Genomic DNA, 112,164 nt, shown 5'->3' with positions numbered 1-112,164 from the left:
GCCGACCCGCCGCCCCTGACCGCGGTACGCCCCGATCTCCCCCCGCGGACCGACGCCGTCCTGGCCAAGGCGCTGGCGAAGAGCCCCGACGACCGGTACGCCTCCTGTCTGGACCTCGTCGCCGCCCTGCGCACCGCCGTCACGGGGGGCGGCGTCACCACGAGCGCCCCCGAGGGGCACCCCGCCACTCGCGTGGACCTGCGCGGAAGCCGGAACGGGATCACCTGTGAAGACGCAGACGGAAGCGGACACCGCACCGGTGACCGGAGCGGAGCCGGGCCGGCCGGGGAAGCGGCGGCCCCGGACGCGCCGCGGCCCCCGCCGGCCTGGGCGGACCCGGTGTTCGGGCCGGTGCGGGCCTGGGGGCTGTCGCGAGAGTGACGCCTGCCGCGCGACGCCCGGCACGCGCTCTCGTCGCACCGCCCGAAAGCCCGAGTACGCCCGGTACGAGGGCTTTTGGACGGCACGCCGAGAGCACGCACCGGACGCCGCGCGGCCGCCCTTCGGGCGACGACGCCACTTTCGCAACAGGCCCCAGGCGTGTTTTCAAACGCCCCGTCCGGGCCCGCCATCCGCCCACCCCGATCAGTCGTCCGACCGGCCCCGACGGCGCGTTCTCTGGGCCAGCAGCGCGCCCGCGAAGCCGGCCGTCAGGCCCCACAGGAGGGCCGGCCCCAGCGCGGTCGGCAGGCGTGGTCTCAGCAGGACCTGACCAAAGAGCCCCGTGCCCAGGTCGCCGATGCCGAGCACGGACAGGCCGAGCCGGGCGGAGATCCGGCCGACCAGGCAGATCATCAACACCGTCAGCGCGAGTGCCACCGCCAGGCGCACGGCATGCTGCCAGGCCCGGACCCCGGCCGGTGACAGGGCGGCCATCACGAACGCCACGGCCAGCAGCAGGACCGCGTCGGCCACCGGCAGCCACCACACCCTGCCGTCGTGCTCGGCTAGCGTGCTCAGGTTCAGCGCCGAGACGTCCCCGGTGCGCAGCACCTCGTCGAGGATGTGCGGCATGGGCAGCCCGAAGGGGCCTTCCACCCTGCCGTCCCAGGTGGCGCCCAGCCCGATGGTCAGCGCGAGCCAGGTCACGTTGGGCAGGCCGAGCAGGAGTACGGCGAACGTCTCCGCCGGGCGCCCCCGCGTCGCCGCGACCACCAGTGCGATCACGACACCGATGACGACGAAGGCGAGCAGCAGTTGCAGCATCGCGTGCGCCGCGGGCCGTAGCGCCGTCTGGAACCGGAGCAGCCGGCCCGGCAGCGGGGCGCCGCGCGACACCAGCAGGGACAGCACCAGGACACCCGCCACCCAGAGCAGGCCGATGAGTACGGTCAGCGGCACATCGGCGGCGAAGCCGACCTCGGGGGTGACCCCGAACAGATCGCCGAGATCGCCCAGGGCGCCTTCCCCGAGGGAGATCTCGAACGTGTGCCGGGCGGCGAACGCCAGCCCGAGCAGGGCGATCAGCCAGAGGGTGACGATCCTCGCGGCCCACCCGGCCAGCTCCGGCGTCCCGGTGACGGCCCGGTGGCGCAACGGGCGCAGAAAGGCCCAGCCGATGAACAGGGCGCCGGTGAGGGTGACGGACAGCGGCATGACGGTCAGGCCGCCCTCCGTGCCGGCCAGGCCCTCCGCGTCGCCGGACAGGTGCACCGACCCGCCGACGGCCGTGACGACGGTCGCCGCGAGCACCTCGGGGAAGGAGCCGTCCGGAAGATCCGCGGCACCGGCCGCCCACAGTCCGAGTGCGGCCACTGCGCCCATGGCGATCAGCCCGCCCAGCACCGTGACGAGGGCCTGCGCCCAGCCGTGTCGGGCGATGGCCAGGTCGGCGAGGGTGCGTGAACTCACCCCTGCACGCTAAGCAGGCCCCGCACAGGACGCCTGCCGGGAGGTCCGTCCGCGTCGGCTTGCGACGGGTGCGCCACCGGAGCACACAATGAAGCAATAACGGAAGAATCGTCATGTCGGCATCGGCTTGATGGTTGTCTCCTGCAGCCGCGCCGGGAAGAAGGGCTCGTGAGCGTCGAACCGCCGTCCTCCGGCCGGCCCACCGGGCCCCCGTCCGGGCCCCTGTCGGGGTCCTCCCCGCCTTCGTCCCCGGGCCCGCCCCCGCCGCCCCCACCACCGCCGGGCGGCGCGGGCGGGGGAGACGGTGGCGGGGGCACGGGGCCGCCCGGGCGCGGCCGGCGGCCGTGGTGGAAGTCCGTACCCGGTCTCGGGGCGCTCGTCGCGGCCATGGCGGTGGCCGTGGTCCTCGCCGTGGTGCTCACCCGCACCGACGGCGGATCCGAGGCGGGTAAAGGGAGCGAGATCTTCCTCCAGGCCGCGAACGCGAGCGGCCCCGACCCGTTCACCGAGTCGACGGCTGAGGACGGCTCCGCGCCCCCCACGCGCTCCGCCCCGCCTCCCACCGGAGCCCCGTCCACCGGGTCGGCGTCCGAGTCCTCCCCGGCCAACACGGTGCGCGGTGTCCGCGGCAGCGAACCCGGCCTGTACGGCGGCACCCGCGACGTCGCCGGCTGCGACGTGGAACAGCAGATCAGGTACCTCCGGGAGGTGCCGGCGAAGAACGAGGCGTTCGCCTCGGTGGCCGGCGTCGGCTCCTCCGACGTCCCTTCGTATCTGCGCTCGCTGACCCCGCTGCACCTCCTGCTGGACACCAGGGTCACCAACCACGGATACCGCGACGGCGCCGCCACGGACTACCAGGCCGTCCTCCAGGCGGGCACGGCCGTGCTCGTCGACGACCGCGGCGTCCCCCGGGTCCGCTGCGCCTGCGGCAACCCGCTGACCGAACCGGTCGAACAGACCGACCCCCGCTACACCGGTGACCCCTGGCCGGGCTACTCCCCCTCGAAGGTCGTCGTGGTCGACCCCGCTCCGCGGGCCATCGAGAAGTTCGTGGTCCGTGACGCGGACGGCGGCTGGTTCGAGCGGAACCGGGGCGACACCGGCGGCAAGGACCACGCCACGAAGCCACCGGACGGGCGGAGCCCGTCACCGGGCGACCCGGACCCCCCGTCACCGTCGCCCGACACCTCCCCGTCGCCCCCCGGGTCCGGGCCGGCCACGGGCGGGGAGGAGCCTTCCGGTGATCCGCCGTCGAGCGAGCCCGGGGACAGCGGTCCGACCACCGGTGAACCGCCGCCGTCCGACCCCCCGGCGCCGCCGCCGGTCGAGTCCGGCACCACGAACGACGCGCCGGACAACACCACAGGGGACCTCACCGCGACGCCGCGAACGACGCCACAAGCGGTGCCGCCCAGGGCGTGATCCACCGCACCTATCCGCGCGCTGCCCTGCGTCCTCGTACCACCAGAGCGTGGTCGCCCAGCCCCAGCAGCCGCTCGGCCGGCAGCTCGCCGATCGTCGTCAGGACCGCCTCGATACGGGCGGTGAGCGGATCGAACGCCGCGTCGAGCACGGTGCCGCGCTCCTCGCCGTCCTCGGTGAGCACCCTGCGGCCGATCAGCTCGTGATGCGGCGGGGCCGTGGCCGGCGCGGAGGAGGGGACCGCGATCAGCATGTCCGGGCCGACGGCGTCCAGGGCCCCCCAGGCCGGCGCGATCTCCCTGCGCAGCCGTCCACGCCGTACCCGTACATGTGTGACGGTGCCCGAGGCCACGTCGACCGTCAGCGTCCGTACGACGCCGAGCCGGAGCCCCTCACCCGGGGTCAGCACCGGCAGCCCCCGCACCCGGGAGAACAGCATCACGGCAGTGGGCCCGTCCGCCTGGCGTGGAACGCGCCGGCCCGGGCCACGAAGCCCGGCAGGTCGTCGGTGACGTAGGTGGTGGCGTGCGCGGGGACGACCAGTGACCGGCCGGAGACGGACACCGCCTCACCGCGCGGCACGTACACCCGGTACAGCCTGTGCCTCGAACCCGGCACCAGATCCCGGCGTGCGGCAAGCCGGAAGGCGACGATGCGGCCGCTGACGCCTCCCTCGACCAGGACGTCGAGCACCGTGCCGAGCGCCTCGCCCTCGTCGGTGAGGACCTGCGCGCCGAGCAGCCGCCCGCGCAGGGCGTCGCGGCGGGCCACCGACAGGGGCAGGTCGCACAGCGCCTCCTCGTCGCGGACCATGACCGCGTGACGGCCGAGGGAGTGCACCGCCGGCCAGGGCAGGTCCCGGGGCAGCGGGCCCGACAGCAGAGTCCGGCCGGTGAGGGTGAAGCCCGTGACGCACCCGGCCACGGGATCGAGGACGGTGTCCTTGACGTGGGCGACGGCATCGCCGCCGAGCGTCACCACGGGCAGCGTCGTCAGGCACCGCACCGCCAGCAGCCCGCTCATCGGTCACCCTTCCCGTCGTCGTCGTTGCCGTCCGCCTCCGACCCCGGTTCCCTCCCCGCTGGAACCGGGTTCCCGCCCTGTGTCGCGTCGAACACCGATCAGGGGACTGAGCAGTCGTACTCGGGGTACGTGCATCAGTGCAGATCGTCCGGCAGCCCGGCTTCCCAGAGAGAACCGCATGACCGACCACCTGGACGGGGCAGTGATACCGACTGGTTTCGACGTACCCGTGGAACCGCTACGGCGGACAGCACACTTCACCGGCGAGCCGGGATGCATCGCCGAGGCGCGCGCCCTCGCCACGCTGTTCCTCGAACAGCTCAGGACCGAGTGGTGCGCCACGATCGGCGAGCGGACCGACGGCGCGGCGCTCCTGATCGTGAGTGAACTGGTCACCAACGCCGACCGGCACAGCAACGGCCCGTACATCCTGGAGCTGGAGGGTACGGACGAAGCGATCACGGTCGCCGTCTGCGACAGCAGTGGCACACTGCCCCGCGTCTACCCCCGCGACCCCGAGCGCATCGGCTGCCACGGCCTGGAGATCGTGCAGGCTCTCGCACGCGACGTTCTCGTCGAGCGGATACCGGTCGGAAAGCGGGTCCGTGCTGTCCTGAGCCTCGACGCCGGCTGAGCGGCACCAGCGGCCGGAGGACCTTTCCCAAGCGCGCCACCGGACGGTCTGCACACCGGAAGAACGCCGGACATGACCGGACATGAAGCGACGGAGAAGCGGCTGCCGGCCCCTCAGAAGGGCCGGCAGCCGCTTCTCCGTCTTCCTCCCGTCAGGCGTCCCGTCAGGCGCAGCCCAGCTCACCCAGCATGCCCTCGCGCAGACGGCCGATGATCCGCTTGATCAGCCGGGAGACATGCATCTGCGAGCACCCGAGCCGTTCGCCGATCTCCGCCTGGGTGGCCTCCTCCACGAACCGCATCCGGATGATCTCGCGGTCGCGGTCGCTGAGCTCGGCCATGAGCGGGGCGAGCGCGTGGAAGTCCTCGACGAGCTGCAGCCCCTCCTCCTCCATGCCGATGAAGTCGGCCAGAACGGACTCGCCGCTCTCGGGGCCGTCACCGGTGAGGGCTGCGTCCAGCGACGACGAGTTGTAGCCGTTCGCGGCGAGCCGGCCCTCGTTGACCTGTTCCTCGGTGATGTTCATCAGCGTGGCGAGCTCGGCGACCGTGGGCTCGCGGTCCAGCCGGCTGGCGAGCTCCTCGCGGGCCTTGGCGAGTTCCACCCGCAGTTCCTGGAGCCGGCGCGGCACATGGACCGCCCAGGTGGTGTCACGGAAGAAACGCTTGATCTCGCCGACGATGTACGGCAGCGCGAAGGAGGTGAACTCGACCTCGCGCGACAGCTCGAAACGGTCGATCGCCTTGATCAGACCGATCATGCCGGTCTGGACGATGTCCTCCATGTCGTCGCCGCGGCCGCGGAACCGTCCGGCCGCGAACCGCACCAGCGACATGTTCATCTCGATGAGGGTGTTGCGTGCGTACTGGTACTCGTGCGTACCCTCCTCGAGCTCCGCCAGGCGACGGAAGAACTGGCGGGAGAGCTCCTTGGCGTCGCGCGGAGCGACGGCCAGGGGGTCGGCGACCCCGGGCAGGCTTCCGTCGCCCGTCCCGGTCTCGGCGTTCTTCTCGACGACCTGCGCCTGTGACCGGATCACGACGGTTTCCATTGCCTCTCCCCACGAAAGTCCGATGGACATGCCCTTTGGCTCTTCGGAGGTGCGGCTACCCAGCCGCAGCCCGAACACTCCTCATGACTTTCGAGAACCTCCACGGTGACGCACGGTGCCGCCCCCTTCACTCAGGGCGGAACGCCGCTCCCTTCCCCCGGGGCCGAGGATTCCTACGCTGGAGGGGTGAGCGAACAAGTGCCCCTCGACGCCCGTGTCATCCCTCTGCGACCCGCACCGGCGCGCCATGCGCCCACGCGCCGCGCCGCCGCCCCACCGGCTCCGGCGCCGGCCCCCGTCCCCGCCGCTCCCACTCCCAGAGAGCCGCTGTGGCGCGACCTGGTCGGCGACGTGCTGCGCCGGGAGCGGCTCGCCCAGGAGCGGACGCTGAAGGATGTCGCCGACACGGCCCGGATCTCCATGCCTTATCTGTCGGAGGTGGAGCGGGGACGCAAGGAGGCCTCGTCGGAGGTCCTCGCGGCCGCCGCCCAGGCCCTCGGCCTGGGCCTGGGCGACCTGCTGTCGCGGGCCCAGGACGAACTCGTCCGTGTCACCGGCCGGCGGGCTCCCGTGAGCCGGGGCACGACCCGCGCCTCTTACGACGGACTGTGCCTGGCCGCCTGACGCGACCGTGCCGGGGCCGGCGCCTCACCCACCCGCCAGGCGCCGGCTCAGCACCTCGTCGGCCAGGCCGTACGCCACGGCCTCCTGCGCGGTGAACACCTTGTCGCGGTCCATGTCCGCCCGCAGCGTCGCCACGTCGTGGCGCGTGTGCCGGGAGAGGACCTCCTCCACCTGGGCGCGGATCCGCAGCATCTCCTTGGCCTGGAGCGCCAGGTCGGAGACCGTGCCCCGCTGCCCGCCCGCGGCCGGCTGCCCGAGGAGCACCCGCGCGTGCTCCAGGACGAACCGGCGCCCCACGTCACCGGCGGCCAGCAGCACGGCCGCCGTGGACGCCGCCTGCCCGACGCAGTACGTCGAGATCGGCGCCTGGACGAACGTCATCGTGTCGTAGATCGCCATGAGCGAGGTGTACGAGCCGCCCGGGGAGTTGATGTAGACCGCGATCTCGTTCTCCGGGGCCGACGACTCCAGATGGAGAAGCTGCGCGATGACGACGCCCGCGACCCCGTCGTCGATCTCGGTGCCGAGGAAGATGATCCGCTCGGACAGCAGCCGGCTGAACACGTCGTAGGACCGCTCGCCCTGCGGGGTGCGCTCGACGACGTTCGGAATCGTGTACGTCCCCATCGTCACAGCCCCATCCTGCGTCGCGCCGCGGCGGGGCGGACGTCGTCGAGCGACTCCACCACCCGGTCCACCATTCCGTACTCCCTGGCCTCCTCGGCCGTGAACCAGCGGTCGCGGTCACCGTCCCGGGAGATGGTCTCCGCCGGCTGACCGGTGTGCTCGGCGGTGATCCGCTCGATCGTCCGCTTGGTGAACTCCAGGTTCTCCGCCTGGATCTCGATGTCGGCGGTGGTACCGCCGATCCCGGCGGACGGCTGGTGCATCATGATCCGCGCGTTGGGCAGGGCATACCGTTTGCCCGGCGCGCCCACGCTCAGCAGGAACTGGCCCATGCTGGCGGCGAACCCCATGGCGAGCGTCGAGACGTCGTTGGGGACCAGCCGCATCGTGTCGTAGATCGCCAGGCCGGCGTGCACGGACCCGCCGGGACTGTTGACGTACAGGCTGATGTCGGTGCGCGGGTCCTCCGCGGACAGGATCAGCAGCTGCGCGCACACCCGGTTGGCGGAGACCTCGTCGACCTGCGTCCCGAGCAGGACGATGCGCTGGGCGAGCAGCTGGGCGGCAAGATGGTCGTCGAACCGGGTCGGAGGGGTGTCGCCCTCCTCGGCCCGGGGCAGCGGGACCTGCGGCCGGCCGGCATGGAGCCCGGCCGCGAGGCCGGATGCGCGTCCGGTGGTGAGTCCGGTACTGAGTGGAGACATCGGCGCTCCCGTGGGTGTCGGTGTGGCTGTCCGGCGGTGCCCGTGGGTGCCCGGGCCGTTCACCGGTACGCGGCCGGTGCGACCGCGTGCCTCCACTCTTGACGGGAGACAGGGACCCACGGTGATTTCTCTGCCCGCGGCAGATTCGCCAAGGGCAGAGGCCTCCACCCGGCGCCGTGGTCCCGCAAGGGCTCCGCCGTCGCCGATGAGTTCCGGGGCCCGGACCGGTCGACACCGATGACCGCGTTCCACGCCCCGGGAGGCATCCATGACCACCGACGGATTCACCACGTGTCTCTGGTACGACGGCAGGGCCGAGGAGGCCGCGAACTTCTACGTGTCCGTGTTCAGGAACTCCGGTGTCGGCCGCACCCTCCGGTACACCGAGGCAGGCCCCGGGCCCGAGGGTTCCGTGCTCACCGTGGACTTCACGGCCAACGGCCAGCGGTTCGTCGCGCTGAACGGCGGGCCCGAGTTCAGGTTCACCGAGGCGATCTCCCTGCAGATCGACTGCGCCGACCAGGGCGAGGTCGACTTCTACTGGGACAAGCTCGTCGAGGGAGGCGGCGAGCACGGGCCCTGCGGCTGGCTCAAGGACCGGTTCGGCGTGTCCTGGCAGGTCGTTCCCACCCGGCTGACCGAGCTGATCGCCGACCCTGATCCCCGGAAGGCGGCCCGCGCGATGAAGGCCATGCTGGCGATGGGCAAGCTCGACATCGCCGCTCTGGAGAAGGCCTACGCGGGCGAGTGACCAAGAGGGCGCGGCAGGCGGGGCCGAGGGAGGGCCGCACCACGCCACGCTGCCCGGGCCCTTTGCCGGCCGTGTGCCGACGCCCCGTGTGCCGCCCGCCCGCTTGCCTGTCCCGTCAGCGGGCGCGGGCGTCCTCCCCGACCACCCGGGTGATCTCCCGCGCCATGCGCAGGATGCCGGGTGAGCGGACAGGGCAGGGCTTGGGTGTCGACGTCGTGGGCGCCAGACAGAAGTGCAGGTAGTCGTCGTCCCGGTGCAGGGCCGTGCGGCCACGGTCCCGCTGGGTGCAGTACTCGGGATGGGCCCGCTCGTAGGCGTTGCAGGGCAGGTACTGCGACCAGGTGTGGCGCGCCCCCGCCGGACTCACCGCCTTGCCCGCGTCCGCCAGGAGGCCGCCGTCGGCGGCGGCCCGCTTCTCGTAGAGCCCGTTCACCCGGCGGATTCGGTCGGGGGTGATCGGGTCGGGGCCCTGCAACACCCATACGATGCGCGGCGGCCGGGCCGCACCGGCCGCGGTGATCTGCTCGGTGAGGCGCCGTGCGCCGGCCGCGTACCGCTCGAGGTACCGCTCGCGGGAGGAGTCGTAGGTGACCCCGTCCATGCAGGGGGTGTAGTCCCAGGCGTTGCCCCAGAACTGCAGCACCACGTAGTCCGGGCGCAGCGAACGCACCAGCGCCGCCGCCTTGTCCGCCGCCGGGACCAGGGAGCGCTCGGCCGTACCCTCCAGGTAGTCGCACAGGGTGGTGCCCGAGTAGGGCGCGCTCGTGTAGTGCGCGCGTAACTCCCCGCGCAGCTCCCGCCCGAGGACCTCCTGGTTCTCCATCGCGAGCGAGTCGCCGAGGTACAGCACGGCGGGTGGCTTCCCGGCGGATCCGGTACCGGGCGACGACGTGGCACCGGGGGCGGGGGTCCCGGAGGAAGCCGCGTCCAAAGAGGCCGCAGCACGCTGGTGCGTGGTGGCCGATTCCCCGGGGGCGGCCGGCTCGGACGACGGATCCCCGCACGCACCGAGCAGCACGGCGGCCAGCACCACCCCCACGACCCACGGCTTGCGCATGCGTGACCCCCACCCCGCCCGGCCGGAACGGCACCCCAGGCAAGCACAGCCCGGCCCGGAGGGGAAGACACGTTTCAGGATGGGGCGTTCACCGGGCCCCGGCCGGTTCGGCGCGCGGGCCCGGGCACGGGTGACGAGCGTGGGGCAAGGACCGGCCACGCTGCCGGGCCGCCCGTACGGCCATGGCATGATCGGGTGCATGCGTGAACGTGTTGTGGCCGCGTGCGACGGGGCCTCCAAGGGCAACCCCGGACCAGCCGCCTGGGCCTGGGTGATCGCCGACGCCTCCGAGACCCCGGTCCGCTGGCAGGCGGGCGCGCTCGGCAGAGCCACCAACAACGTCGCCGAGCTCACCGCGTTGGAGAGACTGCTGGCGGCCACCGACCCCGACGTGCCGCTCGAGGTCCGGATGGACTCGCAGTACGCGATGAAGGCCGTCACCACCTGGCTGCCCGGCTGGAAGCGCAACGGCTGGCGGACGGCGGCCGGCAAGCCGGTCGCCAACCAGGAACTGGTCGTCGGCATCGACGAACTCCTGCAGGGCCGCTCGGTCGAGTTCCGCTACGTCCCCGCCCACCAGGCCGACGGCGACCGCCTCAACGACTTCGCCGACCGCGCCGCCAGCCAGGCGGCCGTCGTCCAGCAGGACGCGGGCAGCGCCGCGGGCTCGCCCGAGCCGCCGCCCTCCCCGGACACCCCGCCGGCCGGCGCCGCCAAGCGCAGGTCCTTTGGGGCGAAGACGTCCTCCCGGCCGCGCGGCGGCTCCTCGAATCGCACGATCAAGGCGAAGTTCCCGGGCCGCTGCCCGTGCGGCCGGTCCTACGCGGCCGGCGAGCCCATCGCCAAGAACGACAGCGGCTGGGGCCACCCCGAGTGCCGCACGGCCGAGAGCGCCTGAGCACGGACCGGCCGGCCGAACGCCTCACCGGTCCGAGGCGTGCCTGCGTGCCGAACCGGTCGTGACGGGTGGCAGACTGAGGCCATGGACGAGCGCACATTCGACAGGTCGGGTCAGCACGCCTCCGTGATCGGTCTCGGCACCTGGCAACTCGGGGCGGACTGGGGAGATGTCGACGACAAGCAGGCCCTCGCGGTCCTGGAGGCCGCCGCCGAGTCAGGGGTCACCTTCTTCGACACCGCCGATGTGTACGGGGACGGGCGCAGCGAGCAGACCATCGCGTCGTTCCTGAGCGGACGGCCCGACCTGCACGTACTGGTCGCCACCAAGATGGGCCGCCGGGTCGACCAGATCCCGGAGAACTACGTCCTGGACAACTTCCGCGCGTGGAACGACCGCTCGCGCCGCAACCTCGGCGTCGACCGCGTCGACCTGGTTCAGCTGCACTGCCCGCCGACCCCCGTCTACTCCACCGACGAGGTCTTCGACGCTCTCGACACCCTGGTCGCCGAGGAGCGGATCGCCGCGTACGGGGTCAGCGTGGAGACCTGCGCGGAGGCGCTGACCGCGATCGCCCGGCCGAACGTGGCGAGCGTGCAGATCATTCTCAACCCGTTCCGCATGAAGCCGCTGCGCGAGGTGCTCCCGGCGGCCCGCGCGGCGGGCGTCGGCGTCATCGCCCGCGTCCCGCTCGCCTCCGGCCTGCTGTCCGGCAAGTACACCAAGGACACCGTCTTCCCCGAGAACGACCACCGCACCTTCAACCGGCACGGTGAGTCCTTCGACCAGGGCGAGACGTTCTCCGGCGTCGACTACACGACCGGCGTCGAGTCCGCCGCCGAGTTCGCCGCGCTCGCCCCCGAGGGATGCACCCCGGCCCAGCTCGCCCTGCGCTGGATCGTTCAGCAGCCCGGAGTCACCACCGTCATCCCCGGCGCCCGCTCGCCCGAGCAGGCCCGCGCCAACGCGCACGCCGCCCGGCTCCCGGAGCTGTCCGAGCAGACGCTCGCCGCGATCGACGACCTGTACGAGCGGCGGGTCAAGGAGCAGGTGGAGGGCCGCTGGTGAGGCACCGCCCCGGCAGCCCGGCGGTGAAGGGCCGGGCGGACGCCTGCCGGTGACGGAGCCGGCAAAAGCCCGCTCACACGTGACTGCCAGGCGGTGAAAGCCCCGGACGGTGGGCACCCGAGGGCGAGACGGACCGAGGTCGGTCCTCACCCCAGGAGGCGCACCGTGCCACACACGCAGCAGGGTGAGAGCGGCCGCAGAGGCCGCGACGAGACCGAGGAGGAGCGCGCGGACCGGATGTGGCAGGAACTCATCCAGGAAGTCCGCGTCGCCCAGATGGGCGTCCAGATCCTCTTCGGATTCCTGCTGACCGTCGTGTTCACCCCCACGTATGCCGAACTGTCCGACGCCAACCAGAAGATCTACATCGTCACGGTCGTCCTCGGGGCCTGCGCCACCGGTGCGCTCATCGGGCCCGTCTCCCTGCACCGGCTCGTGTCCGGGCGGCGGGTCAAACCGCAGGCGGTGCGATGGGCGTCCCGGCTGACCATGCTCGGCCTTCTCCTGCTGCTCGCCACCACCACCGCCTCCCTGCTGCTCATCCTGCGGGTCGCCACCGACGACGGCTTCGTCCCGTACCTGGTCGCCGGAGTGGTCGCCTGGTACCTGCTGTGCTGGTTCGCGCTTCCGATGTGGACCCGGCGCCGGCACACGGCACCGTGACCAACGTTGTTCAGTGGCCCGCCAGGACCTCCGTGAGGAAGTCGTCGAGGCGGGTCTCCTCATTGCCGGGCGGGACCGAGCGGAAGGTGTCGCACAGGAAGTCCCCGACCGTGCCGGCCCACGCGAACACCACCGCGCGGTGCCGGCTGCCGTCGGCGTGGGTCTCACCGAGGAACTCCATCCGCAGCTCCCGCTCCACCCCTCTCGACTCCGGGCGCAGCCGTACGTCACCGGCCCCGACCGGCCGGGTGAGGCCGTCGGCGAGCATCCCGCGGTCGAGCCGCCAGCGTGCCAGGACCCGGCCGTCGTGGCTGAAGGCGAGCGTGACGGCGAACGGGTCGGCGGGGTCGTAGCTCAGGTGCGTGAGCACGGGAAAGCGGTCCGTGACGCCCGTTTGGAGCTCCATCACCAAGGTCTTGTGCACTGTCGTGTTCATGGGAAGCCTCCTGGTCGTACCGGCACAGGGACCTCTCCTACCCCGAAGGAGCGGACATGCTCAGCCGTCCGGGGGACTGATCCGCATCCCGGTGCCGGCCCGCCGAACGGTCCCCGCCCGCCACCGCCCGCCGACGGTGCATCGAGTCCGGGCGGCAGGGCAGGAGCCACCCCATGACTGCTCACCCACTGCCCACCGGCACCCCCGCCGCGCTGGGCGTCGACGCCTCCGGTGTCCACGCCTTCCTCGATGCCCTCGGCGACGCCCCGGACATCGAGCCGCACAGCCTGATGATCCTGCGCCGCGGCCGGCAGGCCGCCGCCGGCTGGTGGGCGCCGTACACCCCCGAGCGGCCGCACCTGCTCTACTCGCTCAGCAAGAGCTTCACCGCCACCGCCGCCGCTCTCGCCGAGGCCGAAGGGCTGATCGACTTCGACGCCCCGGTGATCTCGTACTTCCCGGAGTTCGAAGCGGACATCACCGATCCGCGCAGCCGGTCGATGCTGGTCCGGCACATCGCGTCGATGGCGAGCGGCCACGAGAGCGACACCATCGACGTGGCCTACGCGGCCGACCCCGCCGAGCCGGTACGCGGGTTTCTGCTCCAGCCGCCCGACCACGACCCCGGTACGGTCTTCGCGTACAACCAGCTCTGCACGTACACGCTCGCCGCGATCGTGCAGCGGAGGACGGGACAGCGGCTGACCGACTGGCTGCGGCCCCGTCTGCTGGACCCGCTCGGCATCGGCGAGACGCTGTGGCAGCGCGACCGCACCGGTCGTGAGCTGGGCTTCAGCGGGCTGCACGCCACCACCGACGCGATCGCCCGGCTCGGCCTGCTGTACCTCGACGACGGGGTGTGGGACGGCAAGCGGCTCCTGCCCGAGGGGTGGGTCGCCAGGGCCTCGCGGCCGCGCATACCGACCGTCGGCGCCATGGGGGAGACCGGCCGGCCGGACTGGGACCGGGGCTACGGCTTCCAGTTCTGGACGTCCCGGCACGGGTTCCGGAGCGACGGGGCGTACGGCCAGTTCTGCCTCGTGCTGCCCGAACACGACGCCGTGATCGCCACGACGGCGGCGACCGAGCGGATGCAGCAGTACCTGGACCTGGTCTGGCGGCATCTCGTACCGGCCTTCCACCCCGGCCCGCTCACCGGACGGGACGCCGAGGACCGGGCCCTCGGCGAGCGTCTCGCCCGGCTCGCCCTGCCACCGGCCGCAGGGGGCCCGGTGCCGCCGGTCGGGGCGTGGGACCGGGCCACCGCGCGCCTCACCCCGTACGGCGGGACCTGCGCGGACCAGCCGACGCTGACCGCCGCCGAGGTGGCGAAGGACGCCGGGGGCGGCTGGACGCTGAGCCTCGTGGACGACGGTCACCGCCTCGACCTGCCGTTCGGCGGCACGGGGTGGGCGGTCTCGGAGCAGCCCGGCCCGATCGCGGTGAGCGGCGGCTGGGCCGACGACGGTACCCTCGCCGTGGACGTGGCGTTCCTGGAGACCCCGCACCGCCTCCGGGTCACGTGCTCCCTCACGGAGGGGACCTTCACGGCCCACTGGCGCACCCGCCCGCTGCGTCAGCTGCCCCCGCCCCTGCGCCGGCTGCGCGCACCGCGCGGTTCCGGATCAGCCAAAGGACGGCCGGAAGGTCCGCAGGAACGTCCGTAGGGCCTCCCGGTTCGCGGGGTCCTCCCAGTCGGCGGCCGGGGTCGTCCAGCGCAGCGAGAAGCCGCGTCCGCCGCCCAGCAGGAACCCGCGGCCGAAGGTGCGTACCCGGGAGCCGTCATCCGTCGAGAGCCACTCCATGTCGGCGGCCTCGCGCCCCTGGTACGTGGTCGCGCGGATCGCGCCGATCCGCTCGTAGCCGGCCGTCCGTTCCAGGGGAGGCTCCACGTCGTTGCGCCACACGGCCACCGGGTCGCTCCCCACCCGCTCGCTGTAGGTGACCGCGAGGGTGCGGGCGCCGTCGTCCGTGCCGAAGGTGATGCGGTAGGCGAGGTCAAAGACGCGAGAGGTGTCCACGCGCCCGAAGTCCCCGGGAAGCGCGACGGAGAAGCCCTCCGGCGCCCGCAGGACGCGATAACCGGGCGGGAGATCACCCGCCCCCGGGGGCACCGGGGTGGCCGGGGCCGGCGGGGGAGTCGCGGTGGCGGACGGCGCGGGCGTCCTTCGGCCGCCCGGGTCACCGGACGCCCCGGGTGTCCGGGGCACGTTCGACGGGGCGGCCGGGGCGGCCGGAGCGGCGGCGGAGGCGGGCGGCGCGCTCGGGGTGCCGGTGGCGGACTCGGAGCCGGGCAGCCCCTGGGTGGCCGCGGTGAGCACGGCGACCGCGACGGTGACCACGGCCAGGGTGGTGCCGAGGACCGCCGTCCGTCTGCCTCCGTCGCGGCCGAGGCCTCTGAGGAGGGTGGGGTACGCACGGCGCAGCCGGGGGCGGTTCGGTACGGCAGCAGGAACCGGGCCGGGGTTCTCCGCGAGAACACGGCCGAGTGCCTCGCGGACCACCTGCCGGGTCAGCCGTTCCACCGGGTCCTTGCGCAGCAGCCCCTGGACGACCTGGGTGAGCGGTCCCGCGCGCAGGGGCGCGCGCAACGGCAGCCGGTCCACCCCCCTCAGCGTGGCCTCCGGCCGCCCCCGGTCACGGAAGGGCGGGCGCCCCTCGACCATCGTGTGGAGGAGCGCGCCCAGCGCCCACAGGTCCGCCTCGGGACCGGTGTCCTCGCCGCGGGCCTGCTCCGGCGCCGCGTACGACGGCGCCGTGAGCCGCTGGGCCGGGCCGGTGCCCGTCAGGCCGAACCCGGTGACCACGACCGGACCGGTGTCCCGAACGAACACCTGGCCGGGGCCGAGTTCGCCGTGCGTCACGCCGGCGCCGTGCGCGGCGTCCAGCACGTCGAGCAGCTCCAGCCCGATGCGCGCGGCCCGGACGAGGGGGAACGAGCCGCGCTCGGCCAGGAGTTCGCCGAGGGGAGTGCCGTCGACCCAGGCGGCGGCGGTCCACAGGAAGCCGCTCTCGTCGACGGAGTCGAGGACGGCGGCGATCCGGCCGGGGCACAGCCGTGCCACCGTTTCGGTCGTACGCAGGACACGGGAGGGGAGGCGGGCGCGGGAGGGGGCGCGGGGCCCGCCCTCGCCCGGATCCCCGGGCAGCGCGACCTGCGTGACCAGGCAGGGGCGGCCCGTCGTGAGGTCGTCGGCGTACCAGCTGACGTGGTGGGTCTGGCGGTGGATGATCTCGACCAGCCGGTACCGTCCGGCGACCGGCTGATGTGTGGAGACGTGCGTCCTGCCCATGGTCATCCCTCGTCGAAGCCGCTGCTTCCCGCCTTTCCCAGTGGTACGCGGGACCGCACGGCCTCCGTTCAAGGGGCGGCGCCCGAATCCCGGCTCCGGCGCATTACTGTCCTTCGGTCAAACTCCGGGTGCGTCCCGGAGTCCGGCCTCGAGCCCGGTTCCACGCCGGGGGAGGGGCGGACAGGACGTCACGCCCGGGCGTCACGGCCCGAAGGCTCAGCGCAGCCCGAAGCGGGCCGCCCAAGTGATCATGTCGCCGGTGGTCGCGTTGCCTCCGCACACCACCAGCCCGATCCTGGCCCCCTCGCCGACCCGCTCCAGCACCCGCCGCGCGGCAGGCAGCAGAGCGCCCGCGGCCGGCTCGGTCCACACCTTGGCATGATCCGCCAGGTCGAGCGAACCCCGCACGGCCTCCCGGTCGGGTACCACCAGCACCTCGGTGACCAGCGCCGAGACATGTTCGTACGTCAACTGCGACACCGTCGGGGCGCTGAGCGTGGAGACGATCGACGACAGCCCGACCGGCACCGGTCCGCCCGCCGCGAGCGCTTCGGACATCGCCTGGGCGCCCTCGGTCTCCACACCCCAGATCCGGACCCCGGGCCGCCGCTCCCGCAGTGCCGCCGCCACACCGGAGATCAGCCCGCCGCCCCCGATGCTCACCAGGACGTCGGTGAGGTCACCGGCGTCGTCGGCGAACTCCAGTCCCACCGTGCCCTGTCCGGCGACCACCACCGGGTCGTCGAAGGGGTGGACGAGGGTCAGCCCCTCCTGCTGGAGCCGCGTCATCAGTGCGAACGCGCCGTCCATGTCGTCGGTCAGCCGCACCGACGCGCCTGCGCTCTCCGCGACCTCCACGGCCCGCGCGGGCGCCGACCGCGGCATCACCACCGTGGCCTTGACGTCGAGGGCGGCGGCCATGACCGCGACGGCGATCCCGTGATTGCCGCCGCTCACCGCCACGACCCCGGCGGCCCGCTCGGCCTCGCTCAGCGACAGCAGCTTCGCCACCGCGCCGCGGGCCTTGAACGAGCCGGTGCGCTGCAACAGTTCCAGCTTCGCCGTGACCGGGGCGCCCAACAGCGCCGACAGTCCGGGGCTCGGCACCGTCGGCGTCCGTACCACGTGCCCGGCGATCCGCCCTGCCGCGGCCTCGATCTCCGGCATCCCGATCACCACAACCACCCTCCCTGGCACGGGGGACATGATCCGCGCCGAGACGAACCCTGACCCGGCCGGACCACCGGGGTCAACACGGTTCGCCCGACGGGGCGCGCATCGCGGGCGCGGCCGCACCGGAAGCCGGAACGGGGTTCCGGCGATGGCCCTCAGTGCTGCTGTGCCTTCGCCGGCGTGGCCTCGCTGGGCCGCACGATGACGTACCCCTCGCCCTGCAGCACCAGTTGCACCGCCTCGCCCGAGCCGCCGCGCAGCATCGAACCGAGCGACTGCGAACGGTGCAGGGTGGTCGACAGGCCCGCCGTCCAGCCGACGATCGCGTCCGTGTCGACGTGGACCGGGTACTGCGGGGACACCGGGAGGACCAGTGGGTCGCCCTCGCACACCAGACCCAGCAGGCCGTGCCCCGTGAAGACGCTGTTGAACAGGCCACCACCGGTGATACCGGCGCCCTTCACGGTCGCGATGCGGTACGACAGCGTGGAGTCGAAGCACAGGACGTTGCGGCCGTTGACGGTGAACTCGTCGCCGGGGTCGACCTGGACGATGAAGCAGTTCTGCGCCTCGTGCGCGAACCAGGCCTCGCCCTGCCCCCGCACCGCCATCAGCGGCAGCCCCTCGCCGGTCACCGCGCGCTTGAGCATGCCGCCCACACCCTGGCCCTTGCGCTCGAACTGGAGCCCGCCGCGGTAGGCGATCATCGCGCCCTGCCGGGCGTGCATCTCACCGTTGACCACGTAGCGGATGCATTTGGCGTTCTCGACCGTCATGCCCGGGGCCGAGGCGGGCTGCACCATGTGCCGGCTGGAAAACAGATCACCCTTCATGCAGGCATCCTCACCCGGAGGGACCCCGTCCGCCAAGATCCGGTGCCGCCTTTGCGTTCTATGCCCCGAAGAGCTGGGTCCAGTACGTGCCGGCGCGCCCGCCGCCCGCGAAGCCGACGCCGATGTGGGTGAAGGCGGGTTTGAGGATGTTGGCACGGTGCCCTGGGCTGTTCATCCACCCCTCCACCACCTCGGCGGCCGAGCGCTGGCCGCAGGCTATGTTCTCGCCGATGGTCCGGCGCGCGGAGCCCGCGGCGGCGGCCCGGTCCCAGGGGCGGCTGCCGCCGGGAGCGGTGTGCGAGTAGAAGTCGCGGGCCACCATGTCGGCGCTGTGCGCCTGCGCGGCCGTGACGAGCAGCGAGTCGACGGCCAGTGGCGGCAGCCCGGCCCGGGCGCGCTCCCGGTTGGTGCGGTCGACGACGTCCGTCACCGTCCGGGCCAGGCCGGCCGGGGTGAGCGGGACCGCCCACAGCGCCGTCCAGTAGACGTCACCGGCGGGGCCGCCGCCCGCGTACGCCAGACCCGCGTGGGCGAAGGCGGGGCCGTGCAGGGTGCGCCGGGAGCGCTCGTTGCGCAGACAGTGGGCGACGAACCCGGCGGGGGTGCGCGGACCGGACACCAGGTGTTCGCCGACGGTGAGATACGTGTATCCGGCGGCGGCGACCCGCTGGTGGACGGAGACACCGTCCCGGCTCTCGACGGCGAGGTGCCGCTGTGCCGCCATGGCCTCGGCATGGGCGCGGGCCGCCGACATCAGCCGCGCGTCGAGCACGACCGGTGGTGAACCCGCCTCGGCCCGAGCGGAGTTGACCGGACCGAGGAAGCCCGCCGGATCGGGGACGGCCGGCGGCGCCGGGGCGGCCGGAAACCTGGTCGCTCCGGCCGCCCCGGAGACCCCGCCCGCCCCCGTCTCCTCCTCGTCGAGCACGTCGACGCCGAAGTCCCGGGCCAGGCCGGCCAGTCCGTCGGCGTATCCCTGGCCGAGGGCCCGCAGCTTCCAGCCCTCGCCGCGCCGGTAGATCTCCGTGAGGAGCAGCACCGACTCCTGCCGGGGCCGCACCGGTGAGAACCGGGCGAGGGAGTGCCCGCCGGCGTCGGTGACCTGGAGGACGGGCGGGGGCAGGTCGCTCAGCGAGGTGGCGGGGTCGGCGGCACTGACGGCCACCGTGACCCGGACGGCGCCGGGCCGCAGGGCGCGCGGATCGACGGTGAGCGTGTCGCCGTGCAGGAGGGCGCCGGGGGCGGAGGGCTGGTTGAAGAAGACGAAGTCGGCGTCGTCCCGGACCTTTCCGCCGTCGTCCGTGATCAGCGCGGACACGTCGTAGGGGCCCGGCACCCGGACGGCCACCGGGCCGCCCGGAAGGGCGAGATTGCCGCCGGGGACCAGCTCGCTCATCGCACCGCCCTGCTGTCGTCAGCCGTCAGGAGCCCGTCGTCGTCACGGACCGGTGGGGGTGTCCGGACAACGGCCGGCGACGGGCGCGGGTTCCCGGGGAGGGCAGCCGGGCGAGGCCGGCTGCCCCTTGCGCAGAAGGCGGACTCCAGTGTGCGCAGCATCGTGCTCGTCACCGGGGCGTTGTCCGAGGCGCTGGCGAGCGCGGTGAGGCTGCGACCGCCGTCCTTCGAGGCGAATGCGTGGGCGCGGTAGCCCCGGACGGCACCGGTGTGCACGTACACGGACACACCGCACGACAGATGCGCGTCGTCGTCGCTGAGACCGTGGGGCTGTTCTCTCCCGCTTCCGCCGGCCGCCCGTCACCTGACTGCCGGCAGCGCGCAGTTGCCCGGCGTGCCGGGCGGCCGGGCATCACCGATCGGCACGGTATCGCTGTGATATCCGTTCAAAACGGTTGTTCGGGTGGGTGAGGTGAGTGTCGGGGACGGGCAGCCGGCCCGACGCCGCCGCTCAGCCCGAAACCGCGGACTCCGGGGCGGGCAGACCCTTGCGGTGGGCGGCCGTCACCGTCTCGGTACGGCTCCGCGCGCCCGGCCTGGCGGGGATGCCGGAGACACGGACGCTCGCCGTCCTGCAGCTGAGGAACAGCCCCTCGCCGATCCGACGGCTGCCGCGGCCCCGCGGGAGCAGCCGCAGCAGCTCCCGCTCCCGTGCGGTGAGCGGCGCGGCCGCGCGCTCACCCCCTGCCGGTGCCTCCGTCGGCCCGGCGCGGTTCACCCGGCGGCCGGTCCACCGTACGTTCGGCCGAGGCGGCGCGTCCGGCGAGGGCGACGCCCGGACAGCCCTCAAAGAGAGCACGCAGAACCAGGCCGACGTCATGGAGACGGGTTGAGGAAGACTGGACCGTGCGTAGTGGACACGACACAGGAGGAACCGCATGACACGCCCGATCACGGCAGGGGTCGACGGAACCGGGGAGAGTCTCGCCGGACTGGCCTGGGCGGCGAGGGAAGCGGTCCGCCGGGGGCGGCCGTTGCGGGTGGTGCACGCCTGGCGCTTCCAGACGCACGAGACGCTCGACGCCGGCGACGCCGGCACCCAGGAGCGGTGGGTGCGTGAGGCGGTGACCGAGTCGGTCCGCCAGGCCACCGAAAGGCACTCCGGGCTCGCGGTGACCACCGACGTCCTGGAAGGGGACGCCGTCGAGGCTCTGACCGGGGCCGCCGCGGACGCCGAGATGCTGGTGCTCGGCTCCCGCGGGCACGGGCGGATCATGGGCTTTCTGGTCGGCTCGGTCGGTCAGCAGGTGATCGTCGAGGCCCGGCGGCCGGTGGTGTTCGTACGGGCCCGGGAGACGACGTCCGGCGAGGTGGCCGGGCGGGAGGTCGTCGTCGGCCAGCAGGGCGACCCGAAGGACAGCGCGGCCGCGCTGGAATTCGCCTTCGAGGCCGCCGCCGAGAGGGGTGCCACCCTGCGGGCCGTGCGGGCCTGGGCCCTGCCGCCGATGTTCGCCTACAGCTCCGACACGCTGCGGCTCATGGATGAGGCGGGGGGCCTGGAGCCGTACGAGCAGAAGTCCCTGTCGGACGCCCTCGCACCGCTGCGCGAGCGCTACCCGCAGGTGCGCGTCGTCGAGCACGTGGAGATGGGCAGTGCCGGGCAGGTGCTGCTGTCGGTGTCCGGCACCGCCCAGCTGTTGGTCGTCGGCCGTCGTGCGCGCCGCAGCGCCGTCGGCGCCCGGATCGGCTCGGTCGCCCACGGCGTCCTGCACCACGCGGACTGCCCGGTGGCGGTGGTGCCGCACGACTGACCCGGCCCGCTCCGGCCGCACCGGTCCTCCCCGGCCGCCGGGGCCCGGCGCGGCCGCCACCGCGGGCGGGGCCCTCCGGTCGCCACCGTCTGCCCGGTTCGGCCACCCGCCCGGCTCAGTCGGTCGTCGGCCGCAGTGTCCCCCGGGCCCTGGGCAGGATGTTCCTGATGTAGTCCTCGACCACGGTGTCGAGACCGATGTCGTGCTGGGCCCGCTCGGACAGGTACCAGCGGTGCTCGAGGAGTTCGTGGTAGATCTCGGCCGCGTCCATCGGACCGCGGAGTCCGGGCGGCACGGCACGCACGGTCGGGCGGAACACCTCCCGCACCCAGCGGTGGGCCAGGACCTCCGGGCGGGCGCCGGGCAGGCCGCCGTCGGGGGTGTAGTCGTCCTGGGTGGCCATCCAGCTCTCCAGGTCGTTCAGCAGCCGCCTGGCCTGGTTCTCCTCGGCGTCCAGCCCGGTCAGGCGCAGCAACTGGCGCTGGTGGTGCCCGGCGTCGACGACCTTCGGCACGAAGGTGACCGTGTCGCCGTTGGAGGCGTGCTCGATCTGCATCTCGGCCACGTCGAAACCCAGGTCGTTCAGGCGGCGGATCCGGCGCTCGATGTAGTGGTACTTGCCCGCCGGGTAGACGGAGGTGCGGGTCAGCTCGCGCCAGAGGTCCTCGTAGCGGGCGCAGATCCCGGTGCCGAACTCGACGGGGTCCACGGACGGGTGCAGCGCCCCGGAGGCCTCCAGGTCGAGCAGCTCGCCGCTGATGTTCACGCGGGCGAGGTCCAGGTCGTACGCGCGCTGGCCGGGGCTCAGTTCCGGGTGCAGTTCACCGGTCTCGGCGTCCACCAGATAGGCGGCGTAGGCGCCCGCGTCCCGCCGGAACAGCGTGTTGGACAGCGAGCAGTCGCCCCACGCGAACCCGGCGAGATGCAGCCGCACCAGGAGCACGGCGAGCGCGTCCATCAGCCGGTGCATGGTCGCCGGGCGCAGCGTCGTCTCGAACATCGACCGGTACGGCATCGACCCGCCGAGGTGCCGGGTGATCAGCACGCTCTCCAGGGGCTCTCCGTCCGTGCCCGCGCGGCCGGTGACCACGGCGAGCGGGTCCACCGCGGGGATGCCGATCCGGTCCAGGTCACGCAGCAGCTCGTACTCGCGCAGCGCGGGCCGCCGGGCGAGTTCCTTGACGGCGATCACCTCGTCACCGGCGCGGGCGTAGCGCACCACGTGCCGGGAGATGCCGCGCGGCAGCGGTACCAGGTACCGCTCGGGCCACTCCTGGAGCGGCAGATGCCAGGGCAGTTCCAGCAGGAGCGCGGGATGCTCCGGGTTGGTCGCGCTGATCTGCAGGGCCATGGCTCGGGTGTCCTCGTTTCATGGGCGGCCGTCTCCGGTGTGATCGTCACGCCGGTGGTCGTCCCCAGCCTATTGTGCGCGTTCGCGGGCCAGCTCCGCCGCGTCCTTCAGGGGCCCCCGGTGCGCGGGGCCGTGCCCGGGCAGTGTCAGGTCGCCCTCCAGCCCGGCCAGGATGTCCAGCGACTCGACGGCGGCGGCCCGCTCGTGGTGGAACATGCGGGGCAGCAGCTGCGGTCCGTCGATCCGGGAGGTCGGGTGGGCACTCACCAGGGCGTCGCCGGACACCACCGCCCCGATGCCCGGGAGATGGAAGACGCAGTGCCCCTCGGTGTGGCCGGGCGTGTGTACGGGGACCGGCCGGCCGGGCAGGTCCAGCGGGCCGGACCGCGGAAACGGCTCGGGCGCGGCGACCGGCACGTGCGCCGTGCCGCCGGAGCGCACCACGTGCAGTGCCCAGGGCAGCACACCCGGCCGCCAGCTGTTGCGCAGCACCTGCCCGATGGTCACCTGGTGCAGGAAGTCCCGGCGGGCGTGGGGGACTTCGGCCTCGTGCGTGTACACGGGCGTGCCGTGCGTGGCCCGTAGGTACTCGGCGGAGCCCAAGTGGTCCGTGTGGGCGTGGGTGATGAGGACGGCCGCGACCGACTCCGGTGAACTGCCGACCTCCACAAGGGAGGCGAGGAGCTGTCCGCGGTCGCCCGGGTACCCGGTGTCGATCAGTGTGACGGCGTCCCCCTCCTGGATGATCACCCAGTTGGTGTTCGAGCCGTGCACCAGGTGAGTGCCGTCGGCCACCTGCCGTACCTCTGCGCGCATGACCGTCCCGAGTCCGTCGTTCCTGTCGGAGCCATCAGGAAAGCAGATCGGGACGTCGTCGGAGGGTGCGGTTTTGGTCGTGTCGCAGCCGGTACGGGCCGGGCCGGGGGTGCGGTGCGCATCCCGAGCAGGAAGCGCGTCGCCAGGGTCGTGCGCACTCCGGACCCGTGGACGGCGAGAACGACGACCGGTGAGGCGGCGGCGGTCGCGGTCTCCTTGACGGCCGTCGGCACGGACCGGCCGACCGCTCCGTGGGCGAAGGCGACCACGTTCGGCTGGTGCGGCACGTACGAGGGCGGCGCGGCAAGCGGCCCGGCGTCGGCCGGTGGTCCGGCGTCCGTGCTCAGGGCGCACGCACAGTCAGGGCGGGCGGTCGGTTCACGCCGTGCGGGCGGAACCGGACGCTGACGCGCGGGCCGGCCGCACGGGCGCTCCTGGGGACGCAGCGCTCCCCGGCGCGCTGACAGGAGCCGCCCGTGACGATCAGGTCGCCGTGGCCCAGGGGGCGGCGCACCGCGGGGCCGCCCGCCGGGCGCGGCAGCAGATCGCGGGGCGCGCCCACGGACAGGACCGGCCACCATCGTGTCCTCGCGTGCGGCGCCCCGTCCGACCCGGTCGCCGTGCCGGGCGACACCGTCCCGGCCGTCGCGGTGGTGGCACAGCCCGGCCGCGGCGAACGGCTCGCCCGGCTCGTCGCCCAGCGCGCGCTCGGCGCATCGCGTGCCCCGACCAGGGCCGGATGCGGCAGCGGGTCGCCCGCGCGGTGGTACGACACCAGCCGGGGCACGTCGACGACCTGGTCGTACACGGTGCGCCGCCCCGCCCGCCAGGGCGCCTCCGCGGCCAGATGGGCGTGGAGCGCGTCCGATCCGCCGAGCCGTCCCGGCAGTACGTCGATCCGGGCGCCGAACTCCGGTTCGCAGCGGTGGGTTTCGGCCGGTGGACCCGGGGCCGGGGAGGGGCGGTGCGGGGAGCGCCGCGTGCTCGTGCAAGCGGCGCAACTTCTATTCGAGCAAAGGTTCTATCAAATGACGGAGGACTCCGGGAAGCTCGCGAGGTTTCCGGGGTCCGGGAAGTTCCCGTCCCCCGAGGCCTATGGATACGTTCGCGTATCGGATACGTTCATGTATCGAACGGAGGTGGCCGGATGGCCGTGGACGGCAGCAGCGGGCGTGTTGCCGGGCGGGTGACCGGGCGCCGCGTCCGCACGCGCGCCAACCTCCTCCGGGCGGCGTTCGCCGTGTTCGCGGCCAAGGGCTTCGGGCACGTCTCCATCGAGGAGGTCTGCGAGGCCGCCGGATACAGCAGGGGGGCCTTCTACTCGAACTTCGCCACCCTGGACGAGCTGTTCTTCGCCCTGTACGCGGAGCGTGCCGAGCTCATCGCCGAGCAGGTCTTTGGAGCCCTCGCCGGCGGCGGGCCCGACCTCGACGTGCCCGCCGCCGTGGACCGCGTCGCCGAGGTGCTGCTGCTCGACCGGGACTGGCTGCTGGTGAAGACCGACTTCCTGGTGCGCGCCGCCCGCGACCCGGAGGTCTCCCGCACCCTGCTGGAACACCGCGCCCGGCTGCGCCGGGCCGTCGCCGACCACCTGGGCCGGGCCCGCGGCCACACCGAACTGCCCGCCGTCCTCGGCACCGCCGACGGCGCCGCGCACGCCGTGGTCGCCGCGTACGACGGAGTCACCACCCAACTGCTGCTGGACGGGGACGTCGAGCACGCCCGCACCTGGCTCAAGCAACTACTGACCGCGCTGCTCACCGACGGCAGCGCCGAACCGGCCGCGCACCGGCGCGGATGAGGAAGGGAAGGTCGCCATGGACGCCGACGTCATCGTCGTCGGAGCGGGTCTCGCGGGCCTGGTCGCGGCCCACGAACTGACCAGCCGGGGCCGCAGGGTCGCCCTCGTCGACCAGGAGAACGCCGCCAACCTCGGCGGGCAGGCATTCTGGTCCTTCGGCGGGCTGTTCCTCGTCGGCTCCCCGGAGCAGCGGCGCCTCGGCGTCAAGGACTCCTTCGACCTCGCCTGGAGCGACTGGCAGGGCAGCGCCGGATTCGACCGGCTCGAGGACGAGGACACCTGGGCGGTGCGCTGGGCGCGGGCCTACGTCGAGTGGGCGGCGGGGGAGAAGCGGTCCTGGCTGACCGGGCACGGCATCTCGTTCCTGCCCACCGTCGGCTGGGCCGAACGCGGTGACCTCCGCGCGGACGGGCACGGCAACAGCGTGCCTCGCTTCCACATCGCATGGGGCACCGGTACCGGCGTCGTCGAACCCTTCGTCCGTCACGCCCGGCAGGCCTCGCGCGAGGGACTGCTCACCTTCCACCACCGGCACCGGGTCGACGAACTGGTCGTCCGGGACGGCGCCGCGAGCGGAGTGCGGGGCGCCGTCCTGGCCCCGGACGACGCCCCGCGCGGCGTCGCCTCCAACCGCGAGGCGGTCGGTGACTTCGAACTCACCGCCCAGGCCGTGATCGTCACCAGCGGCGGTATAGGCGCCGACCACGACATCGTGCGCCGTCACTGGCCCGAGCGGCTCGGCACCCCGCCCCGCGAGATGGTCACCGGGGTCCCCGCCCACGTGGACGGGCGGATGCTCGGCATCAGCGAGCGCGCGGGCGCGCGCCTGGTCAACCGGGACCGGATGTGGCACTACACCGAGGGCGTGCGGAACTGGGACCCGGTCTGGCAAGGTCACGGCATCCGCATCCTGCCCGGACCGTCCTCGATGTGGTTCGACGCGCTCGGCCGCCGGCTGCCCGAGCCCTGCTTCCCCGGGTACGACACCCTGGGCACGCTCAGGCACCTGCGCACCACCGAGGACATCGCCGGATACGACCACTCCTGGTTCGTCCTCACCCAGAAGATCATCGAAAAGGAGTTCGCTCTGTCGGGCTCCGAGCAGAATCCCGACATCACCGCCAAGGACCGGGCCGGGTTCCTGCGTGAACGTGTGCTCGGCAGGGGCGCCCCCGGCCCGGTCGACGCCTTCCTGCGCGAGGGCGCGGACTTCGTGTCCGCCCCGGCCCTGGAGCAACTCGTCGACCGGATGAACGCCCTCACCGACGAGCCGCTCCTCGACGCGTCCGCCGTCCGGCGCCAGATCGAGGCCCGCGACCGCCAGCTCGGCCACACCTTCGGCAAGGACGCCCAGGTACAGGGCATCCGCAGCGCCCGCCGCTACATCGGCGACCGCCTCGGCCGCGTGGCCGCCCCGCACCGCATCCTCGACCCCGCGGCCGGCCCGCTGATCGGCGTCAAGCTGCACATCCTCACCCGCAAGACCCTCGGCGGCATCCAGACCGACCTCGAATCCCGCGCGCTGGACGGCGGGGGCAGCCCGATCGAAGGGCTGTACGCGGCGGGCGAGGTCGCGGGATTCGGCGGCGGAGGCGTCCACGGCTACAACGCCCTGGAGGGCACCTTCCTCGGCGGCTGCCTCTTCTCGGGCCGTGCGGCAGGCCGGGCGGCGGCGCGGCAGACGGCGTAGCCGGCGGGTGCCGGAGGCGTCTGCCGTGTCAGTCGTCGAGGAGGCGGGCCAGCACCTCGGCGTGGCTGGTCTCCGGCTCCCTGGCCGCGGTCAGCAGCGTCACCCTGCCCTGCGTGGCCAGCTCCCGTACATGGTCGAGGAGTCCGGCCGCCTCGGGAGCGGTGAGTTCCTTCTCGTAGCGCCCGCGGAACTCCTCGTACGGCCGCTCGCCCGTGTGGTACCAGCGGCGCAGGTCCGTGGACGGGGTCAGCCCCTTGGGCCACTCGTCCACACGGGCCAGGTCCTTCGCCAGGCCACGCGGCCACAGCCGGTCGACCAGGACACGGGTCCCGTCGTCCGGCTCGGGCGGTTCGTAGACACGGCGCACACGTACGCTCATGATCAGCCCCTTTCCTTCCCGCACTCTCGCGAGCCCGGCGCCGCCCACCGGGCCGGGCACGAAGTGGGCCTGCCTCAGGCGTGTCGCGCCTTCAGACGGCGCTTCAGCGCGCGCCGCTCCGTCTCGCTCGTACCGCCCCACACACCGAGGGACTGCCCCGACTCCATCGCCCAGTCGAGGCACTGCTGCTGGACGGGGCAGCGTCGGCACACCGCCTTCGCCTGCTCCGTCTGGAAAAGGGCCGGGCCGGAGGTCCCGATCGGGAAGAAGAGGTCGGGATCCTCGTCCCGGCAGGCCGCGCGGGTCCGCCAGTCGTCCATGGAAAACCACCTGTGATCGGAGTGGATACGCACCCTTCGGATGCCTGCTCCGTTACGGGTCACCTGTCGGCGCCGGATGAAACGGGGTCGCCGGTGTCGTGCGTCACCGCGGCCGCGCCCGGCCGGCCGACGCCTCCTCAACTCCGCAGCGCCGTGGCCGCAGTTGCCGCCACCGACTCGGCCACCGCCGCCAGGGCGGGGGAGTCCAGCTTCCACTGCTGCCAGTACAGGGGTGTGTCGGTCGCGCGGCCCGGGGCGAAGACGGTGAGCCGGCCGGTCCGCAGCAGGGGATCGGCCTGCTTCTCGGGGACCATGCCCCAGCCCAGGCCCGCGGCCACCGCTTCGACGAACCCCTCCGAGGTCGGCACGAGGTGCCGGCCCGTGCTCGCCCCGGTGCGGCCGCGGGTGAGCCGGCGTACGAAGGCGTCCTGGAAGTCGTCCCGCCGGTCGAAGGTCACCACCGGTGCCCGCGGCAGCGTCTCCTCCAGCGGCCCGGCGAGATACCGCGCGGCGAACTCCGGTTCGGCCGCGGGGAGATAGCGCATCCGCCCCAGCATCCGTACGGAGCAGCCCGGCACCGCGTCCGGCGACGAGGTCACCGCGGCCATCACCGCACCCTCGCGGAGCAGCGCGGCGGTGTGGGCCTCGTCCTCGCGGCGCAGCTCGAAGCAGAGACGCAGCTCGTCCGGGACGCGGGTGAGGGCTCCGAGGAACCAGGTCGCCAGCGAGTCCGCGTTCACCGCCACCGACACCCGGGTCGGCTCTCCGGCCGAACTCAGTCCCAGCTCCGCGTACGCGTCCCGCTCCAGCCGGGCCACCTGGCGGGCCAGCCGCACCAGCACCTCGCCCGACTCGGTCGGCCGCACCGGCCGGGTCCGCAGCAGCAGCACCCGCCCCGTGCGCTGCTCCAGTGCCTTCACCCGCTGGCTGACCGCGGAGGGTGTCACATGCAGGGCCTCCGCCGCCGCGTCGAAGGTGCCCTCGTCCACCACGGCCAGCAGGGTCCGCACCTGGTCCAAGGGTAGTTCGTCCATCACATCGGCTAAGGGTACGTAAGAATCATTAGCTGTACTGCGCCAGGTCGCGGCCTCTAGCGTCCTCGGCATGACCAGCACCCTGACCACCGCCGCCGCCGGATTCGGCACCGGCCTCTCCCTGATCGTCGCCATCGGTGCCCAGAACGCCTTCGTCCTGCGCCAAGGGGTCCGCCGCGAGGCGGTGCTCGCCGTCGTGGGCATCTGCGCGGTGTCGGACGCGCTGCTCATCGCCCTGGGCGTCGGCGGGGTAGGCGCCCTGGTCGTGGCGTGGCCCGGCGTGCTGACGGCGGTCGGCTGGATCGGCGGCGTGTTCCTGCTCGGTTACGGCGCCCTGGCCGCGCGCCGGGCGGTCAGGCCGGACGGGGCCGGGCTGAAGGCGGAGGGCGAGGCCGTGACCTCACGTCGCCGGGCCGTGCTCGCCTGCCTGGCGATGACCTGGCTCAACCCGCACGTCTACCTCGACACCGTGTTCCTGCTGGGTTCCGTCGCCGCCGACCACGGGCCGCTGCGCTGGACGTTCGGGCTCGGCGCGGTGCTGGCCAGCCTCTGCTGGTTCGCCGTCCTCGGCTTCGGCGCCCGGCTGCTGAGCCGCTTCCTGGCCCGGCCCACCGCCTGGCGGGCCCTGGACGGCCTGGTCGCGGCCACCATGGTCGTCCTCGGCTGCACGCTCATCGCCGGAAGCTGAGACGAGGGCGGCCCTACAGAGCTCCGCGTGTGCGCGTGACCTGCTGGCCCATCAGCCGGCCCCGCGTCGCCTCCAGTCGGTGCGCGAGGATCTCGGCGACGCAGCGCACCAGTGTCAGCCCGAGCGCCGGCTCCTCCTCGCACAACCGCAGGACGGCCGCCGCGTCGAACTCGTAGGCGCGGACCCGGCTGAAGGCCTCGGCTCCGAAGTCCCACTCGTGGGGCGGGAAAAGCCACGACCAGCCCAGCAGGTCGCCCGCGCCCAGCGTGGCGACCGTGACCCGCTGGAGCTCGTTCACCCGCTGATCCAGCGACACCGCCCCGGAGCGGACGACCCAGAAGCGGTCGGCGGTGGTCCCCGCCTCGAAGATGCGGGTGTCCTCGGGGAAGGCCACCTCCCGCGCGAGTGCCATCAGACGCTCCCGCTGCGGCGGGGGCAGGGCGGTCAGGAGTTTGATCGCTTTGGTCATGGGACAGGGCTCCTCGCCGGGCGATCGGTACGGGACCTTTGTCCATTGGAGCCGCTGCGGCCGTCCGGGGCACCTCGACGGTGACGGGCACCGCGTTCCGGGACATTCCGGGACGTGGGAAAGCCCTGGCTGGACGGGGGAAGCCAGCCAGGGCGGTCAAGAGGTGGTCGGGGAGGACGTTCGTCGACTCCGTCGCCACGTATGTATGAACGATAAACCATCACTCCGGGCCCGCGTTCACGATAAGCGGGGTACGTGACCCGTTTCACTCCGGAGTGCGCTTCGGTACGGCCTGGGAGGTTTGCGGGTGCCAGGAGGGGCCAGCCGGAGGGGGGTGAGCCTTTTCGTCGAACAGGGAGCCGAACAATGTGCGAGGAGCGCATCACCTCAGGAGACATGGGGCGCCCCGATGTGGACCCGCCCCACAGGGAACCGCCCGGCGCTGTCCGGACCGCACCCCGGCGCACCTACCGGCCGGCCCAGGTGCGGGAGGCCGTGCAACGGGTGGTGGGCGAACGCTGTCGCTCCACGCGCACCCCGTGCGACGCCGCCGCCCTGTCGGACGCCCTGCTCGTCGCCTCCGAACTCACCACGAACGCGATCCTGCACGGTGGCGGCGTCACCGATGTCCGGGTCGACGTCGTCGACGTCGCCGGACCCGGCGTGGAGGTGTCGGTGAGCGACCGCAGCACGGAACTGCCCGTCGCCCGGGCGACGGCCGACCCGCGGGGGCGCCTCACGCCCGGGGGGCACGGCTGGCCCATCGTCTGCCTGCTGTCCCGCGACATCCGCGTGCGGGACCTGCCCACGGGCGGTAAATGCATCACCGCCCTGGTCCCCCTCACCTGAGCCGTGATCGAGGTTTTTCCACTGATTTGCACAGTGAAGCGGAGTTTGCGCCACCGGTCACCGGGCAGACGGAGGGTCGTGCTTCGGACCGGAGGCGCACCAGCGGGAGAGACATGACTGCTGTGGCACCCGCACCGGACGTCCCCACAGCCGCCGTCCCGCGGTAGACCGCCCATGACACCAACTGTTCGGGAGCGAAACCGCATGCTCATCGACTCGTCCACCGACCGCCCCGGCACCCCCGTCCCCGCGACCGCCACCCCCGCCCCTTCCCCCGGTGGGGAAGGGACCGCCACGACGTCCACGACCGTCATCCCCGACGCGGCCACCCCCACGGCCGCGGGCGGTCGCAGGCGGCACGACGACACCCCCGACACCACCGCCCTGTTCAGCCGGCTGGCCTCCCTGGAGGAGGGCCCCGAACGGGACGCCGTCCGCGACGAACTCGTCACCGCGTGGCTCCCCATGGCCCACCGCATCGCCGGCCGCTTCCGCGACCGCGGCGAGTCCGTCGAGGACCTGCGCCAGGTGGCCGCTCTGGGTCTGGTGAAGGCGGTGGACCGCTTCGATCCGGACCGCGGAGCCTTCGAGAGCTACGCCGTCCCGACCATCACCGGCGAGGTCAAACGGCACTTCCGGGACCGGATGTGGGCCCTGCGGGTGCCCCGCCGGGTACAGGAACTGCGGAACAAGGTACGGATCGCCCGGCGGGACCTCACCCAGACGCCCGGCAGCCCCGAACCCACTCCTGCGGACCTCGCCCGGCACACGGGACTGAGCGAGGAGGAGGTCGCGGCCGGACTGGAGGCGCTGGAGAGCTTCAGCACGCTGTCGCTGGACGCGGAGATGTCGCCCGACGACGACGGCTACAGCCTGGCCGACACCCTGGGCGCCTCGGACGCCTCCTACGACATCGTGGTCGACCGGGAGTCCGCCAAGGAGGGCCTGCGCCGCCTGCCGGAACGCGAGCGCACCATCCTGTACATGCGCTTCTTCGAGGACATGACACAGAGCCGCATAGCCGACCAGCTGGGGATCTCCCAGATGCACGTCTCCCGGCTGATCAGCCGAAGCTGCGCCCGGGTGCGTGCCGACGCCATGGGCGGCCGCATGAGGGGAACACGGAGCCGATGAGTGAATCCGAGATTCCGCCGGACGACGGCCGGCCCGTGGACGTCTACCTCGACCTCCTGAGCATCCGGATGGACACCGAGGACTACCGTCTGCTGCTTCGCTTGGTGGAGCCGGTGCTCCGGGCGATCGAGGAGCACCGGCTGTCCGGTCTCGACCTCGCCCTGGACGGCGGTGACGAGGAACTTCCCCAGGAGGTCCGTGACGAGGCCGCCCTCGTCATCGCCACGGCCGTCACCGGCCGCATGGACAACGAGGTGGTCGAGCTGGAGGTCGACGAGAGCGGGCCGGTCAGGGTGGTCACCGACGCGACGACCGCCGCCGACCCGTCACGCCTCGACGAGATCGCCGACTACATCAGGCAACGCCACCGGCAGAACGACGAACTGCGCGGCATCGCCGAAGTCAGTGGCCTCCCCACCGACTTCTGAAGCCCGGGGCCCACCGGTTTCCGGCCCCGCGCCCCGCGCCCCGCCGCCCGGGGCCCGCTGACCGCGGCGTCCGGACGTACCCTCTCCGTAGTCCGGGCACACCGCTTCACCGCGGGCGGTCCCCCGCCAGCGGGACGTCCAGTGGGCGGGCGAGACCCACCACCGCCTCGTCCAGCCGCTCCAGGTGCCGCAGGACGCGGCCGGTGATCCGCCCGTAGCGCGACGCGCCGTCGCCGTCGGAACCGCCCAGCAGCGAGGCGAAGCTCGGCCCCGTCTCGATCCCCGCCTGCGTGTCCTCGCCCGCGACCCGGGCCGCGATCGTCGCGATGTTGCGCACGGTGCGCGCCGTCGCCCCGCGCAGCCGGGGGTCCGCCGCGATCGAGGGATGCGTCGGCAGCAGCTCGGCCGTCGCCGCCAGCGAGCGCGCGTGGTACGCGCAGGTCTCCAGGAGCGCTACGACGTACCGCGCGGTGTCGCGCCGGCCCCGCAGCGGAGTGACCGGATGGGTGAGCGGCTTGGTCGCGGCGCGCAGCTCGCCCAGCGCCTTGTCCAGCTCCCGCGCCCGGTCCAGCAGATCGGCGGCCGACCCGCCGCTGAGCTGGTCGACGGCGGCCTCGGTGACCTCGGTGAGCCGGTCCAGCACGGTGCCCAGCAGCTCGTTCGTCCGCCGGTCCGTACGCACCGGCAGCACCAGGAACGCGGCGAACACCCCGCAGGCCGCGCCCAGCGCGGTCTCGGCCACGCGCAGGACCAGCACCTCCCAGCTGTAGGTGTGCAACAGCGTGTACAGCAGCCCCACCATCGCGGTCACGAAGAACGACGTCAGCGTGTACGAGAGCGGTGCCGTGTACGCCATCGCGAAGATCAGCACCAGGATCAGGGCGAACGCCGGCCAGGTGTGCCCGCCCACCAGCCCCGCCAGCGTGATGCCGGCGACGACGCCGAGTACCGTCCCCAGCAGCCGCCGGTAGCCCTTGACCAGGATCTCGCCCGTCGACTCGGTGTTGATGAAGACGAGCCAGCAGGTCAGGACCGCCCATTGCCAGCCCTGGGAGGACAGCAGCGTACCGCCGGCGATGGCCAGCGACGAGCCCACGGCGACCTGGACGGCGGCCCGGGTGGTGGGCCGCCGCAGCCCCTTGTCCTCCTCGGCCGGCTCGTCCTCCTCACCGGCGTCGATCGCGGCGTCCTCGGCGTCCAGCTCCTCCCGGGAGCGGGCCGCCGCGGGGGTGTCGTCCGACTCGTCCTGCGGGCCGTCCAGAGCGATCCGCAGGCCCATCACCGCACGGGACGCCTCGCCGATGGCCCGGAACACGTCCTGGAGAGCCGGGGAGCAGGCCGGGAGGTTCTCCTCGTCCCGGTAGGCGAGCAGCCGGTTGCGCACGTGGGCGATCGACGTCCCCTCCACCCCGGGCCCGGCGTGCAGGACCTGGGTGCGCAGGGAGAGCAGATCGCGGCGCAACGCCACGGTGGCCTCGTCCGGTGCCTCCGTCCGGCCGGCCTCGGGGGCGGGCGCGCCCGGCAGGTGCAGGGTCAGCGTATTGTCCGCGCGTTCCGCGCTGCGGGCGGTCAGCAGCAGCAGGCCCAGCCGCTCCGCGGCGATCTCGGCGTCCGCGATCCGGCGCTGCACCAGCCGTGCCGACGACGCGTCGGGGGTGCCCCGCTCCAGCCGTGTCTGGATCATCAGGGCCGTCTCGTGCAGCCGGGCGGTGCCCGCGCGGACGTCCGCCAGGGCCTTGTCGACCTCGCCCCCCTCGGCGTCGAGCAGCGCCAGCTGCGCCGTCACGAGCTGCGCCAGCCGGGCCCGGAAGGCCTCACGCAGACGCGCGAGAAGTCCGGCCGGGACCACGGGAACGACGGCGAACCGTATGACGGCACTGCACCCGAACGCGACGGCCAGCGCCGCCCAGATCCCCGGCAGTCCGTCGGGGGACGCGCCGACGAACAGGGAGGCGAAGTAGACCTGGAAGCCGATCAGCCCGAGCGCGGTGCCGCGGTCGCCGAATCTGCGGGCGTACACCGCGCAGTAGATGAGGACGACGAAGAAGATGTCCCCGGCGGCGGCCCGCTCGCTCAGCACCGCGGCCAGCGACATGGACACGAGTGCCACGGGCAGACCGAGGGCGAGCGTGACGGCCTGAGCTCCGCGTTGCTTCTCCCGGATGGCGAAGGTGGCGACCATCGCGGTCATCGCCCCCGCCACCAGCTGGGTGACACCTGCCCCCGTCAGGGCGAGCACGGCCAGCGTCAGCGCGAGGGAGCCCACCGTCCGCAGCCCGGCCGTCATCCGCAGCATCCCGGGATCGGACGCCGCCAGGCGGTCCCGCAGCCACGTCCGTACCGACCGCTCCGCCGCCGCCTTCACGCCGCCGCACACTCCCCGTCGCTCGCGTTGATCAGGATGCAAGCATGACACGTGCCACCATGGACCCACCGGGGGGCCGGGTCACCGCACGGGCAGGCCCGCCTCCTCGACGTGCGCCCGCACCTGCTCCGGAGTCAGATAGGCATCCGTGTACTCGAAGTCCCGCAGCTTGGCGGGACGGCGGGCCTGGAAGCCGGTCCGCACGAAATCGTCGCCTGCGATCGAGTTCAGCAGCCAGTTGGTCATGACCCTCGTTTTGGCGACGTTGGTGCGCAGCGCCGACCAGTGGTACCCGCGGGCCGCCACCTGGGCGGGCAGGCCCCGCAGCTCCACACCGAGCGGCCTGGAGACGGCGTCGGTACCACCGAGGTCCACGACCAGCCCGAGGTCCCTGTGGTGGTACGGCTGAAGCGGCCGGCCGGTGAGCGTCGCGATGATGTTGTCGGCGACCTGCCTGCCCTGACGCAGGGCGTGCTGTGCGGTCGGCGGGCACACCGCCCCCTCCACGTCTTTGGCATGATCGGGCACCGCCGCGGCGTCACCGAGGGCGAACACCCCGTCCTCGCCCGGCAGGCACATGTCCGCGGTGACCGCGAGCCGTCCGCGGACGGTCTCGGCGCCGAGCGTGGCGATCAGCGGGCTGGCGACCACGCCGGCCGTCCAGATGAGGGTGCGGGTGGGGATCACCCGGCCGTCGGTGAAGGTGACCTCCTCCGGTCCCGCCTTCGCGACGGAGACGCCGAGCGAGATCTCGATGCCGCGCCGGGTGAGGATCTCCTGAGCGCTGCGCCCGAGCTTCTCGCCCAGTTCGGGCATGAGCTTCGGAGCGATGTCGATCAGATGCCACTTGATCAGCCCCGGGTCCAGCCGTGGGTAGCGCTTGACGGCCGCATGGGTCAGACGCTGCAGGCAGGCGGCGGTCTCGGTGTCCGCGTAGCCGCCGCCGACCACCACGAACTGCAGCCGCGAGGCACGCTCGGCCGGATCGTCGCTCGCGTCGGCGAGGTCGAGCTGGGCGATGACGTGGTCGCGGATGTAGGCGGCCTCGGCCAGTGTCTTCATGCCGAACGCGTGGTCCGTCAGCCCCGGGATGTCGAAGGTACGGGTGACACTGCCGGGAGCCAGCACGATGTAGTCGTACGCCTCGTCGACGATCCGGCCGGTGATGCTGCGGATGACGCAGACCTTGGCCTTCAGATCCACGCCGATGGCTCCGCCGGGGATGATCCGGGTGCGGTACTTCGCGCTGCGGCGCAGCGACACGGCGACCGACTGCGGGGTCAGCACACCGGAGGCGACCTGGGGGAGCAGCGGCAGGTAGAGCTGGTAGGAAAGCGGCGTCACCAGGGTGATCTCGGCATCGCCGGGGGAGAGTTTCCGCTCCAGTCGACGGACGCACTCCACTCCGGCGAAGCCTGCGCCCACCACCAGGATCCTGGGTCGTGTCACGGTGTTCATCCCTTTCTGCGGCTCCACACGGTCTGCCTCGAGCCCACGGGTCTGTTCGGACGTCGACGCCCCTTCACCTGCCCGTGGATCGCTGCCTTGCACCTTCCTGATCGCGGAGCTGCGCGATCGCGGCACATCGCGGTTCACCGGGGCACGCCGTGTCCGGACACGGACCCGGAACGCGCACGTGTTCAGCACCACGATGCCCGCACCGGCGCCGGAGCGCACCGGGAGACCCGTGCCGGCCGGCGGTCGGCTCTCACCGGGCGACGGGCGGTGAGAGCCGACGGGCGATCAGCGGTGCAGGTGGCAGAGCAGCAGACAGACGTCGTCGTCGCGCTCGGAATCGCTGAGAAGAGGGTTCAGGAGGCGGTCCGCCGCGCCCTCCAGATCCGTGTCGAACTCCGTGGGGCAGAACGAGCCGAGCCCGTCCGCGAGCCGTCCGATGCCCGAATCGATGCCCTCGGCCCGCCGCTCGACCAGCCCGTCCGTGTAGAGCGCCAGCGTCGATCCCGGTGCCACCTGCTCGGTGTGGTCGGCGATCTCCTGCTCCAGCGGGATGCCGAGCATCGCCCCCGGCCTGGCGTCCAGCGTGCGGACCCGCCCGTCGGGCAGCCGCAGCACCGGCGGCGGGTGCCCCGCGGCGGCCCACGTGAGCGTGGCCTCGTCCGGGTGGAACCGGGCGATGACCGCCGTGGCGTACAGATGCGGCCGGAGCTGGTGCAGGAAGCCGTGCAGTCGGGTCAGCAGCCTGCCGGGGCTGCCGCCGTCGACGGCGTAGGCGCGCAGCGCGGTACGCAACTGGCTCATCGTCACCGCCGCGTGCAGCCCGTGCCCGGTCACGTCGCCGATGACCGTGATCAGACTCCCGTCCGGCCGGTGGAAGGCGTCGTACCAGTCGCCGCCGATGTTCATGCCGTGGGTGGCCGGCAGATACCGGGCGGCCAGGCTCATCCCCGGAGTCGTGGGCAGATCGGTGAGCAGGGCGAGCTGCAGCGTCTCGGCGATGTCCCGGTTGTGCTCGAAGCGGCGGGCGTTGTCGATGGCGATGGCGGCCCGACGCGCGAGTTCGAGCAGCATCACCGCGTCGTCCGGATCCCAGCGCTCACCGGGCGACGACAGGGTGAGCACACCCAGCGGCGCCTGGCGCGTCAGCAGCGGCACGCACAGCAGCGGCCGGCCGGGATCGAGCATCGAGGGCGGCCGGTCGTCCACACCGCGCAGCCCGCCGGGACGGTCGGCGGCGTACTGCGGCCGCCCGGTACGGGCCGCGCGCACGGCCGCGGCCGGGCGGGGCGGAGGCCGGTGCCGGCCGTCGTCCTCGTCGAACAGCCACAGGTCGACCCTGGCGGCGTACCGCGGCACCAGCAGTTCGGGCAGCCGGCGCAGGATCTCGCCGTGGTTCAGCGAGGTGTTCAGCACCGCGCTGGCGTCCGCCAGGAAGGTCAGCCTGCGGCGGGCGTTCTCCGCCTCGTTGCGTGCCCGGCGCTCGGCGGCGAACGCCTCCCGCTGGGCGCGCCCCGCCGCGTCCAGCTCGGCGTGCAGGGCCAGGACGCCCTGGTTCGTCTGGTGCAGCTCCTCCCGGTGGAAGGCGACCAGTGCCTCCTGCTCGGCGAGCCGGTCGAGCACCAGGGCGGTGTCCTCGTCGGCGTTCAGCAGCGCCTGGGACAGGACCGCCGGATCGGCGTCGGGCATCGTGTCGCTGTCGCTGTCGCTGTCGCTGTCGCTGTCGCTGTCGGCGCGCGGCCGGTGCACCGGGGGAAAGGGGATCGTCGTCTCCCACGGCGCCCACCCGGGGACGGACGTGCCCGCCGGGGGCGCCAGGACGACGCGCAGCGCATCGCCGCCGTCCTTCGTGCCGTGCACGTCGAGGGTGAGCCGCCAGGTGCCGCCCTCGGCGAGGCACTGCCGCAGCCGGACGGTGAGCGCGGCGGCGAGCCGGGCCCGCTCGAGGGCCGGTACCCCGTGGCGGGCGGCGAGCCGCGCGAGAGCGGTACGCGTGCGGGCCGCCTCGGTCACGCTGCCGATCTGCCATGTGTTCGTCATGGGCGGTCCGGTGGAGCGGAGGTCAGTACGGCCACCGCGGTGTCGTCCCGCACCGGGCGGGCGGCGCTGCCCGCGTCGCGGATCGTCAGGGCGGCCGTCACGGCGGGATCGGCCGCCGCCGTACCCGGGTCCGACGGCGGGGTCCAGCGGCTGGGGAGACCGTCGGTGTGCAGGAACAGCACGCTCCCGGCGGACCACTCGAGATCGTCCTCGCGCACGGTGCCGGGCCGGTGGGCCCCGACGATGCCGGGCCGCGAGAGCAGGGCCCGCCACCGGTCGCCCTCGCGCAGCCGGGCCCCGATGTTGCCGATCCCGGCGAACCGCAGCCGCCCGCTCCGGGCGTCGAGCTGGGCCACCGCGACGGCCGCGCCCCGGGTCGCGCCCAGCTCCTCATGCAGCAGTCGGAGCGTCTCGGCGGGGCCGAGATGGGGCCGGCCGCGCACCGCGTCCACCGCGGCGGTCGAGGCGCGTGCCGCTTCGAAGCCGTGGCCCAGGCCGTCGGCCAGCATCAGGGTGTGCCGGTCCCCGGACCTGACCCACACCCAGGCGTCCCCCGAGTGATCGGCCCCGGCGTAGGGGACGTTGACTCCGCCCGCACGGATCACGGACACCCCGTCACCGCCGTCACCGCCGGGAGCCGACGAGGTGCCTCTTCCGACACGGGCCACCGCCACCGTGCCCCGGCCGAGGACGCTGTGCAGGCCGAAGTCGTCCGAGAGCCGCCGACAGGTGCCGAGGCCCGCGCCCAGTGAGCGGGTCGTGCTGAATCCGTCCCGCAGCGCGCTCTCCACATCGGCGATCCCGGGCCCGTGGTCGATCGCCGCGATCTGCACGGCCCGCGTCGGCCCGCCCTCGCCCAGCACGGGCGGATCCACGACGTCGACGAGCACCTCGCCGTCCCGCGCGTGCTTGAGCAGGTTGGTGGCCAGCTCCGTCGCCACCAGTGACACGGCCTCGGCGCCCCGCTGGCCGAGACCGGCCAGGGCCGCCGCCTCCTCGGCGGCGACCCGGACGTCCCGTACCCGGGTGGAGTCCCGCACCGGCACGTCCCAGACGCGCGGCATCAGATCTCCTCCCGTACGTGGGGCGGCCGGTTCACCCAGGAGGTCACCCGTACGACGGTCCCCGACCCCACCGTGCTCTCGACTTCGAAGTCGTGCACCAGGCGCCGTGCGCCGCCCAGCCCCATTCCCAGCCCGTCGCCGGAGGTGAAGCCGTCCCTGAGCGCCCGGTCGAGGTCGGGAATGCCCGGCCCGGAGTCGCTGAACGTCAGCCTCAGCCCGCTGCCGAACCCCGCGGTCACCGGGAAGGCGTCCATCTGTCCGCCGCCGCCGTGCACCAGGGTGTTGCGCGCCAGCTCGCTGGCCGCGGTGACCAGCTTCGTCTGGTCCACCAGCCCGAAGCCGAGCCGGGCGGCGGCCTGCCGCACATGCTGGCGCACCCACACCAGGTCCATGTCCGACCGGATGGGCAGGCAGGCCTCGACCCCCGAGGCGGTGGGCATCACGCGCGCTCCCGGCGCGCACCGCCCGCACGGGTCGGCACGACGGGCTGCTCGAGCAGTGCCATCGCCGCCTGGGTGTCGAGCGCGGTACGCAGTCCCGGCAGCGTCAGCCCCAGCTCCACCAGGGTGATGGCGACCGCCGGCCGCATTCCGGCCACGACGGTCCGCGCGGCCAGCAGTGACGACTGCGCCGCGATCTCGGCGAGCACCCGCCCGAGGAAGGAGTCGACGATCTCCACGCCGGAGATGTCGATCACCACCCCCGTGACCCCGCTGGCCGTGATGGTCTGCGACAGATCCTGCTGGAGCTGCTGGGCCGTGGTGTCGAGCAGGTCGCCCTGGAGAGTCACCAGAAGCACGTTGCCGAGCCTCAGCACCGGCACATGTCCCGCGACCGGGCGGGAGAACGCCTCGCTCACCGGCGGCCCGCACTTCCGGCCGCCGTATTCACGACGTCGACCCCCAGCTCGTGCAGGCAGTAGCCCAGCGCGTCGGCGAGGCTCGCCCGGGTGAGTACGGAACCGAGGTCGAGACCCAGGTGGACCATGGTCTGCGCGATCGCCGGACGGATACCGGAGACGACGCACTCCGCGCCCATCAACCGGGCCGCCGCGACCGTCTTCATCAGATGCTGCGCCACCAGCGAGTCGACCGTCGGCACTCCGGTGATGTCGAGGATCGCGAACCGCGCGTGCTGGTCGACCACCGAGTTGAGCAGGGTCTCCATCACGACCTCGCTGCGGGCGCTGTCGAGCGTTCCGATCAGCGGGACCGCGACGATCCCGTCCCACAGCCTGATGACCGGCGTCGCCACCTCCAGCAACTGCAGGCGCTGCCGGTCCATCAGGGCCTGCCCCTCGCTCAGCGCGGTCTGCATGGACACCACGCGCAGAGTGCCCATGAGCGTGCTCAGCTCGGCCGTGCACGCCCGCAGCTCCTCGGCCGGGGCCTGCTCCAGGTCGGCGGCGAGCAGGCTGTCGACCGGCGGCCACAGCGCGGCCAGTTCGTTCGACACCTGTGTGGCGGACAGCCCCGCACGGGCGCGGGCCGCGCTCATCCGCGCCAACTGCTCCCGCACACCGGTGAATCCGGCGGCGTCCGAGTCCTCGGTCCGCTGCGCGTCGGCGACCTGGGCCAGGGCGTCGACAACCGCCTTGCCCGCCTCGACCGCCTCATCGCGCGAGTGGGTGAAAACCGTACGGAACAGGGGTTCGTCCGCCCACCGCTGGGCGATCTGCTCCCGCCTGCGCCGCAGGAAGTCCCTGACCTCGAGCGTCGGCGTTCCCAGCGGTCCGCCCGCTTCGCGCTCAGGCACCTGTGTCTCCTCGTTGTCGTTGTCCCCCGGGCCCGTGCCGGGCCCCGAAACCGTGCCGAGCCCCGGCCGGACGAGTACTCTAACGACGCTCCGGACCGGTGCGGCAGCCCCTGCGAGGGCGGCGAGGAGGTCCGGTCCGGCGTACGGTGTGCCGGACCGGACCTCCTCGACCCGGCTCAGGACCCGGGACGTCGGGACGGTGTTACGTCCTGTGCGCGCTGTCGACCCGCTCCAGTGCCTCCTCGGTGCTCTGGGACACCGGAACCGTGATGCTCACGCCGGTCAGGTCGAGGACGCGGCGCACCGCGGGCACGGGGGAGATGATGTGCACGCTCCCCGGCAGTTCCCGGGCCTCCTGGTAGACGCGCAGGACGATGTTCATCCCGGACGAGTCCATGAAGGGGACCGCTGACAGGTCCAGCAGGAAGTGCCGGCGTCCGTGATGCAACTGGTTGGCCAGGTGATGCTGGAACTCGGTCGCGGTGTCGGCGTCCAGGTCGCCCTGCACTGTGAACAGGGCGACATCCTCCCGGACCACGGACACCTCCACGGACAACGGGTTCGGGGCCATGGACAACACATACCTCCCAATCGAGCCGACGGCCGGGTCCGGCCGCACGCGCAGCCGCCTACCCCGGGATCCTTGTTCCATGCCGGGGTCTCCCGCACCGGTCCGGGAGACGACGCCCTCACATCACGCCCGGCTCGGTGCGGGTTTTGTGTCTTCGCCGGCCGAATGCGCCCGCTCCAGGCGGGTAGTTGGCTGCTGTGGAGCGGGCGGGGCCGAAAGAGCGGCCCCGCCCGCTCCGAGATCATCATCACAGTGGAGGCAAGGAGCAGCGTGCCCATGGACAGCATCTGGTCATACGCGCCGGAGCTGGGTCCTGCCCAGGGGCAGGATCCGGACCTCACGGGATACACCGTCGTCGCGAGCGACGGCAGCACCATCGGCCATGTGGACCGGCAGGCCGACCATCACGCCATGCGGCACATGGTCGTCGACACCGGCGTCTGGGTGTTCGGCCGGAGTCTCCTCGTACCGGTCGGCGTCGTCGCCGCCGTCGACTCCGGCGAGCGCAAGATCACCGTGTCCTGCACCAGGCCCGAGGTGAAGGCCGCGCCCCGGTTCAGGACCGACAGCGAGACCATGGATCCGGGCTATCTCACAACGGTCGGTGACTACTACTGGGCGCTGACCCGGCCCGGGCCCCCGCCTGAGCACGCTCCCGGCGCCCCGGCCGGATGACCGGTGCCCGGTGATTTCCGCACCGGGCGCCGGCCGGCCCACCTCACGGAGCCCGGCCGGCCCGGCGCAGAAGTCACCGGGCACGTGGCCGTCACCAGGGCAGGAACACATGAATGTCCTTGCCGCCCGCGGTGCCGACCACGCTGACCTGATCGCACAGCGTGTGGATCAGATGCCAGCCGATCCCGCCCCCGCCGTGGCTCGGTTTGAAGGGCCGGGGCGTGGGCTCGGTCGTGCTCGTGTCGTGCATCACCACGTGCACCCCGTCGAACGTCCTGCGCAGCCGCATCCCGAACGGTCCCGGCGCGTACTGGACCGCGTTGGCTGCGAGTTCCGTGACCACCAGAAGTATGTCGTCCCAGTGCTCCGGGGCCGTCGGCGGGGAGACGCGGGCCAGCTCGAGGAGAAACTCCTCCGCCACCAGGCGTGCGTCGGTGACGTCGTGCAGCTCCCCGGGGAAGCCGGCGACGCGTTCCGTGATCTCCTCTGCGGCCAATGGCCTGTCCCTGTGCGGCTCGGATGCCATGTTGCCTTCCCTGCCCCGGCTTCCACGGGCCAGTCGTTCATGTGGGTTCCGTTCCTTCTTCCTCCTGGTCTGTGGGTTCCCGGGCCGCCGGACCCTACGCGCCCGTATCCGCGGGTGAGCGAGGGGTGACGGGCAGGCCACCCCGGGCGGTCAGCGGAAGACGTTGTCCGAGTCGTCCCAGACCGACGGTTCCTCCGGCACCGGCTCCCGCTCCGGACGCGAACGGGAGTGGTACATCGCGTCGATCTCCAGCGCGTACCGCTGCACGATCTCGTCCCGGCGCAGCTTCATCGACGGCGTCAGCAGGCCGTTGGTCACGTCGAACGGCTCCGGCAGCACCCGGAACACCCGGATCGACTCCGGACGCGACACACTGCTGTTCGCCGCGGCGACCGCCCGCGCGACCTCCTCACGCAACGCGTTCTCCTCCCGGGCCTCCCGCGTCGCGGCGTCGCCCGGCAGTGCCAGCGCCGCCCGCCAGTGCGCCAGGAAGTCCGGGTCCAGCGTGATCAGCGCCCCCACACAGGGCCGGTCGTCCCCCACCACGACGGCCTGGTGGACGAGCGGGTGCATCCGCAGCCGCTGCTCCAGGGCCGACGGCGCGACACTCTTGCCGCTGCTGGTGATGATGATGTCCTTCTTGCGGCCGGTGATCGTCAGATAACCCTCCGGGTCCACCCGGCCGATGTCCCCCGTGGCCAGCCAGCCACCGGCCAGCGCGGTCAGGGTGGCGGCCTCGTCGCCCACATATCCCTGGAACACCGACGGCCCGCGCACCAGGATCTCCCCGTCGTCGGCGACCCGGATCTCGCTGCCCGGCAGCGCCAGCCCGACGGTGCCGGACTTCTCCCGGCCGAGCGGCTGCATCGTCACACCGCCGCCGGTCTCGGTGAGCCCGTAGCCGTCGTGGACGTAGATGCCGATGCCCTCGTAGAAGAGGGACAGGTCGCGGCTGAGCGTCGAGCCGCCCGAGGTGGCCCTGCGTACCCGGCCGCCCAGCGCGGCCCGCAGCCTGCGGTACACCGTCCGCTCGTACAGGGCGTGCTGGAGCCGCAGGTCGAAGCCGGGCCCCGGGCCCCGGCCCAGCCGCTGCCGCTCCACGGCGGCGGCGAAGTCGCGCGCCGTGTCGGCGGCCCGTTCGAACAGGGCGCCTCGACCCGCCTGCTGGGAGGCGCGCAGGAAGTTCTTGTAGATCTTCTCCAGCAGGGAGGGGACCGCGTACAGATAGGTGGGCCGCAGGGTGCGCAGCGCCGAGGACAGGGCCTCCGAGCCGAGATCGGGCTCGTGCCCCATCAGCAGGCCGCCGCGTACGCACAGGCCCTGGATCATCAGTCCGTACACATGGGAGAACGGCAGGAAGGCGAGGACCACGGCCTGCTCACCCGGCTCCGCCGCCGTGTGGGCCCAGCCCTCCAGCAGGACGTCGCACGGGGCGGCCAGGTTGCGGTGGCTCAGCGCGCATCCCCTCGCCTGCCCCGACGTACCGGACGTGTAGGCGATCACGGCCGTGGAGTCCGGCAGCACGATCCGGCGCAGCGAGTCCACCGTGGCCGGCGGTATGTACTCGCCGCGCGCCACCAACTGCTCCAGCGCACCCGAGTCCAGCTGCCAGACGTGCCGCAGCCGCGGCAGCGCGGCGCACACGGAGCCGACGGTCATCACGCCCTGCTCGTCCTCGACCACCACGGCCACGCAGCCGGAGTCCCTGAGGATCCACTCGACCTGCTCCCGCGACGAGGTCGGATAGATGGGGACGACCTCCGCGCCCACGGTCCACAGCGCGTAGCACAGGACCGTCCACTCGTAACGGGTCCGCGCCATGATCGCCACCCGGTGGCCCGGGGACAGCCCGGAGGCGACCAGTCCTTTGGCCAGGTCGACGACCTGGTCGCGGAACTCCAGCGCGGTGACCTCCTCCCAGGACGCGGAGGCCGGGTCGGCGCGACGGGCGAGCATCGGCAGATTCGGGCTCTCGGCCGCCGTCTCGAAGAGACTGTCCGCGAGGCCGCCCGTCAGGGGTGAGGCGGCCTGCGGAGCGAGAGCGAGGTCGCGCATGCACTGCTCCTGACATGTACGGGCTGTGACTCGGCCGACGAGCAGAGTCATCGGCGGTGCCTGAATCTAGCCGAGCCCGGGCGTTCCGGGGCCGGATCGCCGGAACTGTGGCCGCACTGATGATCACATCGTCCCGGTGGCCCGGCCCTGCCCGCACATTCCGCCCGTATTCCCCGCCCGCGCCTTTCCTTCCAGCGTTCCGCCCGTACGCCCCGTACGCCCCGTACGCCCCGTACGCCCCGTACGCCCCGTACGCCCCGTACCCGTGTCGGCCGCCGTCCGGGCGCGGGTACGGGGCCAAGGGGTCCTTGCACTATGAGCGGGCGGGCCGCCGGGCCTCACAGGTCGTGCGGCACCAGCCACACCGTCGCGAGGGGCGGAAGGGTGATGCCGACGCTGCCGTCCTCGGGCTTGACCGGGTCCGGGTTGGTGACGTCACCGCCGCCGTACCGGGCCGCGTCCGTGTTGAGGACCTCCCGCCAGGCGATCACGTCGTCGGAGACCCCGAGCCTGTAGTCGTGCCGGACGACGGGGGAGAAGTTCGACACCGAGAGCAGCGGACGGTCCCCGGTGTCGTACCGCAGGAACGCGAACACGTTGTCCTCGGCCGCGTCCACCGCCACCCAGCGGAACCCGCCCGGATCGGTGTCCCGTTGCCACAGCGCGTCCGTCTCCCGGTAGCGGGCGTTGAGATCGCGCACCAGGTCCTGCACACCGCGGTGGTCGCCCGCGGAGTGGTACGCGTCGTCCAGCAGCCACCACTCCGGGCCCTGCTCCTGGGACCACTCGGCGCCCTGTGCGAACTCCTGCCCCATGAAAAGCAGCTGCTTGCCGGGGTGGGCCCACATGAAGCCGAGGTAGGCCCGGGTGTTCGCCCGCCGCTGCCACCAGTCGCCGGGCATCTTCGAGACCAGTGACCGCTTGCCGTGCACGACCTCGTCGTGCGAGATCGGCAGCACGTAGTTCTCGCTGTAGGCGTACACCATCGAGAACGTCATCCCGTGGTGGTGGTACCTGCGGTGCACCGGCTCGTGGCTCATGTACTCCAGCGAGTCGTGCATCCAGCCCATGTTCCACTTCAGGCCGAACCCCAGGCCGCCGGTGTCGGTGGGCCGGGTCACCCCGCCCCACGCGGTCGACTCCTCCGCGATCGTCACCACACCCGGACACCGCCGGTACACGGTCGCGTTCATCTCCTGGAGGAACGTCATCGCCGCCAGGTCCTCCCGGCCACCGTGCGCGTTGGGCTCCCACTGGCCGGGCTCGCGCGAGTAGTCCAGGTAGAGCATCGAGGCGACGGCGTCCACGCGCAGCCCGTCGATGTGGAACTCCTGACACCAGTAAACGGCGTTGGCGACCAGGAAGTTGCGCACCTCGGTCCGGGCGAGGTCGAACGTGTACGTCCCCCAGTCCGGGTGCTCCGCCCGCCGGGAGTCCCCCGGCTCGTACAGCGGGTCCCCGTCGAACCGGGCCAGCGCCCAGTCGTCCTTCGGGAAGTGCGCCGGCACCCAGTCCATGATCACACCGATACCGGCCCGGTGCAGGGCGTCGACCAGGTACTTGAAGTCGTCCGGGGTGCCGAGGCGGGCCGTGGGCGCGTAGAAACCGGTGACCTGATAGCCCCAGGACGGGCCGTAGGGATGCTCGGCGACCGGCATCAGCTCGACATGGGTGAAGCCGAGGTCCTGGACATAGGCCGGCAGCACCTCGGCGAGCCCGCGATACGTCAGCCCCGGCCGCCAGGAGGGCAGATGGACCTCGTACACCGAGAACGGCGCCTCGTGCGGGGGCACGTGAGCACGGCGCTTCATCCACGCCGCGTCGTCCCACGTGTAGTGCGGGGCCGTCACGACCGACGCGGTGTTCGGCGGTTCCTCCGCGAGGCGCGCCATCGGGTCGGCCTTGAGCATCCGACGGCCGTACCGGGAATGCACCTCGAACTTGTAGCGGGCGCCCTCTTCGATCCCCGGCAGGAACAGTTCCCACACGCCGGACGAGCCGAGCGAGCGCATCGGGAACGCCGTGCCGTCCCAGCAGGTGAAGTCGCCGGCGACCCGGACGCCCCGCGCGTTCGGTGCCCATACGGTGAAGCGGGTGCCGGTGACGCCCTGGTGGGTCATGGGGTGTGCGCCGAGCGCCGTCCACAGCTCCTCGTGCCGCCCCTCGCCGATCAGGTGCAGATCGAGTTCGCCGAGCGAGGGCAGCATCCGGTACGGATCGTGCACCTCGACGGCGTCCTCGTCGCCGTACGCCACCGCCAGCGTGTACGCGGGGACCGCGTCCAGCGGCAGCACCCCGGAGAAGAGACCGTCTCCCTCCGAGGTGAGCGGGGTGTGCCGGCCGCCGGTGACCACACTCACCGTGCGCGCGAACGGCCGCAGCGCCCGGAAGGCGATCCCGCCCGGCACCCGGTGGGCGCCGAGCAACGCGTGCGGATCGTGGTGGGCGCCCGCCAGCAGGCGCCCGCGGTCGTCGGGATCGAGGGCAGGGGCGGTTCCGGGTGTCTTCGGGGCGGACGGGACGGACCCGGCCGACTCGGACAGCGGGGTGTCATGCAGGGCCACGGCTTCAGTCTCCTCTCACGGCGAGGCGCTCGATCGCCGCCATGGGTACGGGCAGCCAGTCGGGTCGGTGCCGGGCCTCGTACAGCACCTCGTACACGGCCCGGTCCGTCTCGTAGGCGCGGAGCAGGCCGTGCTTCTTGCGCGGGTCCCAGCCGGCGCGGGCCGCGTAGCCCGCGCAGTAGGCCTCGCGACAGCGGCGCGCCCACTCCGGGCGCCAGGGGCGGCGCTGGCGGGCGGCGTAGTCGAACGAGCGCAGCATCCCGGCGATGTCCCGCAGGGGGGAGTGGGCGCTGCGCCGTTCGGAGAGCGGCCGGGACGGCTCGCCCTCGAAGTCGATGACGAACCAGTCACGTCCGGCCCGCAGCACCTGCCCGAGGTGCAGGTCGCCGTGGACGCGCTGGGCGAGCGGCCCGGGATCACAGGTCGCGAACGCGGCGAAGGCCGCCTTCAGACCGGGCACGTACGGCTGGAGCACGGGTACGGAGTGCGCGGCGGCCGTCAGACGCTCGGTCATCCCCTCCGACGTCAGCCTGCTCTCCCCGGGCCTGCCGACGGGAAACGCCGAGGCGAGCGCCAGGTGCACATCCGCCGTGGCCCGGCCGAGGGCGTGCGACTGCGCGGTGAAGTCGTCACCGGCGGCCAGCGCCTCCAGGGCCAGCGTCCAGCCGTCGGAGGCATCGCGCAGGAACGGCTGGAGTACACCCAGCGTCGCCTTGAACGGGTGCGTGGTGCGCAGCCAGGCCACCGGAGCGGGCACCCGGTGACACCCCTGCCGGGCCAGCGCGCCCGGCACCTCCAGATCCGGGTTGATCCCGGGCTGGATCCGCCGGAAGAGCTTCAGGATGAACTCGTCGCCGTACACCAGGGAGGAGTTGGACTGCTCGGCGTCCAGCAGCCGCGGCACCAGCCCGGCCGGCACCCGCTGGGCAGCGTCGCCCTCGAACCGCAGCGGGCCCACCACTTGGGGGCGCCGCAGCCGTTCCAGCAGCAGCTGTGCCGACCGCGGGTCGTGGAGCGCGTCGTGGACCGTGCGCCCGGCCAGCGGCCCGCCCTGCACCCTGCCGATGACCGCCCGGCCCAGGCGCGGTGACGGGTGCTCCCGTACGCCGAGGAGGAGTTGATAGCAGTCACCGGCCCAGGGCGTGTTCCCGGGGGAGGGCACGCCGCCGTGGCCGGCGTGGACCAGCAGATGGAGACAGCCCGGGAACAGCTCCGTCATCGACAGCACATGGAGGTCGGTGACGGGCCGGTCCTTGCCGGCGAACCAGCGCTGCTCCGGCAGCCACTCGCGCAGCAGTCCGGCGAACGACTCCGTGGGTCCGGCGGTCGCGCTTCGCGGGCGCAGGAATGCGGTCTTCGTCATGTGGACGCCTCCTCTCGTCGGCGCACGGTCACAGTCGGCGGCCGGTGCGGGATGCGGCTCGGGCGAGCCGGAACCAGTAGAAGCCGTGGCCTCCGAGGGCGAGCAGGTACGGCAGTTCGCCGATGGCGGGGAAGCGCACCCCGCCGAACAGTTCGACCGGGTGGCGGCCCTCGAAGGCGCTCAGGTCGAGTTCGGTGGGCTGGGCGAAGCGGGAGAAGTTGTTGACGCAGAGCACCAGGTCGTCCTCGTGTTCCCGGAGGAAGGCGAGGACGGCGGGGTTGGAGGAGGGGAGTTCGGTGTAGGTGCCGAGACCGAAGGCGGGGTTCTGCTTGCGGATTTCGATCATCCGGCGGGTCCAGTGCAGCAGCGAGGACGGCGAGGCCATGGACGCCTCGACGTTGGTGACCTGGTAGCCGTATACCGGGTCCATGATCGTGGGCAGGAACAGCCGTCCGGGGTCGGAGGAGGAGAAGCCGGCGTTGCGGTCGGGGGTCCACTGCATGGGGGTGCGGACGGCGTCGCGGTCGCCGAGCCAGATGTTGTCGCCCATGGCGATCTCGTCGCCGTAGTAGAGGATCGGCGAGCCGGGCAGGGACAGCAGCAGGGCGTTGAAGAGTTCGATCTGGTTGCGGTCGTTGTCCAGGAGCGGGGCGAGGCGGCGGCGGATGCCGATGTTGGCGCGCATGCGGGGGTCCTTGGCGTACTCGGCCCACATGTAGTCGCGTTCCTCGTCGGTGACCATTTCCAGGGTCAGCTCGTCGTGGTTGCGCAGGAAGATGCCCCACTGGCAGCCCGAGGGGATGGCGGGGGTCTTGGCGAGGATCTCGGAGACGGGGTGGCGGGACTCGCGGCGTACGGCCATGAAGATGCGGGGCATGACCGGGAAGTGGAAGGCCATGTGGCATTCGTCGCCGCCGACGGCGTAGTCGCCGAAGTAGTCGACCACGTCCTCCGGCCACTGGTTCGCCTCCGCCAGCAGCACGGTGTCCGGATACTGCGCGTCGATCTCCTTGCGCACCCGCCTGAGGAAGGCGTGCGAGGCGGGCAGGTTCTCGCAGTTGGTGCCCTCGGCCGCGTACAGATACGGCACGGCGTCCAGCCGGAAGCCGTCGATGCCCAGGTCGAGCCAGAAGCGCAGGGCTGCCAGGATCTCCTCCTGCACGCGCGGGTTCTCGTAGTTGAGGTCCGGCTGGTGCGAGAAGAACCGATGGAAGTAGTACTGCCGGCGGACCGTGTCGTACGTCCAGTTGGAGGCCTCGGTGTCGACGAAGATGATCCGCGCGTCCGGATAACCCTTGTCGTCGTCCGCCCAGACGTAGAAGTCGCCGTAGGGGCCGTCCGGGTCCGTGCGGGACTCCTGGAACCACTGGTGCTGGTCGCTGGTGTGGTTCATGACGAAGTCGATGATCACGCGCATGCCCCGCTGGTGGGCGGCGTCCGCGAACTCCACGAAGTCGGCGAGGTCGCCGAAGTCGGGCAGGACGGCGGTGTAGTCGGCGACGTCGTAACCGCCGTCACGCAGCGGCGACTTGAAGAAGGGGGGCAGCCAGAGGCAGTCGACGCCGAGCCACTGCAGGTAGTCGAGCCTGGCGGTCAGTCCCTTCAGGTCGCCGATGCCGTCGCCGTCGCTGTCCTGGAAGGAGCGGACCAGGACCTCGTAGAAGACGGCTCGTTTGAACCAGTCCGGGTCGCGGTCCCTGACCGGAGTGTCCTCGAAGGTGTCCAGCACTGGTTCGTTGACAGTCATGACGCTCCTGACCCTCCGGTTCGCTGTGCGGCGCGCGGTCGCTGGACGTGCAGGACGTGCGCGGGAGCCCGCCCCGGCTCCAGGCGTACGTAGTTGGCCCTGCCCCAGTGATGGGTCTCGCCGGTGAGCTCGTCGCGCACCGGCACCGACTCGTGCCAGTCCAGGCCGAGTTGCGGCATGTCCAACGAGACCGTGGCCTCCTGGGTGTGGTGGGGGTCGAGATTGACGACCACCAGCACGGCATCCGGCCCGCTGCGTTTGCTGTATGCGATGACCGCGTCGTTGTCGGTGTGGTGGAAGCGGAGGTTTCGCAGCGCTCGCAGCGAGGGGTGCTGTCGCCGGATGGTGTTGAGGCGGGTGATGAGGGGGGTGATGGTGCGGCCCGTCTGTTCGGCGGTGTCCCAGTCGCGGGGGGTGAGCTGGTACTTCTCGGAGTGGAGGTACTCCTCGCTGCCGTCGTGCAGGGGGGTGTTCTCGCAGAGTTCGTAGCCGCTGTAGATGCCCCAGGTGGGGGAGAGGGTGGCGGCGAGGACGGCGCGGGCCTCGAAGGCGGGCCGGCCGCCGTGCTGGAGGTAGGCGTGCAGGATGTCGGGGGTGTTGGCGAAGAGGTTGGGCCGCATGTAGGAGGCGGTGTCCTGCGAGAGTTCGGTGAGGTGGTCGGTCAGTTCCTGTTTGGTGGTGCGCCAGGTGAAGTAGGTGTAGGACTGCTGGAAGCCGACGGCGGCGAGGGTGCGCATCATCGCGGGGCGGGTGAAGGCCTCGGCCAGGAAGATGACGTCGGGGTCGGTGCGGTTGACGTCGGCGATGACGCGTTCCCAGAACACCACCGGTTTGGTGTGCGGGTTGTCGACGCGGAAGATCCGCACCCCCGCTGCCATCCAGTGGCGCAGGACGCGGCAGGTCTCGGTGACCAGGCCGTCCATGTCCGCGTCGAAGGCGAGCGGGTAGATGTCCTGGTACTTCTTCGGCGGGTTCTCCGCGTGGGCGATGGTGTTGTCGGGGCGGTGGTGGAACCACTGGGGGTGTTTGTGGACCCAGGGGTGGTCGGGGGAGCACTGGAGGGCGAAGTCCAGGGCGATCTCCAGGTCGTGGCGGGCGGCCTGCCCGACGAACCAGGTGAAGTCCTCCAGGGTGCCCAGTCGGGGGTGGACGGCGTCGTGGCCGCCCTCGGGGGAGCCGATGGCCCAGGGGACGCCGACGTCGTGGGGGCCGGCGTGGAGGGTGTTGTCGGGGCCCTTGCGGAAGGTGGTGCCGATGGGGTGGATCGGGGGGAGGTAGACGACGTCGAAGCCCATCGCGGCGATCGCGGGCAGCCGGCGGGCGGCGGTGCGGAAGGTGCCGTGCGGTTCGTCCGCGGTGCCCTCGGAGCGGGGGAAGAACTCGTACCAGGAGCCGAACAGGGCGCGCTCGCGCTCCACCAGCAGCGGCAGTGGCTCACTGCCGGTGACCAGCTCCCGCAGCGGGTACCGGGCCAGCACCGCGTCCACCCCCGGCGTCAACCCCGCCGCCAGCCGGGTGCCGCTGGGCAGGGAGTCGTTCCGGAGCGTCTTCGCCGCCGCGAGTACGACGGAGCGGCCGTCGTCCTTGGGTACCCCGGCGGCGGCCCGCTCGAACAGGTCGCCGCCCTCCTCCAGCACCAGACCCGTGTCGATCCCCGCGGGTACCTTGATCCGCGCGTGGCGCCGCCAGGTGGTGACCGGATCTCCCCATGCCTCGACGCGGTAGGTCCACCGGCCCGCCGCGTCCAGGGTGATCTCCGCGCCCCACCGGTCGCTGCCCGGTGCCAGTTCACGCATCGGCGTGAACGGGCCCGGCAGGCCCTCGGGGTCGGTCAGGACGACATTGGCGGCCACCGCGTCGTGCCCCTCACGGAACACGGTCGCCGACACCTCGAACGACTCCCCGACGACCGCCTTCGCCGGCCGTCTGCCGCATTCGACGGCCGGCCGGACATCCCGCACGGGGATGCGTCCGATGGCCCTGGTCGCCTTCATGGGTCTGTACCTCCGCCGGGCTCGACGCCGGGCCGAGCCCGGTCGTGGGACGAAATGGAGGCGGGAAGGTCCCTTACCTTCCCGCCGGGGACCGCCGCTCGACCGTCGGCGGATCCCACCTGACCGCGGTGGCCGGGCGGGGCCGGTCGTTGTGTTCCCGCAGGTAAGCGGCGGGACTGGTGCGCAGGTACCGGTCGGCGGCGTCGGCCGCCTCCCGCGCGCAGCGCTTGCCCATCAGCACACAGAGGGTGTAGCCCGAGTCCTCGAACGTCGTCCGTACCGTGCGGTCGGTGGGGGCGGCGAGCATCACGCGTTCCCAGGCCCGGTAGCGACGCAACTGCCGGGCGACTTCGGCTCTGGCGGGTAGCAGCATGGCGCCGTTCACCTTTCCGTGGCTCGTCGGGGGAGACGTTTCTTCCGGCGGTCGGGCGGCGGCCGTGCGAGTGGGGGCACGGTCCCGCGACGGCGGTCGAGGGTTCTTCACACATGGTGCATGATCAGTAACCGTGCGTCCTGTTGGGCCTTGGTCCGGTGTGCCGGGCCGGATGGTGTCCGAGGCCGGTGCGAACTGCGCCCGTCCGGCGCATCGGCGGCCCCGGCCGTGTGCTCGTGTTGCACGGATGGACCAACCCGGTCACGCTGATGGTGACTCAGAAGCGCCAACCGCTCACATTTCGTGTTCGGGGCTCGTTCCGCAGGGACGAGGTGAAATCGGGAGCTTCGCGGTGAGGAGCCAACGACGATGAAGACCGCAGTGCCCTGCTACTACCACCTCGACGTGGAAGTCAGCCCGGAGCGCGTGCAACAGGTCGGCCGCATTCTGGCCGCCCACCTCCGGCACTGGGACCTGGAGAACCTGATGGAGCCCGTCTGCCGCGGCACGGAGATGCTGCTGCGCGCCATCGACGAGCACGCCACCGACAAGAACACGTCGATCGAGATGTGGTGGAACGGTCAGCACCTCATCACCGCCATCGGGGAGCGCGACCGCGCTCTGCGCCCCGACCGGGAACTGCGCGGCTGTCTGGAGCACATCGCCGCCAGCAGCGACGGCTGGGGCTGCTGCGCCACCGCGACCGGCAGCAAGGTCATCTGGTTCTCGCAGCGGGCCCGCGCCGATGAACGCGTCCCGCTCGTGCCGACCGCGCCGGACCCGGGGGTGAGCGAGGGCCTGGACCTGCCCCGCATGGTCGACGTCGCCCAGGTGGCCGGCCTGGTGCGTACTCCCGCAGGCCTCCTGGAGGCAGTCCGGTGACCCGGAGGAACAACGGACAAGGGGCGCCCGCGTGGAGCGGGCGCCCCTATCCGCTGGGGGCGGTCCATGACGGCGGGGGCACCAACTTCGCGCTGTTCAGCGAGGTCGCCGAAGGCGTCGAACTCGTCCTGGTGGACGAGTCCGGCCGCCACACCACCGTCCCGCTGACCGAGGCCGACGGCTTCGTGTGGCACGGCTACCTGCCCGGCGTCGGCCCGGGCCAGCGTTACGGCTACCGGGTGCACGGGCCGTGGGCACCGGCCGCCGGGCACCGCTGCAACCCGGCGAAGCTGCTCCTCGACCCGTACGCCACGGCCGTCGACGGGCAGATCGACAACCACCCCTCGCTCTACGAGCGCCGGTCCGACGGCCCCGACCCGGCCGACAGCGCCGGACACACCGTGCTGGGCGTGGTGACCGACCCGGCGTTCGACTGGGGCGACGACAACCGCCCCGGCCGTCCGTACGCCGACACGGTGATCTACGAGGCCCACGTCAAGGGCATGACCCGCACCCATCCGGACGTCCCGGCCGAACTGCGCGGCACCTACGCCGGACTGGCGCACCCGGCGGTGGTCGGCCATCTGACCTCGCTGGGCGTCACCGCGGTGGAGCTGATGCCGGTGCACCAATTCGTCCAGGACGGTGTGCTGCAGAGCCGGGGTCTGGCCAACTACTGGGGCTACAACACCATCGGCTACTTCGCCCCGCACAACGCCTACGCCGCCCACGGCACCCGCGGACAGCAGGTCACCGAGTTCAAGACGATGGTCCGGACCCTGCACGCGGCAGGGCTCGAGGTCATCCTGGACGTCGTCTACAACCACACCGCCGAGGGCAACGAGAAGGGCCCCACCCTCTCCTTCCGCGGCATCGACAACTCCGCGTACTACCGGCTGGTGGACGGCGACTGGTCGCACTACTACGACACCACCGGTACCGGCAACAGCCTGCTGATGCGTCACCCCTACGTACTCCAGTTGATCATGGACTCGCTGCGGTACTGGGTCACCGAGATGCATGTCGACGGCTTCCGCTTCGACCTCGCGGCCACACTGGCCCGGCAGTTCCACGAAGTGGACCGGCTCTCCGCGTTCTTCGACCTCATTCAGCAGGACCCCGTGATCAGCCGCGTCAAGCTCATCGCCGAACCGTGGGACGTCGGCGAGGGCGGTTACCAGGTGGGCAACTTCCCGCAGCTGTGGTCGGAGTGGAACGGCAAGTACCGGGACGCCGTGCGGGACTTCTGGCGCACCGAGCCGCACACGCTCGGCGAGTTCGCCTCCCGCCTCACCGGCTCCTCCGACCTGTACGCGCACAGCAGGCGACGGCCCCGCGCCAGCGTCAACTTCGTCACCGCGCACGACGGCTTCACCCTGCGCGACCTCGTCTCGTACAACGACAAGCACAACACGGCCAACGGCGAGGGCAACCGGGACGGCGAGAGCCACAACCGGTCCTGGAACAGTGGGGCGGAGGGCGACACCGACGACCCGTCCGTGCTCGAACTGCGGGCCCGCCGACAGCGGAACTTCCTTGCCACGCTGCTCCTTTCCCAGGGCATCCCGATGCTCTCGCACGGCGACGAAGTGGGCCGCAGCCAGCACGGCAACAACAACGCCTACTGCCAGGACAACGAGATCTCCTGGATAGACTGGAAGCTGACCGAGGAGCAGCGCGCCCTGCTGGACTTCACCCGGCGGGTCATCTCCCTGCGGATCGCCCACCCCGTGCTGCGCCGCCGCCGCTTCTTCCACGGCGAGCCGGCCTCCCGCGCGGGCCGGGGCCTGCCCGACCTGGTGTGGCTGCTGCCGAACGCCGAGGAGATGACCGACGCCGACTGGCGGCGCTCGGACGCGCACAGCGTCGGTGTCTTCCTCAACGGCGACGCCATCGCCGAACCGGACCCGCGGGGCCGGCGTCTGATCGACGACTCCTTCCTGCTGCTGCTCAACAGCCATTGGGAGCCGGTGGACTTCCGCCTCCCGTCCGCTGCCTACGGTGAGTGCTGGACGGCGCTGATCGACACCGCCGACCCGGAGGGCCTCCCCGACGAATCGGAGTACAAGGCCGGTACGGGGCTGACCGTGGGCTCGCGCAGCCTGGTGCTGCTGTCCCGGCCGTCGCGGACCGGGAAGTGAGGGACCGCGGTCCTCCCGGGGAGAGGCGTCCGGGAGGGCCGCGGACGTCCGGCCGCGAGGGTCAGCGGCCGCGGCGGGCGGTCACCGTGAACAGGGCGCCCTCGTTGTCGCGCAGCACGGCCTCGTCGTCGCGCAGGACCACCACGCTGCCCCCGTGCCGTTCGGCGGCGTAGGCGCAGGCCTCGACGTCCGTCACGGTGAAGTGCACCTGCCAGTGCGGCCGGATCGTGGGATCGGGCGCCGATCCCAGCGCTCCCGACTGGATGCAGGCGAGTACCTGCCCGTCCCCGCGCAGCACCACCTCGTCGCCCTCGTAGACGACCTCCGTGCGGCCCTCCCCCGGCGCGCCCCAGTCGAAGACCTCGCCGTAGAAGATGGCGGCGTCCAGGGCGTCCCGGGTGTGCAGTCTGATGAAGGAGGGCTGGGAGCGCTGCCAGCTGAGCCAGCCGGTGGACAGCTCGCCCTCCCACACCCCGAAGGTCGCGCCGTCCCGGTCGGCCAGCAGCGCCGCTCGCCCGGGGGGCAGCGAGATCGGGCCGACCGCCAGCGTGCCGCCGCGTTCCTGCACCCGCGACACCGCCTCGTCCGCACTGCGCGCGGCGAAGTAGGGGGTCCAGGCCACGGCCATCCGCCACATGTCGGCGACCGCGGCGACGCCCGCCACCGGCGTGCCGTCCTTCAGGGCGAGCCGGAACCGCTCGCCCAACCGGGCCGGACGCCACCGCCAGCCGAGGACGGCCCCGTAGAACTCCTCGGTCGTGCCGAGGTCGCGGCTGGTCAGACTCACCCAGCAGGGCGTCCCGTACACGGAGTGTGTCGAGAAGACGTCCGTCGCGCCGGAGGAGGAGGGCATGTCGTGGTTCGTCACAGTCGCGTCCCGATCGCTGATCTCGTCGGCCTGGCAGGCACCCGTGGACTCCAGTGTCCGGCCTGTAGGGCTCCGGGCGCCTGCCGAGTACCCCGGCGGTGGTACCCGGACCCGCGTGGAGGGGCCCGCGAGCATCCCCGGTGGCACAGGACGGGACGAGTGACGACGATGGAGGAGCCGGACACCCGCTGAAGGCACCCGGACACGGGTGCGGGCGGCGCGGGAGCGGTACACCGGACCCGGAGGTGACCATGCCCACGGACGGGGAAGCGGACCGGATCCTTCAGCTGGAGGAGGAGGTGCAGCAGTTGAAGGAGGCGGTCGTCTCGCACGCGGTGGTGGACCAGGCGATCGGTGTGATCGTCGTCCTCGGGCGGGTGTCGCCCGACCAGGGGTGGACGGTGCTGAGGGAGGTCTCCCAGCACACCAACGTCAAGCTCCGCGACATCGCCGGGACGATCGTGGCCTGGGGACGTACCGGTGTGCTGCCGCCTGGTATCCGGGCGGAGCTGGAGAAGACCCTGGACCGGTTCAGTCGGCCTCCGTCCGCAGTTCCTCGCGCACCTGGGCGAAACAGCTGCTGAGCAGCCGGGACACATGCATCTGCGAGATGCCGAGCAGTTCCGCGATGCTGCTCTGCGTCATGCCCCGGAAGAACCGCAGATAGAGGATGAGCCGCTCGCGCTCCGGAAGCGCCTCGAGGCAGGGACGGACCGCCACCCGGTCGACGACCGTGTCGTAGGCGGGGTCCGGGCCGCCGAGCGAGTCCCCGAGCGCGTACCCGTCCGTGCCCGGCATCTCCGCCTCCAGCGACAGCGCGGTGAAGCATTCCAGGGCCTCCGTGCCGGTGCGCACCTCGTCCTCGGTCAGCTGCGCGTACGCGGCGATCTCAGCGGTCGTCGGGGCCCGGCCGGGAGTGGTCTGCGCCAGCTCCTTGGCGGCGTGCCGCACCCGGTTGCGCAGGTCCTGGACCCGGCGCGGCACGTGCAGGGTCCACATGTGGTCACGGAAGTGGCGCTTGACCTCCCCGGTGACGGTCGGCACGGCGTACGCCTCGAAGGCGGTGCCGCGCGCCGGATCGTAGTGGTCGACGGCCTTGACCAGGCCCAGGGCCGCCACCTGGTACAGATCCTCCAGCGCCTCGCCGCGCCCGCGGAAGCGGACGGCGATCCGCTCGGCCATGGGCAGCCAGGAACGGACGAGCCCGTCCCGCAGCGCCTTGCGCTCGGGGCCCTCCGGGAGCCGGGCGAGGCGGACGAAGTCCTGGGCGGTGTCCGGGGCGTCGTGGTGAGGATGCGGCTTCGTGGTGCTGCCGGCGATACGCATGTCGCGCACCTCCCTGAGCAGGTGCCGGGTGGACGGGCACCGTGGGAGCGCGGACTCGGACCACACGGAGGAGACCCGGGGGCGGCGAGCCGGTTCCCACGGTCGTGCCTCCGGTCCGAAGCACTGGATCTCTCATTCCCCCGCGCCACCACGGTGAAACGGTTTCCCGAATCCGGCGCGGAGAACGGTGCGGGGATTTCGGGAATCGCACGTTGTGGAATCGGGGGGATTCAGTGCGTGAGACTCCGGAGGGTGACCGGGAACGTGGAGCCGGTGGGAACACGGTGGTACGGGTCGCGCCCGCCCCCGGCCCGGTGATCACCGTGGACGACGTGATGTGCGGCACGCCGCCGCGCGGACCGGTGCGGCCGGTCCGGCGGATTGTGCCAGCGCAGCGCTTGATCGGCGACCACCGTGGACGAAGTGCCTGACCACGGCGCATTCCGCTCATTTGACAGCGCGCCGAGCCCACAGATAGGAAGCAGCGACAGAAGTCGAGAGGGTGCACCGTGTACGAGCCGAACGTGGTCGGGGACTGGCAGGAGTACGACGAACATGCCGGCCTGCGGGTCCGCGTCCACCGTCTGGAATCGGGCGAGCCGCCCCGGGGACGGGACGACGCCGCTGGAGGACTGACGTACTTCAGCGTCCGCGTGACCGTGGAGAACCGCGGCGAGCGGAACGTCGGAATTCATCTCGAGGACGGTCAGATCGACGTACGGATCGGCCCGGAGGGGGAGAGCGCCTTCCTCGACTGGCGCAACTCGCAGTTCATCGAGGGATTCGACGTCTATCCGCTGCGCCGCGCCACCGCCGTGCTCTACGCGGCCGCTCCCGAGGCGTCCCTGAGCCATGTCGACGTGCAGGTGCAGCTGCGGGTCGACGAGGAGTGGACGGGCCGTCGCCTGTGGTCCGGCGGCATCGGCGCGCACGAGGGGACCGCCGGAACCCCGTCGGGCGGGGTCCGGGAAGGCCTCGCGCAGCAGATCGGCGTGTTCCTCCAGGAGCAGGCCGAGGAGGGCAGCGCCTGAACCGGCGTCAGTGCGGGACGCCGTCGATGATCTCGCGGGCGCCCTGGCGCAGCAGGGCAACGGCGACCGAGGTGCCGAGTGTCGCCGGATCCAGCCGGCCGGCCCACTCGTGGGCGTTCAGCCGCACCTTGCCGTCCGGGGTGAAGACACAGGCCCGCAAGGACAGTTCGCCGCTCCGGTCGACCCGCGCGTACCCGGCGATCGGGCTGTTGCAGTGTCCCTGCAGCACATGCAGGAACATGCGCTCGGCGGTGGCCTCCCGATGTGTGTCCGGATGGCCGAGGACGCTGACCGCGTCGATGAGGGACGTGTCGTCCTCGCGGCACTGGAGCGCGAGGATGCCCGCGCCGATGGGCGGCATCATCGTCTCGGGGGAGAGGACCTCGCTGATCACGTCGCGGCGGTCGATGCGCTCCAGACCGGAGACCGCGAGCAGTAGCGCGTCCGCCTCACCGGCGGCGAGCTTCGCCAGCCGCCGGTTGGCATTGCCTCGGAACGGTACGCACTCGAGGTGCGGGTGGGAGGCGGCCAGCTGCGCGACGCGGCGCACCGAGGAGGTGCCGATCCGGGCCCCCGCCGGCAGCTCGTCCAGGGTGAGTCCGTCCAGGTGCACGAGGGCGTCACGGACGTCGTCCCGCTCCAGGAACGCGGCGAACACGGTGCCCGCGGGGAGCGGGCGGTCGGCGGGCACGTCCTTGACGCAGTGCACCGCGAGGTCCGCCTCGCCGGCCAGCAGCGCGGCGTCGACCTCCTTGGTGAACGCCCCCTTGCCCTCCACCTGCGACAGGTCGCCCAGCCACTTGTCGCCGGTGGTCCGCACGGGGACGACCTCGGTGCGCACACCGGGCAGGGCGTCGGCCAACTCGGCCCGGACACGCTCCACCTGGGCGAGCGCCATGGGCGAGTCGCGGGAGACGATACGGATCAGTTCGGGGACGGGCATGGCGACACGATAGACCCTCCGTCGCGAGGCCGTCGCGAGGCCGGCGCGGGGCGGGCCGGTTCGGGAGTCCGGGCGACGGATGCGGCCGGACTCCCTTTGACGCGGGGCCGGGTGACGCCCGATCAGGCGTTCGGGTCGAACGGGATGCCGGAAGGCTTCGCCGCGGTGAGATGGGAGGCGAAACTCCCGTCCTTGAGGCCGAAGTTGGCACTGCCGAAGTTGTGCTGGACGAGCTTGTCGCGCAGCCCGGCCGGATAACCGTTCCAGCCGACCAGCGGCGGGTACTGCCAGGTGCCCTTGTGGTTCTCCGGCGGTTCGTCGCCCGCGCTCGCGAGCCGGAAGCAGTGCGTGCTGATGCCGTCCTTGTGATACACGATCTTCGGGTGCGTTCCCTCGAAGCGGACCGCCGACCTGGCGTGGATCGAGAACGAGCCGTGGTTGGAGGTCGAGACGTACTGGGCCGTGTCGTTCTGCACCCACACCACGACGTGCTCCCAGTCGTGGCGGTGGCCGCCGAGACCGACGCCCGGCAGCGCCTGGTCCTTCTCGAAGTACAGGGCGTAGACGATGGCGCACCAGCCGTTGTTGCACTTCGAGCGCGAGTAACCGTTGGTGCTGTCCAGATCCGGGGCGTCACGGCAGTTGCCGTTGAGGGCACCCGTCGGGTTGAGCCCGGGGTTGATCGCGCCGTCCGGGCCGATCGCGGGGGTGGGGTAACACCCGTCGGTGTCGTAGTCGTAGGCGGGCTGGAACGTCCGGTCGAGGGAGCCGGCGTCGGCCGGCAGGGCCGGCGGCGGTGCGGCGAAAGCGGTGGAGGGGAAGGCGATGACGAAGGCGAAGGCGCCGGCGAGGCCGGTCAGCCATCTCCTGCGGTGTGTTCGGAACGTGCTCGACGGCACTGCGTCCTCCTCGGAATGCGGGCGCATCCCAACGACTGTGGGGGGCAAGGGCGTTCAGCATCGCGGCTGGGCGCGTCCATGCCAAGACTGCAGGGGCGTACTGATGGTGAAGCGCTGCCCAACACTCGTGGAGCCGCCGGCGGATCACCCCACGTCGTCCGGAATGCCGGCGCCCGTACCTCCCGGCACGTGCCGTGGCCTGCGGTTCCGCCCGAAAGGCGCCGTCGGGGGCGGGTGGAGGGGTGCGCTCCGCGCGTCCGCGGATTGATTGAGTTACGCAATGAGATGGTAAAGTGGGCTCATGCGCGCATCCTCGGTCCCCGACGTCCCCGCCTCACCGGAAGTGGCCGAGATCGAGCGGGCGCTCATGCGCATCACCTATCTGGGCTCCCGTGCCCGCCAGCACGAACGTCTGATGGCCTTGGCGGGCGTCCCCCTGGACCGAGCCGCCGTCGCGCTGCTGCGGCAGGCGGCCGACACCGAACCGCTGCGGCCGGGCGAGCTGGCCGCCCGCCTGGGCGTGGAGGCGTCACACGTCACCCGCACCGTGCAGCAACTGCAGAAGTCCGGCCATGTCACCCGGGTCCCGGACCCCTGTGACCGCCGCGCCCACCGTGTCGAACTCACCGAGACGGGCCGGGAGGCCATCACCCGCATCCGTGCGGTCGGGGCGCAGGCCATGCAGGTGGCCCTGTCGGACTGGCCCCCGGCGGAACTGCGCCAGCTCGCCACGCTCTTCCACCGCATGGTCGACGACTTCCTCGCACACGCCGCCGAGGAGGAGGCGGAACCGCGCGGCGGCACCCCCGCCGGAGCCGCCTGACGCGCTCCCGCCCCGGTGGCCCCCCGTACTTACCGTCCGGTAATGTCGCGTGGCAGGCCACTGGAGGAGGAACCGTGTCACGGTCCGATCGCTCACCCCTGCTGCTCGCCGGCCTGCTGGCCGCCGCGGGCACCGCGCATTTCGCCGCCCCACGCCAGTTCGACCACATCGTGCCGCGCTCCCTGCCGGGCTCGCCCCGCACCTGGACCTATGTCAGCGGCGCCGCCGAACTCGCGCTGGCCGCCGGGGTGGCGCTGCCGCAGACCCGCAGGGCCGCCGCACTGGCCACGGCCGCCTTCTTCGTCGGGGTGTTCCCCGCCAACGTGAAGATGGCCGTCGACTGGCGCCGCCGCCCCGCCCCGCAGCAGGCCGCCGCCTGGGGACGGCTGCCCCTGCAACTGCCGCTGGTGCTGTGGGCGCGGGGCGTCGCCAAGGGCGCGGAGGGCACGTCGTGAGCGGGAACCCTGGCAAGGGCGACACGGTCGAGGACTTCGCTCTGCCGGACGGGACGGGCACCGTCCGCAAGCTGTCGGAACTGCTGGCCGAGGGGCCCGTGGTGCTGTTCTTCTATCCGGCCGCACTGAGCGCCGGCTGCACCGCGCAGGCCTGCCACTTCCGTGACCTGGCCGCCGAGTTCGCCGCGGCCGGCGCACGGCCGGTGGGCATCAGTGGTGACGCCGTGGAACGGCAGGCGGAGTTCGCCGGGCGGCACTCGCTCGGCATGCCCCTGCTGTCCGACGCCGACGGCGCCGTCCGTGAGCGGTTCGGGGTGAAGCGGGGCATCTCCCTGGTGCCGACCAAGCGTGTCACCTTCGTCATCGGGCAGGACCGCACCGTCCTCGAGGTCGTGCGCAGCGAGTTGCGGATGAACGTGCACGCCGACCGCGCGCTCGCCGCACTCCGCGACCACCGGGCATGACCCGCACCTGACGGGCGACGGGCCCACGGCCGGACCCTGCCGTGCGGGCGTGGGCCGCGCGTCCGTCGGGAGGCGGTGGTCAGAACTCCTCGTGCACCTCCGGGTCCCCGCCGATCCGCCGGTGCGCCCGGTCCGCGATGGTGTGCATCTGGGCGTCGTCCAGCGTGAAACCGAAGACGTCGAGGTTGGCGCGCTGCCGCCCGGGGTCGGCGGACTTGGGCACGGGCAGCGCCCCGAGCTGGATGTGCCAGCGCAGCACCGCCTGGGCCGGGGTGACCCCGTGGGCCTCGGCGACGGCGGCCACGGCCAGGTCGTCCAGGAGCTGCGAACCCCGGCCCAGTGGGCTCCAGCTCTCGACGAGCACGCCCTTGTCCGCGTGGTGGGAGCGCAGCTCCTCCTGGGGGAAGAAGGGATGCAGCTCGACCTGGTTGACCGAGGGCAGCACTCCGGTCTCCTTCTCCAGCCGCTCGATGTGAGCCGGCGTGAAGTTGGAGACGCCGATCGACCGGACGAGACCCTCTTCGCGCAGCTTGATCATGGCCTTCCAGGAGTCGACGTACCTGTCGACCCGGGGGAGCGGCCAGTGGATCAGATACAGGTCGACGTACTCCAGGCCGAGACGCGCGCGGGACTCCTCGAAGGAGGCGAGGGTCTCCTCGTACCCGTGGTGGCGGCCGGGGAGCTTCGTCGTCACGACGACCTCCTCGCGCGGGACACCGGCGCGGGCCACGGCACGGCCGACACCCGTCTCGTTGCGGTAGTTCGTCGCCGTGTCGACAAGGCGGTAACCCATCTCCAGTGCCGCGGCCACGGACTGCTCGGCCTGCGCGTCGTCCATCGGCCAGGTGCCGAGGCCGAGGGCGGGGATCGTCGTGCCGTCATTGAGCGTGTGGTTCGGAATGCTGATCACGAGGGGACCTTCCCGTTCGACAGTGTCGTCCTCCTCCAGCCTCACCGACCGGAGGGTCAACGATCAACCCGACGGGCGGGCCGGACCGACGGCACGGACGTATCCGGACCGGCGCAGGCCGGGGGCGGACCGACGAAGGGGGCACACGTGGCGACGGACGGGAGCGACATGGACGGCACGAAGGGCGCCGGGCAGGACACGGGCGGGGAGCGGCGCGCGGGGGTGGCGCCCGACACGGGTACGGGCGTCGAGGTGCGTCCGGTCGCCGGGCACATCGGCGCCGAGATCACGGGGGTCGACCTCGCCGACGGGCCCACAGACGCCGTGATCGCCGCCATCCGGGCGGCGGTGCTGCGCTGGAAGGTGGTGTTCTTCCGCGGGCAGCGCCTGGATCACGCTGGGCATGTGGCACTGGCCCGGCGGTTCGGCGAGCCGGTCGTCCTGCCCCGGCGGGGCAAGGTGTCGCCGCCCGGCTTCCCGGAGGTCGAGACGACCGCCGACCGGCTGGAGCTCGGCGGACGGTTCGGAATGGAGCGCGACGAATGGCTGCGCCGCCGCCGCCACACCCTGCTGCGCGGCTGGCACTGCGACCACGGAGCCCGGATCGACCCGCCCGCCGCGACGATCCTGCGCGCGGAGGCCGTGCCGCCCTACGGCGGCGACACCACGTGGTCGAACCTGGCCGCCGCCTACACCGGACTGTCCGCCCCGGTGAAAGAGTTCGCCGACAGGCTGCGGGCCGAGCACCGGCTGGGGGTCGGCTACCAGCCCCGGCCCGGTGACGACGCCTATGCGCGCCACCTGCTGGACCACCAGACCGCCACCGAGCACCCCCTGGTGCGGGTCCACCCGGAGACGGGGGAGCGGGTGCTGTTCGTCAACGGCTACTACGTCGAGCAGATCACCGGACTGTCCCGGCCCGAGAGCCGGTCGGTCCTGGAGATGCTGCTCGAGCAGGCGACCCGGCCCGAGTACACGGTGCGTTTCCGTTGGGAGCCGGGCAGCGTGGCGTTCTGGGACAACCGCGCCACCATTCACCTCGCCCCCGGTGACACCGCCCACCTCGACCACCCGCGGATCATGCACCGGGTGATGCTCGCCGGCGACGTACCGGTCGGAACCGACGGCCGCCCCTCGGAGGCGATCACCGGGACCGCCCCCGGACGCTGGTGACCGGCCGGCCGGTCCCTGCCCGGCAGCTCGCGCCGAAGGGCCGGTCACGTCAGCGGGATGGTCACCTCGTCCTCGACCGGCGGGGCGACTTCCTGGGCGAGGTTGCCGGTGGCGGCGTGGCAGCGCAGCCGGATCGCGTCCGGGCCCACGTCCAGCCGCAGGAAGCACTTGAAGAACGGCGGCGTGTAGGTGGCCGAGCCGGGCGAGAGCAACTGCGTGTAGGCCTTGCGCACGGGCAGCCTGAACCGCTTGCGCCGCTCGGGCCGGCGGCCGGTCCCGAGCAGCCCGGCGACCAGTCGCATGCGCCGGGTGACCCGGGCCGGCGTGCTCGACAGGCGGGTGGGGCCGATGCCGAGACGTTCGGCGATCACGGCCGTCGCCTCGGCCTCGGTCAGGGTGAAGAAGCGGCGCAGCCGTGTCCGGCGCGCGTAGAGCGCGCTGTAGAAGGCGAGGGAGTCGCCGCGCAGCGGATAGCAGCGGAAGTCCCGCTCGGTGACGCCGGCGACATTGACGCGCGGGATGGTGTGGGTGGCGTGCGTGAAGGCGCCGCCACCGCCCGCCACCACGTACTGGAGGGTGCGGCCGTCGTCCAGGCGGACCGGATAGCGCTGGTAGTTGTGGATGTCACCGCCGATCGCGGCCACGTAGTGGTGGGCCGGGTCACGGACGATGTCGTCGACCGTTCCCCCGCCCTCGACGGGGCAGGGATGATGCGCGCCGTCCACGTACAGCGGCGAGCCGGTCACGAGGATCTTAGGGCGCGGCCCCCGGGACACCTCGCGCAGCCAGGCTCCCTGCTCGGCGTCGACAATTCCCAGCAGACCGGTGTCGATGCCTATGATCCGCACCGGCCCCGCGTCGATCGCCCAGTACGGGCCCGGCTGCACCGCCTGCTGCTCAGGGCCGGACCGCAGCTTCCTTGCCTCGGCCAGGCGCTGTCCGTCACCGGGTCGCGGCCGGTGCCACAGCAGGGAGCGCAGCCAGGCCCGGGTGAGGGGGCGCGGTGCGGGCTCGGGCGGCAGGGGAGGGGCGCCGTCGCAGAAGACGCGCATGAATCCGCCGAGATCCTCGTACCAGTCGTGGTTGCCGGGTATCGCGTAGATGGGCGCCCTGTAGTCCTGGTACGGGCGGAAGAACTTGTCGCCGTAGTCGTCGGCGCTGCCCACGGGATAGATCACGTCGCTGGCCAGCACGGTGAACGCGGTGTCCCGGCCCTCCTTCAACAGCCCCGGTACGACGGCGTACTGGGGTTCGCCACCCTCGCCGGTGTCGCCGATGACGAGGAAGGAGAACCGGTCCGGGCCGTCGTGCCGGATCACCTTGTCGGCGGGTGCGCCGGCCGCCGCCCGCTGGGCCGCCCACCGGCTGCGGGTGCGGCCCGTCGGGTCCCCGAGCCAGGAGGCCAGAACTCCGTTGCGGGCGGCCCACAGCATGCGCGGGTCGAACCAGGAGATCTTCTCGGCCTCGGACGGCAACAGCCGCCGGTACTCGCCCCGTTGCGCTGAACCCCAGCCGGCGCCCTCGGCCGTGTCGCGTGAAGAGTCTGACATCGGAGCACCGTAACAATGGTGCCGCGGGCGGCCGGAGAGCGGGTACGGGCGACGGGTGCGGCCAGTGGCATGCCGAAGTGGATTCGTACCGTGTGGAATTGGAGGCGCCACTCACGCGGCAGGCCCGTCAGAAGGCGCGGTTCAGCAGGTCCAGCAGCGCGGTCCAGTGACGCTCGTCCGCCTCCTTGTCGTACGCGGCGGTGTCCGCCTGGGTGTAACCGTGACGTGCTCCGGCGTACACCTCGCAGCGGTGCCGGACCCCGGCCGCGGTGAGCGCCTGCTCCAGCCGTTCGATCTGCTCCTCGGGCATCGACGGGTCCTGGTCCGCATGACCGAAGTACAGCTCCGCGGTGATCCTGTCCGCCAGCAGATGAGGACTGTCCGGTGTCCCGGAGGCCAGCCGGGCCCCGTGGAATCCGGCCGCGGCCGCCACCCGGTCCGGATATGTGCCCGCGGTGTGGAGGGAGAGCACCGCGCCCATGCAGTAGCCGGTCACCGCCACGGGGCCGTCGGTCGCCGAGGGGTGGCCGGCCAGCCACCGCAGATACGCGCCGGCGTCGCGCATGGCGAGTTCCGGCGTCAGTTCCCGCATGATCGGTTCCAGGCGTCCGAAGATCTCCGGCCGCGCCCCCGGATCGATGAACTCGGGCAGTTCGACCACCGGACTGCGGCCGTGGCGGTAGAACACGTTCGGCACCAGGACCGTGTACCCGGCCTCCGCCAGCCGGTCGGCCATGGCCCGCAGTCGTGGCCGCAGTCCGAAGACGTCCATGTAGAACAGGACCGCCGGCCGGGGGCCCCCGTCGGCGGGACGCGTCAGATACGCGTCGGCGGTGCCGTCCTCGGTCGTGATGTCAACGGTGCTTCCCTGTACGGCGGTCATGGCCGGCGGGCGCCTCTCTGCGGGATGTCGAAGGGGACCCGCGCCCGCGGCGAGCGGGGCGGATCATCCCCATCGTGACATGCTCCGGACCCGGCACTTCAGCCCTGTCCGGTTCAACACGGCGCAAGAGGGGCTCCTTTGGGACATCCCGCGCCCGCCCCGGCGCGCGCGTCACCGTTACTCGAACCGCGAGGTGTCGCCCGCGCCCCGCCGTACGATTTCGGCCTCGCCACCCGAGAAGTCGATCACCGTGGTCGGTTCGGTGCCGCACTCCCCGGAGTCGAGCACCGCGTCCACCACGTGGTCGAGCCGGTCCTTGATCTCCCAGCCCTGGGTCATCGGCTCGTCCTCGCCGGGCAGCAGCAGGGTGCTGGACAGCAGGGGCTCGCCCAGCTCCGCGAGCAGCGCCTGGGTGACCACGTGCTCGGGGATGCGCACGCCGACGGTCTTCTTCTTCGGGTGCTGGAGCATGCGCGGCACCTCCTTCGTCGCGGGCAGGATGAACGTGTAGCTGCCCGGCGTGGACGCCTTGACCACGCGGAACACGTCGTTGTCGACGTGTACGAACTGGCCGAGCTGAGCGAAGTCCCGGCACACCAGGGTGAAGTGGTGCCGGTCGTCCAGCTTGCGGATGGTACGGATCCGGGCGATGCCCTCCCGGCTGCCGAGCCGGCAGCCGAGCGCGTAACAGGAGTCCGTGGGGTACGCGATCAGGGCGTCGTCGCGGATGCTCGCGGCGACCTGGGAGATGATGCGCGGCTGGGGGTTGTCGGGGTGCACGTCGAAGTACTTCGCCATTCACCGAGCTTATGCCGCCCGCACGGCAGGACCGCACACGCCCGGCCGGGGCCGCCGTGCCCCGGGCCCCGCCCGGCCCGCCCCGGCCGTGGGCGGCTCAGGTGCCTGCGGTGTGTCCGCGGTGTGCCGACGCCGTGCAGGGCTTCACCTTCACCCCGTCCGCGCGGGGTGAGCTTGCCGCATCCGTGGGGTAACGTCCGGGACCGGGCCGAAAAGGCCAGGCACACGAGGGGAAGACCGAGGTGGCAGCCCGTAACGACGGAATCCCGGGGCCGGTGAAGGCGGCCGGGGAACAGCCCGGGTGGGCACAGGAACTGCTGGAACACCTGAGGCCGGCGGGACGTGACGTCCGCAGGGTGGTCGACTGGCTCGCCGGCACCGTGCACGGGGCGGTGGCGCTCCGGGACGACACCGGCGCGCTCGTCGCCGGGACCGGGCTGACGCTGGACGAGGACCTCGTCGCCGACGTCACCTCCGGCCGAATCGCCTCCGCGGCCTGGGAGGACGGAGAGCGGCACCTGCGCCTGGTGAAGGTCGGGCACCCCGCCCGGACCTGGGCACTGGCCGTCTCCCGGAGCGCCCCGTTCGACCGGCACAGCGCCGATGTCGTCACACACACCGTCCAGGTGGTCGAGCTGCTGCTGACCGCGGGCGAGACCGCCGCGGCCGGGCAGCGGCTGCGCCGCGCCAGCGCCGACCTGCGGCTGGCGATCCTCCAGCTGCTCATGGTCGAGGACACCGTCGCCGCCCGCAGGGTGGCCGCGGGGCTCTGGCCGGGGCTGCTCGAGGCCGACACCGCGTGCGTCTACGTCGTCGAGTCCGAGCCCGCCCGCCGGGACCGCCTCGCCGAGGAGTGCCTGGACACCACCGAGGAGGAGGCGCTGGTCGTGCGGTGCCCGGCGATGGACGGTCACGTGATCGTCGTCAGCCCTCGCGAGGCGACCGCCGGTGATCTGAAGTCCCTGGTCGAACGGCATCCGGACACCTTCCTCGGCGGCAGCGTCCGGCAGAGCCTCGCCCGGACCGCCACCGCGTACGGGCAGGCCGTCAGCGCCCTCGCCGTGGCGCACTTCCGCCCGGACAAGACGGCGGTGTACGCCGAACGGACCCACCCCGAGCGGTTGATGGACCCGGCGGCGCTCCGTGGCTGGACGGCCCGGCTGCTGGGGCCCCTGGACGCCGTGCCGCACCACACCCGTGCCGAGCTCCTCGCCACCACCCGCCTCGGTCTGGAGTTCACCGCCGTCAACACGGCGAAGATCCTCGGTGTGAGCCGCAACACGGTGCGTGCCCGTATGGAACGCGTCGAGAACATGCTGGGCACCGACTTCGACGACGTCACCGCCCGAGCCGTCGTGCACCTGGCGCTGCACACCCAGTTCAACCTTCAGGACACACAGGCGGACAGTGCCTCCGAGGCGCCGTCCGCCCCCGGACTCGCACCCCTGGTGTCCGGGCCCGCCGTCCGAGCCTGGGCGGGGGAACTGCTGGAACGGCTGGACCAGGACACCCGCCCCCTGCGCCGCACCCTGCGCACCTGGATCGCCGCCGGCGGCAACGCCGAGCGGGCCGCGCAGCTCCTGGGCGTCCACGCGCAGACCGTGCGTGAGCACGTGCGCAGCGCCGAGCCGGTCCTGGAGCGCCAGTTGCTGGCCGCAGGCACCGACCTGTACGAGGTCGTGCTCGCCCATCTGGCCTTGGGAGACCTGGAGACACCGGTGTTCGCGGGGCCCGTGTCCACGCCCCCACCAGGGTGAACGACGGTCCGCCGCCCTTGTTGCGGCCGGCTCGCGCGGGGTGAAACGGGTCGTATCGGACTCAGTTGTGCACGGCTGAGTCCCGCGGCCGTCGCAGCGGGCACCGGTGCTATACACAGCCGCGTCGCCATTCACATAGGTTCGTCGTGCCGCGGGAGCACGACCGGAACGGGGGACCGGTCGCGCTCCCGCGCGTCGTGGACGCCCACGGTGCCTGCCGGATCGACTCCGCCACTCCGGGCCGCTGCTCCGGGCCGCCGCTCCGAGTCGCCGGTTCGGGTGATGCACGGCAGCATGGCCCTCGTACGCATGCTGCGGCGGGAGGTGCGCGAGGCGCATGGCCCCGCCGTCCGGCGGCGGACGTTTCAGTGAGCGGGCCCTTACGCGTGAGCGACCACGCGGTTCCCGGGAAACCGGGGGCACCGGGACGGGGGCACGGGCTGCCGGGACGCCGGAGCACCGTGCCGTCCACGGGGACCGGCCCGCGGCCGTGCGCCACCGTGCCCCGGCCCGCCACCAGTCATGAGCAGCCGAAGGAGTCCACGATCATGACGGACGTTTCGAACCGGGGCCCCGCTCCGGGCGACGACCGCGAGGTACTCACCAACCGGCAGGGTCATCCGGTCCACGACAACCAGAACCAGCGCACGGTCGGCGCCCGCGGGCCCGCCACGCTGGAGAACTACCAGTTCCTGGAGAAGATCAGCCACTTCGACCGGGAACGTATCCCCGAGCGCGTGGTGCATGCCCGCGGGGTGACCGCGTTCGGCCACTTCGAGGCGTACGGCACCTGGGGCGACGAGCCGATCAGCCGCTACACCCGCGCCAAGCTGTTCCAGGAGCGCGGCAAACGCACGGACCTGGCCGTCCGGTTCTCCACCGTCATCGGCGGCCGTGACTCCGCCGAGACGGCCCGCGACCCGCGCGGCTTCGCCGTGAAGTTCTACACCGAGGAAGGCAACTGGGACCTCGTCGGCAACAACCTGGGTGTCTTCTTCATCCGGGACGCGATCAAGTTCCCGGACGTCATCCACGCGCTCAAGCCCGACCCGGTCACCTTCGAGCAGCAGCCGCGGCGCATCTTCGACTTCATGTCGCAGACGCCCGAGAGCATGCACATGCTGATCAACCTGTTCAGTCCGCGCGGGATCCCCTCGGACTACCGGCACATGCAGGGCTTCGGCGTGAACACGTACAAGTGGGTCAACACCGAGGGTGAGACCAAACTGGTCAAGTACCACTGGATGCCGAAACAGGGCGTCCGCTCCATGACGGAGGAGGACGCCGCGAACGTCCAGGCCGACTCCCTCGGCCACGCCACCAAGGACCTCTACGAGGCGGTGGGGCGCGGCGAGCACCCCGAGTGGGAGCTGGTCGTCCAGATGATGGACGACCACGACCACCCGGAGCTGGACTTCGACCCGCTCGACGACACCAAGACCTGGCCCGAGCAGGACTTCCCGCCGAAGCCGGTCGGCAGGATGGTGCTCGACCGGATGCCGGAGAACTACTTCGCCGAGAACGAGCAGATCTCCTTCGGCACCGGTGTCCTCGTCGACGGCCTGGACTTCTCCGACGACAAGATGCTCGTCGGCCGGACGTTCTCCTACAGCGACACACAGCGCCACCGTGTGGGCCCGAACTACCTCCAGTTGCCCGTCAACCAGGCCAAGGCAGCCGAGGTACGCACCAACCAGCGGGACGGTCAGATGACCTACCACGTGGACGCGGCCGGAGAGAACCCCGCGGTCAACTACGAACCGTCGATCACCGGCGGCCTGCGCGAGGCCCTGGAGCCGTCGCACGACGAGCAGGGACCGGAGATCCGGGGCTGGCTCACCCGCAAGCGCATCCCGCGTGCCAACGACTACCAGCAGGCGGGTCAGCGTTATCTGCTCCTCGAGGACTGGGAGCGCGACGACCTGGTGAAGAACTTCGTCAACCTGATCTCCCAGTGCGACCGGGCGGTGCAGGAGCGCATGGTGTGGCACTTCCTGCTCGTCGAGAACGACCTCGGCCGCAGGGTCGGCGACGGGCTCGGCATCACCCCGAAGGACGTCGCCGGCCTGAAACCCCTCGCGGACCAGGACCTCACCGACGAGGACCGCGAGCGGCTCGCCAACCTGGGCGACAACCCGCCGCGCGACGTGCGGGGGCTCACCATGACCCACTGCGTCCCGAACGAACGGCACGTGGTGAACCGCTGAGCGTCCCCCGGATCAGGCGGTACGGCGTGCACCAGTGACGGAACGCGCTGGTGCACGCCGACGTGTTCACGCCCGCCGCCGGTGAGGCCTCGCGGCGGTGTCCCGGTTTGCTCCCCCAAAGCCACGACATTTGCCCGGACTCGTCACGCGGGACGGTGAAAACACCCCGCCCACCGATCGAAAGGGCCGCCGGCCGGGGACCACTCGGGCTATGACCAGTGCATCGTTCTCCAGTACCCTCACCCTGCCCGCCTCCGTGTGCGACCAGGCCGCACAGCACCTGGAGCTGGCCGCCAAGCGGACCGTCGACGGGGCCGGAATCCCGTTGAAGGCGTTCCGCGCGGCGGCCGACAGCGACTACACCTTCCCCGTCGCCGTGGTGGAACAGGCCGCCGCCTGCCTGCTCGTCCTGGCCACCGAAACGGCACAGACGGTACGGCCCTCGGCGCTGCGCGCCACCATCAGCGTTGCCCTGAGCCTTCGCGACGCCGCCCAGGCGGTGCACCGCCCCGCGCTCACCACCCGGTTCTGGTGAGGCCGCCGGACGGGCGACGCGGAGCAGGGTGTCAGAGGCGCTGCCACAGGGCCGGCGTACCGGCGGGCGTCCACGCGCTCTGTGCCTGGTGCGTCTGCAGGCACTGGTAGCGCACGCCGTCGCGGGTCACCGTGGCCCCGGCCGGGTAGACCCGGCCCGCGGTCCACGTGCCCTCGGCGCCGTCCTGCGGGTCCGGCGTCGCGGTCTGCGCGGGATCCGTGGTCAGGATCAGGCCGAAGCCGGCGAGGACCGGGTTGACCGGCTGGTAGAACGTGGTCCCGCCGCGCGCGCAGTCACCGGAGCCGCCGGAGGTGACGCCCTGGGCCTGGGAGCCGGCGACGAAGGGACCGCCGGAGTCGCCCGGCTCCGCGCAGACCGTCGTCCGGGTCACTCCGTCGACCGTGCCCTCGGCGTAGCTGACACTGGTGTCGTGCTGCCGGACGGTCCCGCAGTGCCATCCGGTGGTCGAGCCGGACCGGCACACCGCCGACCCCACGAGCGCCTCCACCGAGCCGGTGACCTGCACTTCCTGGCCGTCCTGCGCCCTGACGCCCGGCGTGGCCGCCCACGCGTCGTCGGTGCCCACCCACGCCATGTCCCCGCCGGGGAAGACGGAGTCCTGGAAGGTGCCCTGCGCGCTCCGGTCGAACCCGGTGGTCGTGTCGCCCCGGTCGCCGCAATGACCGGCGGTGGCGAAACCCTGCTGGGCCTCCCTGGTCACGGAGAAGCCGACCGAACAGCGGGCGGTGTCGTTGATGTAGTAGGCGTCGCCACCGGTGATGTCCTGCAGCAGCCTCGGCCGGACCGTGGACACGTGGATGGTCACGTCCTGGTCGTCGATCCCGGCGGCCTCGAAGAAGGCGGCACCGTCCGACACCGTCCGCGCCTGGACCACGAGCCGGTTCGTCGGTACGTCCACGTACCACAGCGGCGTACCGGCGGTGTCACGGGTGGCGGCCGCCGCATCCAGCTTGTCCTTGGCGGCCTGGAGTCCGGCCAGCGCGCGGGCGACGACGACGGCCTCGGCGCCCTGCGCCTCGATGGCGGCCACGTCCTTGGCGTCGGTGGTCGCGACGCTGAGCTCGTCGGAGGCCGCTCCGCGCACCCATGCGCCGGCGAACCGGTCGCCCAGGGCGTTGCGCAGGATGCCCGCGCGGGTGCCCGCCTCCGCCTCGTTGGCCAGCCGCTGGGACGCCTGCGCCGGGGTCAGGCCCAGGTCGCGCTGGAGGGCGCCGAGCATCGGCACCGGCGCGCGGTCGGTGCCGAGGGCCCGGGCCGCACCGGACGTGGGCTCCGAAGGGGGCGCGGACCCGGCCACCGCAGCGGAGGGGAGGACGGCGAGGGCGAGACCGCCGAGCGAGGCCAGGGCCGTTCGGCGTGCGGTCCGGGCATGTCTGAGGACCATTCGGTACGTCTCCTTCGTCGAGGGCGGCAAAGCTGCCGTGAGGCTGGGCTGCCGTGAGTCTGAGGTCCCGTCCGTCGGCTTCCACCGGTCCCGCGACGCCTGGCACCGCACTTCGAGGCGGCACCGGGCATGCCCGGCACGCCCTCTCGTGCGAGGACGTTCCTGGGCGGTGACCGAGCGCACCGGACACACGGGCCGAACCGGATGGGAGCGCCGGACAGGCCATAGGCCTTGCCCGTGCCGTCCGACGCGATGTCAGAAGCGGCACACTTTCGCGCTTTGGTGAGTCCGCGGGCGCCATGTGCAGTATCCGGACGCGACGGCGGGCACCTGGCATGGTCGGACGCGCACATGGTCCGGGCGGGGGAGGCGGGCACCCGGTTCGGGCCGGCCCGGTGGCGGGCCCGGGGCGAACAGCCGAAGCCGCCAGGGGTGGACGGGGCCACCCCTGGCACACAGGAGGAGCAATCCTGCGGTTTCCGTATGAAACTGGGACAAAGGCAGGGGTGTTCATCGGTGCCCCTCGAGGGTCGGTCCGTGGAGGACGACATGAACCAGGACGTGTCTCGTTCGCCGGAGCTTCCGCAGCCCCTGCGGGCCGTCGCCTCGGCACTGAGCCACGTGCCGGGCGCGGGCCACGTGGGCAGGGTCGCCGGTGGCGCGCTGGACGCGATCGGCGCGGTCTCCCCGCACGGCCGCCGGATGGCCGTCTACGCCGGGGCCGGAGCACTCGGCGTGGCGGGTGTCGTCGAGTGGCCGGTGGCCCTGACCGGCGCTGCCGTGGCCTGGCTCACCCAGCCACGCCCCGGCGGGCACCCGGCCGCCGCACCACCGAACGGTGGTGCCCCGGCCGGCGGGAACGGACAGCACCGTGCGCACACCGGGGCCGCGACCGGCGACGACCGTGGTCCCGTGCCCGAACCCTCCGCGGACCGGGGACCCGGCGACCGGCTGAACCCCTCCCGTCACCGGCCCGAACCGGCGGAGCCCTCCGTGCGCGAACAGCCCGCCAAGGTGGGCGACACCGAGACGGCGTCCGCGCTCAGGCAGGTCGCCGAGGCCACCGCGCACCACGCCACGCAGCACGCCATCCACCACCCGGGCCGGGACGGCGCACACGACCGCCACAGCGGCTGAGCCGCGATCAGGGGACGGACTTCCACAGATGCTCACTCGCTTCGACGCCGCTCCCCTCGCCGGGGCCCTGGCGGGGGCCGCCGCAGGCGCCGCCCGCAGCACCGCCCAGGGGGTGTCGTCCGTCCAGGACACGACGCGCCGCATCCGTCACGTCGCCCGCAACGCCCTCCTGGGCGGCGGCCCGCACTGGCGGGCCGGACACCGCGTCCACCTGGCGCTGTGGCACCCCGGCAAAGGGGCCGGTCCGCTCGCCGGCGAGGTGGCGGCCGAACTGCTCGCCCACCCCGACGTGCTGGCGGCGTACTGGGACGAGGGACTGTCCCGTCTGGTGCTGACCGCCACAGAGGACGCGGCCGGTGACCGGGTGACCGAGCGGGCCCTGGCGATCGCCGCCCGCCTCGGACTGACCGAGGACGCCGACCCGGAGGAGCCGCCCCATCCCGGAGACCCCCGCGAGGTGCGGGTCACCGCCGCCGCGCTGCTGCTGGACTGCGCCGGCACGGCCGGAGCGCTGGCCGGGCGCGCGCTGCGCCTGCCGCGGTCCCCGAAGGCGGTCACCGCCGCCGTCACACTGATGCGGGAGAATCCCCGCTTCCGCGCCGTGCTGCGGCAGCGGTTCGGCCAAAGCGGCATGGAACTCGTCCTCGCGGCAGCCAACGCCGCCGCGCACGGCGCCGGACAGTCCCCGCTGTCGCTGGTCCTCGACGGAGCGCTGCAGACCGGCCGGCTGACCGAGGCGGTGGCACACGCCGCGGCCTTCGAGGCACTGCACGACGACATCTGCGCCGAGGAACGCACCAGTCCGCGCCGCCCCGCGAGCAGCCGCCCCGCCCTGCGGGTCACACCCGCCCAGACCTACGCGGCCAACGCCGGCACGGGCAGCGTCGCGGGCGCCGCCGCCACCCTCCTCGTCACGCACGACACGCACGAGGCCGCCGAGGCCGTCCTCGCCGGATCCCCGAAAGCGGCACGCTACGGCCCCGCCGCCTTCCACGCGGCCTTCGGTGTCTTCCTCGCCCGGTCCGGGATGCTCGTACGGAGCGGAGAGCGGCTGCGGCAACTCGAAACCGCCGACGCCCTGGTCCTGCACGCCGACGCCCTGCGCAGCCACCCGCGCGACGGCACGGACCCCGACGCCGGGAGCAGCGCGTACGACGACCCGGTCGACTCCTTCGCCGAAGCCGTCCTCGACGCCGCCCGCAGGGCCGGACTGTACGTAGTGGTCACGGGCGGCCCCGATCTCAAGGACATCACCCGCCTCGCCGACGAAGTGTCCCCGGCCGGGATGCCGTTCGGCGACGTCGTACGGGCGCTGCAGAACGACGGACACACCGTGGTGAGCGTCGCCCGCGTCACCCCGCACGGCGACGACGACGTGGCGGACGGGCTGCCCGCCGGAGACGTGGCAGTCGCCCTCACCGACGCGCAGTCGGCCGTCCCCTGGGACGCGGACGTACTCGCCCCGGGCGGGACGGCCGACGTCTGGCGGCTGCTGACGGCCGTTCCGGTCGCCCGACGGGTGGGGCGACGCTCGCAGGCCCTGGCCCGCGCGGGCGCCGCCCTCTCCGGGCTCATGGTCGCGCGGGGCGGCAAGCCCGGCGGCCGCGCCTGGCGGCGGCTCACCCGGCACGCCCCGGTGAACCTCGCCGCGGCTGGCGCCCTGCTCACCGCCTGGACCGAAGCCGCCGGTGTGGCCCGCGCCGCGCCTCCCGAACCGCGGCTGCACGTGCCCTGGCACGCCCTGGAACCGCACGAGGCGGTGGACAGGCTGAGCGGACCCGCCACCGCCGCCGGCCCCCGCGGCCTCGCCCTGCTCACCGACCGGTCCCGGCGGCAGGCCGCCCGGCTCGCCCGTACACCCGCGGTGGCGCCCGCCCGCTGGACGTGGCGGGCGGCCGGCGCCGTCCGACGGGAACTCGACGACCCCCTCACGCCCGTCCTCGCCACCGGCGCGGTCGCCTCGGCCCTGCTCGGCTCGTTCGTCGACGCGCTGCTCGTGGTCGGTGCCATGGACCTCAACGCCGTGGCGGGCGGGCTCCAGCGGCTGCGCGCGGAACAGGCACTCGCCCGGCTGGCCGCCCGGCAGCAGCCCAAGGCGCGCAGGCAGGAGACCCGCAGGCGCACGGTCACGGTCGACGCGGCCCGGCTGCGGCCGGGGGACCGGATCAGCCTCACCGCCGGCGACGTCGTACCGGCCGACGCGCGACTGCTGGAGGCGGACGGGCTCGAGGTGGACGAATCCGCCCTCACCGGTGAGTCCCTGCCCGTGACCAAGTCCGTCGAAGCCACCCCCGGCGAGCCGGTGGCCGGGCGGACCTGCATGGTGTTCGAGGGCACCACCGTCGTGGCCGGCCGGGCCGCCGCACTCGTCGTCGACACCGGGGACCGCACCGAGGCGGGCCGCGCCGTGGCACTGGCCGCCCGCACCCCGCCGCCCGCCGGCGTCCAGGCCCGGTTGCAGGAACTGACCCGCAAGGCCCTGCCGGTGACTCTCACCGGCGGCGCCCTGGTGACCGGACTGTCCCTGCTGCGCGGCAGCCCGGTACGCCGGGCCGTCAGCGGCGGTGTCGCGGTGGCCGTCGCAGCCGTCCCCGAAGGACTGCCGCTCGTCGCGACCGTCGCCCAGATGGCGGCGGCCAGCCGCCTGTCCCGGCGTGGCGTCCTGGTGCGTACCCCCAGGACCCTGGAAGCGCTCGGCAGGGTCGACACCGTCTGCTTCGACAAGACGGGGACCCTCACCGAGAACCGGCTCCGCCTGGTCCGGGTGGCGTCCTCGAACGGCACCGTCCTCGCCCCCGACGACGAGTCCGCCGTACCGGTCCTGCGGCTGGCCGCCCGCGCCTGCCCGCGGGAGGAGACGGACGAGGGGCGTCGGGTCGCGCACGCCACCGACGAGGCGGTTCTCGACGTCGCCCCGCCCGACGACACCTGGACCCCAGTCGGGGAGCTGGCCTTCGAAGCCAGCCGGGGCTACGCGGCGGCCGTCGGCCGGGACGGCGGCGACACCCACTCCGGCCCCGGTGACGTTCTCGTCGTCAAGGGAGCCCCCGAGACGGTCCTCCCCGCCTGCCGCGACCTCCCGGACGACACGGCCGGGACCGCCCACACCCTGGCGGGCCAGGGACTGCGGGTCCTCGCCGTCGCCCGGCGGCCGTGCCGGGGGCCGGACGCCGACGCCGAACTCGACGCCGGCCTCGCGGACCTGGAGTTCGTCGGGCTGATCGCCCTGGCGGACGTCCCCCGGGACACCTCCAAGGCCCTGCTCACGGAGCTGCGCCGCTCCGGCGTCCTGCCCGTCATGCTCACCGGCGACCACCCGGAGACGGCCCGCGCCATCGCCCTGCAACTGGGCTGGCCGGAGGGGACCGAGGTCGTCACCGGGGACGACCTCCTCGCCATGGGCCGCCGCGACCGGGGCCGTGCCCTGCACGGTGCCAAAGTGGTCGCCCGGGTCGCGCCCGAGCAGAAACTCCACGTGGTCGAGGCCCTGCAGCAGGCCGGCCGGGTGGTGGCGATGGCCGGCGACGGCGCCAACGACGCCGCGGCGATCCGCGCCGCCGACGTGGGTGTCGGCATCGAGGCCCGCGGCTCGGCCGCCGCCCGCAACGCCGCGGACCTCGTGCTCACCACCGGTGATCTGTCGGTCCTGGTCGACGCGTTCGTCGAGGGCCGCGCCCTGTGGCGCAGCGTCGCCGACGCGGTGAGCATCCTCATCGGCGGCAACGCGGGCGAGGTCGGCTTCAGCGTCCTGGGCACCCTGCTCGCCGGATCCTCACCGCTGTCGACCCGGCAGCTGCTGCTGGTCAACCTGCTCACCGACATGTTCCCGGCGATGGCGGTGGCGGTGACGCCGAGCGACGATCCCTCGACGGCGGCCCACGCCGAGGCCGGCCCGATGAGCCTCGACGTCCTCGGCGCACCCCTGCTGCGCGCCATCCGTCGCCGAGGCGTGACGACCTGCCTCGGCGCTGTCGCCGCCTACCTGTTCGGCCGCCTGACCCCCGGCACCGAACGGCGCTCCACCACCATGGCCCTGTGCGGCGTCGTCGGCGCACAGCTCGTGCAGACGCTGGCCGGCCGCCGGCACAGCCCGTTGGTGTGGACGACGGCCCTGGGATCCGCCGCCGTGCTCGCCGCCCTGGTCCAGACCCCCGGCGTCAGCCACTTCTTCGGCTGCGCCCCGCTGGGGCCGGTGGCGTGGACGGGCGTGACCCTGGCCATCGTCCTGTCGGCCCTGGCGCCACGCCTGGAACGCCTGGCCACGGTCCGACACCTGTACGCGCTGCTGTCCCGGCTCGCCCCGCACCTGAACGCCGCTGCCCAGCAGGCCCGGAGGCTGCTGCACAGCGGGATCGCACGGCCGGTGGTGGCGTAGACCCCGCAGCCACCGGCCCGCCGGGGCGGCCTCGGCACCGTCGGACCGGGCAGCCGGAGCCACAGCGAATGTGGGCGTGCACGGCGGCCCCGCCACGCTGCACCTCGAGGACCTGTGGAGCAGGAACGTCACGCCCACCACCGGGCTGGTCGACACCCGCTCCACCCCGACCCTGCCGAGGAGGGCGGTGGCCGGCCGGCTGCCCGACAAACAGCTGATCACCCACACCTTCCCGCTCGACCGCATGCAGGAGGCGTACGACGTCTTCGGCAACGCAGCCCGGACCGGTGCCCTCAAGGTCGTCCTCGGCGGCGAGCGACGCGAGGCCGTCCCGGCACACGAGGCCTGACGGCCGACGCCAGAGGGCGGGCCCGGCCGGCCGCCGTGGTCCCGGACCGTCCCGGACTCCCGGCCGGGACCGTTCGGCCCATGCGCCGGGCGGCCGGGTGGCGGACCCTGGAGAGACGGCGCGCGAGGAGGTGACATCCCATGGGAAGGACGGGTGGTGCACGGCCCCGCAGGGTGTGGCTGTGGCGCTGGCGGAGCAACCCGCTGCGGCGCCGCAGCGATCTGGTCGAAGCCTGGCTGCTGCTCGCCACGCTTCTTCTCACCCTGTTCGCCGTGGCGGTCACCGGCCTGGCGACGGCGGGGACGGTGGACCGGTCCCTCGCGGAGCGCCGAGCCCAGTCCCGCGCCGTCCCCGCCGTGCTCGTCGAGGACGCGGCCGACACGCTGCCCTCACCGGTGACCGAGGACGGCAGCGGGGACGGCCGCGTATGGGTGAAGGTGCGGTGGACGGCCCCCGACGGCACCAGCCGCACGGGCCGGGCCGAGGCCGAGCCCGGGGACAAGGCGGACAGTGTGGTCACCGTGTGGACGAACGACGCGGGGCGCCTCGTCTCCGAGCCGCCCGGTGGAGCGGACGCGCGGTTCCAGACCGTCATGGCCGGCCTCACGGTCGCCGCGGCCACCGGGGGAGTGGTCGTGCTCGGCGGATGGTTCGTCCGGTCCCGGATACAGCAGCGGCGCTCGCAGGAGTGGGAGGCCGAGTGGCGGCTGGTCGAGCCGACGTGGCGCAAGCGGATGACGGGGTGACGGCCGGCGGGCGAGGTGCGCTGCCGTGCGGTCGGCGGAGGACGGGTGTCCGGCCCGCCGGGGCCGCTCCTACGGAGTCTCGGGTTCCTCACCGCCCTCGCGCCTGCAGTGCAGGAAGAGGTGGGGCTCCGGCGCGGCGTCGGGGTGGGTCGGCGTGAACATCACGCTCTTCTCGGACAGCACCGTCAGCCCCGCATCGCGCACCAGGCCGATCACGTCCTGGGCGGCGAAACTGGTGACCCGCACGTTCTGCCCCATGAAGACACCGTCGAAGCCCTCCACGTCCAGGGGGACGGTCGCCAGCGCGAACAGGCCCCCCGGCCGCAGCAGCCGGGGCAGCCGCAGCAGCAGGTCGGACTGCTCGGCACGCGACATCTGGAGCAGGGCGAAATACAGGCATACGGCGTCGAACGATTCCTCCTCGATCGGCAGTTCGCGGATGTCACCGCAGCGGAACTCGGCGTCGGGCACCTGCCGGGCCGCGATCTCCACCATCACCGGTGACACGTCGACCCCCAGCACCCGGTGACCGGCCGCGGCGAGCGTCGAGGCCGTGGGCCGGCCCGTCCCGCTGCCCACGTCCAGTACCCGGCCGGCGGGCGGGAGCCGTTCCAGCAGCCACTCCAGGGAGGCCCTGTGCGCCTCGGAGGAGGCGAACGCCCTCTCGTAGTCGCTGCCCAGCGCGTCGAACACCACTGCTGCTGGTGACCTGCGCTTCTCGTCGACCAAGACGCACCCCCGTCTTTGTGTACCGATGCCGCGCATCGTGCCATTCCCTGCGGGCCCCCACAACCGTTCACCGCTCCCCCGGTACGCCGGACCGGCTTGCGGGGGTACCGGCCCGCACGGCAGGGTCGGAGCGTGCCGACTCTGCTGATCATTCATCACACGCCCTCCCCCCACTGCCAGGCGATGTTCGAAGCGGTTCTCTCCGGTGCCACGGCCCCGGAGATCGAGGACGTCCGCGTGGTACGGCGGGCGGCCCTGTCCGCCACCGCGGGCGACGTCCTGGAAGCCGACGGCTATCTTCTCGGCACCCCGGCGAACCTCGGCTACATGTCGGGGGCGCTCAAGCACTTCTTCGACCAGGTCTACTACCCGTGCCTGGACACCACCCGGGGCCGGCCCTTCGGCTACTACGTGCACGGCGGCAACGACGTCACCGGGGCGGTGCGGGGCATCGAGTCCGTCACGAAGGGCCTCGGCTGGCAGCGCGCCGCGGACGCCGTGACCGTCACGGGCGAACCGGGCAGGGCCGCCCTCGAGCGGTGCTGGGAACTGGGCGCCGCTCTTGCCGCCGGCCTCATGGACTGACGTCCGGACCGTGCCGGGGCTCCCCGCCCCGCATGCCGCGCACGGAGTGGCCGGGGGCGGTGACAGGGTTGTGGGAGCGCTCCCATCCAATGCAGGATGCCGGGCATGACCTCGCCTCCCTCGATTCGTCCGTACCGCCGCGAGGACCGGCCGGCCCTCGACGACATCTGCGTCCGCACCGCGTGCAACGGGCAGGACAGCCGCCCCTTCTACCGGGATCCGAGCATTCTCCCGGCCCTCTTCGCCGCCCCCTACGTGCATCTGGAGCCCGGACTGGCCTTCGTCCTGGACGACGGGCGGGGGCGTGCGGTCGGTTACATCCTCGGGGTCGCCGACACGGAGCGCTTCGCCCGGGAGTTCCGGACCGAGTGGCTGCCCCTGGTCGCCGACCGCTACCCCGAGCCGTCCGGGCCGCCGGCCACTTCGGACGAGGAGATGGCCTGGCTCCTGCACCACCCCGAACGGATGTCCGTCCCCGAACTGGCCGCCTATCCGGCCCATCTGCACATCGACCTGCTCCCCGGCCGGCAGGGGCTCGGCCACGGCCGGGAACTGGTGCGGACGCTCCTCGAGGCGCTGGACGGCCGCGGGGTGCCGGCGGTCCACCTCGTCATGGCGAAGGCCAACAAGCCCGCCAGGGCGTTCTACGACCGGATGGGCTTCCACGAGATCGAGGCGCGTGTCGACGATTCCGTCACCTGTCTCGGACGCTCCACCCGGGACCGCGACCGGCTGTGACGGACGGGTCGCGGCCGGCTCCGGGCGGCTGCGACCCGTCCGTACGTCGAATGGTGTCGAACACGCCATGGTCGCCGCGGAAGTGGCGCAAACGGGTGTTGCCGCTCCGCTTCATGAGGCGCAGCCTATGCTTCTGGGAGCGCTCCCATGGGTGTTTCCGCATGCGCTCCGGCGCGTACGCCCCAGTGCATCCATACCTCCGCACTCCCTGCACGGCACTCCGACGTCCGCACATCCCCCCACCCGGAAGAAGGAGATCATGAATTGGCATGGTCATGACCTACGTGTACGTATCGCATCACGTCCCTCGCTCGTCCTGAGCGTCCTCGTGGCCACACTGCTGTGCCTGGTCCCCTGGAGCGGCACCGCGGCCGCGCACGGCTCGGTCGTCGACCCGGCGTCCCGCAACTACGGCTGCTGGCTGCGCTGGGGAAGCGACTTCCAGAATCCGGCCATGGCGGACGAGGACCCCATGTGCTGGCAGGCGTGGCAGGACAACCCCAACGCCATGTGGAACTGGAACGGCCTCTACCGTAACGGCTCCGCCGGTGACTTCGAAGCCGTGATCCCGGACGGGCAGCTGTGCAGCGGCGGACGCGCCGAGGGCGGTCGTTACAACTCCATGGACACGGTGGGCGACTGGCAGGCCGACGATGTGGACAGCGACTTCACCGTCCAGTTGTACGACCAGGCCAGCCACGGCGCGGACTACTTCCTCGTCTATGTCACCCGGCAGGGCTTCGACCCCACCACCCAGCCGCTGACGTGGGACGACCTCGAACTGGTGGCTTCCACCGGCTCGTACGGCCCGAGCCAGAACTACTCGATTCCGGTGAGTACTTCCGGTTACAGCGGCCGCCATGTCGTCTACACGATCTGGCAGGCCTCGCACATGGACCAGACGTACTTCCTGTGCAGTGACGTGAACTTCGGCTGACCAGCCGTTCCCTGAGCTGCCCGGCCTCCGGAGTCCCCGCCTGCACGCCGAGTCGGGCGGGACCCGGGGGCTCGGATGTGCCTGAGTGTTCCTGAGATTCTTCGAAGAAATCGTGAGGCATTTGAACACACCGCGAGGCACCTGCGTATGAGGCGTGGGAATTTCATGCCCACCCCCGCGACTGAAGCGTAGGAGTACTGCCTTGGCACGCAACACACGCAGACGCCCCCGAGGGCCACAGCGCGCGACCTTCGCGGCGGTCGCGCTGATCCTGGGCGGAGGGGGGTTGATGGCGGCCAATGTCTACGCTTCCGCGACGGAGGACGACACCGACGGAGCCGGTCGGGCGCGGGTTCTCGGTGGCGCCACCATCGACTGCCCCGACGTGGGGACCAACCTGACCACGGTCCCCGAGAGGGCGCGGCCGGCCGTCGACAAGGAACTCGCGGCGCTGGACGAGCAGATCGCCCAGGCCTATCAGCGCCTGGCGGAGTCCGCCCCGGCCATTCAGCAGGACCCCGGTGTCGCCGACGAGAAGGTGGTGGGGCCGCTCGAGGAGGAGCGCACCGCGACCCTGGACCGCATCTCGGGCGCCATGGAGCAGGAGGGCGACCGCCCCGAGGGCCTCGGTGAACTCGCCGACTGCTCCGTGGTCGACTCCGGCAACGCGTCCGCCCAGCCCGGTGAGGGCCAGGACGGGAACGGCCAGGAGGGCGGACAGGGAGAAGAGGGCGCGGAAGGCGAACAGGGCGGCGACGAGGGCGCCGGCCAGGAGCAGGGCGGCGGAAACGGCGGCCAGGCGGGCAACGGGCCCGTCGCCGCGGACTTCGTGGACATCCAGAGCGTCCAGCCCAACGCGGCCAAGCCCGCCGACTCGGCCGACGCCTCGAAGGGCACCTTCGTCAGCAGCTGTGGCGTCAACGAGAACGGCCTGTTCAACTCGGACAACGTGATCGCCGCCCCGGGTGTCACCAACGGCGCACACCACTTCCACGACTACATCGGCAACCAGGCCACCAACGCCTTCTCCAGTGACGAGGAACTGGCGGCGGCCGACACCACCTGCGAGGACCAGGGCGACAAGTCGTCGTACTACTGGCCCGTGCTGCGGCTGCAGAACGGCACCGAGGAGCAGGACGCCAATTCCCCCGGCGGCGGCATCGAGGGCAACGTCGGTGAGATCGTGACCCCCAAGGAGGTCACGCTGACCTTCGTGGGCAACCCGCAGGGCGAGGTCACGGCCATGCCGAGGTTGCTGCGCATCATCACCGGTGACGCCAAGTCCTTCGTCAACGGCCCCGCCAACGCCAACGCGTCCTGGAGCTGCACAGGCTTCGAGGACCGGCAGCTGGCGGACAAGTACCCGCTGTGCCCCCAGGGCAGTGACGTGGTCCGCACCTTCGACTTCCAGAGCTGCTGGGACGGCCGCAACATCGACAGCGCCAACCACCGTACGCACATGGCGTTCGTGGACGCCCAGGGCAACTGCCCCTCCGGCTTCACGCCCGTGCCGCAGCTGGTCCAGCGCATCGTCTACGACGTCGACGCGCCGAGCCTGGACGACGGTGGCGCGACCACCCCGCTGTTCGCCGTGGACTCCTTCCCGGAGCAGCTGCACAAGCCGGGCACCGACCACGGCGACTTCATCAACGTCTTCGAAGAGGACCTGATGCAGGAGATGGTCGACTGCATCAACAGCGGTCGCACCTGCGGTGCCGGTGCCGGCGACGGTGAGCAGCCGGGTGAGAATCCGGAGGAGGAGCCCACCGAGGAGCCCGAGGCCCCCGACGAGGACGGCAACGACAACGGAGGCAATGACAACGGCGGTGGCGACGGTGCCGAGCAGCCGGGTGGCAACGGCAACGGCAACGGCAACGGCGACGACGGCGGCGACAAGCAGGAGAACCCCTCGGAGCCCCCGGCGGACGCCCCGGCCACCGAGGAGCCCGCGGGTGACGACGCCACCGCGCCGTCCGGTGACGAGCAGCCCGAGGTCCGGGCCTCGGCCAACGGCGACGACGTGGCAGGCGCTGGTCAAAACGACGACGGAGCCGGCCAGGCGACGCCGGGCGTCGGCACGGCGACCAACGACGGCGGACAGCAGGCCGCTGCCGCGGACTCCACCGAGCCGCAGGCCGTGAACGGCGGTCTGGCCGACACCGGAGCCCAGCTCTGGCCGGCGGCGGTGGGCGCGGTCCTGCTCGTCGCGGGCGTCGTGCTCCTGCGTCGCGTGCGACGCACCTGATCACCCGCACCAGGGCTCGGCCGATCCGGCACGGCAGGGCTGAGCCCGGACGTCCCGCAGGGTGAGCTGCGGGTGCGGTGCGACGGCGGCAGGTCTCCAGGGGCCTGCCGCCGTCGCGTGCCCGGTACCCGGGCGTCCGTGCCACCCGGACCCCCGCTACCCGGGCGCCCGGGGACGGCGCCGGCGCGTCCCCGCCCTCCGCGTCGGTGTGCGGCAGGACCCGGTCCAGCCACCGGGGTGTCCACCAGGCTGGGTTCCCGGGCAGCGTCATGACGGCCGGGGCCAGCAGCAGGCGCACGACGGTGCGTCCGCTTTGCCGACGTGTTCGGGTTCGTGGTCCGTATGGTCAGTCCCCCGCCGCCCGGCGGTATGCCGTGAGCAGCAGCGCCACGTCGTCCGGCCGGTCATCGGCCCTGCGAGCTGTCCTGACCAACTGGTCGGCGAGCTCCTCCACCGAGTCCGTACCGCTGTGCGCGAGCGTGCGGCGGATCACCTCGATCCCGGTCTCGATGTCGCTGCCGGGCTGCTCTACCAGCCCGTCGGTGTACAGCGCGAGGACACTGCCGGGCGCCAGGGTGAGCGCCGTGATCGGGTAGAAGGCGTCCGACTCGACGCCCAGCATCACGCCGCCGGCGAGAGCCAGGGTCTCGGTACGGCCGTCGGGGTGGCGCAGCAGCGGCGGCGGATGGCCGGCCCGGACCGCGAAGGCACGGCCGGTGTCCGGATCGAGTTCGACATAGCAGCAGGTGGCGAAGGCGTCCGCCTCCAGATCGGCCAGCAGCCGGTTGGTGTGCGTGATGACCTCCTGAGGAGGGTGCCCGCTGGCCGCGAAGGCGTGCACGGCGCTGCGCAACTGCCCCATGACGGCCGCGGCTTGGACGCTGTGCCCCTCCACGTCCCCGATCACCAGCGCCACCCCGCGCTCGGTCCTGATCACGTCGTACCAGTCGCCGCCGATGGCCATGCCCTGGGTTCCCGGCAGATAGCGGCCGGTACTGACCAGCCCTTCGATCGTGGGCAGCCGGTGCGGCAGCAGCCCTTCCTGCAGGCCCCGCGCGACGGCGGACTCGGCGTCGTACAGCCGGGCCCGCTCCAGCGCCTGGGCGGCCAGTCCGCTCAGCGCGATCAGCGCGGAACGCTCGTCGGGAGTGAACCGGTGGGGGACTTCCCAGCCGAGGATGCAGGAGCCGACCGGACGGCCCGACGCGATCAGCGGCAGGAACGCCCAGGCTCGCATCCGGTCCAGGGCGATCCCCGGATACGCGCCGCTCAGTTCCTTCGGCGACTCGTAGAACAGCGGGAACCGCGTGGTCAGCGCGTGCACGCCGGGCAGCTCCGAGTCCAGAGGGGTGCCCTCGAACGGGGCGAGGAAGCCCTCCGGATAGCCGGACTCCCACAGCAGGTACATCCGCTCGTCGCGGACCGCGTACAGGGCCAGCTCGCGGGCACCGAACGCGGGCAGCAACTGTTCGGACACCGCCCGGCACACGTCCATGACGGTGGCGGCCTCGGTGAGCGCACTGGCCATCTGCACGACGTGGTACAGCGCCCCCGTGCGGGGGGCGGCGACCTCCGCCGGCGGTGGCGCGGCGGGCTCCGTGCCGCGCGGGCCGGCACCCGCCCTGCCGCCGGAGGCCGTTCCGGCCGCCGCTCCGGCCTCGGACACCGGCCCGGCCACGACCCCGGCGGGCGGGCCGGTGCGGAAGACACGGCCGGTCAGACCGTGCACACCGGGGTAGAGCACGAAGCCCAGCCAGGCGCCGTTCGGGTCCCGTACCGGATAGGACACCGGCTCCTGCGACAGCATCGCCGCGCGGTAACGGTCCTCGTAGTCCGGATCGTGCAGCCAGGTGATCACCTGCCAGGGATAGTGGCCGAGCAACTCGTCCCGCCCGCAGCCCAGCAGCTCCACACAGCGCTGGTTGGCATAGGTGACCCGGCCGTCCTGGTCGAGCGAGAACAGCCCGTCGGGAAGCCGCTCGGCGGCCTCCGACGCGGTGACCCCGCCCGCCGCGTCGACGAGCGCCCCCACCAGGAGCCTGCCCGCCGACCCCGCCCGTACGACATGCCCCCACAGCTCCACCGGCCGGTAGCGGAGCCGGCCGTCCTCCGCGCTCCCGTCCAGCGCCCGGAAGTGCCGGGACCCGATCCGCAGACCCGCCCTCGCATCGCTCCGGCAGGCCCGCAGCTCGTGCACGTCGTCCGGGGACACCTGGGCCTCGATGTCCGCCAGGGTGCCGCCGAAGTCCTTCCGGGCGAGCCCGAGCAGCGCCAGCGCCTCGTCGTCCGCCCACCACCGGTCACTGTCCAGATCCCACTCGACCATGCCGAGCCGCAGGGTGTGGGCCGGCGCGGTGGGCAGTCGCACGCTGACCGGCTGGTCGTCGTACTCGGTCCGGTACGCCACGGCTTCCGCGGCCGCCGACGCGCCGCTGTCCGCCTCCGTCGGGGCAGGGGCAGGGGCAGGGGAGGGGGCGGGGGCACGCCGGACGAACTCGGTCAGGCGCTTCTCCATGCTCCGCCCCGCGTCGTGCAGCACGCGCGCCACCGCCGCCGCCCCCATCGGTTCCCGGGTCGCCGACCGCAGCACGACCAGGACTCCGACGGTCTCCCCGCCCACCGCCACCGGCTGGTGGGCGGAGGCGAACGAATAGGGCAGTGCGGCGGTGAACTGCGGGAAGCGCAGCATCGTCGCCCGCTCGTCCGGCAGCCACAGCCGCCCGCCCGAGCGGTACGCCTCTGCCATCGGCAGCGCGCCGCCCACCGGCACCCGCCACCAGGGTTTCAGCAGAGACCGCGGCACCCCGGTCACCACGCACAGCACCAGCGAACGCCGGTCGTGCGACCGCAGGTACACCAGGCCGCCGTACCCGCCGAGGGCCTCGACCGCCGCCACCACGGGCTGCGCGAGCACGTCCTCGATCCGCTCCGCGTCGTCGGCCCCGCCCGGTGCCGGGCCGGTGCCGGGCCGGTCTCCCGGCCGCTCTCCGGCCGGTACGGCGGCTGCCTCTTCCATCTCGCGTCCTCCCGGTGCGGACGCACGGGACATCATTCGCTCCTCACCAGGATGTGCCATGCCCGGTGCTCCGGCGCGGTGGGAACGGCCCCGGGCCCGTCCCGAAGGCGTCCGGCATGAACCGGACACGCTGTGGACGTGCCCCGGGCGTGAACGGGATCTGCCCACAAGAGCGCAACCTTTGGGTGAACCCGGCCGTCTCACCTGATATCAGCAGGAGCAACCCCTGGGGGCATAAAATCATGCAAAACAGAACCATCTGTGTGACCCTGGCGCTCGTGGGCGCCGCGCTGAGTACGGCGGCGGTCCCCGCCGTCGCCGTACCGGCCGCGGCTCGGGCGGCGACGGCCTCGTCCACGGCGTGCCCCACCGGCTGGGGCAGCCAGGCCAAGAGCGGCACGGCCGGCACCGCCACGACCACACCGGTGCGCGATGTCAGGACCGGCCGCCACGACTGCTACGACCGGATGGTCGTCGATGTGCCGGGTGCGGGCGGCGGTGGCAGCGCCGGCGCCGTCGGGTACACGGTCCGGTACGTCGACCGGCTGTACCAGGACGGCTCCGGCGTCCACGTCCCCGTCGCCGGCGGCGCCGTCCTCGAAGTGCGGGTGGCCTCACCGTCCTACGACCCCGAGACCGGCGAGTCCACCTATCCGGCACGCGCGGGACAGCCGCTGCCGGGTGTGGATCCGACCGGGTACCGCACCTTCAGGGACGCCCGGTTCGGCGCCAGCTTCGAGGGCGACACCCAGATCGGGCTCGGCGTGCGCGCCCGGCTGCCGTTCCGGGTGCTGCAGCTCCAGGACCGTCTCGTCGTCGACGTCGCCCACAGCTGGACGGGCACCCGCTGAGTCCCCGCACCGCCCGGCCGGAGCGGACGCGCGACGGGACCGGAAGTCATGCCTCCGCTCCGGTGCGGGCGGTGATTGTCAGTGGTGGATGCCACCCTGCCGGTATGGACGAGCTGGAGTTCATGCGCGGCAGGGTCTACGGGGCGGATCACGACGATCCGGGACCGCGCGACGGGCGGTCGTACGTGGAACTGGCCGGTGGGCCGCTGGACGGTCTGCTGCTGGACGTCACCGACCGTTTGGAGACGGAGCTGCGCGGCGGTGTCGGGCTGCCCACCGAGATGGGCCGCTACGGCGCGGGTGGCCGTGCCCTGTATGCGCCCCGCGCCGGGGGCGGAAGCGTGTTCGATTGGAGGGGGGACGTTCCGTGAGGCTCGGGGCTCGAGGTGCCGGCTGAGGGAAGACAGGAGGTGTACGCCGTAACGTCGCGGCCGGCGGGTACTGGACGGGGAGCGAGGCAGTCGTAAGGACGGGCGACGTCGTGCAGCGCCGGTCGGCTGTGCGCCGGTCGGTGGTCGCGGGCGCAAGGAGGCGGTGCGAGCCATGGGACTCCTCTCGGACAACGGCCGTGTGCTGCGTGACCGGATCGGCGATGCGATCTTCTCCCGGGTGGCGGGGCCGGACGGACCTGAGAACCAGGCCCGCATCCACGGCACGCCCGGCCCGCGCTGGTTCGGTCCCGAGCGCCCGGTCCGGCAGGTGCACGGGGACGCCTCGATGTTCATCGGCGGGCTGTCGGCGCTGCTGCTCCAGTCGCTCCATCCCCTGGCCATGGCCGCCGTCGCGGGGCACTCGGGGTTCCGCGGCGACCCCTGGGGGCGCCTCCAGCGGACCAGCACCTTCCTCGCCATGACCACCTACGGGCCGGCCGACAGCGCCCAGCGGGCCGTCGACCGGGTACGTGCCGTGCACGAGACCGTGCACGGCACCACCTCCGACGGTCAGGAGTACCGCGCCGCCGACCCCCATCTGCTGTGCTGGGTGCACATCGCGGAGGTCGACTCCTTTCTCCGTGCCCACCAGCGCTTCGGCGCCCGACCGCTGGACGCCGCCGACTGCGACGCGTACGTCGAGGACATGGCGCGCGTCGCCATCGCGCTCGGCGTGCCCGACCCACCGGCGAACCGCGCCGAGCTCACCGACCGGCTCGACGCCTACCGGAGCGAACTGCGCGCGACCCCCGAGGCGCGCAGTACGGCGCGCTTCCTGCTGCTCAACCCGCCCGTGCCCGTCTTCGCGCGGCTGCCGTACGGCGCCCTCGCAGCGGGCGCGGTGTCCCTGCTGCCGGTCTGGGCCTCGCGTGCGTTGTGGCTGCCCCGGGTGCCGCCCGCCGAGGACGTGTTCGTCCGCCCGCTCGGCACCGCCGTCACCGCCGGCATCCGCTGGGCCATGGCGTCCGGCGAGCGTGCACGGCGTGGGCAGGAGGACCGGCTGCCGGAGCCGGGGCAGGGCACCGCCGGTTGACATGCCCGACCGTGGGCACTCAGTGTCGGCCGGTGCGAGGAGGGCTCACGTGTCCGGCGCACTCGTGCGGTCCGGGCCCCGGGAGGTCGTCGTGGCGGTTCGTCATCGTCTGGTCAGAACGCCTGCGCAGACCGTTTGGGAGGTCCTCGCGGACGGCAGTCGTCATGCGGACTGGGTGGTGGGAACCTCGTCGTCCGAGCCCGTGCGGGGGCAGTGGCCCCGGCCCGGGTCCGCGATCCACTACGAGACCCGGATCGGGCCCCTTCGCCTGGCCGGCGAGACGGTCGTCCGGCGCTGCGAGCGGGGCGAGGCCCTGGAACTCGAGGCATGGGAGGGCCCGCTCGGCACGGCGCGGATCGCCGTCCGGCTGCGGCCCTGGGGGAACGAGTGCCTGGTGACCGTCGACCAGCACCCCCTGCGGGGCGCCGACGGCCGACTGCGCCGTGCGGCCGCGAAAGCGTTGATCGGACTTCGTCACGGCGCCGTGCTCGCCAGGCTGGCGGAGGTCTGTGAGACCGATGCCGCCGAGTGGGAACGCCGACGCCCGCTCGGCCAGGTCGTCGCACCCGGGCCCGGTCGCAACGGCGCCCGTGCCTGAGCCCGGGACGCCCCTTGACGTCCTGACGCCCTGGTGCTTCGGCCGGAGGGCGGGACCGGCCCCCGAGCCGCCACCGCTCAGAGCGACGGCGGCGGCGACGGTGTCGCGTCGCGCACAGCGCGGTGGACGGCGCGTGCCAGCCGTGCCCCCCAAGGGGAACGGGGGCCGGCGAAGGCGTGCGGCATCTCACCGGGAGAGGGGATGCGGGCGGCGACGCACACCGCGTCGGTGGGGGTGCCCGAACAGTCGTGACCGGCCTCCACCAGGGCCTGCACCTTTGCCTCCGTCGCGGTGGCCACCGCGTTGACCAGGGCGGCGTCGGTGAGGGACACCGGCAGGGCCACGACGATGTTGATCGTGCCGGGCGCATGTGTGCCGTCCGTGCCGTCCTTCCCGGTCGTCCTCCCGGACCCGGGGGCAGCCGCCCAGCCCCGTACGTCGATGCCCGACGTGACGATCGCCTCCGCACCCCCGTCGTGCGCGTGGGCGTACGACGCGACGTCGGCGGCCGTCATCAGACCGACCCCCGGACCGAGAGCGCCCGCACCGGTGGCGAGGTCGGCGAGGTGCCGGTCGGGGTCGGTGCGGCGGTAACCGTGGGAGACCTGAGCGTTGAGGACCCAGGACCGCTCGCCGATGCCGCCGCCCAGAACCGCGCTGCTGATCATCCGCATGCCCGGCCCGGGAATCCACAGCAGGGCGTGCAGCGGTTCGCCGTCCTCGACACGGGTCAGGCGGCGCGGGCGCAGCAGTCCGACGGAGGCGGGGGGCGGCGGGAGGACGGCAGTCACCGGGCGGAACTCCTCGGGAGGCTGGGGGTCGGCCGATCGTATGCCGGGGGCGACCGCCTTGCCCAAGGGAGGCCCGGTCAGCGCTCCGCTTCCGTCTCCGGTGCCTCCTGCGGCCGCGGCCCCCGGAAGCAGGCGGTGACGGACTTGCCGTGCGGGCAGGGGCGGGCCTCCCACTCGTCGGCCAGGGCGTCGACGAGAAGCATGCCGCGTCCGCCGGTGCCCTCCGTCCCCGGGCTACGACGGGCCGGCAGGTCCGCCGAGGTGTCGTGGACGGAGATGTGCAGACAACGGTCGTCACGGGACAGGGTCAACTGGGCGTTGCTGTGGGCGTGCCGGTGGGCGTTGGTGACCAGCTCCGACACGGTCAGCAGCACGGCGTCCACCGTCTCGGGCGCCGTGGTGGTCCAGCCCAGGGCGTCGAGGTAGTCACGGGCCCAGTCGCGCGCCGCCTTCACCTCACCGCCCATCGGCAGGGTACGCGCCCAGCCCACCGCGCGCACCGACGATCCGTCCATGAGGGTCCTTCCTGATCACGCCTGCGCGGCCCGGGCCTTCCCGGACACCGGACCGCGCCGAGGGGCGGCGGAGCCGGTCAGCGACGACCGCCGCGGAACTTGCCCAGCAGCCGCTGGGCCTGCGCCCGGCGCCGGGGATCGGCCGCGGCACGCCGCGCCTGCTCGGTCGCGCGCCGTCCCTGAGGACTCCTGGCGAACCGCTTGATGCGCTCCACGATGCCGGCCATGAGGGCTCCTTCCACGGGACCGCTCTCCGGTGGCCCGGTCGGCCGCCCAGAGGTCACTCGTCGGTCTCCTGCTCGTCTTCTTCCTTGGTTCTTGCCGGTTCCTTCCTCCACCTACCCCCTGGAGGCGGAGTCAGCCCTGCGGACGGCGGAAGGACCTCACGTCTGCTTCAGCGGCTCGTACACCTCGGGCGCGAGCCCGAACGTCCACGCCACTCCCTCCCGCGCGGTCCGCGTCGTCGGCGGCACCCGGAGCCAGTACGTGCGGTGGGTCCCGTCGGGCTCCGGGGTGGAGTTGACGACCTCCACCATCACGACCGCCTCGTCGCCGTCGAGTTCGACCCGCCACAGGGTGCCCGTCCCGTCCCGGTGGACGGGCTGCGCCCCGGAATCGGCCAGGTAGCGGTCGTAGCCGTAGTACTCGAGCATCACCCGGCGCAGCTCGGCGTTCTCCTCGGCCCGGATCCGCTCCGGCGTGAGGGTGCGCAGTTCCTCCAGGAAGGCACGCTCCACCGGCATGCCGCGCCAGGCGCACAGGGCGAACCCGTCGGGGAACTCCAGGGCCGGGCCGTCCCCGTGGTCCAGCCGGCCCGCCTCGTCGCGGTGCAGGGCGACCGGACGCTCGCACACCACCGCCACCTTCTCGAACGGCCACCACCAGCCGGCGCTGCGGCACACCTGGGCCGGCCCGTCGAGCGGGGACGGGCCGTCGGCGTCCAGGGCGGCCAGCCACGGCGCGTCGTGCTGCCCGAGCAGCGCGTCCAGCAGGATCAGTCGTATCTCCGTACGGGCGCCCGCGTCGTCGGCCGCGAGATCGTCGAGTATTCCGGCGCGGATCCGGTCCACCAGCGCCTGCGTGGAGTCCCAGAGAGCACCGCCGGTCGCCGACCAGCGGCGTGCCCAGCCCGCCGCGCCCAACCGGGCGTGCAGGCGCGCGCGTTCGGCGGCCCAGGGTGCCGTGCGCACCGCCTCGCGCACGCTCGCCCCGAAGTCCGTGCCCTGCCGCACCAGCGTCACGCCCTCGCGCGGCGAGCCGGCCCAGACCACCCGCTCCGGCTCCGGCAGCCCGGCCCGCCGGTAGGCCAGCCGCACGCCCTCCTCGGCGACGGCCCGGTCGGCGCGCACCGCGCTCGCGGCCCACGCCCGCCAGCGCCCCGGGCCGCCCTCCGCACGGTCCCCGCCCGCCCCGCCCTCCACTGGTGCAAGGCCGCCGGTCACGGCCGCCACCGCGTCAGTCTGCTCCGTCGTCGTCATTCTCAACGTCCCCTGTCCGCGCCGCTCGTTCGGTCCGTGCTTCTCGGTACTGCTTGTCCGGTGCCTGTCGTCCGTGCCGCTCAGTCGGCGACGATCCGTACCGACCCGGGGATGTACTCGCGCTGTCGGATCACGCGGTACCACCCCTTCGGCAGCGTGATCGTCGCGTGCTCCTCGTGCACCACCCGGCCGCCCTCGGGCAGATGCAACAGCAGCGGTCCGAAGGGGCCCGGCTCGCTCACCAGTTCGCCCTTGCCGACGACCGCGTGCGCATGCCCGGTGACCTCTCCCAGGGCCAGCACGAGCCGGCCCCGGACATCACGCGGCTCCTTGGGTGCGTCCCGGACGCGCGCGGGCACCGCCTCGTCCGCGACGGGCACGATCAGTACGTCTCCCTGCCGGTACATGGATCTCCCCTCCACCCCGGCGCACGGTGCTCCGGAGTCCATGCGAGGACCGTACGAGCCACCACTGACAACGCACCTTCGCGCGGCCCGCCGCCGGGCGTTGTCAGTCGCTGTTGGTAGAACTGCTGCACGCACCGTCGAAGGGCCGCTCCCGGCCCGGGTCCACGGCGGCGCCGGACCTCGTACCACCCTTCGTCCCTCACCCGCGTCACACGTCAGGAGCGGCCCGCATGACCATAGGTGGCCACCTCGAGAAGCTGTACGGCCTGCCCGCCTTCTCCTTCCCCGGACCGTCCGGGACGACGGCGGAGCTGCCCGAGCCCGGCGCCGTGGCCTGGCGGATCGCCACCGGCTCGTACGACGCCGAGGAGGCGTGGGCGGCGGCCTTCGCCCGGTTCTGCGCCCAGGTCGACACGACCGGGGTGCGGGCACTGATCGTCGGCGCCTGGGAGGACGCGTACGACTCGGCCCCGTCCGAGGTCATCCAGGCGCTGCTGGCCGCGCGCGACCGCCTGCCCGCCCTGCGGTCGGTCTTCCTCGGGGACATCACGTTCGAGGAGTGCGAGATCTCCTGGATCAACCAGACCGACGTCACCCCCCTGCTGGCCGGCTTTCCCGCCCTGGAGGAGTTCGGGGTGCGGGGAGGCCAGGGACTGGAGTTCCCCGCACTGCGCCACGAGGCGCTGCGCTCACTGACCATGGAGACCGGGGGTCTCCCGGTGGAGGTCGTCCGGGGCGTCGGGGCCAGCGAACTGCCCGCGCTGGAGCACCTCGATCTGTGGCTCGGCACCTCGTGGTACGGCGCAGACAGCGAGGCCGCCGACCTGGAGCCGATACTCTCCGGTGACCGCTTCCCGCGCCTGCGCCACCTCGCCCTGCGCAACAGCGAGATCCAGGACGAGGTGGCCGCCGCCGTGGCGTCCGCCCCGGTGATCGCCCGCCTCGACGTGCTCGACCTGTCCATGGGCACCCTCGGCGACGACGGCGCCGTCGCTCTCCTCGGCGGTCAGCCGCTGACGCATCTGAAGAAGCTCGACCTGCACCACAACTACCTCAGCGAGCCCCTCCGGCAGCGCCTGAGCGAGACCTTCGCCGACGCGGGCGTCGAGGTCGACCTCGCCCCGGAGGACGCCGACGAGGACGAGGACGAGGACGGCACCGTCCTCCGCTACGTGTCCGTCGGGGAGTGACGACCCGCGTGATGCAGCCCCAGTCGCCTCTCCCGGTGCCCGTCCGGGACGGGGCGACTGCCTCGACGGCCGGTCCGCCCGCGCGTTTCGCCGTCGTGGGCAACCCGGAGAACCGCAGGGTCACCCTCTTCTCGGAGGGAGTGCGAGCAGCCGGCTTGCCCGCACCGCGCATCGTGCCCTGGGCCGACGTCCTGCGTGCGGGCGGGGCGGACTTCGCGGCCGACGAGATCGTCCGGCTCGACTCGCCCGGCGAGAACCCGGAGGTCGACCGGCTGCTGCGGGACATCCAGGACCCCACGAGGGTCGAGGGCTCGGCGCTCTGGTACGCGCGGTTCACCCGGGCGACGCGGGGACTGCGGGGCGGCGTCCGCCTCGACGACACCGACGACCTGGCCGTCCTGTTCGACAAGCGGCGCTGCCACGCGGCCCTCGACGCGGCGGACGTCCCCGTGCCCCGGTCACCTACCTCCGGAGGGGACGCGGCACCTGTCCGGGGCTGGGACGACGTCCGGGCGGTCATGCGCGAGCACCGGATGCCGAGGCTCTTCGTCAAGCCGGCGCACGGCTCCTCGGCCTCCGGCGTTCTCGCCGTCGAGTCGTCGGCCGCCGGCCGCGTCCGGGCCACCACCTCCGTCGAACTCGCACCGGACAAGGCCCTGTTCAACTCCCTCAAGCTGCGCCGCTACGAACGGGAGCGGGACATCGCCGCGATCGTCGACGCACTGGCACCCGACGGACTGCATCTCGAACGCTGGCTGCCCAAGGCCTCGCTGCGGGGCCGCGTCGCCGATCTGCGGATCGTGGTGGTGGCCGGCCGCGCGACCCACGCCGTGGTGCGCACCAGCACCTCACCACTGACCAACCTCCACCTCGGCGGCAGCCGCGGCGACCTGGACGCGGTCCGGGAAGCGGTACGAGCGGGAGGCGGCCGGTGGTCCGACGTCCTCGCCGTGTGCGAGCGGGCGGCGGCCTGCTTCCCCCGCACCCTGTGCGTGGGCGTCGACCTGCTCCCGGCCGTCGGCTGGCGCCGGTTCGCGGTCGGCGAGGTCAACGCCTTCGGTGACCTGCTGCCCCGCCTCACGGGTCTGCCGGACAGCGGAGCGGAGGGCCTCGACACCTACGCGGCACAGATCGCCGCCGTCCTGCACCGCACCGGCACCGCAGACGCCCCACCGCACCCGAGCCGTCGGCACCACCCGCAGCACCCGCACGATCCACACAGAACAGGAACCACCACCCATGCCCGCGCCTGACCCGACGCCCCCCGCGCCCGCACCGCGCGCCCCGCAGGCCGCCGGCCCCACCCCACCACCCCCGGCGCACCGGCAACCGGACCGGCACGAGCCCGACATGAACGAGATCGTCGGCAGCCACGACATCCTGCTCGTCACGCTCGACACCCTCCGCCACGACGTCGCCGCCGGACTCGCCGCCACCGGCCGCACCCCGAACCTGACCCGACTGCTGCCCGGCGGCCGGTGGGAGGAGCGGCACGCACCGGGAAGCTTCACCTACGCCTCGCACCAGGCGATCTTCGCCGGCTTCCTGCCGACGCCGGCCACCCCCGGCCCGCACCCCCGCCTGTTCGCGGCCCGCTTCGCCGGCAGCGAGACCACGGCCGACGGCACCTTCGTGTACGACACCCCGGACCTGGTGTCGGGCCTGGCGAAGGAGGGCTACCGCACGGTGTGCATCGGCGGAGTCGGCTTCTTCGACCGGCAGGGCCCCCTCGGATCGGTACTCCCCGGGATGTTCCAGGAGTCCCACTGGGAACCGGAGTTCGGCGTCGCCTCGCCCACCTCGTTCGAGACCCAGGTGACCCGCGCGGAAGAAGTCGTACGGGAACTGCCCGACGAACAAAGGCTGTTCCTCTTCGTCAACGTCGCCGCCCTGCACCAGCCGAACTGGTTCCACCTGCCCGGCGCCACCCGGGCCGACGGTGACACGCGCGCGACGCACGCCGCCGCCCTGGAGTACGTCGACCGGCACATCGGGCGCCTCTTCGCCGCCGCGAGCAGCAGGCGCCCCTGCTTCACCGTCGTCTGCTCCGACCACGGCACCGCATACGGCGACGACGGATACACCGGCCACCGCATCGGCCACCCGTCCGTGTGGACCGTGCCCTACGCCCACTTCCTCCTGGACCACACCCCCGCCGAGGCCGCCCGATGACCACCGTCACCAGCACCCGCACCGGCGGCACGCCCCCGGCGAGCCCGTACCAGAACTACGTCTACGCCTACCCGCACAAGACCGCCTACCGGCGGCTCCCCGACCGCCCGCTCCTGCGCGACCTGTGGGCCGCCGAACCCAAGGACGCCCTCTCCCTCTACCTGCACATCCCGTTCTGCGAGGTCCGCTGCGGCTTCTGCAACCTCTTCACCCGTATCGGCGCCCCCGACGGCCTCACCGGTGCCTACCTGGACGCCCTGGACCGGCAGGCGACCGCAGTGCGCGAGGCCCTGGGCGAGCGGAACGGCGTGCGGTTCGCCACCGCGGCCTTCGGCGGAGGCACCCCCACCTTCCTCACCGCCGCCGAACTCGAGCGGCTCTGCGACATCGCCGAACACCGCATGGGCGCCGACCTGCGCGCCGTCCCCCTCTCCGTGGAGGCCTCACCCGCCACGGCCACCGCCGACCGGCTCGCGGTCCTCGAAGCGCGCGGCACCACCCGGCTGAGCCTGGGCGTCCAGAGCTTCGACGACACCGAGGCCCGCGCCGCCGTACGACCGCAGCGCCGCGCCGACGTCGAGGCGGCCCTCGGACGTGTCCGCGAGGCCCGCATCCCCCTCCTCAACATCGACCTGATCTACGGTATCGACGGCCAGACCGAGCGGACCTGGCTGCGTTCCCTGAACGCCGCCCTGGCCTGGCAGCCCGAGGAGCTCTACCTCTACCCGCTCTACATACGCCCCCTGACCGGCCTCGGCCGCCGCGCACCGGACACGGACCCGGCCTGGGACGAGCAGCGGCTGCGCCTGTACCGGCTGGGCCGCGACCACCTCCTGGCCCGCGGCTACACCCAGCAGTCCATGCGCATGTTCCGCCGGGCCGACGCCCCGCCGCAGGATGCGGACGACTACGCCTGCCAGACCGACGGCATGATCGGCCTCGGCTGCGGCGCCCGCTCGTACACCGCCGGCCTGCACTACTCCTTCGACTACGCCGTCGGCATGCACGAGATCCGCGGCATCATCGACGACTACGTCCGGCGCCCGGCCGCAGGCCTGGCCCGAGCCGAGTACGGCCGGGTGATCGGCATCGACGAGGCCCGCCGCCGTCACCTCATCCAGTCACTGCTCCAGGCGGACGGCCTCGACACCGCCGACTACCGGGCCCGGTTCGACAGCACGCCCCAGGACGACTTCGGCACCGAACTGTCCCGGTTCGCCGACCGGGGCTGGCTGGCGGACGACGGCCCGCGCCCCCCGCTGCTGCGACTGACCCCGGAAGGGCTCGCCCACTCCGACGCCATCGGACCGGAACTGTTCTCCCCGGCCGTCCGGGCCGCCATGGCCGCCTACGAGCGGAAGTGAGACCCGCCCCATGAACAGCTCCGTGACCAGCCACCCGAACGGCCCCATGGACCTGACCGTGCTCTACCGCGGTCCGCTCGCCTCGTGCGACTACGACTGCCCGTACTGCCCCTTCGCCAAGCGCCGCGACAGCCGGGAGCAACTGCGCGCCGACCGTGCCGCCCTGGAACGGTTCGCCCACTGGGCCACCGCGCAGACCGGCGACCGCCTCTCCCTCCTCTTCACCCCCTGGGGCGAGGGCCTGGTCCGCTCCTGGTACCGGCGCGCCCTGACCGAACTCTCCCACCGGCCGCACATCCGCCGGGTCGCCATCCAGACCAACCTCAGCTGCCGTACCGACTGGCTCGCCGACGCCGACCTCGACACCCTCGCCCTGTGGTGCACCTACCACCCGGGACAGACCCCGTACGACCGCTTCCTGGCCAGGAGCCACGAACTGGCCCGCCTCGGCGTCCGGTTCAGCGTCGGCATCGTCGGCCTGCCCGAACACCTGGAGTCGGCCCGGCGGCTGCGCGCCGAACTGCCGGACCAGGTGTACCTGTGGGTCAACGCCGCCGAGGGCCGCACGTACGACGACGCCGAGGCGGACGTGTGGACGGAACTGGATCCGCTGTTCGGCTACAGCCGTCACCCGCACGCCAGCGCGGGTCTGCCCTGCCGTACCGGGGAGTCCGTGATCTCCGTCGACGGCGGGGGCACGGTCCGCCGCTGCCACTTCGTCCGCACCGAACTGGGCAACCTCTACGACGGCAGCTACCGGCAGGCCCTGGCCCCACGCGCCTGCCCCCTCACCAGCTGCGACTGCCACATCGGCTACGTCCACCTCGAAACGCTGCCGCTGTACGACGTGTTCGCGGGTGGTGTCCTGGAACGCGTCCCGGCAACGCCCGTGCGACGCGGATCAAACGACGGGACGGGTTTGCCGCTGGACTCAGCGGCAAGTCGGTGTCCATGAGTGAACAGAACAAGAACCCGAATCAGAAGACCACTTCCACCCGGAACGCCGCGGCCAAGGCCCAGAACGCCACGGAGAAGGCGACCGCTCCCGCCGAGCGGGCTGCAGGCGGCGCCGCCACCAAGGTGGGTGACGCGGCGTCAGTGGCCAAGTCGGGCGCCGAGCGCGCGGCCGGAGCGGCGAACGGCGCCGTGCAGAGCGCGGCCAAGGGAGTCGAGGCGGGCCGTAAGGCGGTCGTCGCCACCTCGGGTCAGGTCGCCGCCACCGCGGTGACCGCCTGGACGGTCCTCTCGAACCGCAAGCTCGTCGCCACCGGCGTCGGAGCCGGCCTGACCGTACTGAGCGCCGCGTCCTACGCGGTGGGCCGCCGTGCGGAACGCCACGCCCACGGTCCTCTCACGCGGATGACCGGCGGACGCATCTGACCCGGGGCGGGGCGGGACGGGCGGTTCCACTCGCGCGGTGCGGCCTCGAAGAGGAAGGATGTGTCCGCAAGCGCAGAATCAACCCCTGCCAAGGAGTGGGCACATGCAGCACGAGCGAGCGGGCGGTCCGGCCGGTCCCGAGGATCTCGTCGACGTCGCCCGGCTGGTCACGGCGTACTACGCGGTGCACCCGGACCCGGAGGACGCGGGGCAGCGTGTCGCTTTCGGGACGTCCGGGCACCGCGGCTCGTCCCTGACGGGCGCGTTCAACGAGGACCACATCGCCGCGACCAGCCAGGCCATCTGCGAGTACCGCGCCGAGCAGGGCACCGACGGCCCGCTCTACCTGGGTGCCGACACCCACGCGCTCTCCGAGCCGGCCAGGGTGACCGCCCTGGAGGTGTTCGCCGCCAACGGCGTCACGGTGCTCATCGACAGTGCCGACGGCTACACGCCGACCCCGGCGGTCTCGCACGCGATCCTCACCCACAACCGCGGCCGCACCAGCGGCCTCGCGGACGGCGTCGTCGTCACCCCGTCCCACAACCCGCCCGCCGACGGCGGCTTCAAGTACAACCCGCCCAGCGGCGGCCCCGCAGGTTCCGAGGCGACCACCTGGATCCAGGACCGGGCGAACGCCCTGATCCGTGACGGTCTCAAGGGTGTCCGGCGCATTTCCCACGCCCGTGCCCTCGCCGCTCCCGGCACCGGCCGTCACGACTTCCTCGGGACCTACGTCGCCGACCTGCCGGCGGTGCTGGACCTGGACGCGATCCGGACGGCCGGCATCCGCATCGGGGCCGACCCGCTGGGCGGGGCGTCCGTCGCCTACTGGGGCCGTATCGCCGAGCAGCACGGCATCGACCTCACCGTGGTCAACCCCCTCACCGATCCCACCTGGCGGTTCATGACCCTGGACTGGGACGGCAAGATCCGCATGGACTGCTCGTCGCCGTACGCCATGGCCTCCCTCATCGCGCAGCGGGACCGCTTCGACCTCGCCACCGGCAACGACGCGGACGCCGACCGGCACGGCATCGTCACCCCGGACGCCGGCCTGATGAACCCCAACCACTACCTCGCCACAGCCATCCAGTACCTCTACGCGCACCGGGAGCAGTGGCCGGCCGGGGCCGGCGTGGGCAAAACACTGGTGTCGTCCGCGATGATCGACCGGGTCGCCGCCGACCTGAAACGCGAACTGGTCGAGGTGCCCGTCGGCTTCAAGTGGTTCGTCGGCGGACTGGCGGACGGCACCCTCGGCTTCGGCGGCGAGGAGTCCGCCGGCGCCTCCTTCCTGCGCCGCGACGGCTCGGTGTGGACCACCGACAAGGACGGCATCCTCCTCGCGCTGCTCGCCTCCGAGATCACCGCGGTCACCGGGAAGACGCCCTCCGAGCACTACGCCGCGCTCACCGCCCGCTTCGGTGAGCCCGCCTACGAACGGATCGACGCCCCGGCGACCCGGGAGGAGAAGGCCCGTCTGGCCAGGCTCTCGCCCGCGCAGGTCACCGCCGACACCCTCGCCGGGGAGGCGGTCACCGGGGTGCTCACCGAGGCCCCCGGCAACGGCGCGTCCATCGGCGGCATCAAGGTGACCACGGCCAACGCCTGGTTCGCGGCCCGCCCTTCGGGAACAGAGGACGTGTACAAGATCTACGCCGAGTCCTTCCAGGGACCCGGCCACCTCCGCCGGGTGCAGGAGGAGGCCAAGGCGGTGGTGCTGTCGGCACTGGGCGGCTGAGGAGTTCTGCGCCGCGCGGTGTGCGGGGCCGGCGGCACGTCAGCCGGCCGGGACCGCCGGCGTGGCCGGAGACGGGGAGGCGAGGCCGGACGGAACGGACGTCGCCGTGGGCAGTTCCGCGGGGACGTCCTCCGACTGCTGCAGCACCGTGTCGCCGGGCCCCTGCTCCGAGGTGCCCGCGCCGGTGGACAGCTGGGACCACGTGCCCAGGACCAGCGCGATCGCGGCGGCCGTACCGACCACCCGGCAGACGCGGCGTGCTCTGGCACGCCCGTCCAGGTTCCGCCACGACGGGCCCTCCCACGGGTCGTCGGGGTACCAGAGGTCACCGACGGCGCCCGTACCGCCGGCCCCCGGCCCCGCCGTGTGTCCGCGGGCCGGCCGCGGCTGCCACCCCGACGCCCGCTGCAGGGCGGAGGGTTCGACGGGTGCGGTGGCGCGAATGGCGCGTTCGTCGTCCGTGAGGAACCGCTGCCAGACCTCGTCCGGCACCGACGGCGTCCCGTCCCTGTCCTTTGGTGTCTCGCCGTCAGGTCGCTGCGCGGTCACGTCCGTTCGTTCCTCTCCGGTGCGGGAGCCCGCCGACGACACCACAGCTCACTCGCACCAGGACCCCGGGCAGGATCATCCCACAGCACGAAATCGTCGGGCCAGGGGCCCGGCGCCCCGGACGCGGGGCGTCCGGACCGGTGGGACTCGATTGCATGAAGGTCCGAGGCGGGGCCGGAACGCGGCTCGACACCGCTGGAGCAGGTCGTGACCGACGAGGAACCGCCAACGGGCCGGACCGCGTCCCGCATGCCGGGAGTGGGCCCGCTGCCGCTGATGGCGGCCGGCCCCGCCGTCGCCGGACTCGTCGGTGGCCGGCGCCGCACCGGGGTGACCGGCGTACCGGCCCTGCTGCTCCGCCGGGCGAGCGCGCGCATCCGCCGGAGGATCCGGCACACGGCGCGCCCCCGAGGCTCTCCCGCGAGGACCTGGTCCGGCATGCCGGCGTGCCGCCCGGCGACGCCGCCGCGACGCACCGCCGGGCGGGGGGCGGGTGCCCGTCGCCGTGTCGGTGGTGGCGCAGCAGGAGGGGTACGGGCCGGGCGGGGGCGAGGTACAAAGGACCCATGCCGGAGTGTGGGGTCCCCACCGGGACGGGTGACGACGTCGACGCCGTCACCCGTGCGGTCCTGACCGCCTCACGGCTGCTCGTGGAGGTCTCCGCGCGGTCCCTGGGCGCGGTCGAGGACCGGGTGACCCTGCCGCAGTTCCGCATGCTGGGGGTGCTGTCCACCCGTGGCGACACCACATTGGTCGCCCTCGCCGAGCTGCTCCACGTCGCCCCGTCCACCGCGATGCGCATGGTCGACCGGCTGATCGCGGCCGGACTCGCCGTACGGCAGACCAATCCGGCCAACCGCCGCGAGACGCTGCTGCGGCTGACCGACGAGGGCCGGCGGATCGTCGCGGACGTCACCGCGCGGCGCCGTGCCGAGATCGCCGCGATCGTCGGACGGCTCGCCCCCGAGGAGCGGACGGCGCTCGTCGGGGCACTCACCGCGTTCAACGAGGCGGGTGGCGAGCCGCCGGCTCCGGACGACCCCCGGGGGCCCGGAACCGCAGTTCCCGGACGCCCCGTGGCTCCGCCCGCCGGGCCCGTATGACGAGGACAAAGGCGCGCCGCGGGAGTGACCCGGCCGATGGGGATGGAGTGTTGTTGCCGAAGCGGCAACAACACTCCATCCCCATCGGATCTTCCCCTCATGCTCGGAGCACGGTCCCGGCGCGGGACGGATCCGGAGTGAGGAGCACGCATGTCATCGCAGCAGCCCACGCACGACCGCATCCACCGGCTGGTCGCCTCGCCCGCGGGCCGCGTCCATCTGGTGGAGCAGGGCACCGGCCCGCTGGTTCTGCTCGTGCACGGATTCCCCGAGTCCTGGTACTCCTGGCGCCACCAGCTGCCCGCTCTGGCGGCGGCCGGGTACCGCGCGGTGGCCATCGACGTCCGCGGCTACGGCCGCTCCTCCCGGCCGGCCGCCACGGACGCCTACCGCATGACGGAGCTGGTGGCGGACAACGTCGCGGTCGTGCACGCCCTGGGAGAGCGGTCCGCCGTGATCGTCGGACACGACTGGGGATCGACGATCGCCGCCGACTCCGCCCTGCTCAGGCCGGACGTGTTCCGTGCGGTGGGCCTCCTCGCCGTGCCCTACGCCCCGCCCGGTGGCCCGAGGCCGAGCACCGTCTTCGCCTCGATGGGCGGCGACGAGGAGTTCTACGTCTCCTACTTCCAGGAGCCCGGCCGTGCCGAAGCCGAGATCGAACCGGACGTACGCGGCTGGCTGGCCGGCTTCTACGCGGCGCTGTCCGCCGACACCATGCCCGCTCCAAAAGCTCCGGGGCCGTACTTCGTCGGTCCGGGCGGCACCCTGCGTGACCGGTTCCCCGCCGGCCCGCGGCCCGCATGGCTCGGCGAGGCCGACCTCGACGTCTACGCCGAGGAGTTCGAACGCACCGGGATGAGCGGAGCCCTGGCCCGCTACCGGAACATGGACCGCGACTGGGAGGACCTCGCAGGCCACACCGGCGCACCTCTCACACAGCCGTCCCTGTTCGTCGGCGGTGCTCTGGACGCGTCCACGACCTGGATGGGTGACGCCATCGAGGCCTTCCCCGCCACACTCCCGGGGCTGTGGTCCTCCCGCATCCTCGACGGCTGCGGCCACTGGATCCAGCAGGAACGGCCCGAGGAGACCAACGCGATCCTCACGGACTGGCTCGCCGCGCTGCCGGCATCCTGAGCGTGCGGGAGCGGACGGCCGGGCTTCAAATATGCATGCTAAGTTCCTATTTGAGAGGCTCTCGCACACGGGGACGTACAGGACGGTGACACCCGATGACGGCAGGCGGCGGCGACCCCACCCCCGAGTACGGTGACGAAGACCCGCTGCCCCGGATGCTGTGTGACACGGCCGCGCTGGCGGCCCTCGAGGACGCACCGGCCGGCGCCCTGTGGAGGCTCGCGGAGCCCGGCCGGCAACTCGACGCCAACGTCGTGCACATTCCGCCCGGCCGGCAGGTCGACACGCATCGGGAGCCCGACCTCGACGTCCTTCTCCTCGTCCTGGCCGGCGAAGGCTCGCTGACCGCACCCGACGGCACGCAGCCCTTGCGTGCGGGCACCCTGGCCTGGCTCCCGCACGGCTCCACGCGCGCGCTCGCCGCCGGGGCCCGGGGGCTGACCTACCTGACCGTGCACCGCCGCCGCCCCGGGATGCGGATCAAGCCGTCCGGCACGGCGACGCCTGGGGCCGGCCGGCCCCAGCGGCAGTGACTGGACGTATCTTTCATCCAGAGGGTGTAATTCGAGTCAACAAAGTGATAACAGCAGACAACTTCTGAACGCTTTGAGTGGTCTAGTTCGCCATGAAGATCTCTTTCCTGATCCACAACGCCTATGGCATCGGAGGCACGATCACCACCACGTTCAACCTCGCCGCCGCGCTGGCCGAACGGCACGACGTGGAGATCGTCTCCGTGCTACGGCACCGGGAGCACCCGAACCTCACTCCGCACCCCGATGTGAGGCTCCGGCACCTGGTGGATCTCAGGCAGGAGAAGGACGACCCCCGGCACCGAAGACCGGCCAAGGTGTTCCCCCCGGCCGAGTACCGCTACCACCAGTACAGCGAGCTGACGGACCAGCGGATCGCCGCGTGTCTGGAGTCCACCGACGCCGACGTGGTCATCGGGACCCGGCCGGGGCTGAACGTGCACCTCGCGTTCCAGGCCCCGGAGCATGTCGCGCGGATCGGCCAGGAACACCTCACCCTGGACAACCACCCGCCCCGGCTGCGCACCGCGCTGCGCCGCGCCTACCGCCGCCTCGACGTGCTCACCACCGTCACGGAGGCGGACGCCGACTCCTACCGGCGCAAGATGCGGCTGCCCGGCGTACGGGTGGAGGCACTGCCGAACAGCGTCCCCGACCCCGTCCTGCCCGCCGCCGACGGCACCGCCAAGGTGGTCGTCGCAGCCGGCCGGCTGGTCCCCGTCAAGCGCTACGACCTGATCATCCGGGCGTTCGCCCGGGTCGCCGCCGCCCACCCGGACTGGCAGCTGCGCATCTACGGCAAGGGCGAGGAACAGGCCGCGCTGCGCCGTCTGGTCGACTCGCTGGGCCTGTGGAACAACGTCTTCCTCATGGGTGCGGCGACCCCGATGGAGGCTGAGTGGGTCAAGGGCTCCATCGGCGTGGCCGCCTCCAACTTCGAGCCGTTCGGCATGACCATCGTCGAGGCGATGCGCTGCGGACTGCCCGTCGTGAGCACCGACTGCCCCTACGGGCCCGGCGAGATCATCAAGGACGGCGTCGACGGCCGGCTCGTGCCCGTCGGTGACGCCGACGCCCTCGGCGCGGCCCTGCTGGAGCTCGTCGGTGACGACGAACGGCGTCGCCGCATGGGCAGGGCAGCCCTCGACAACGCCCGCCGGTACGCCCCCGGACCCGTCGTGGCACAGGCGGAACGCCTCGCCGGGGAGGCCGTGGCGGCCAGAAGCACCGGCCGGCGCCCCGCACCGGAAGAGGGCCGGGCCCACCGGACCCTGTCCGGCCAGAGCCACGCCGCCGCCGACCTCGCCCTCGCCGCTGCCTCCGAGGCGCTGCGCACCCTACGGAAGGGACGCCGATGAGTACCGCCGCACAGGACACGGGCGCACCGCGCGCCCACTGCACGGTCGACGCCGACGGCCGGACCGCCTTCCGTGTCGCACTCCGCTCGGCCGGACGCCCCCGGCTGGCCCTGGTACCGAGAACGGGGAAGAACGCGCCGGAACCGCCGACGCGCCTCCTCGAGCTCGAACCCCACGGCGGCGACGAAAGCTGCCTCCACGCGGTGCTCGAACCGCTGCCGGCCCTCGCCGAGGGCCGCTGGGACGCGTACCTGATGAGGGAACCGGACGCCGTGAGGGAACGGCTGCGCCCCGGCCTGCGGGACCTGCGCGCCCTCGTCGACGGAAGCCTGCGCGAGCGGCCGTCCCCGGTGGCCGTCCGGGTGCCCTACGCCACGAAGGACGGGTTCCTCGCGGTCCGGGCATGGCTGCGCACCGCCCACGCCGAGGCAGGCCGCCTGGACCTCGCGGACGGTGCGATGACGGTCAACGCGCGCCTGCACGGCGCCGAACTATCCGACGGCGCGACCGCGTTGCTCCGGCTGCGCAGTGACAAGGGCACCACGCGCTCCTTCCCGGCGCGGACCGAGGGCGGCGCCTTCTCCTTCACCGCGTCCCTCGGGGAGCTGACCGGCGGGATGCCCGGCGACCAGGTCTGGGACGCCTTCCTCCGGCCCGCCGCCGACGCCCCACTGGTCCGCATCGGCCGACTGCTCGACGACCTGGCCGACCGCAAGGCGGTGTACGCGTACCCGGCGCTCACCGTCGGCGAAGCCGCCGCGCGCCCGTACTACACCGTCGACAACGACCTCGCCGTCGAGGTGACCGCCGTGCACTGAACCGGCCCCGTTCCGGTGTGCGACGAGCCGCATATGTGCAGGAGGGCAGGCCGCGTGTTCCACGTTCCGCCCCCGGCAGCGCCGCAGCGCAGTCTTCCGTGCGCCGAGGGATCGTTATGATGACCGGTATCGTTCAAACGAACATTCGGGCTCGGGAGGCCTCATGCGGGAGCCGGTCGATCTGCGCAGGCAGCGGATCCTCGCGGCGATCGAGGCCAGGGGGTCGGCCCGGGTGACCGACCTGGCCTCCGAACTCCAGGTGTCGGTGGTGACGGTCCGGCGGGACGTCGAGGAACTGGCGCGCGAGGGCCGGCTGCGCCGGGGGCACGGTGTCGTCCGGTCCACGTTGCCGGCCCAGGAGTTCCCGGCCCGGGACCTGCCGGGAGGCGAGCTCTCCCCGCCGGGTCCGCCGGACGGGCGGGCGGTGGCCGTGGTGGTCCCGGAGCGGCACTCGTACCTGTACGAGGCCCTGCACGGCGCCCGCAGCGTGCTCGAGGCGGCCGGCCGACGCATCGCGCTGCACATCGCACCCCATGTGGCAGGCGCTGAGAGGCCGTTGGTGGAGCGGGCGCTCGCGGACGGCGCCGCCGGCCTCCTCCTGGCCCCGCGCTGGCGGACGCGCGCCGAGGAGGAGGCGGACCAGGACTGGCTGGCCGCACTGGACGTGCCCGCGGTACTGATGGAACGGCGGCCGTGGCCGGGCAGCACCCTGCACGCGATGGACTCGGTCTGCTCCGACCACGACTACGGCGCCCGCCTCGCCGTGGAGCACCTGGTGGGCCTCGGTCACCGGCGGTTCGTGTTCGCCACCCGGGAGGACAGTCCCACCGCGCGCACCCTGCGGTCCGCCTTCGCCCGGATCGCCGAGGAGCATCCGCTGGTGGAGGCCGCGGCCTGGACGCTGAGCGCCCCGGACGCCGGCCCCGGCGGGCCCTACCCGGCCGCCACGCCCCAAGACCTGTACGCGCGGCTGCGCGCGGTGGGGGCCACGGCCGCGGTGCTGCACGGCGACGTGGACGCGCTGATGCTCGTGCACCAACTGGCGGACAACGGAGTGCGGGTGCCCGAGGACTGCTCCGTCGTGGCGTACGACGACGTGGTGGCCGGACTCGGCACCACACCTTTGACCGCGGTCGCTCCGCCCAAGGCGGAGGTGGGCCGGGCCGCGGCCGAGCTGCTGCTCCAGCGGCTCGGCGCGCCGCGCGGCGCGCCCGCACCGGTGGTCCGGCGCACCGAACTCCTGCCGACGCTGACCGTCCGCGGCTCGACCCGCGTCCTCGCGGCGAACCCGGACTGACCGAGCGGGCGTTACGAGCCGGAGAACACGAGCCGGAGAACACGAGCCGAACCCGATGAGCGTTTGACCGTTTTTCTTTCTTCTGATCGATCTATTGACCGTTTGGTGGGCGGTCGTTGACGATTCCCGTGTCCCGAACAGTCGTGTCTCCGACACGCAGGAGCCGCGGGAGGCACCATGACCGATCGACACCGCCGTCGATCCGTGCTCGCCGCGATGGCCGCCGCACCACTGACAGGAGCCCTGGGCGCCTGCAGCGGGGGAGCAGCGGACGCACCGTCGCGCAGCAGCACAGCGAAGAGCGGCAAGGCCACACGCATCACCTTCTGGTCCGCCCTGCGCGGCAGCCAGGAGGTGGTCGACGCGTTCAACCGCACCCATGACACCATCCAGGTCGACTTCCAGCAGATCCCCACCGGCGGGCAGGGCGGCTACGCCAAACTGAGCAACGCCGCACGGGCCGGCAACGCCCCCGACGTGGCCACGATCGAGTACCCGCAGGTGCCGGGCTTCGCCATCGACGGCGTCGCCCTCGACGTCACCGACCTCGTCGGTGGCACGCTGCGCGACGGACTGCTGCCCCAGGCGTTCGACCTGACCACGTTCCAGGGACGGACGTTCAGCGTCCCGCTCGACGTGGAGCCGATGGTCATGCTCTACCGCGCAGACCTGTTCGACCACTACGGATTCGAGGTCCCGCGCACCTGGGAGGAGTTCGCCGCCCTGTCCGGCGAGGTGCGCCGCAGAACGGGCGACCGGCGGCTCTCCCTCTTCCCCACCGACGGGGCCACGCAGTTCGCCGCCTACTCCTGGCAGGCGGGCGCCCAGTGGTTCGACACCCGCGACGGCGCCTGGAACGTTTCCCTCGCCGACGCCCCGACCCGCTGCGTGGCCGCCTACTGGCAGGGCCTCATCGACCGCGACGAGGTCTACATGAACGCCTCCGAGAACCGGCAGTTCGACGCGCAGATCGCACAGGGCCTGATCCTCACCCGGCTCCACGGCGCCTGGGACGGCGGTGCCCAGATGAACGCCCGCCCCGGACAGCGGGGCCAGTGGCGGATCGCCCCGCTACCGCAGTGGGACCCCGCCCGCCCGGCCGTCGGCACCCACGGCGGCTCCACGTTCGCCGTCACCAAGGACAGCCGCCACCCCGAGGCCGCCATGGAGTTCATCGCCTGGCAGGTCTCCCACCCCGACGCGCTGCGCGCCCGGCTCTCCAGCGGCACCAGCAGCCAGTACCCCGCCGCAACTGCCCTCGTCGACGTCGGCAGGGAGGCCTTCGACCGGTCGTACTACGGCGGCCAGGACATCTACACCCTCTTCCGCCAGGAGGCGCAGAAGATCCGCGACGGCTGGGTCTGGGGACCGCGGATGACCGCCACCGGCAAGGTGATGCAGGACTCGTTCGCCCGGGTCGGCGGCGGACGCGGCTCGCTCATCGACTCGGTGCGCGCCGCCCAGGACGGCACCATGCCCGACCTGAGGGCGCTCGGCCTGTCCACCACCCAGCACAGCACCTGAGCCGCCCGAAAGGCAGGTGACCCACTCTCATGACCGCGCTCACCGAGCAACCCGTGCGGGCTCCCGCACCCCCCGCCCCCACCGTCGGCCACGCCCGTAGGACCGCCCGGCGCCGCCGGCTGGGCGCCTGCGGTGTGCTGATGACGCCCTTCTTCGCCCTGCTGCTCGTCGTCTTCCTGATCCCCGTCGGCACCGCCGTCCACCTCAGTTTCTACAGCGACGACCAGCCCGGCCTCGGCTTCGGCCCCGAACGCACCGTCTTCGTCGGGCTGCGCAGCTACGCCGCCGTGCTGACCGACCCGACCTTCCTCGGCGGACTCGGCACCGTCGCCCTGTACTGCCTGATCCACCTCCCGCTGATGGTGGCCGGGGCTCTCGTCCTCGCCCTGCTGCTCGACTCGGGGGTGGTCCGGCTGCGAGCCTGGGCCCAGCTCGGCCTGTTCCTGCCGCACGCGGTGCCCGGCATCATCGCGGCCCTGATCTGGCTGTACCTCTACACCCCCGGCATCAGCCCGGTCGTCGACCTGCTCGCCCGCGCCGACATCACCATCGATTTCCTGGGCGTGCACACCGTCCTGCCGTCCATCGTGAACATCGCGCTGTGGAGCAATCTCGGCTACAACATGGTGATCTTCTACGCCGCCCTCCAGGCCGTACCCCGCGAGGTGATCGAGGCGTCCGTCGTCGACGGTGCGGGCCCGATGCGCACCGCCCTCCAGGTCAAGACGCCCCTGATCCGGGCCTCCATCGTGATGGTCGCCATGTTCACCCTGATCTGGGCACTGCAGCTGTTCACCGAGCCGGTCCTGCTCAGCCAGTCCTCACCGATGATCAACTCTCGGTTCTCACCCAGCATGTACATCTACGACGCGGCGTTCAACCGCAACAACTACAGTCTCGCGGCCGCCGCCTCGGTCGTCCTGCTGATCTGCACCCTGGCCCTGTCCTACGGCGTCACCCGCATCACCGGCCGCCACGCCGGCGAGGAGGCCCGATGAGCGTCACCGACAGCACCCTGCTGCGCCCCCGGCTGCTGGGGCGGGCCACCGTCAGAGCCGTCGTCGGCCTGTCCGTCCTCTACACCGTGCTGCCCGTGCTGTGGCTGGTACTGGCCGCCGCCAAGGAGCGCGACGCGCTGTTCGGCAGCGACCTGCTCTC

106 protein-coding genes and 2 pseudogenes (2 of these 108 running past the window's edge) are annotated in these 112,164 nt (G+C 72.7%); 56 read left to right on the top strand and 52 right to left on the bottom strand.

Going from position 1 to position 112,164, the window contains the following annotated elements:
* Positions 1-381, top strand: the final stretch of a protein-coding gene (locus ACWZEH_RS01815; RefSeq protein ID WP_456195189.1) for a serine/threonine-protein kinase. Its footprint begins 729 nt before the window's first position; the window shows 381 of its 1,110 coding nt (coding positions 730-1,110); its start codon lies beyond the left edge, outside the window; the stop codon is at positions 379-381.
* A gap of 204 nt (positions 382-585) precedes the next feature.
* Here the strand turns inward: ACWZEH_RS01815 and ACWZEH_RS01810 are convergent, their stop codons facing one another.
* Positions 586-1,851 carry a streptophobe family protein gene (locus tag ACWZEH_RS01810; RefSeq protein ID WP_456195188.1) on the bottom strand — a complete coding sequence of 422 codons (1,266 nt, stop codon included), beginning with the start codon at positions 1,849-1,851 and terminating at the stop codon, positions 586-588.
* A gap of 168 nt (positions 1,852-2,019) precedes the next feature.
* Between ACWZEH_RS01810 and ACWZEH_RS01805 the strand changes: the two genes are divergently transcribed.
* A complete protein-coding gene (locus tag ACWZEH_RS01805) occupies positions 2,020-3,276 on the top strand; it encodes a DUF6777 domain-containing protein (protein ID WP_456195187.1) in 1,257 nt (418 codons plus the stop codon).
* Between the two features lie 10 nt (positions 3,277-3,286).
* Here ACWZEH_RS01805 and ACWZEH_RS01800 read toward each other — a convergent pair whose 3' ends face one another.
* The gene (locus tag ACWZEH_RS01800; RefSeq protein WP_456195186.1) at positions 3,287-3,715 is read right to left on the bottom strand and encodes a PRC-barrel domain-containing protein; all 429 of its coding nucleotides are present in this window, start codon (positions 3,713-3,715) and stop codon (positions 3,287-3,289) included.
* Entirely contained in the window at positions 3,715-4,299 is a 585-nt protein-coding gene (locus ACWZEH_RS01795; protein ID WP_456195185.1) for a PRC-barrel domain-containing protein, read from the bottom strand. The genes ACWZEH_RS01800 and ACWZEH_RS01795 overlap by 1 nt, the downstream gene beginning before the upstream one ends.
* 178 nt (positions 4,300-4,477) lie before the next feature.
* Between ACWZEH_RS01795 and ACWZEH_RS01790 the strand changes: the two genes are divergently transcribed.
* Positions 4,478-4,933, top strand: coding sequence for an ATP-binding protein (locus ACWZEH_RS01790; protein WP_456195184.1), 456 nt, complete (start codon positions 4,478-4,480; stop codon positions 4,931-4,933).
* 163 nt (positions 4,934-5,096) lie between these two features.
* Here the strand turns inward: ACWZEH_RS01790 and ACWZEH_RS01785 are convergent, their stop codons facing one another.
* Entirely contained in the window at positions 5,097-5,984 is an 888-nt protein-coding gene (locus tag ACWZEH_RS01785; RefSeq protein ID WP_456195183.1) for an RNA polymerase sigma factor SigF, read from the bottom strand.
* A 186-nt stretch (positions 5,985-6,170) separates the two neighbouring features.
* Between ACWZEH_RS01785 and ACWZEH_RS01780 the strand changes: the two genes are divergently transcribed.
* Positions 6,171-6,608 carry a helix-turn-helix domain-containing protein gene (locus ACWZEH_RS01780; RefSeq protein WP_456195182.1) on the top strand — a complete coding sequence of 146 codons (438 nt, stop codon included), beginning with the start codon at positions 6,171-6,173 and terminating at the stop codon, positions 6,606-6,608.
* A 24-nt stretch (positions 6,609-6,632) separates the two neighbouring features.
* On the opposite strand, the gene ACWZEH_RS01775 is transcribed toward ACWZEH_RS01780, so the two are convergent.
* Both ACWZEH_RS01775 and ACWZEH_RS01770 read right to left on the bottom strand, forming a co-directional pair.
* Complete coding sequence (locus ACWZEH_RS01775; protein WP_456200020.1) at positions 6,633-7,235, bottom strand: ClpP family protease; 603 nt, start codon at positions 7,233-7,235, stop codon at positions 6,633-6,635.
* A gap of 2 nt (positions 7,236-7,237) precedes the next feature.
* Positions 7,238-7,939 (bottom strand): ATP-dependent Clp protease proteolytic subunit, encoded by a 702-nt coding sequence (locus ACWZEH_RS01770; RefSeq protein ID WP_456195181.1) that lies wholly within the window; start codon positions 7,937-7,939, stop codon positions 7,238-7,240.
* A 268-nt stretch (positions 7,940-8,207) separates the two neighbouring features.
* On the opposite strand from ACWZEH_RS01770, the gene ACWZEH_RS01765 reads away from it, so the two are divergent.
* The gene (locus ACWZEH_RS01765; protein WP_456195180.1) at positions 8,208-8,690 is read left to right on the top strand and encodes a VOC family protein; all 483 of its coding nucleotides are present in this window, start codon (positions 8,208-8,210) and stop codon (positions 8,688-8,690) included.
* Between the two features lie 115 nt (positions 8,691-8,805).
* Here ACWZEH_RS01765 and ACWZEH_RS01760 read toward each other — a convergent pair whose 3' ends face one another.
* Positions 8,806-9,747, bottom strand: coding sequence for an SGNH/GDSL hydrolase family protein (locus ACWZEH_RS01760; protein WP_456195179.1), 942 nt, complete (start codon positions 9,745-9,747; stop codon positions 8,806-8,808).
* 187 nt (positions 9,748-9,934) lie between these two features.
* Here ACWZEH_RS01760 and ACWZEH_RS01755 point away from each other — a divergent pair, with 187 nt between their 5' ends.
* From ACWZEH_RS01755 to ACWZEH_RS01745, 3 genes are all read left to right on the top strand, one after another.
* Positions 9,935-10,645: a ribonuclease H family protein gene (locus ACWZEH_RS01755; RefSeq protein ID WP_456195178.1), complete on the top strand. Its 711-nt coding sequence runs from the start codon at positions 9,935-9,937 to the stop codon at positions 10,643-10,645.
* 84 nt (positions 10,646-10,729) lie between these two features.
* Complete coding sequence (locus tag ACWZEH_RS01750; RefSeq protein ID WP_456195177.1) at positions 10,730-11,713, top strand: aldo/keto reductase; 984 nt, start codon at positions 10,730-10,732, stop codon at positions 11,711-11,713.
* 165 nt (positions 11,714-11,878) lie between these two features.
* Positions 11,879-12,376, top strand: coding sequence for a DUF6328 family protein (locus ACWZEH_RS01745; RefSeq protein ID WP_456195176.1), 498 nt, complete (start codon positions 11,879-11,881; stop codon positions 12,374-12,376).
* Positions 12,377-12,386: 10 nt separating this feature from the next.
* Here ACWZEH_RS01745 and ACWZEH_RS01740 read toward each other — a convergent pair whose 3' ends face one another.
* On the bottom strand, positions 12,387-12,812 hold the full coding sequence (locus ACWZEH_RS01740; RefSeq protein WP_456195175.1) for an SsgA family sporulation/cell division regulator: 426 nt from the start codon (positions 12,810-12,812) through the stop codon (positions 12,387-12,389).
* Positions 12,813-12,985: 173 nt separating this feature from the next.
* Here ACWZEH_RS01740 and ACWZEH_RS01735 point away from each other — a divergent pair, with 173 nt between their 5' ends.
* Positions 12,986-14,479 (top strand): serine hydrolase domain-containing protein, encoded by a 1,494-nt coding sequence (locus tag ACWZEH_RS01735; RefSeq protein ID WP_456195174.1) that lies wholly within the window; start codon positions 12,986-12,988, stop codon positions 14,477-14,479.
* Here the strand turns inward: ACWZEH_RS01735 and ACWZEH_RS01730 are convergent.
* From ACWZEH_RS01730 to ACWZEH_RS01710, 5 genes are all read right to left on the bottom strand, one after another.
* The gene (locus tag ACWZEH_RS01730) at positions 14,438-16,105 is read right to left on the bottom strand and encodes a serine/threonine-protein kinase (RefSeq protein WP_456195173.1); all 1,668 of its coding nucleotides are present in this window, start codon (positions 16,103-16,105) and stop codon (positions 14,438-14,440) included. The genes ACWZEH_RS01735 and ACWZEH_RS01730 overlap by 42 nt on opposite strands.
* Before the next feature lie 216 nt (positions 16,106-16,321).
* Positions 16,322-17,281 (bottom strand): threonine/serine dehydratase family protein, encoded by a 960-nt coding sequence (locus ACWZEH_RS01725; RefSeq protein ID WP_456195172.1) that lies wholly within the window; start codon positions 17,279-17,281, stop codon positions 16,322-16,324.
* A gap of 152 nt (positions 17,282-17,433) precedes the next feature.
* On the bottom strand, positions 17,434-18,111 hold the full coding sequence (locus tag ACWZEH_RS01720; protein ID WP_456195171.1) for an AIM24 family protein: 678 nt from the start codon (positions 18,109-18,111) through the stop codon (positions 17,434-17,436).
* 58 nt (positions 18,112-18,169) lie between these two features.
* Positions 18,170-19,507, bottom strand: a complete 1,338-nt coding sequence (locus ACWZEH_RS01715) for a CAP domain-containing protein (RefSeq protein ID WP_456195170.1) — start codon at positions 19,505-19,507, stop codon at positions 18,170-18,172.
* A 510-nt stretch (positions 19,508-20,017) separates the two neighbouring features.
* Positions 20,018-20,284 (bottom strand): response regulator transcription factor, encoded by a 267-nt coding sequence (locus ACWZEH_RS01710; RefSeq protein ID WP_456195169.1) that lies wholly within the window; start codon positions 20,282-20,284, stop codon positions 20,018-20,020.
* Positions 20,285-20,444: 160 nt separating this feature from the next.
* On the opposite strand from ACWZEH_RS01710, the gene ACWZEH_RS01705 reads away from it, so the two are divergent.
* Entirely contained in the window at positions 20,445-21,317 is an 873-nt protein-coding gene (locus tag ACWZEH_RS01705; RefSeq protein WP_456195168.1) for a universal stress protein, read from the top strand.
* 115 nt (positions 21,318-21,432) lie between these two features.
* Here ACWZEH_RS01705 and ACWZEH_RS01700 read toward each other — a convergent pair whose 3' ends face one another.
* The 3 genes and pseudogenes from ACWZEH_RS01700 to ACWZEH_RS01690 all read right to left on the bottom strand — a co-directional run.
* A complete protein-coding gene (locus ACWZEH_RS01700) occupies positions 21,433-22,668 on the bottom strand; it encodes a DUF4032 domain-containing protein (protein ID WP_456195167.1) in 1,236 nt (411 codons plus the stop codon).
* Between the two features lie 69 nt (positions 22,669-22,737).
* Entirely contained in the window at positions 22,738-23,484 is a 747-nt protein-coding gene (locus ACWZEH_RS01695) for an MBL fold metallo-hydrolase (protein ID WP_456195166.1), read from the bottom strand.
* A gap of 343 nt (positions 23,485-23,827) precedes the next feature.
* A pseudogene (locus ACWZEH_RS01690) lies at positions 23,828-24,391 on the bottom strand (alpha-ketoglutarate-dependent dioxygenase AlkB family protein); the annotation flags it as partial.
* Positions 24,392-24,631: 240 nt separating this feature from the next.
* On the opposite strand from ACWZEH_RS01690, the gene ACWZEH_RS01685 reads away from it, so the two are divergent.
* Both ACWZEH_RS01685 and ACWZEH_RS01680 read left to right on the top strand, forming a co-directional pair.
* The gene (locus ACWZEH_RS01685; protein ID WP_456195165.1) at positions 24,632-25,285 is read left to right on the top strand and encodes a TetR/AcrR family transcriptional regulator; all 654 of its coding nucleotides are present in this window, start codon (positions 24,632-24,634) and stop codon (positions 25,283-25,285) included.
* 16 nt (positions 25,286-25,301) lie between these two features.
* A complete protein-coding gene (locus ACWZEH_RS01680; RefSeq protein ID WP_456195164.1) occupies positions 25,302-26,975 on the top strand; it encodes an FAD-binding dehydrogenase in 1,674 nt (557 codons plus the stop codon).
* 28 nt (positions 26,976-27,003) lie between these two features.
* Here ACWZEH_RS01680 and ACWZEH_RS01675 read toward each other — a convergent pair whose 3' ends face one another.
* The 3 genes from ACWZEH_RS01675 to ACWZEH_RS01665 form a co-directional block, all read right to left on the bottom strand.
* Positions 27,004-27,354 carry a DUF488 domain-containing protein gene (locus tag ACWZEH_RS01675; RefSeq protein ID WP_456195163.1) on the bottom strand — a complete coding sequence of 117 codons (351 nt, stop codon included), beginning with the start codon at positions 27,352-27,354 and terminating at the stop codon, positions 27,004-27,006.
* A 74-nt stretch (positions 27,355-27,428) separates the two neighbouring features.
* Positions 27,429-27,674: a WhiB family transcriptional regulator gene (locus ACWZEH_RS01670; RefSeq protein WP_456195162.1), complete on the bottom strand. Its 246-nt coding sequence runs from the start codon at positions 27,672-27,674 to the stop codon at positions 27,429-27,431.
* A 137-nt stretch (positions 27,675-27,811) separates the two neighbouring features.
* Positions 27,812-28,708, bottom strand: a complete 897-nt coding sequence (locus ACWZEH_RS01665; protein WP_456195161.1) for a LysR family transcriptional regulator ArgP — start codon at positions 28,706-28,708, stop codon at positions 27,812-27,814.
* Between the two features lie 70 nt (positions 28,709-28,778).
* Between ACWZEH_RS01665 and ACWZEH_RS01660 the strand changes: the two genes are divergently transcribed.
* On the top strand, positions 28,779-29,396 hold the full coding sequence (locus tag ACWZEH_RS01660; protein ID WP_456195160.1) for a LysE/ArgO family amino acid transporter: 618 nt from the start codon (positions 28,779-28,781) through the stop codon (positions 29,394-29,396).
* A 13-nt stretch (positions 29,397-29,409) separates the two neighbouring features.
* On the opposite strand, the gene ACWZEH_RS01655 is transcribed toward ACWZEH_RS01660, so the two are convergent.
* Positions 29,410-29,865: a cyclic nucleotide-binding domain-containing protein gene (locus ACWZEH_RS01655; protein WP_456195159.1), complete on the bottom strand. Its 456-nt coding sequence runs from the start codon at positions 29,863-29,865 to the stop codon at positions 29,410-29,412.
* 396 nt (positions 29,866-30,261) lie between these two features.
* On the opposite strand from ACWZEH_RS01655, the gene ACWZEH_RS01650 reads away from it, so the two are divergent.
* From ACWZEH_RS01650 to ACWZEH_RS01640, 3 genes are all read left to right on the top strand, one after another.
* Positions 30,262-30,714 (top strand): ATP-binding protein, encoded by a 453-nt coding sequence (locus ACWZEH_RS01650; RefSeq protein WP_456195158.1) that lies wholly within the window; start codon positions 30,262-30,264, stop codon positions 30,712-30,714.
* Between the two features lie 204 nt (positions 30,715-30,918).
* Positions 30,919-31,848, top strand: a complete 930-nt coding sequence (locus ACWZEH_RS01645; RefSeq protein ID WP_456195157.1) for a SigB/SigF/SigG family RNA polymerase sigma factor — start codon at positions 30,919-30,921, stop codon at positions 31,846-31,848.
* On the top strand, positions 31,845-32,276 hold the full coding sequence (locus ACWZEH_RS01640) for a hypothetical protein (protein ID WP_456195156.1): 432 nt from the start codon (positions 31,845-31,847) through the stop codon (positions 32,274-32,276). The genes ACWZEH_RS01645 and ACWZEH_RS01640 overlap by 4 nt, the downstream gene beginning before the upstream one ends.
* A gap of 106 nt (positions 32,277-32,382) precedes the next feature.
* On the opposite strand, the gene ACWZEH_RS01635 is transcribed toward ACWZEH_RS01640, so the two are convergent.
* From ACWZEH_RS01635 to ACWZEH_RS01600, 8 genes are all read right to left on the bottom strand, one after another.
* The gene (locus ACWZEH_RS01635; RefSeq protein WP_456200018.1) at positions 32,383-34,572 is read right to left on the bottom strand and encodes an FUSC family protein; all 2,190 of its coding nucleotides are present in this window, start codon (positions 34,570-34,572) and stop codon (positions 32,383-32,385) included.
* Between the two features lie 150 nt (positions 34,573-34,722).
* The gene (locus ACWZEH_RS01630) at positions 34,723-36,099 is read right to left on the bottom strand and encodes an NAD(P)/FAD-dependent oxidoreductase (protein ID WP_456195155.1); all 1,377 of its coding nucleotides are present in this window, start codon (positions 36,097-36,099) and stop codon (positions 34,723-34,725) included.
* Positions 36,100-36,384: 285 nt separating this feature from the next.
* Complete coding sequence (locus tag ACWZEH_RS01625; RefSeq protein ID WP_456195154.1) at positions 36,385-38,136, bottom strand: PP2C family protein-serine/threonine phosphatase; 1,752 nt, start codon at positions 38,134-38,136, stop codon at positions 36,385-36,387.
* On the bottom strand, positions 38,133-39,200 hold the full coding sequence (locus tag ACWZEH_RS01620; protein WP_456195153.1) for a SpoIIE family protein phosphatase: 1,068 nt from the start codon (positions 39,198-39,200) through the stop codon (positions 38,133-38,135). The genes ACWZEH_RS01625 and ACWZEH_RS01620 overlap by 4 nt, the downstream gene beginning before the upstream one ends.
* Positions 39,200-39,640, bottom strand: a complete 441-nt coding sequence (locus ACWZEH_RS01615; RefSeq protein ID WP_456195152.1) for an anti-sigma regulatory factor — start codon at positions 39,638-39,640, stop codon at positions 39,200-39,202. The genes ACWZEH_RS01620 and ACWZEH_RS01615 overlap by 1 nt, the downstream gene beginning before the upstream one ends.
* The gene (locus ACWZEH_RS01610; protein ID WP_456195151.1) at positions 39,640-40,059 is read right to left on the bottom strand and encodes an STAS domain-containing protein; all 420 of its coding nucleotides are present in this window, start codon (positions 40,057-40,059) and stop codon (positions 39,640-39,642) included. The genes ACWZEH_RS01615 and ACWZEH_RS01610 overlap by 1 nt, the downstream gene beginning before the upstream one ends.
* Entirely contained in the window at positions 40,056-40,955 is a 900-nt protein-coding gene (locus tag ACWZEH_RS01605; RefSeq protein ID WP_456195150.1) for an STAS domain-containing protein, read from the bottom strand. Before ACWZEH_RS01605 ends, ACWZEH_RS01610 begins: the two co-directional genes overlap by 4 nt.
* A 202-nt stretch (positions 40,956-41,157) precedes the next feature.
* The gene (locus tag ACWZEH_RS01600; protein WP_456195149.1) at positions 41,158-41,532 is read right to left on the bottom strand and encodes an STAS domain-containing protein; all 375 of its coding nucleotides are present in this window, start codon (positions 41,530-41,532) and stop codon (positions 41,158-41,160) included.
* Between the two features lie 264 nt (positions 41,533-41,796).
* On the opposite strand from ACWZEH_RS01600, the gene ACWZEH_RS01595 reads away from it, so the two are divergent.
* Positions 41,797-42,201 (top strand): PRC-barrel domain-containing protein, encoded by a 405-nt coding sequence (locus ACWZEH_RS01595; RefSeq protein WP_456195148.1) that lies wholly within the window; start codon positions 41,797-41,799, stop codon positions 42,199-42,201.
* Between the two features lie 91 nt (positions 42,202-42,292).
* Here the strand turns inward: ACWZEH_RS01595 and ACWZEH_RS01590 are convergent, their stop codons facing one another.
* The 7 genes from ACWZEH_RS01590 to ACWZEH_RS01560 form a co-directional block, all read right to left on the bottom strand.
* Positions 42,293-42,727 (bottom strand): ATP-binding protein, encoded by a 435-nt coding sequence (locus ACWZEH_RS01590; protein ID WP_456195147.1) that lies wholly within the window; start codon positions 42,725-42,727, stop codon positions 42,293-42,295.
* A gap of 150 nt (positions 42,728-42,877) precedes the next feature.
* The gene (locus tag ACWZEH_RS01585) at positions 42,878-44,782 is read right to left on the bottom strand and encodes an AMP-dependent synthetase/ligase (RefSeq protein ID WP_456195146.1); all 1,905 of its coding nucleotides are present in this window, start codon (positions 44,780-44,782) and stop codon (positions 42,878-42,880) included.
* A gap of 338 nt (positions 44,783-45,120) precedes the next feature.
* Positions 45,121-47,346 (bottom strand): 1,4-alpha-glucan branching enzyme, encoded by a 2,226-nt coding sequence (gene glgB / locus ACWZEH_RS01580; RefSeq protein WP_456195145.1) that lies wholly within the window; start codon positions 47,344-47,346, stop codon positions 45,121-45,123.
* A gap of 4 nt (positions 47,347-47,350) precedes the next feature.
* A complete protein-coding gene (locus tag ACWZEH_RS01575) occupies positions 47,351-48,709 on the bottom strand; it encodes a maltokinase N-terminal cap-like domain-containing protein (protein WP_456195144.1) in 1,359 nt (452 codons plus the stop codon).
* 28 nt (positions 48,710-48,737) lie between these two features.
* Positions 48,738-50,456 carry a maltose alpha-D-glucosyltransferase gene (gene treS / locus ACWZEH_RS01570; protein WP_456195143.1) on the bottom strand — a complete coding sequence of 573 codons (1,719 nt, stop codon included), beginning with the start codon at positions 50,454-50,456 and terminating at the stop codon, positions 48,738-48,740.
* On the bottom strand, positions 50,453-52,450 hold the full coding sequence (locus tag ACWZEH_RS01565) for an alpha-1,4-glucan--maltose-1-phosphate maltosyltransferase (protein ID WP_456195142.1): 1,998 nt from the start codon (positions 52,448-52,450) through the stop codon (positions 50,453-50,455). Before ACWZEH_RS01565 ends, treS begins: the two co-directional genes overlap by 4 nt.
* A gap of 73 nt (positions 52,451-52,523) precedes the next feature.
* On the bottom strand, positions 52,524-52,823 hold the full coding sequence (locus tag ACWZEH_RS01560; RefSeq protein WP_456195141.1) for a DUF5133 domain-containing protein: 300 nt from the start codon (positions 52,821-52,823) through the stop codon (positions 52,524-52,526).
* A gap of 369 nt (positions 52,824-53,192) precedes the next feature.
* On the opposite strand from ACWZEH_RS01560, the gene ACWZEH_RS01555 reads away from it, so the two are divergent.
* On the top strand, positions 53,193-53,705 hold the full coding sequence (locus ACWZEH_RS01555) for a pep a2 (protein WP_456195140.1): 513 nt from the start codon (positions 53,193-53,195) through the stop codon (positions 53,703-53,705).
* Positions 53,702-55,846: a glycogen debranching protein GlgX gene (glgX, locus tag ACWZEH_RS01550; RefSeq protein WP_456195139.1), complete on the top strand. Its 2,145-nt coding sequence runs from the start codon at positions 53,702-53,704 to the stop codon at positions 55,844-55,846. The genes ACWZEH_RS01555 and glgX overlap by 4 nt, the downstream gene beginning before the upstream one ends.
* 61 nt (positions 55,847-55,907) lie before the next feature.
* Here glgX and ACWZEH_RS01545 read toward each other — a convergent pair whose 3' ends face one another.
* Entirely contained in the window at positions 55,908-56,699 is a 792-nt protein-coding gene (locus ACWZEH_RS01545) for a VOC family protein (protein WP_456200016.1), read from the bottom strand.
* 266 nt (positions 56,700-56,965) lie between these two features.
* Between ACWZEH_RS01545 and ACWZEH_RS01540 the strand changes: the two genes are divergently transcribed.
* Positions 56,966-57,298: an ANTAR domain-containing protein gene (locus ACWZEH_RS01540; protein WP_456195138.1), complete on the top strand. Its 333-nt coding sequence runs from the start codon at positions 56,966-56,968 to the stop codon at positions 57,296-57,298.
* On the opposite strand, the gene ACWZEH_RS01535 is transcribed toward ACWZEH_RS01540, so the two are convergent.
* Positions 57,246-58,040: a SigB/SigF/SigG family RNA polymerase sigma factor gene (locus ACWZEH_RS01535; protein WP_456195137.1), complete on the bottom strand. Its 795-nt coding sequence runs from the start codon at positions 58,038-58,040 to the stop codon at positions 57,246-57,248. The two genes, ACWZEH_RS01540 and ACWZEH_RS01535, sit on opposite strands and share 53 nt — an antisense overlap.
* A 509-nt stretch (positions 58,041-58,549) precedes the next feature.
* Between ACWZEH_RS01535 and ACWZEH_RS01530 the strand changes: the two genes are divergently transcribed.
* Positions 58,550-59,071, top strand: coding sequence for a hypothetical protein (locus ACWZEH_RS01530; RefSeq protein WP_456195136.1), 522 nt, complete (start codon positions 58,550-58,552; stop codon positions 59,069-59,071).
* Positions 59,072-59,078: 7 nt separating this feature from the next.
* On the opposite strand, the gene hemC is transcribed toward ACWZEH_RS01530, so the two are convergent.
* Positions 59,079-60,014, bottom strand: a complete 936-nt coding sequence (gene hemC / locus ACWZEH_RS01525) for a hydroxymethylbilane synthase (protein WP_456195135.1) — start codon at positions 60,012-60,014, stop codon at positions 59,079-59,081.
* A 122-nt stretch (positions 60,015-60,136) separates the two neighbouring features.
* Entirely contained in the window at positions 60,137-60,913 is a 777-nt protein-coding gene (locus ACWZEH_RS01520; RefSeq protein WP_456195134.1) for an NPP1 family protein, read from the bottom strand.
* Positions 60,914-61,214: 301 nt separating this feature from the next.
* Here ACWZEH_RS01520 and ACWZEH_RS01515 point away from each other — a divergent pair, with 301 nt between their 5' ends.
* From ACWZEH_RS01515 to ACWZEH_RS01505, 3 genes are all read left to right on the top strand, one after another.
* Positions 61,215-61,736, top strand: coding sequence for a MarR family winged helix-turn-helix transcriptional regulator (locus ACWZEH_RS01515; protein ID WP_456195133.1), 522 nt, complete (start codon positions 61,215-61,217; stop codon positions 61,734-61,736).
* Between the two features lie 74 nt (positions 61,737-61,810).
* Positions 61,811-62,191 carry a DoxX family protein gene (locus ACWZEH_RS01510; RefSeq protein WP_456195132.1) on the top strand — a complete coding sequence of 127 codons (381 nt, stop codon included), beginning with the start codon at positions 61,811-61,813 and terminating at the stop codon, positions 62,189-62,191.
* Positions 62,188-62,655, top strand: coding sequence for a peroxiredoxin (locus ACWZEH_RS01505; protein WP_456195131.1), 468 nt, complete (start codon positions 62,188-62,190; stop codon positions 62,653-62,655). Before ACWZEH_RS01510 ends, ACWZEH_RS01505 begins: the two co-directional genes overlap by 4 nt.
* 79 nt (positions 62,656-62,734) lie before the next feature.
* Here ACWZEH_RS01505 and ACWZEH_RS01500 read toward each other — a convergent pair whose 3' ends face one another.
* Positions 62,735-63,565: an aldo/keto reductase gene (locus ACWZEH_RS01500; RefSeq protein WP_456195130.1), complete on the bottom strand. Its 831-nt coding sequence runs from the start codon at positions 63,563-63,565 to the stop codon at positions 62,735-62,737.
* Between the two features lie 168 nt (positions 63,566-63,733).
* Here ACWZEH_RS01500 and ACWZEH_RS01495 point away from each other — a divergent pair, with 168 nt between their 5' ends.
* Positions 63,734-64,738: a TauD/TfdA dioxygenase family protein gene (locus ACWZEH_RS01495; RefSeq protein ID WP_456200014.1), complete on the top strand. Its 1,005-nt coding sequence runs from the start codon at positions 63,734-63,736 to the stop codon at positions 64,736-64,738.
* Between the two features lie 44 nt (positions 64,739-64,782).
* Here the strand turns inward: ACWZEH_RS01495 and ACWZEH_RS01490 are convergent, their stop codons facing one another.
* The 3 genes from ACWZEH_RS01490 to ACWZEH_RS01480 all read right to left on the bottom strand — a co-directional run bounded on the left by ACWZEH_RS01490 (position 64,783) and on the right by ACWZEH_RS01480 (position 67,969).
* On the bottom strand, positions 64,783-66,288 hold the full coding sequence (locus tag ACWZEH_RS01490) for a metallophosphoesterase family protein (RefSeq protein WP_456195129.1): 1,506 nt from the start codon (positions 66,286-66,288) through the stop codon (positions 64,783-64,785).
* Between the two features lie 127 nt (positions 66,289-66,415).
* Positions 66,416-67,171: a dienelactone hydrolase family protein gene (locus ACWZEH_RS01485; RefSeq protein WP_456195128.1), complete on the bottom strand. Its 756-nt coding sequence runs from the start codon at positions 67,169-67,171 to the stop codon at positions 66,416-66,418.
* Between the two features lie 177 nt (positions 67,172-67,348).
* Positions 67,349-67,969 (bottom strand): L-threonylcarbamoyladenylate synthase, encoded by a 621-nt coding sequence (locus ACWZEH_RS01480; RefSeq protein WP_456195127.1) that lies wholly within the window; start codon positions 67,967-67,969, stop codon positions 67,349-67,351.
* Between the two features lie 242 nt (positions 67,970-68,211).
* Between ACWZEH_RS01480 and ACWZEH_RS01475 the strand changes: the two genes are divergently transcribed.
* From ACWZEH_RS01475 to ACWZEH_RS01465, 3 genes are all read left to right on the top strand, one after another.
* Positions 68,212-69,726 (top strand): helix-turn-helix domain-containing protein, encoded by a 1,515-nt coding sequence (locus ACWZEH_RS01475; RefSeq protein WP_456195126.1) that lies wholly within the window; start codon positions 68,212-68,214, stop codon positions 69,724-69,726.
* Between the two features lie 548 nt (positions 69,727-70,274).
* Positions 70,275-71,933, top strand: a complete 1,659-nt coding sequence (locus ACWZEH_RS01470) for a catalase (protein WP_456195125.1) — start codon at positions 70,275-70,277, stop codon at positions 71,931-71,933.
* Between the two features lie 211 nt (positions 71,934-72,144).
* A complete protein-coding gene (locus ACWZEH_RS01465; protein WP_456195124.1) occupies positions 72,145-72,468 on the top strand; it encodes a hypothetical protein in 324 nt (107 codons plus the stop codon).
* A 31-nt stretch (positions 72,469-72,499) separates the two neighbouring features.
* On the opposite strand, the gene ACWZEH_RS01460 is transcribed toward ACWZEH_RS01465, so the two are convergent.
* Positions 72,500-73,873 carry an alpha-lytic protease prodomain-containing protein gene (locus ACWZEH_RS01460; RefSeq protein WP_456195123.1) on the bottom strand — a complete coding sequence of 458 codons (1,374 nt, stop codon included), beginning with the start codon at positions 73,871-73,873 and terminating at the stop codon, positions 72,500-72,502.
* A 549-nt stretch (positions 73,874-74,422) separates the two neighbouring features.
* Between ACWZEH_RS01460 and ACWZEH_RS01455 the strand changes: the two genes are divergently transcribed.
* The 4 genes and pseudogenes from ACWZEH_RS01455 to ACWZEH_RS01440 all read left to right on the top strand — a co-directional run bounded on the left by ACWZEH_RS01455 (position 74,423) and on the right by ACWZEH_RS01440 (position 80,480).
* On the top strand, positions 74,423-75,010 hold the full coding sequence (locus tag ACWZEH_RS01455) for a hypothetical protein (RefSeq protein WP_456195122.1): 588 nt from the start codon (positions 74,423-74,425) through the stop codon (positions 75,008-75,010).
* A gap of 28 nt (positions 75,011-75,038) precedes the next feature.
* The gene (locus ACWZEH_RS01450) at positions 75,039-79,385 is read left to right on the top strand and encodes a cation-translocating P-type ATPase (RefSeq protein ID WP_456195121.1); all 4,347 of its coding nucleotides are present in this window, start codon (positions 75,039-75,041) and stop codon (positions 79,383-79,385) included.
* Positions 79,386-79,431: 46 nt separating this feature from the next.
* Positions 79,432-79,734 (top strand): annotated as a pseudogene (locus ACWZEH_RS01445) (alcohol dehydrogenase); the annotation flags it as partial.
* A gap of 140 nt (positions 79,735-79,874) precedes the next feature.
* The gene (locus tag ACWZEH_RS01440; RefSeq protein ID WP_456195120.1) at positions 79,875-80,480 is read left to right on the top strand and encodes an Rv1733c family protein; all 606 of its coding nucleotides are present in this window, start codon (positions 79,875-79,877) and stop codon (positions 80,478-80,480) included.
* A gap of 69 nt (positions 80,481-80,549) precedes the next feature.
* Here the strand turns inward: ACWZEH_RS01440 and ACWZEH_RS01435 are convergent, their stop codons facing one another.
* The gene (locus ACWZEH_RS01435) at positions 80,550-81,245 is read right to left on the bottom strand and encodes a class I SAM-dependent methyltransferase (protein ID WP_456195119.1); all 696 of its coding nucleotides are present in this window, start codon (positions 81,243-81,245) and stop codon (positions 80,550-80,552) included.
* Between the two features lie 96 nt (positions 81,246-81,341).
* Between ACWZEH_RS01435 and ACWZEH_RS01430 the strand changes: the two genes are divergently transcribed.
* The 4 genes from ACWZEH_RS01430 (at position 81,342) to ACWZEH_RS01415 (ending at position 85,714) form a co-directional block, all read left to right on the top strand.
* The gene (locus tag ACWZEH_RS01430) at positions 81,342-81,794 is read left to right on the top strand and encodes a flavodoxin family protein (RefSeq protein ID WP_456195118.1); all 453 of its coding nucleotides are present in this window, start codon (positions 81,342-81,344) and stop codon (positions 81,792-81,794) included.
* 105 nt (positions 81,795-81,899) lie between these two features.
* On the top strand, positions 81,900-82,532 hold the full coding sequence (locus tag ACWZEH_RS01425; protein WP_456195117.1) for a GNAT family N-acetyltransferase: 633 nt from the start codon (positions 81,900-81,902) through the stop codon (positions 82,530-82,532).
* Positions 82,533-82,791: 259 nt separating this feature from the next.
* Positions 82,792-83,469: a lytic polysaccharide monooxygenase auxiliary activity family 9 protein gene (locus ACWZEH_RS01420; RefSeq protein WP_456195116.1), complete on the top strand. Its 678-nt coding sequence runs from the start codon at positions 82,792-82,794 to the stop codon at positions 83,467-83,469.
* Positions 83,470-83,758: 289 nt separating this feature from the next.
* Positions 83,759-85,714, top strand: coding sequence for a DUF1996 domain-containing protein (locus ACWZEH_RS01415; RefSeq protein WP_456200012.1), 1,956 nt, complete (start codon positions 83,759-83,761; stop codon positions 85,712-85,714).
* A gap of 346 nt (positions 85,715-86,060) precedes the next feature.
* Here ACWZEH_RS01415 and ACWZEH_RS01410 read toward each other — a convergent pair whose 3' ends face one another.
* A complete protein-coding gene (locus ACWZEH_RS01410; RefSeq protein WP_456195115.1) occupies positions 86,061-88,730 on the bottom strand; it encodes a SpoIIE family protein phosphatase in 2,670 nt (889 codons plus the stop codon).
* 239 nt (positions 88,731-88,969) lie between these two features.
* Here ACWZEH_RS01410 and ACWZEH_RS01405 point away from each other — a divergent pair, with 239 nt between their 5' ends.
* From ACWZEH_RS01405 to ACWZEH_RS01390, 4 genes are all read left to right on the top strand, one after another.
* Positions 88,970-89,581, top strand: coding sequence for an AMIN-like domain-containing (lipo)protein (locus ACWZEH_RS01405; RefSeq protein WP_456200010.1), 612 nt, complete (start codon positions 88,970-88,972; stop codon positions 89,579-89,581).
* Positions 89,582-89,685: 104 nt separating this feature from the next.
* The gene (locus tag ACWZEH_RS01400; protein ID WP_456195114.1) at positions 89,686-89,952 is read left to right on the top strand and encodes a hypothetical protein; all 267 of its coding nucleotides are present in this window, start codon (positions 89,686-89,688) and stop codon (positions 89,950-89,952) included.
* A 172-nt stretch (positions 89,953-90,124) separates the two neighbouring features.
* The gene (locus tag ACWZEH_RS01395) at positions 90,125-91,045 is read left to right on the top strand and encodes an oxygenase MpaB family protein (RefSeq protein WP_456195113.1); all 921 of its coding nucleotides are present in this window, start codon (positions 90,125-90,127) and stop codon (positions 91,043-91,045) included.
* Between the two features lie 91 nt (positions 91,046-91,136).
* Entirely contained in the window at positions 91,137-91,643 is a 507-nt protein-coding gene (locus tag ACWZEH_RS01390) for an SRPBCC family protein (RefSeq protein WP_456200008.1), read from the top strand.
* Positions 91,644-91,720: 77 nt separating this feature from the next.
* Here ACWZEH_RS01390 and ACWZEH_RS01385 read toward each other — a convergent pair whose 3' ends face one another.
* From ACWZEH_RS01385 to ACWZEH_RS01365, 5 genes are all read right to left on the bottom strand, one after another.
* Positions 91,721-92,434, bottom strand: a complete 714-nt coding sequence (locus ACWZEH_RS01385; RefSeq protein ID WP_456195112.1) for an adenosylcobinamide amidohydrolase — start codon at positions 92,432-92,434, stop codon at positions 91,721-91,723.
* Between the two features lie 77 nt (positions 92,435-92,511).
* A complete protein-coding gene (locus tag ACWZEH_RS01380) occupies positions 92,512-92,949 on the bottom strand; it encodes an ATP-binding protein (RefSeq protein ID WP_456195111.1) in 438 nt (145 codons plus the stop codon).
* 77 nt (positions 92,950-93,026) lie between these two features.
* Positions 93,027-93,176 carry a hypothetical protein gene (locus tag ACWZEH_RS01375; RefSeq protein ID WP_257853583.1) on the bottom strand — a complete coding sequence of 50 codons (150 nt, stop codon included), beginning with the start codon at positions 93,174-93,176 and terminating at the stop codon, positions 93,027-93,029.
* Between the two features lie 156 nt (positions 93,177-93,332).
* The gene (locus tag ACWZEH_RS01370) at positions 93,333-94,427 is read right to left on the bottom strand and encodes a DUF6745 domain-containing protein (protein ID WP_456195110.1); all 1,095 of its coding nucleotides are present in this window, start codon (positions 94,425-94,427) and stop codon (positions 93,333-93,335) included.
* Between the two features lie 80 nt (positions 94,428-94,507).
* A complete protein-coding gene (locus ACWZEH_RS01365) occupies positions 94,508-94,834 on the bottom strand; it encodes a hypothetical protein (RefSeq protein WP_456200006.1) in 327 nt (108 codons plus the stop codon).
* Positions 94,835-95,064: 230 nt separating this feature from the next.
* Here ACWZEH_RS01365 and ACWZEH_RS01360 point away from each other — a divergent pair, with 230 nt between their 5' ends.
* From ACWZEH_RS01360 to pgm, 7 genes are all read left to right on the top strand, one after another.
* On the top strand, positions 95,065-96,024 hold the full coding sequence (locus ACWZEH_RS01360; protein ID WP_456195109.1) for an STM4015 family protein: 960 nt from the start codon (positions 95,065-95,067) through the stop codon (positions 96,022-96,024).
* 11 nt (positions 96,025-96,035) lie between these two features.
* A complete protein-coding gene (locus tag ACWZEH_RS01355; RefSeq protein ID WP_456200004.1) occupies positions 96,036-97,277 on the top strand; it encodes an STM4014 family protein in 1,242 nt (413 codons plus the stop codon).
* Positions 97,278-97,374: 97 nt separating this feature from the next.
* Positions 97,375-98,196, top strand: coding sequence for an STM4013/SEN3800 family hydrolase (locus ACWZEH_RS01350; protein ID WP_456200002.1), 822 nt, complete (start codon positions 97,375-97,377; stop codon positions 98,194-98,196).
* Positions 98,193-99,560: an STM4012 family radical SAM protein gene (locus ACWZEH_RS01345; protein WP_456195108.1), complete on the top strand. Its 1,368-nt coding sequence runs from the start codon at positions 98,193-98,195 to the stop codon at positions 99,558-99,560. The genes ACWZEH_RS01350 and ACWZEH_RS01345 overlap by 4 nt, the downstream gene beginning before the upstream one ends.
* A gap of 46 nt (positions 99,561-99,606) precedes the next feature.
* The gene (locus ACWZEH_RS01340) at positions 99,607-100,515 is read left to right on the top strand and encodes an STM4011 family radical SAM protein (RefSeq protein ID WP_456200001.1); all 909 of its coding nucleotides are present in this window, start codon (positions 99,607-99,609) and stop codon (positions 100,513-100,515) included.
* Positions 100,512-100,940: a hypothetical protein gene (locus ACWZEH_RS01335; RefSeq protein WP_456195107.1), complete on the top strand. Its 429-nt coding sequence runs from the start codon at positions 100,512-100,514 to the stop codon at positions 100,938-100,940. Before ACWZEH_RS01340 ends, ACWZEH_RS01335 begins: the two co-directional genes overlap by 4 nt.
* A 103-nt stretch (positions 100,941-101,043) precedes the next feature.
* Entirely contained in the window at positions 101,044-102,684 is a 1,641-nt protein-coding gene (pgm, locus tag ACWZEH_RS01330) for a phosphoglucomutase (alpha-D-glucose-1,6-bisphosphate-dependent) (RefSeq protein ID WP_456195106.1), read from the top strand.
* A gap of 39 nt (positions 102,685-102,723) precedes the next feature.
* Here pgm and ACWZEH_RS01325 read toward each other — a convergent pair whose 3' ends face one another.
* Entirely contained in the window at positions 102,724-103,233 is a 510-nt protein-coding gene (locus ACWZEH_RS01325; RefSeq protein WP_456195105.1) for a hypothetical protein, read from the bottom strand.
* A gap of 566 nt (positions 103,234-103,799) precedes the next feature.
* Here ACWZEH_RS01325 and ACWZEH_RS01320 point away from each other — a divergent pair.
* The 9 genes from ACWZEH_RS01320 to ACWZEH_RS01280 all read left to right on the top strand — a co-directional run.
* On the top strand, positions 103,800-104,336 hold the full coding sequence (locus ACWZEH_RS01320) for a MarR family winged helix-turn-helix transcriptional regulator (RefSeq protein ID WP_456195104.1): 537 nt from the start codon (positions 103,800-103,802) through the stop codon (positions 104,334-104,336).
* 150 nt (positions 104,337-104,486) lie between these two features.
* Entirely contained in the window at positions 104,487-105,476 is a 990-nt protein-coding gene (locus ACWZEH_RS01315) for an alpha/beta fold hydrolase (protein WP_456195103.1), read from the top strand.
* A gap of 95 nt (positions 105,477-105,571) precedes the next feature.
* Complete coding sequence (locus ACWZEH_RS01310) at positions 105,572-106,009, top strand: hypothetical protein (RefSeq protein WP_456195102.1); 438 nt, start codon at positions 105,572-105,574, stop codon at positions 106,007-106,009.
* Positions 106,010-106,101: 92 nt separating this feature from the next.
* Positions 106,102-107,367, top strand: coding sequence for a glycosyltransferase family 4 protein (locus tag ACWZEH_RS01305; RefSeq protein WP_456195101.1), 1,266 nt, complete (start codon positions 106,102-106,104; stop codon positions 107,365-107,367).
* On the top strand, positions 107,364-108,185 hold the full coding sequence (locus ACWZEH_RS01300; RefSeq protein WP_456195100.1) for a transferase: 822 nt from the start codon (positions 107,364-107,366) through the stop codon (positions 108,183-108,185). The genes ACWZEH_RS01305 and ACWZEH_RS01300 overlap by 4 nt, the downstream gene beginning before the upstream one ends.
* Before the next feature lie 163 nt (positions 108,186-108,348).
* On the top strand, positions 108,349-109,482 hold the full coding sequence (locus ACWZEH_RS01295) for a substrate-binding domain-containing protein (RefSeq protein WP_456195099.1): 1,134 nt from the start codon (positions 108,349-108,351) through the stop codon (positions 109,480-109,482).
* A 177-nt stretch (positions 109,483-109,659) separates the two neighbouring features.
* Positions 109,660-111,006 (top strand): ABC transporter substrate-binding protein, encoded by a 1,347-nt coding sequence (locus ACWZEH_RS01290; RefSeq protein WP_456195098.1) that lies wholly within the window; start codon positions 109,660-109,662, stop codon positions 111,004-111,006.
* Between the two features lie 29 nt (positions 111,007-111,035).
* Complete coding sequence (locus tag ACWZEH_RS01285) at positions 111,036-112,004, top strand: carbohydrate ABC transporter permease (protein ID WP_456195097.1); 969 nt, start codon at positions 111,036-111,038, stop codon at positions 112,002-112,004.
* Positions 112,001-112,164, top strand: partial view of a carbohydrate ABC transporter permease gene (locus ACWZEH_RS01280; protein WP_456195096.1) — the 5' end (the start) only. 700 nt of this gene lie beyond the right edge of the window; 164 of the gene's 864 nt are visible here — the first part of the coding sequence; it begins with the start codon at positions 112,001-112,003; its stop codon lies off the right edge, out of view. Before ACWZEH_RS01285 ends, ACWZEH_RS01280 begins: the two co-directional genes overlap by 4 nt.

This window comes from Streptomyces yamdrokensis (genome assembly GCF_053890455.1).
This window is presented reverse-complemented; position numbering and strand designations above follow the sequence as displayed.

Bases quoted from the DNA above. Each gene is read 5' to 3' on its own strand.
- ACWZEH_RS01800 (WP_456195186.1), bottom strand. From the start codon at position 3,715: ATGCTGTTCTCCCGGGTGCGGGGGCTGCCGGTGCTGACCCCGGGTGAG.
- ACWZEH_RS01795 (WP_456195185.1), bottom strand. From the start codon at position 4,299: ATGAGCGGGCTGCTGGCGGTGCGGTGCCTGACGACGCTGCCCGTGGTG.
- ACWZEH_RS01790 (WP_456195184.1), top strand. From the start codon at position 4,478: ATGACCGACCACCTGGACGGGGCAGTGATACCGACTGGTTTCGACGTA.
- ACWZEH_RS01785 (WP_456195183.1), bottom strand. From the start codon at position 5,984: ATGGAAACCGTCGTGATCCGGTCACAGGCGCAGGTCGTCGAGAAGAAC.
- ACWZEH_RS01775 (WP_456200020.1), bottom strand. From the start codon at position 7,235: ATGGGGACGTACACGATTCCGAACGTCGTCGAGCGCACCCCGCAGGGC.
- ACWZEH_RS01770 (WP_456195181.1), bottom strand. From the start codon at position 7,939: ATGTCTCCACTCAGTACCGGACTCACCACCGGACGCGCATCCGGCCTC.
- ACWZEH_RS01765 (WP_456195180.1), top strand. From the start codon at position 8,208: ATGACCACCGACGGATTCACCACGTGTCTCTGGTACGACGGCAGGGCC.
- ACWZEH_RS01760 (WP_456195179.1), bottom strand. From the start codon at position 9,747: ATGCGCAAGCCGTGGGTCGTGGGGGTGGTGCTGGCCGCCGTGCTGCTC.
- ACWZEH_RS01755 (WP_456195178.1), top strand. From the start codon at position 9,935: ATGATCGGGTGCATGCGTGAACGTGTTGTGGCCGCGTGCGACGGGGCC.
- ACWZEH_RS01750 (WP_456195177.1), top strand. From the start codon at position 10,730: ATGGACGAGCGCACATTCGACAGGTCGGGTCAGCACGCCTCCGTGATC.
- ACWZEH_RS01740 (WP_456195175.1), bottom strand. From the start codon at position 12,812: ATGAACACGACAGTGCACAAGACCTTGGTGATGGAGCTCCAAACGGGC.
- ACWZEH_RS01735 (WP_456195174.1), top strand. From the start codon at position 12,986: ATGACTGCTCACCCACTGCCCACCGGCACCCCCGCCGCGCTGGGCGTC.
- ACWZEH_RS01730 (WP_456195173.1), bottom strand. From the start codon at position 16,105: ATGGGCAGGACGCACGTCTCCACACATCAGCCGGTCGCCGGACGGTAC.
- ACWZEH_RS01720 (WP_456195171.1), bottom strand. From the start codon at position 18,111: ATGAAGGGTGATCTGTTTTCCAGCCGGCACATGGTGCAGCCCGCCTCG.
- ACWZEH_RS01715 (WP_456195170.1), bottom strand. From the start codon at position 19,507: ATGAGCGAGCTGGTCCCCGGCGGCAATCTCGCCCTTCCGGGCGGCCCG.
- ACWZEH_RS01705 (WP_456195168.1), top strand. From the start codon at position 20,445: ATGACACGCCCGATCACGGCAGGGGTCGACGGAACCGGGGAGAGTCTC.
- ACWZEH_RS01700 (WP_456195167.1), bottom strand. From the start codon at position 22,668: ATGGCCCTGCAGATCAGCGCGACCAACCCGGAGCATCCCGCGCTCCTG.
- ACWZEH_RS01695 (WP_456195166.1), bottom strand. From the start codon at position 23,484: ATGCGCGCAGAGGTACGGCAGGTGGCCGACGGCACTCACCTGGTGCAC.
- ACWZEH_RS01685 (WP_456195165.1), top strand. From the start codon at position 24,632: ATGGCCGTGGACGGCAGCAGCGGGCGTGTTGCCGGGCGGGTGACCGGG.
- ACWZEH_RS01680 (WP_456195164.1), top strand. From the start codon at position 25,302: ATGGACGCCGACGTCATCGTCGTCGGAGCGGGTCTCGCGGGCCTGGTC.
- ACWZEH_RS01675 (WP_456195163.1), bottom strand. From the start codon at position 27,354: ATGAGCGTACGTGTGCGCCGTGTCTACGAACCGCCCGAGCCGGACGAC.
- ACWZEH_RS01670 (WP_456195162.1), bottom strand. From the start codon at position 27,674: ATGGACGACTGGCGGACCCGCGCGGCCTGCCGGGACGAGGATCCCGAC.
- ACWZEH_RS01665 (WP_456195161.1), bottom strand. From the start codon at position 28,708: ATGGACGAACTACCCTTGGACCAGGTGCGGACCCTGCTGGCCGTGGTG.
- ACWZEH_RS01660 (WP_456195160.1), top strand. From the start codon at position 28,779: ATGACCAGCACCCTGACCACCGCCGCCGCCGGATTCGGCACCGGCCTC.
- ACWZEH_RS01655 (WP_456195159.1), bottom strand. From the start codon at position 29,865: ATGACCAAAGCGATCAAACTCCTGACCGCCCTGCCCCCGCCGCAGCGG.
- ACWZEH_RS01650 (WP_456195158.1), top strand. From the start codon at position 30,262: ATGGGGCGCCCCGATGTGGACCCGCCCCACAGGGAACCGCCCGGCGCT.
- ACWZEH_RS01645 (WP_456195157.1), top strand. From the start codon at position 30,919: ATGCTCATCGACTCGTCCACCGACCGCCCCGGCACCCCCGTCCCCGCG.
- ACWZEH_RS01640 (WP_456195156.1), top strand. From the start codon at position 31,845: ATGAGTGAATCCGAGATTCCGCCGGACGACGGCCGGCCCGTGGACGTC.
- ACWZEH_RS01635 (WP_456200018.1), bottom strand. From the start codon at position 34,572: ATGCTGCGGATGACGGCCGGGCTGCGGACGGTGGGCTCCCTCGCGCTG.
- ACWZEH_RS01630 (WP_456195155.1), bottom strand. From the start codon at position 36,099: ATGAACACCGTGACACGACCCAGGATCCTGGTGGTGGGCGCAGGCTTC.
- ACWZEH_RS01625 (WP_456195154.1), bottom strand. From the start codon at position 38,136: ATGACGAACACATGGCAGATCGGCAGCGTGACCGAGGCGGCCCGCACG.
- ACWZEH_RS01620 (WP_456195153.1), bottom strand. From the start codon at position 39,200: ATGCCGCGCGTCTGGGACGTGCCGGTGCGGGACTCCACCCGGGTACGG.
- ACWZEH_RS01615 (WP_456195152.1), bottom strand. From the start codon at position 39,640: ATGCCCACCGCCTCGGGGGTCGAGGCCTGCCTGCCCATCCGGTCGGAC.
- ACWZEH_RS01590 (WP_456195147.1), bottom strand. From the start codon at position 42,727: ATGGCATCCGAGCCGCACAGGGACAGGCCATTGGCCGCAGAGGAGATC.
- ACWZEH_RS01585 (WP_456195146.1), bottom strand. From the start codon at position 44,782: ATGCGCGACCTCGCTCTCGCTCCGCAGGCCGCCTCACCCCTGACGGGC.
- ACWZEH_RS01575 (WP_456195144.1), bottom strand. From the start codon at position 48,709: ATGACGAAGACCGCATTCCTGCGCCCGCGAAGCGCGACCGCCGGACCC.
- treS (WP_456195143.1), bottom strand. From the start codon at position 50,456: ATGACTGTCAACGAACCAGTGCTGGACACCTTCGAGGACACTCCGGTC.
- ACWZEH_RS01565 (WP_456195142.1), bottom strand. From the start codon at position 52,450: ATGAAGGCGACCAGGGCCATCGGACGCATCCCCGTGCGGGATGTCCGG.
- ACWZEH_RS01560 (WP_456195141.1), bottom strand. From the start codon at position 52,823: ATGCTGCTACCCGCCAGAGCCGAAGTCGCCCGGCAGTTGCGTCGCTAC.
- ACWZEH_RS01555 (WP_456195140.1), top strand. From the start codon at position 53,193: ATGAAGACCGCAGTGCCCTGCTACTACCACCTCGACGTGGAAGTCAGC.
- ACWZEH_RS01545 (WP_456200016.1), bottom strand. From the start codon at position 56,699: ATGCCCTCCTCCTCCGGCGCGACGGACGTCTTCTCGACACACTCCGTG.
- ACWZEH_RS01540 (WP_456195138.1), top strand. From the start codon at position 56,966: ATGCCCACGGACGGGGAAGCGGACCGGATCCTTCAGCTGGAGGAGGAG.
- ACWZEH_RS01535 (WP_456195137.1), bottom strand. From the start codon at position 58,040: ATGCGTATCGCCGGCAGCACCACGAAGCCGCATCCTCACCACGACGCC.
- hemC (WP_456195135.1), bottom strand. From the start codon at position 60,014: ATGCCCGTCCCCGAACTGATCCGTATCGTCTCCCGCGACTCGCCCATG.
- ACWZEH_RS01515 (WP_456195133.1), top strand. From the start codon at position 61,215: ATGCGCGCATCCTCGGTCCCCGACGTCCCCGCCTCACCGGAAGTGGCC.
- ACWZEH_RS01495 (WP_456200014.1), top strand. From the start codon at position 63,734: ATGGACGGCACGAAGGGCGCCGGGCAGGACACGGGCGGGGAGCGGCGC.
- ACWZEH_RS01490 (WP_456195129.1), bottom strand. From the start codon at position 66,288: ATGTCAGACTCTTCACGCGACACGGCCGAGGGCGCCGGCTGGGGTTCA.
- ACWZEH_RS01485 (WP_456195128.1), bottom strand. From the start codon at position 67,171: ATGACCGCCGTACAGGGAAGCACCGTTGACATCACGACCGAGGACGGC.
- ACWZEH_RS01480 (WP_456195127.1), bottom strand. From the start codon at position 67,969: ATGGCGAAGTACTTCGACGTGCACCCCGACAACCCCCAGCCGCGCATC.
- ACWZEH_RS01470 (WP_456195125.1), top strand. From the start codon at position 70,275: ATGACGGACGTTTCGAACCGGGGCCCCGCTCCGGGCGACGACCGCGAG.
- ACWZEH_RS01465 (WP_456195124.1), top strand. From the start codon at position 72,145: ATGACCAGTGCATCGTTCTCCAGTACCCTCACCCTGCCCGCCTCCGTG.
- ACWZEH_RS01460 (WP_456195123.1), bottom strand. From the start codon at position 73,873: ATGGTCCTCAGACATGCCCGGACCGCACGCCGAACGGCCCTGGCCTCG.
- ACWZEH_RS01455 (WP_456195122.1), top strand. From the start codon at position 74,423: ATGAACCAGGACGTGTCTCGTTCGCCGGAGCTTCCGCAGCCCCTGCGG.
- ACWZEH_RS01450 (WP_456195121.1), top strand. From the start codon at position 75,039: ATGCTCACTCGCTTCGACGCCGCTCCCCTCGCCGGGGCCCTGGCGGGG.
- ACWZEH_RS01440 (WP_456195120.1), top strand. From the start codon at position 79,875: ATGGGAAGGACGGGTGGTGCACGGCCCCGCAGGGTGTGGCTGTGGCGC.
- ACWZEH_RS01435 (WP_456195119.1), bottom strand. From the start codon at position 81,245: ATGCGCGGCATCGGTACACAAAGACGGGGGTGCGTCTTGGTCGACGAG.
- ACWZEH_RS01425 (WP_456195117.1), top strand. From the start codon at position 81,900: ATGACCTCGCCTCCCTCGATTCGTCCGTACCGCCGCGAGGACCGGCCG.
- ACWZEH_RS01420 (WP_456195116.1), top strand. From the start codon at position 82,792: ATGAATTGGCATGGTCATGACCTACGTGTACGTATCGCATCACGTCCC.
- ACWZEH_RS01415 (WP_456200012.1), top strand. From the start codon at position 83,759: ATGGCGGCCAATGTCTACGCTTCCGCGACGGAGGACGACACCGACGGA.
- ACWZEH_RS01410 (WP_456195115.1), bottom strand. From the start codon at position 88,730: ATGGAAGAGGCAGCCGCCGTACCGGCCGGAGAGCGGCCGGGAGACCGG.
- ACWZEH_RS01400 (WP_456195114.1), top strand. From the start codon at position 89,686: ATGGACGAGCTGGAGTTCATGCGCGGCAGGGTCTACGGGGCGGATCAC.
- ACWZEH_RS01395 (WP_456195113.1), top strand. From the start codon at position 90,125: ATGGGACTCCTCTCGGACAACGGCCGTGTGCTGCGTGACCGGATCGGC.
- ACWZEH_RS01380 (WP_456195111.1), bottom strand. From the start codon at position 92,949: ATGGACGGATCGTCGGTGCGCGCGGTGGGCTGGGCGCGTACCCTGCCG.
- ACWZEH_RS01375 (WP_257853583.1), bottom strand. From the start codon at position 93,176: ATGGCCGGCATCGTGGAGCGCATCAAGCGGTTCGCCAGGAGTCCTCAG.
- ACWZEH_RS01370 (WP_456195110.1), bottom strand. From the start codon at position 94,427: ATGACGACGACGGAGCAGACTGACGCGGTGGCGGCCGTGACCGGCGGC.
- ACWZEH_RS01365 (WP_456200006.1), bottom strand. From the start codon at position 94,834: ATGTACCGGCAGGGAGACGTACTGATCGTGCCCGTCGCGGACGAGGCG.
- ACWZEH_RS01360 (WP_456195109.1), top strand. From the start codon at position 95,065: ATGACCATAGGTGGCCACCTCGAGAAGCTGTACGGCCTGCCCGCCTTC.
- ACWZEH_RS01355 (WP_456200004.1), top strand. From the start codon at position 96,036: ATGCAGCCCCAGTCGCCTCTCCCGGTGCCCGTCCGGGACGGGGCGACT.
- ACWZEH_RS01350 (WP_456200002.1), top strand. From the start codon at position 97,375: ATGAACGAGATCGTCGGCAGCCACGACATCCTGCTCGTCACGCTCGAC.
- ACWZEH_RS01345 (WP_456195108.1), top strand. From the start codon at position 98,193: ATGACCACCGTCACCAGCACCCGCACCGGCGGCACGCCCCCGGCGAGC.
- ACWZEH_RS01340 (WP_456200001.1), top strand. From the start codon at position 99,607: ATGGACCTGACCGTGCTCTACCGCGGTCCGCTCGCCTCGTGCGACTAC.
- ACWZEH_RS01335 (WP_456195107.1), top strand. From the start codon at position 100,512: ATGAGTGAACAGAACAAGAACCCGAATCAGAAGACCACTTCCACCCGG.
- pgm (WP_456195106.1), top strand. From the start codon at position 101,044: ATGCAGCACGAGCGAGCGGGCGGTCCGGCCGGTCCCGAGGATCTCGTC.
- ACWZEH_RS01320 (WP_456195104.1), top strand. From the start codon at position 103,800: ATGCCGGAGTGTGGGGTCCCCACCGGGACGGGTGACGACGTCGACGCC.
- ACWZEH_RS01315 (WP_456195103.1), top strand. From the start codon at position 104,487: ATGTCATCGCAGCAGCCCACGCACGACCGCATCCACCGGCTGGTCGCC.
- ACWZEH_RS01310 (WP_456195102.1), top strand. From the start codon at position 105,572: ATGACGGCAGGCGGCGGCGACCCCACCCCCGAGTACGGTGACGAAGAC.
- ACWZEH_RS01305 (WP_456195101.1), top strand. From the start codon at position 106,102: ATGAAGATCTCTTTCCTGATCCACAACGCCTATGGCATCGGAGGCACG.
- ACWZEH_RS01300 (WP_456195100.1), top strand. From the start codon at position 107,364: ATGAGTACCGCCGCACAGGACACGGGCGCACCGCGCGCCCACTGCACG.
- ACWZEH_RS01295 (WP_456195099.1), top strand. From the start codon at position 108,349: ATGCGGGAGCCGGTCGATCTGCGCAGGCAGCGGATCCTCGCGGCGATC.
- ACWZEH_RS01290 (WP_456195098.1), top strand. From the start codon at position 109,660: ATGACCGATCGACACCGCCGTCGATCCGTGCTCGCCGCGATGGCCGCC.
- ACWZEH_RS01285 (WP_456195097.1), top strand. From the start codon at position 111,036: ATGACCGCGCTCACCGAGCAACCCGTGCGGGCTCCCGCACCCCCCGCC.